Here is a 110,721-nt window from a genome sequence, read left to right as displayed (position 1 = left end):
GACCTTGTCGACGTGACCGACGAGGAACTCCCGGGTGCCCTCGCGGCTGCCCCTCGCCTCGACGCTGCCCGCATCGGGGCCGTGTTCGTCGGGGTGGACCTCCATCGGCCGCCACTTCGACCATTCGCCGTCGGTCTTGGTGCGGACCTTGGCCTTCAAGGTGTCGTGGTCGATGCCGCTGTCCGGGGACCAGGTCATGCCGACCACACCGAAGCCGGTGACGTCCTGGGGGACGCTGGTGAGGACGGTCCGGCGCGGCTCGGTCGCCAGCGTGGTGCCGCCGGTCTTCTCGCCGGACTTGGTGGTCAGGTCGATCTCGTCGACGTGGGCCTGCACCGGGCCGTCCGGGAGCGTCGCCGGCTTCGACGAGGCCGCCTGGAAGGCGGCCAGGGAGCCGGTCGTGCTCGATCCGGGGCGGGCGAGGTCGAGATCGAACGCGGTCGGAAGCGCGACCGCTGTCGCGGCACCGACGACGAGGATGATGCCTGAGATGGACGCGATCTTGGCGCGTCGGGGCATTGAAGCCTCCGTGGGGGAAGTAAAGATGGGCTCCGGAAACCTACACCCCCGGCCGGGAGGTGTCTCACCAATTTCGGGGTTACTTCGAGCTGTCGCGCAGATCGGTCTTGAGGACCTTGCCGCTGGCGTTGCGCGGAAGGCTGTCGACCAGCACGTAGGCCCGCGGCTGCTTGTAGTTGGCGAGCCGGTCCTTGAGCCAGGCGTCGATCGCGTCGGCGGTCAGACCGTCGCGTACGACGACGAATGCCTTGCCCACCTGGCCGAGGCGTGCGTCCAAGACGCCGATGACCGCGGCCTCGACGATGCCGGGATGTTCGGCGAGGGCGTTCTCGACCTCGGCGGGATAGACGTTGAAGCCGCCGACGGTGAACATGTCCTTGATGCGGTCGGTGATCTTCAGGCAGCCGTGCTCGTCCAGGAAGCCGATGTCGCCGGTGTGGAGCCAGCCGTCCTCGTCGATCGCCTCGGCAGTGGCGTCGGGATTCTCGAAGTAGCCGAGCATGACGTTGTCGCCGCGGATCCAGACCTCGCCGTCCTCGCCCGGTTCCGCGTCCTCACCGGCGGCGGTGACGGTGCGGATCTCCACGCCCTCGACCGCGGGCCCGACCACCTTGGCCACGTGCTCGGGGTCCTCGCCGGGGCGGGTGGTGGTCGCGACCAGGCACTCGGTGAGGCCGTAGGCGCCCTTGACCTCGTCGATCCCGAGGACGTCACGCATGTCGGCGAAGAGGCTCTCCGGCACGCTCGCGGCGCCGGCGATCGCGAAGCGCAGCGAGGAGAGGTCGTACGACTTCAGGTCGGGGTGGTTGATGAGCGTGGTGAAGATCGTGGGAGCGCCGGGGAGGACCGTGATCTGCTCGTCCTGGATCAGCTTCAGCGCATGCGCGGGGTCGTAGGTCGCGATCGGGTAGATCGTCGCCCCCGCGGTGAAGGCCGCGAGGAACCCTGCCTTGTAGCCGAAGCCGTGGAAGAACGGGTTGACGATGGCGTAGCGGTCCTCCGGGGTGAGCTTGGCGCCTCGCGCCCAGACGTCGGCGGTGCCGATCGTCTGTCGCTGGGCACTCATCACGCCTTTCGGCTTCCCGGTCGTGCCGGAGGTGAACAGCAGGTCGGCGAGGGTGTCGGGGGTGACGGTCGACCTGGCGCCCTCGAACCGTTCGTCGGAGATCTCCTGGCCGTTGGCGAGGAACTCGTCCCAGCCGATGGCCGAATCGGCGTCTGAGCCTGTCTGTCCGGCGAGGTCGACGATCGTGAGCAGGTGCTCCGGGCGTGGGCCGGCGTCGTGCAGCATCTGTACGTAGTCGGTGCCGAGGAAGCCGTTGACCGTGATCAGCGCCGTGGACCTGGACCGCTCGAGGATCTCGCGGGCCTCATGCCCCCTGTAGCGGGTGTTCAGCGGCACCACGGTCGCCCCGATGGTCTGCGCGCCGAGGACCGCCACCGGGAACTCCCAGCGGTTGGGCGCCCAGATGGCGACGCGGTCACCGCTGCGTACGCCGCCGGCGAGGAAGGCACGCGCGGCCCTGTCTGCCGCGTCGGCGAGCTCGGTGTAGGTGAGCGTCGTGGGGCCGTCGACGATCGCCGGGTGGTCGGCGTAGGTCTGCTTGGCCTTCTCGATCAGGGCGGGGATCGTGCGCGGGGTCATCCTGCCAAGCGTAGTTGAGCAACTGCTTGTTTGGTAGGCTTCGTCCATGACTGACACGGGGGTTGTGCCGCGAAGGCGAGGGACGGCGTCGGGCTCGTCGCGACGAGCCGAGCTGCTCACGTTGGCGGCCGAGATGTTCGCGACCAAAGGGTTCGCCCAGACGACCGTACGTGACATCGCCGATGCCGCCGGGATCCTGTCCGGCTCGCTCTACCACCACTTCCGCTCCAAGGAAGCGATGCTGACCGAGCTGCTGTCCGGGTTCCTCGACGGGCTCAACGCGCGGTTCACCGAGATCGTCGAAGCCGGCGTCGACCCTCAGGCCGACCTCGACGGCCTGATCGCGGAGTCGTTCCGGACGATCCATCGCGAGCGCCTCTCGGTCGCGCTCTACCAGAACGAGGCCTCGTTCCTGGCGACGGTCGAGGGCTTCGAGTTCGTCGCCGAGCGCTCACGCGACAACGAGGCCCTGTGGATCCGGGTCATCGAGGCCGGCCAAGCCTCCGGCGTCTTCCAGGCCTCGCTCGACCCGGCGCTGACCTATCGGTTCATCCGGGACGGCGTCTGGTCGACCGTCTCCTGGTATCGGCCCGGGGGTCGGCACACTCCTGAGACGCTCGCGGAGCAGTATCTGAAGCTGCTCCACGCCGGCATCCTCGCCTGAGTGCGCCCGCCCGAACTGCGGGTGATGTGGCACCCTTGCCCGCACTGAACCTGGCAAGGAGGCTGGTGTGGGTCGTTGGGGTGCCATCATGTACTACCCATCGGAGCGATCGCCGAAGGAGCTGTATCCCGACCAAACGGCAGATCCGATCTCGGGTTGCGTGGCCGGCTGGTCAGCCTGGGACTTCGGTCGCCATCTCCCGGACGACTTCGATCGGACGATCGCGGCAACGTTCGGCGTGCCGCTGTTGTCGGCTGAGGTATGGGACAGCGACGCGGCTTGCCTGACGTTCATCGGGCATGAAGCCCCGTGGCAGACGGTGCTCCATCTGGATTCGTACGTCGGCTATGTGGCCGAGGTTGGATCTGCGCCGTTCTACGAGGACGGCACGCCGATGTCCGAAGAGGATGAGGCGAAGCTCGCTGCTGCGGATACCAAGAAGTTCGAGGTGGCGCGGGAGCGTCTTGCGAAGGCGATCCCGTTGGGCAGAGTGGCTGCTGAGCGGGCAACGCTATGGGCGCTCGCGGTGGGCCTGAACCCGTTGACCGTGGAGCAGGCCACCGCGGCGTTCGACGGCGAAGACGTCTTCGTGGAGGACACGCTGTGGGAGGTTGCGAAGGCGTTGGGGATCGTCGCCACCAGCGAGTAGGCGAGGCCTATTCGGGGACTTCTTTGTGGCGGAGGCCCTTGGGGTCTTCGGCTTCGATGATGGCCAGCTCCTCCGGAGTGGGCTCGCGGGTGAGCGGCGCATCGCTGGCGTCGATCTCGAAGCCGGTGGCCTCCTGGAGCTCCTCGGGGGTGACGCCGGGGTGGATCGAGCTGACCTTGATCAGCCCCGACTCGTCGTAGCCGAAGACGGCGAGGTTGGTGACGACGACGCCGAGGTCGTGGAAGCGTCCGGCGGTGCCGGTGGCGCGGTCGTTGCCGACGCCGCTGATGACATCGACGCTGTCGACGAAGATCCGGGCGGAGTGCTTGGCGACCCAGTAGTCGACGCGGTGGTTGACGGTGTTGCCCGGAGCGCCGCGTACGCCGATCAACTGCCGCTTCGGCTGGCGCCAGTCGCCGATCGAGGAGATGTTCTGGTTGCCGTGGCGGTCGATCTGGCTGGCGCCCATCATCGAGTGCCGGCGGCCGCTGGCCACGATGTCGAAGATGCTGCGGAACGGCACCCACGCCTCAGGAGTGCCGCCGGCTGCGGCGGTCTTCAGGAGCGGGGGAGCCTCGGACATCATGAACGCCTCACCGTCCGAGAGCGCGAGCTCCGGGGTGTGGGTGGCCTTGGCCAGACGTACGCCGATGGCCGGGACGATCCCGACGGCGTGGGCGAGCACCTCGCCAGAGTCCTTGAAGGCGTCGGAGACGGCGGCGACACAGACGTCGGCCCGGGTCGCGGTCGTGGTCACGGCGGTCACTTCGTGTCTCCCTCGTTCGTGAACGTCTCGACTGCTGCCTGGTAGGCCGCCTCGTCCCCCGAGAGGAATCGGGACTCGAAGGCCGTCCAGTCGTCCTCGGAGCGGGCGGCAGCGGCGTACGCCTTCTGGAACGCCTCGTCGCGGCCGTAGTCCGGTTCGCAGAGCGTGAAGTGGGCGCCACCCGGGGTCTCGACGACGTGGTTCACGAAGATTCGGGGGACCAGGAGCGTCTGGGGCGGGGCCTTGGCGGTGAGATCTGCGGTCGAGACGACCTGCTCCACGGACATGATCGTGGTGTCGGCGGCCATCGCGAAGAGGTCGTCGAAGTAGGGGTCGGGGCCGAGGTACTGCCCGTTGCCCGCGGCGTCCGCGCGGTTGAGATGGATGAGCGAGACGTCGAGGCGGAGGCCGGGGACGGCGACGTACTCCTCGTCGTCATAGGGCGACTTCACCGTCTTCAGGTCGGGGTTCATCATGAGTACGTCGCTGCCGAGACCGGCGCGGATCGGCTGGAACGAGAGCCGGTTGGCGCCCGCCTTGAGTCCGGCGACGAACATGCCCTCGTCGTACTCGCTCGTCTCCGGGATCTCACCCCGCTCGCGGGCGCGGGTGAAGTTGGGGTCGAGCGGGATCGAGTCGAGCGAGACGAAACCGTAGACGAGCTTGCGGATCTTGCCGGCGCGGGCGAGGAGGCCGACATCGGGGCCACCGAAGGCGACCACGGTCAGGTCGGTGATGTCGCTGCGCAGGAGCTCGCGCACCAGCGCCATCGGCTTGCGCCGCGAGCCCCAGCCGCCGATCCCGACCGTCATGCCGGACTCGATCTTGCTGGTCACCTCGCTCAGCGGCAGGGTCTTGTCGATCATCGGGCTCCCTCGATGGTGGTGGGGTGGGTTGCTGCCGTGCGCCGGTGCTCGGCCGCCCGGCCGAAGAGCTGGGCGGTGGCGTGGGCGCGCTTGAAGTAGAGGTGGGCGTCGTGCTCCCAGGTGATGGCCACGCCGCCGTGGAGCTGGACCATCTCGGCCGCGACCTGCGAGAACGCATCGCTGCACCAGGACTTGGCCAACGACGCCCGTACGCCTTGGTCGGGCTGTCCAACGGACCAGGCTGCCGCCCAGGACATCGTGCGTGCGGTCTCGGTCTGGACGAGCAGGTCGGCGCACCGGTGCTTGAGCGCCTGGAACGAGCCGAGCGGACGGCCGAACTGGTGGCGCTCCTTCAGATAGGCGACCGTGATCTCGAGCGCGCGTGCGGCGGCGCCGGCCTGGAGGGCGGTCATCGCGGTCGCGCCGACGTCGTCGATCCTTGCCGGGTCGGCGGTGCCGATCGAGATCGCGTTCGCCCTGTCGTAGCGGACCCTGCCGAGGCGGAGCGTCTGGTCGAGACCATCGACGGGAGTGATCTCGGCGTCGGTGACCTCGAGCAGCTCGTCGCCATCGAGCGCGAGCACGATCTCGGCGCCGGGAGCATCGATGACGAGGCCGTCGTCACGGACGAGCGCCGCGGTCGTGCCTGCCGCGATCTGTGGGAGCAGCCGCCGCTTGGCCTCGTCGCTGCCGCCGATCAGGAGCGCCTCGGTCGCGAGCAGCACGCCCAGGAGCGGCGACGGGGTGAGCCCTGCGCCGAGCTCCTCGAGCACGATGTGCGCCTCCAGATAGGTGCAGCCGGCGCCGTCGTACTCCTCCGGGATCGCGAGTGCCGCCACCCCGATCTGCTCGGTGAGCGTCTGCCACAGGGTGGCGTCGTAGCCCTCCGGTGTGGCCATCGCGGCGCGCAGATCCATCGAGGTCGCGCGCTTGGCGACGAGCGTACGCACTGTGGCGACCAGGTCGGACTGCTCTTCGGTGAGCGCGAACCTCATCGTGCCTCCACCAGCGACTCGAGGATCCGTGCCCGGTGCTCGGTCGGGGTGCCCCAGGCGCCGACCAGCGCGCGCACCTTGAGGATCCACAGGCTCAGGTCGAACTCGCGGGTGTAGCCGATCGCCCCGTGGACCTGGAGGGCGGTACGAGAGGCGAGATACGCAGCGTCGCCGGCCGCCACCTTGGCGGCCGAGACCGAGCGGGCCGCCGTCGGCGCCTCCGTCTCGAGCTCGACGGCCGCGTTGTGCACCAACGGAGCCGCGAAGTCCAGGGCGACACGTACGTCGGCGAGCAGGTGCTTGACCGCCTGGAACTCACCGATCGGACGCCCGAACTGCGTCCGCTGCTTCACGTAGGCGACCGAGTCGTCGAGCAGGCGGAGCCCCGCGCCGTGGAGCATCGCCGAGCAGGCGAGGGTGCCGAGATCGAGGGCGGGACCGGCGTCGCCTCCCGCGACCTCTTCACCTGGTGTCACGTCGAAGAGCCGTCGGGTCGGGTCGACCGACCTCCGCTGGGCGCCGACAACCGCGTGGCGGAGGATCGCGGAAGGGGCTGTGTTGGTTTCGACACCGGCTCGCTGGCGCTCGCCGGGCTCAACCAGCGCGGGCGATGCGCTGGTCGAGCCGCCGGAGCCGCTAGGCGGAGGCCCCGCTGAATCAGGCGCAGTGAGACCAACACGGTCGTTCAGCGCGTAGGTCCGCTCGGCGACGTCGGCGTCGAGGGCCCTGGAGGCGTGCGCGACCGACACCAGGGCCTCGCCGGAGGCCAGCCGCTGGAGGATGTCCGAGTCGGACGTGCCGGCCAGCAGTGCCGGTGCGACGGCGACGGACTCGATCCAGGGGCCCGGGACGCCGTGGTAGCCGAGTCGCTCGAAGGCCACGGCCAGGTCGACAGGGGAGGCGCCGAGGCCGTCCTGATCCTCCGGCACCAGCAGACCCGTGACGCCGAGCTCGGCGAGCCGCTGCCACAGCTTCAACCCGGGCGAGTGGTCGCCGGCGGACCAGGCGCGGGACGCCGAAACCACATCGGCGGCGGTCAGCAGGTCGTCGAGCGCTTCGGAGAAGGCATGCTGCTCCGGCGTACGTCCGAATCTCACTGTGCCCCACCTTTCTGGCTACCCCTCGGCAGTTCGAGCACTCGCTCGGCGACGATGTTGCGCTGGATCTGGTTGGTGCCGGCGTAGATCGGGCCGGACAGCGAGAAGAGGTAGTCGTCGAGCCAGGGGCCTTCGAGCTCGGCGTCGGCGCCGAGCAGATCGAGCGCGGTCTCGTGCAGCGAGAGGTCGAGGTCGGACCACCAGAGCTTGTTGATCGAGCCCTCGGCGCCGACCGAGCCGCCGGCCTCGACATGGGTGACGGTGCCCCAGGTGTAGAGGCGGTACGCCTCCGCGCCGATCCAGGCGTCGACGACCTTCGACCCCCGGTGGTCGAGTTTGTCGAGACCCTCCTCGCGATACAGCTCGACCAGCCGCTCCGCCGCCGCGCAGAACCGCCCGGGGGATCTCAGCGACAGACCTCGCTCGTTGCCGGCGGTCGACATGGCGACCTTCCAGCCGTCACCGACGCCGCCGAGCACGTCGTCGTCGGACACGAAGACGTCGTCGAAGAAGATCTCGGCGAACCCGGGGGTGCCGTCGAGCTGGTCGATCGGGCGGACGGCGACGCCGTCGGCGGAGAGATCGAAGAGGAAGTACGTCAGGCCCCGGTGCCTCTCGGCCGCCGGATCCGAGCGGAAGAGGCCGAAGCCGCGGTCGGCGAACGGCGCCCGGCTGCTCCAGGTCTTCTGCCCGTTGAGCCTCCAGCCGCCATCGACCCGCGTGGCGGTCGCGCGGAGCGAGGCCAGGTCGGAGCCCGCCTCGGGCTCGGACCATGCCTGTGCCCAGACCAGGGTGCCGTCGGTCATGTCGCGCAGGTAGCGCTCCTTCTGCGCCTCCGTCCCGTGCCCGAAGATGATCGGTGCGAGCAGAGAGATGCCGTTCTGGCTGATCCGGGTGGGGGCGCCGGCGAGGTAGTACTCCTCCTCGAAGATGACCCACTCGGTCAGCGACGCGTCACGCCCTCCGTACGCCTCGGGCCAGGCGACCACCGACCAGCGACCGGACGCCAGGGTGCGCTCCCACTCGCGGTGGGCTGCGGCGCCTTCGGCGGTGTCCATCGAGGGCAGCCGGCCGGGGTTGTTGGCGGCGAGCCAGTCGCGAGCCTCGAGGCGGAACGTCTCCTCGCGCTCGGTGAACTCCAGTGTGCTCATTGCACTCCTTGGTTGCTGTAACACGTCGTTCGTAGGTCTTTCCGGTCGTTCTAAAAGGCGAGTAGACCTACGAACGACGTGTTACACGGGGCGTGCCTCGGCCGAAGAAGGCTGATCTCGAGCGTCACGACTTCATCGACCTCGCGTTCATCCCCGCGAGCGAATCCTGACCGACCTCGGCGTTGTGGGCGTGGGCGGCGTGGTGGAGGCCGAAGACCGAGTCCATCCCGGCGCGCATCCCCATCAGATCCTCGGCCTGGTTGACCGCCTTCTTGGCCAGGGCGAGCCCCAGGCGCGGCATCTCGGCGATCCGGCCCGCGAGGGCAAGCGTCTCGGTCTCGAGGTCGTCGCGGCGTACGACATGGTTGACCATGCCCCAGCGCTCGGCCTGCTCGGCGGAGAACCGGCCGCCGGTGAAGAGCATCTCCTTGGCGGCGCGGGGGTTGGTGACCCACGGGTGGGCGAAGTACTCCACCCCGGGGATGCCCATCTTGACCACCGGGTCGGAGAAGAAGGCGTCGTCGGAGGCGACGATGAAGTCGCAGGACCAGGCCAGCATCAGCCCGCCGGCGATGCACGCGCCCTGCACCATCGCGATCGTCGGCTTCGGCAGCTCGCGCCAACGGCGGCACATGCCCAGATACACCTCGGACTCGCGCGCGAAGCGGGAGTCGACGCCCTCCTTGCCGACGTGGTCCCACCACATCACGGCCTTGCGCTCGAAGCTCTCGTCGATGTCGCGGCCCGGGGTGCCGATGTCGTGCCCGGCGCAGAAGTGCTTGCCGTTGCCGCCGAGGACGATCACCTTGATCTCGTCGTCGTTGGTCGCTCGGGTGAACGCCTCGTCGAGCGCGTAGGTCACCTTCGAGTTCTGGGCGTTGCGGTATTCGGGGCGGTTCAGCCGGACCACCGCCACGGGTCCGTGGGTCTCGTACGTCACGACACTGGTCTCGGTGGGAGTGGCGCTCATGCCGCAGACGCTACCAAACAAGTGCTTGGTTTGGTAGGTTGTCCGGCATGGACCTGACCTACTCCGCCGAGGACGAGGCGTTCCGTGCCGAGGTGCGCGAGTGGCTGGCCGACCATCTGGTCGGCGAGTGGGCCGCGCTGCGCGGCACCGGTGGGAACGGGCGCGACCACGAGTCGTACGAGGGGCGGCTGGCGTGGAACCGCTATCTGGCCAAGCACGGCTGGACCTGCCTGGGTTGGCCCGAGGAGCACGGGGGGCGCGGCCTGCCGCTGTTCCAGCAGGTGATCTTTCACGAGGAGTACGCCCGCGCGGACGCGCCGGTGCGGATCAACCATCTCGGCGAGGAGCTGCTCGGGCCGACGCTGATCGCTCATGGGACCGACGCCCAGAAGGAGCGGTTCCTGCCCAAGATCGTCGCGGTGGAGGAGCTGTGGTGCCAGGGCTATTCCGAGACCGGAGCCGGCTCCGACCTGGCCGGGGTGCGGACCCGCGCCCGGCTGGACGGCGACCAGTGGGTGGTGGACGGCCAGAAGGTGTGGACGTCGAACGCCCACCTCTCCGACTGGTGCTTCGTGGTCTGCCGGACCGAGCCGGGGTCCTCGCGGCACCACGGACTCTCCTACCTGCTGGTGCCGATGAAGCAGCCCGGTGTCGAGGTGCGGCCGATCCAGCAGCTGACCGGCACCTCCGAGTTCAACGAGGTCTTCTTCGACGGCGCCGTGACCTCGGCCGATCTCGTGGTCGGTGAGCCCGGTGACGGCTGGAAGGTCGCGATGGCGACTCTCGGGTTCGAGCGCGGCGTCTCCACGATCGGCCAGCAGGTCGGGTTCGCGCGCGAGCTGGAGACGGTCGAGGAGGCTGCCCGGGCGAACGGCACCATCGACGACCCCGACATCTCGTCTCGCCTCGCCCAGGCCCACGTCGGGCTGGAGGTGCTCCGGCTGCACGCGCTGCGGACACTCTCGGCGTACGACTCCGGCTCCTCGGGCCCCGAGGCGAGCGTCTCCAAGCTGCTCTGGGCCCGCTGGCACCGCGACCTCGGCGACCTGGCGATGGACGTCGTCGGGCTCGCCGGACTCACCACCGGCGCGGACTACGCGCTCGACCGGCTGCAGTCGCTCTACCTCTTCTCCCGTGCCGACACCATCTACGGCGGCTCGGACGAGATCCAACGGAACATCATCGCCGAGCGTGTGCTCGGCCTGCCACGAGAGGCCCGTGCATGAAGGTCGAACAGCCCACCCCCGCGTACGTCCCGGGTCACTCGCTCCTGGACGGACGCGTCGTCGTCGTGACCGCCGGGGCCGGCGCGGGGATCGGTGCGGCGGTCGTGCGGAAGGTGCTCGAGGAGGGCGCGAAGGCGGTCGTCGTCTCCGACACCCACGAGCGGCGGCTCAAGGAGTCGCGCGACGCGCTCGCCGAGGAGTTCGGGGAGAACCGGATCACGGCTGTGACCTGCGATGTCACGCAGGAGGACCAGGTCCAGGCGCTGCTCGACGCGGCCGAGCCGTTCGGCGGGGTCGACGTGATGATCAACAACGCCGGCCTCGGCGGCACGGCGTCGGTGCTCGAGATGACCGACGACCAGTGGTCCAAGGTCCTCGACATCACCCTGACCGGGACGTTCCGGTGCGTTCGCGCGGTCGGGCAGCGGTTCGTCGCAGCCGGGAAGCGTGGCGTGATCGTCAACAACGCCTCTGTGATCGGGTGGCGAGCCCAGGAGGGGCAGGCGCACTACGCCGCGGCCAAGGCTGGCGTGATGGCGCTGACCCGCTCGGCCGCCGCCGACCTCGCCCCGCACGGCATCCGGGTCAACGCGGTCTCGCCGTCCCTGGCGATGCATCCGTTCCTGGAGAAGGTGACGAGCCCTGAGCTCCTGGTCGAGCTCAAGGGCCGCGAGGCCTTCGGCCGCGCCGCCGAGCCGTGGGAGATCGCCAACGTCATGGTCTTCCTGGCCTCGGACTACTCGTCCTACATGACCGGCGAGGTCCTCTCCGTCTCGAGTCAGCATGCGTAGCAGCACCCCGCTGGTCGAGCCGGGAGGCCGCCTGCGGCCGAGCGTGTCGAGACCAACACAGTCCCATCGAGCGCCGAAGGGACCGTGTTGGTCTCGACACGACGTCGCTCGTACCTCACGACGTCGGCTCGACCGGCGTGGGTCAAGGAGTAGGAACATTGTCTGAGGCATTCATCATCGACGCGGTTCGTACGCCGGTAGGGAAGCGCGGGGGAGCACTGGCCGGCGTCCACCCGGCCGATCTCGGCGCCCATTCCCTCGCCGCTCTCGTCGACCGCACCGGGATCGACCCGGGCGCCGTCGACGACGTGATCATGGGGTGCTGCGACACGATCGGCGGGCAGGCCGGTGATGTCGCGCGGACGGCCTGGCTGGTGGCCGGGCTGCCCGACCACGTACCCGGGGTGACCATCGACCGGCAGTGCGGCTCCTCGCAGCAGGCGGTCCACTTCGCCGCTCAGGGGGTGATGTCCGGGACGCAGGACCTGGTCGTCGCGGGCGGACTGCAGAACATGTCGGCGATCCCGATCTCGGCTGCGATGCTGGTCGGCGCCCAGTACGGCTACACGACACCCTTCGCCGAGTCGCCCGGCTGGGTGAAGCGCTACGGCGACCAGGAGGTCTCCCAGTTCCGCTCCGCGGAGATGATCGCGGAGAAGTGGGACATCTCGCGCGAGGACATGGAGGCCTACGCGCTCGCCTCCCATCAGCGTGCCAAGACCGCGATCACCGAGGGCCGGTTCGATCGGGAGATCGTGCCGGTCGGCGACTTCGCCGTCGACCAGTGCCCGCGTGAGACCTCGCTGGAGAAGATGGCCGGCCTCGACCCCCTGGCTCCGGGCGGCCGGATCACCGCGGCCGTCGCCTCGCAGATCTGCGACGCCTCCTCGGCGCTGCTGATCGCCTCCGAGGTGGCCGTCCGCGACCACGGGCTCACCCCGTGCGCCCGCATCCACCACCTCTCCGTACGCGGCGACGACCCGGTCTGGATGCTCACCGGCCCGATCGAGGCCACCCGCCGCGCCCTGGCCAAGGCGGGCCTGTCGATCGAGGACATCGATCTCTTCGAGTGCAACGAGGCCTTCGCCTCCGTCGTCCTGGCGTGGATGAAGGAGCTCGACGTCCCGCACTCGAAGGTGAACGTGAACGGCGGCGGCATCGCCCTCGGCCATCCCATCGGCGCCACCGGTGCCCGGCTGATGACAACTCTCCTCAACGAGCTCGACCGCACCGGCGGGCGCTACGGCCTGCAGACCATGTGTGAGGGCGGCGGCCAGGCCAACGTCACCATCATCGAGCGACTTTGACCTCGGGCCGGCCGGGTGAGGCCGGCTGCAACCTGAGCGTTCGGTGCTCCGCGGCCGGTGAACCCGGGGTGGGGAACCAGCGGTGGATGACCGCGGCCTGGCCGGCGGTCCACAGGCCGCTGATGACCCAGTAGACCAGCAGCGCGAGCGGGACGCTGCTGCCGGCGAGGAGCATGCCCGCGGCTGAGATGACCGGCATGAGCTCCTGGACGCGCACCATCGTCTCGGGCATGTCGGCCATGACCATGTTGGGCAGGACCCACATCCGCTGGCTGAGGTAGCTGACCAGGGCGGCGGTCGCGGCGAGGCCGAGGGTGATCACCAGATGGGCCGTGTCGCCGGAGAGGTAGCCGTGCCCGGTCAGTGGCGCGCCGAGGAAGGTCGCCGCACCGAGCGAGGCGACCAGCGAGTCGCTCATCGCGCCGACCGCGGTGTCCCGGCTGACGTCGGAGAGCAGGTGGTAGAGCGCGAGGAAGATCGGCAGCTGGGCGAAGGCGGCGAGCAACGCGAAGCGGGGTACGCCGTGCTCCTCGTTGATCTTGCGCCGCTCCGCCATCATCGCCATCACGTCGTCCTGGCTCGGGCTCCCGGACGAGCTCTTCTTGGCGTACTTCTTCGTCAGCGCCTGGAGCTGTGGACGGGCCCGAGCGGAGGCGTGGGCGTGGCGAACGCCCCGGATCGTGAGCGGGAGGAGGGCGAGCCGGACCAGCACCACGACCGCCGCGATGGCGAGCAGCCAGCTGGCGTTGGACCCGGCGAAGGAGAGGACGTGGTGGGCGCCGGCGAGTACGGCCGCGAGGGCATGCGACAACGGGGCGAGAACGGACATGGGTGTGCTCCTGAGATGAGTGGACAGGTCTGACGGGCTCGCCGGTGGGCGAGGGGTCAGAACCGCTCAGGAGCGCGCGGGCGGCGCGGGGAGCACACGGGGTCGGTGACCCGGGCAGCCAGGTGATGAGGTCCGTCGGAGACGTCCGGACGGACCGTCGAACGTGCCCTGACCAGGGCGAACGAGCTGGCGTTGTGGAGCCCTCCCACCGCGATGGCCGCGAGCGCGGTCGAGACCGCGATGGTCAGCAGCGCCTGCTCGGGGTCGACGCTCATCAGCGCCGGGAGCATCAGCGTGAAAAGTGCGACCAGCGCTACGCGTACGCGGCTCGTCTCGTCCTTCACGACGTCCACTGTACCGATCAGGGCCAACAGGGGGCTCAGGTCAGGTCGCGCCGCATCAGGATGCGGGGATGACCCGCGAGGACCGAGGTGGTGTCGGCGGCCCAGGTGAAACCCGCGGCCTCGAAGTTCTTGCGGATCCCGGCGTACGCCATCGTCAGGTCTACCTTGGCGCCCTGGTTGTCGAGCGGGTAGGCCTCGATGGCCGGGGCGCCGCGGTCGCGCGCGAAGTCGACGGCACCTTCGATGAGCGCGTGCGAGATGCCCTTGCCGCGGTAGCCCGGCCGGACCCGGATGCACCACACCGACCAGACCGGCAGGTCGTCGACGTGGGGGATCTTCCGGTTGCGAGCGAAGGTGGTGTCCGCGCGCGGGGCGACCGCGGCCCAGCCGACCGGCTCGTCGGCCTCGTAGGCCAGCACGCCGAGCGGCCCGGAGGCGAGCAGGTCGCGCACGAACTCCCCGCGCTCCTGGCCGCGCATCTTGTTGTTGATCGTCGAGGGGATCCGGTAGCTCAGGCACCAGCAGACGCTGGCGTCGTCGCGCTTGGGGCCGACAAGGGTGCGTACGTCGTCGAAGACCTCTGCCGGGCGAACCTCGATCGTCATGGGGCCACCCTGGCGCTCAGATCCGGGTCGCGTCCAGATATTTGAGGCGGTCGGCGGCCTGGCCGACGATGCGGTCGACCAGCTCCTCGCAGGTGGGGAGGTCGTCGAGGAGGCCGACGACTTGGCCGCTGGAGAGCATGCCGGCGTTGGTATCGCCCTCGACGAGGCCGGCGCGGAGGAGCATGGGGGTGTTGGCGGCGAGGACCACCTCGGCCCACGTCCGGTCGCCGCCGTGAACCATCGCGCGACCGTCCTTGACGAGCGTCGACCACTTCGAACCGGACATCTCCTTGAACTGGAGCGTGCGCTTGAGGGTCCGCAGCAGCTTCGCCGTCGCCCCTTCCTTCTCCAGGGTGTCGATGAACTCGGTGCGGAGCAGGCGATGCGGCATGCCGTCGGCCTTCGTCGTCACGACCGTGCCGTCGAGGCCGAAGTCGAGATAGCGGCGGCGTACGTCCTCCGGGACCGCGGAGTCGGCGGTGAGCAGGAACCGGGTGCCCATGCCGATGCCGGCCGCCCCGTAGGAGAGAGCGGCGGCGAGGCCGCGCCCGTCGAAGAAGCCGCCCGCGGCGACGACCGGTATGTCGACGGCGTCCAGGACGCTCGGGAGGAGCAGGGTGGTCGGGACGGCGCCGGTGTGGCCGCCGCCCTCGCCGCCCTGGATCATCACCATGTCGGCACCCCAGCCCGCCACCTTCTTGGCGTGCTTGGCGGCGCCGATCGAGGGCATCACGACGACGTCGTGCTCCTTGAGCTTGCTGATGAGCTCGGGTTTCGGGGCTAGGGCGAAGCTCGCGACCTTGACGTCGTGGTCGATCAGGAGCCGACAGCGGTCCGGCGCATCGGAGGCATCGGCACGAAGATTGACGCCGAACGGCCTGTCGGTGCGGCCTTTGACCTCGACGATCGCCTTTTCGAGCTGGTCGAGGGTCATCGTGGCCGAGGCCAGGATGCCGAGCGCGCCGGCGTTGGCGGTGGCGGAGACGAGACGGGGGCCGGCGACCCAGCCCATCCCGGTCTGGACGATCGGGTGGTCGACCCCGGTGAGCTCGGTCAGCGGCGTACGGAAGGTGGGGGTGGTGGTCATCGGCCCTCCTTCACGAAGGCGTCGCGGCGCTCGTCTGCGACGCCGGCGAGGTTGAGCTCGTAGGTGAAGCCCTGCTCGAAGCGGTAGGAGGCGTTCACATCGATCGGGTCGATGCCGTTGAGAGCGGCCTTGGCGGCGCGGATGACCCGCGGATCCTTGGCAGCGATCTGGCGCGCGACCTCGAGGGCGGCCTCGTCGAGGTCGGCACGGGGTACGACCTGGTGGACCGATCCCAGCTCGTGGAGACGCTGGGCGGTGATGGTCTGAGCGGTGAAATAGAGCGTACGCAGCATGTGCTGTGGCACCAGCCGGCTCAGGTGGGTGGCGGCGCCGAGGGCTCCGCGGTCGACCTCGGGTACGCCGAAGAAGGCGTCGTCGCTGGCCACGATCGTGTCCGCGTTGCCGACCAGGCCGACGCCGCCGCCGAGGCAGAAGCCGTTGACCGCAGCGATGACGGGGACGGGGCACTCGTAGATCGCCTTGAAGGCCGCGTAGCAGCCGCGGTTGGCGCCGAGGATGCCCTCGAACCCCTCGATCTGCTGCATCTCCTTGATGTCGACGCCGGCGTTGAAGCCCTTGCCCTCGGCGCGCAGGATCACGACTCGGGCGCCGTCGTCGGCGGCTGTCGTGACGGCGTCGGCGACCTCGAACCAGCCCTTCACCGGCAGCGCGTTGACCGGCGGGTGGTTCATCGTGACGACGGCGATCTGCTCGTCGGTGACCTCGGTGGAGATGCCCATGCGAACCTGTCCTCGATCCGTGCTGACTAACCTAGCGATTGCTTGGTAGCCTAGCAGTTGCTTGGTTCAAGCTGGCAAGACTGCATCAACTTCATTGGCTTACGCATCGACGCAGGGAGCACTCACATGACCGGACTGCTGGATGGCCGGATCGCGATCGTCACGGGGGCAGGACGAGGCATCGGCCGGGCGCACGCGCTCGAGCTCGCCCGCCACGGCGCGAAGGTCGTCGTCAACGACTTCGGCGTCTCGCTGGCGGGAGAGGGCACCGGCGACTCTCCCGCTGAGCAGGTGGTCGAGGAGATCGTCTCCGCAGGTGGGGAGGCGGTTGCCAACTCCGCCGACGTGGCCGACTTCGCTGCTGCCGAGGCGATGGTGCGACAGGCCATCGAGACGTACGGCGGTCTGGACGTCCTCGTGAACAACGCCGGGTTCGTACGCGACCGGATGCTCGTCAACACCTCCGAGGAGGAGTGGGACGCGGTGATCCGGGTGCACCTGAAGGGCCACTTCGCGACGCTGCGGCACGCGGGTGCGTACTGGCGGGCGGAGTCCAAGGAGGGCCGCCAGCGGGCCGCCCGGGTCATCAACACCTCCTCCGGCGCGGGCCTGCAGGGTTCGATCGGGCAGGGCACCTACTCCGCCGCCAAGGCCGGGATCGCCGGGCTCACGCTCGTCGCCGCCGCCGAGATGGCCCGTTATGGCGTCACGGTCAACGCGATCGCGCCCGTCGCCAAGACCCGGATGACCGAGGGCGCTTTCGACACCTCCGCCATGGCGCTGCCCGAGGACAACAGCCCCGTCGTCGCCTGGCTCGCCTCGGAGGACGCCCGTGACATCACCGGTCGGGTCATCGAGATCGACGGGACCGAGATCACCGTGGAGAACGGCTGGGCCCACGGCCCCTCGGCCGACGCCGGCGCCCGGTGGGAGGCTGCCGACGTCGGCCCGGCGCTCCGAAAGCTCCTCGCGCAGGCGCCTGTGCCGGAGAAGGTCTACGGAGCCTGAGTCGGCCGAACCAGGCCGAAGCCGCACGTGTAACACGTCGTTCGTAGGTCTATCCGGTCGTTCTAAAAGGCGAGTAGTCCTACGAACGACGTGTTACAGCCCGCCGGAGCTGCCGCCGCAGGTCAGCCGAGCTCCCCACAGACAGTCGCCGCGATGTCCGCGAGCGGGGTGTCGAGGGGAGCAGCGGCGGGGTCGTCGGAGCGGGTCAGGGCGGCGATGACGATCGGGGCGCCGTCGGGAGTCCAGGTGACACCGACGTCGTTGCGCGTGGCGTAGTCCCCGCCGCCGGTCTTGTCGGCGAGGCGCCAGGAAGCCGGGACCCCGGCACCGAACCGGGTCACGGTCGACTGGTTGGCGAGCATCCAGGTGGTCAGCTGGTCGCGGTCCGTGCGGTCGAGCGCGTTGCCGAGCAGCAGCTTGGTGTAGGACCGGGCGATCGCGTGGGGCGTGGTGGTGTCGCGCAGGTCGCCCGGGATCGCGCTGTTGAGCTCGGGCTCCCAGCGGTCCAGGCGGCTCACGTCGTCACCGAGGGAGCGGGCGAAGGCGGTGACGCCCGCCGGCCCGCCGATGAGACGCATCAGTACGTTGGCCGCGGTGTTGTCGGACCGGGTGACGGTCGCCTCGCAGAGCTGCGCCACCGTGAGGCCGTTGCGGGTGGTGAGCGAGGTGATCGGGGAGTTGGCGACGACGTCGCTCGCGTCCCAGGTCAGGCGCTGCTGGAGCGTACGCCTGGGGAGGTCTCGCAGGATCTGTGCGGCGAGCAGGGTCTTGAAGGTCGACAGCATCGGGAAGCGTTCCTCGGCACGGTGCTCCATCGTGCGTCCGGTCCGGATGTTCTTGGCCCAGACGCCGAGCAGACGCCCGTGCTTCTGCTCGAGCGCGGCGATGGAGGCGCTGCCGGCGGCGTACGCCATCGAACCACCGCCAACGGTGGCCGCTGCGGTCGCGGCGACGGCGGCCGCGGCGGCGGCTCCGCCCAGGACGGCGCGGCGGCTGAGGATCGGGTGAGTCATGTGAGTCCTTTGCTGAAGGTCGTTCCTGAGGTGGTTCGGGAATCGTGCCGCCGCCGCGGCGATGGCGTCCAAGGACGATCCGACATGGAGGTATGCGCTGGTGACATGGGACGTTCTGCGGGCGATCGGACATCCTGTACGCGTGGACCTACTGCTTCATCTGCGCGGCTTCGCCGCGGTCGCCGACGAGATGAGCGTCTCGGAGGCCGCCCTGGAGCTGGGCGTCGATCAGCCGCTGCTCAGCCGTCGCCTCCGCGCGCTCGAGCGTGAGCTGGGCGTCGAGCTGCTCGACCGCAGCCGGCGCCAGATCGCGCTCACCCCGGCCGGGCACGCGCTGCTCCCGCGCGCCAGGCACCTCGTCGACCAGGCCGACCATCTGCTGCGGAGCATCCGACGGCATGACCGGGAGCGCTTCGTGGTCGGGGTGCCATCGGGTTGCGACCCGGCCCCGCTGGCCCGGTTGGTCGCGCTGCTGGAGACGGAAGGCGTCGAGATACGCCTCGCGAGCGACGACGAGGAGGCGCCGGAGTCGGCAGCCTGGCTGGTCGACGCGTGCGACCCCGACGCAGCCACCTGGGTCACGCCGCTCGGCGCCGCGACCCTGCCTGCCGCGACCCTGCCTGCCACGACCGGAGCCACGCCGCGGCCCGTGTCGCTGTCCTCGCTGCGCCCCCGCAGAGGCGGGGACCGTACGCAGGTCCTGGCCCTCCCGCGAGACCTGGACGACCCCGCCGGCCGGCTGCGGCGGCTGGCTGACGGCGCGGGCATCGGCCCGGGCGCCCTGCGTCGTACGCCGCACCAGCTCGCGGTGGCCGAGACCCTGGCGGGGCGCGGGACCATGATCTGCGCACGACACGAGGCGGTGACGTACGGGTTGAGCTGGTCGCCCTTCATCGACCCGGTGGCTCGCGGTCATCGGCTGGCCGAGCTGCAACCGGTGCCGGGGCCGTTGGCTGCAGGCGAGGTGCGAGCGCAGGCGCTCGCCCTGCTCGGCGCGTGCGTGGGTGCCCCTGAGGAGGGGCGCGGATGAGCCCGCTGGTCGGCAGCGACCGAGGGCTGATCGACCTCGCCGAGGCGACCGCCGAGCGCTTCCGGGATCTCCAGGTCAGGATCGCGTTCCTGGCCCGCGACCTCGACGCCGGTCAGGAGGTCGGGGTCGGGGTCGACCGCCAGATGCCGCTGGCCTCGGTGGCCAAGGTGCCGCTCGCCCTGGTCGTCGCCGACCGGATCGCTCGCGGCGAGATCGATCCTGCCGCGAACATGACGCTGACGGCCGACGAGCGGAGCTATGGGCCCTTCGGCTTCTCCGCGTTCACCCACGACGTGACCTGCTCCGTCGCCGACCTGATGCTGATGATGCTCAGCCTCAGCGACAACGCCGCCGCCGACGCGCTCTTCGACGAGGTCTCGCCCCGCGAGGTCGACGAGCAGCTCGCCGAGTGGGGTGTGGAGGGGCTGCGGGTGCGCCACCGGATGCAGCCGATGTACGACTACGCCACCCGCCTCGCCGGCCACGACTTCGCCCTCGCCACCCAGCTCGCGGTCGAGGGTCGCCGGCCGGGCGGCCGGCACGTGATCGACTCCCTCGACGTCGAGCGCGCCACCGTCGGCTCACCGCGCGCCTGCGTCGATCTGCTCGAGCGGGTCTGGCGGGACGAGATCGCCAAGCCCGAGGCGACCGCCATGCTGCGCGAGTCGATGGGCAAGCAGGTCTTCACCCATCGGATCGCCGCCGATCTTCTCGCCGACGACATCCAGCTAGCCGGCAAGACCGGTGGGTTCCTCACCCTGCGGCACGAGATCGCCGTCGTCACTCATCCAGGTGGCCGCGTCGCCATCGCCGTGCTCACCGACTCCGACCGTACGGCCCGGATCCAGAACGACGTCGACCTCGCCGTCGCCGCCACCGCCCGCGATGCCGTCGAGGCCCTCGCCATGCGCCGCTCAACCTGAGCCGAGGCGTCACGTACGTCGGCCGAAACGTCAGGCGCGTCGGCCGAGGTGGCACACCGGTGCCATCTCGGCCGACGGGCCTGACGTCTCGGCCGACGGGGGTGACGTCTCGCCTAAACCAGGTGTCAACGGCCCGGGTGCAGTGATGGAATCAGCCGGTGCCCGCCCTGCCCGTCTTCCTCAAGACCCTGATCCCGCCGACGCCCTTGTCACGGCGGTTGGCGACGCAGTCGCTGCTCTTCGCGGCGGGGGACGGCACCTTCAACACGGCGGCCGCGTTCTACCTGGTCGCGTTCGTGGGTCTGAGCCCGGCGCAGATCGGTGTAGGCCTGACGGTGGCGGGGATCGCGTCGTTCCTCACCGCCTACCCGATGGGCAAGCTGGCCGACCTCATCGGCCCCAAGCGGGTCTGGGCGATCAGTGCGCTGATCAGCGCACTGATGTTCGCGACGATGCCGTTCATCCACGGCTTCTGGGCCTACCTGTGCGTCATCGTCGTCTTCGAGGTGGTCAACAACGCGGGCGGCGCGGGCCGGAATGCGTACGTCCTCGATGTCCTCCCCGAGAAGGAGCGGGTCGAGACCCAGGCGTTCATGTACTCCAGCCTCAACCTCGGCTTCACCATCGGCGCCCTGATCGCCGGTATCGCGCTCGCGATGGACACCGACACGGTCCTCAAGTGGGGCGTGCCGTTCTTCGCGCTGGCCCTCGGGGTCGCCAACTCGGTCTGGATCACTCGCCTGCCCATGGCTCCCCACGACGAGCGCCGCGCCGCGGGCGAGATCGTCGAGAAGCTGCCGGGGCCAGGCGCGCTGCGCAACGTCGGCTGGCTGCTGGTGACGACCTTCACCGGCACGCTGTGGTCCAACCAGGTGCTCCTGCACACCGTGATCCCGTTGTGGCTCGTCGAGTACACCGACTCGCCGCGCTGGCTCCTGGCCTGGCTCTTCGCGACCAACACGGTGCTGTGCATCATCCTTCCGGCCTACACCTCGAAGGGCGTCCGCAACGTCCGCGACGCGTTGCGGCGGGTGTGGTGGAGCAGTGCGTTCTTCGTCGCCGCGTGCGCGATCACGCTGGTCACCCACGACACCCGCGGGTTCCTCACCATCTTCCTGGTCTGGGTCGGCCATGTGGCCGTGACCGGCGCCGAGCTCGCCATCGGCTCCGCCTCGTGGGCGTTCCAGGCCGAGCTCATGGACCCCGACCGGCGTGGTGAGTACCAAGGCGTCGCCGGCATCGGCCGCCAGCTCGGCGGCGCGTGGGCCCCGGCGCTGTTCACGTTCCTCGCCATGGGCTGGCACCCCGACTTCTACAGCGGCGCCGGCTGGGTCGTCATCGCCGCCATCATCGTCGTCGCCGCGGCCGGCATGGGCCCGTCGACCCGGATGGCCGTACGTTTCAAGCAGGCCCACTTCCCGCGCGAGGACGAGCAGGAGCCGGCCGCCGTCTAGCCCACGTCGGCGAGGCGGTCAGCGGCCAGCGGCCGAGGTCAGCGCAGGATCTTCGCGATCCGTTCGCCGAGATAGGGCGCCAGCGTCTCGGCGTAGAGCGGGGAGACATGGACGCCGTCCAGATAGACCTCCAGGTTGCCGACTACAGGCGAGCATCGCTTCTCGCCGCAGAAGTAGGACGTGAGGTCGACATGGTGGGCGTTCGTGGCGAGCCGCGTGGCAGCCAGGCTCCCGTCGTCGCGTACGACCTCGTCGCGGCTCCGCGCGCACTCGACCGCGGCCGCGAGCCCGTGGTCGTCGATGCACGCCTGGACCACGCGCGCGAAGAGGGCCCCGCTCGGCTCGAAGATGGGTGAGTCCTGGACCGCGATCACCGGCACCGACGGGTCCGGTCTGGTGGCCCATGCGTCCGCCATCCCGCGGCTGAGCGCCTCGATCTCGCTCTCGCCGCGCGAGGCCTTCACGTTCACCAGGCTCGAGTGGACCACGACGTACGCATCGACCTCCTCCTCGGCGATGTACGCCGCGAGCTCCTCCTTCCACCGGTCGCACAGCTCGACGCTCGCCGCCGGTGTGCCGACACGGTCGCGGGCGTTCCAGTGGCAGCCGGCGCGGCCGGCCACGTCTATGCGCCACCCGCGGCGCTCGGCGATCGCGCGGTAGGCGGGCACGAGCTGGTGGTTGTGGGAGTCGCCGACGGCGAGCAGGCGTCGGGTGTAGCCGGTCTTCGGGCCGAGGGTGCACACCTTCAACGCGACCGGTCGTTCCTTGTTGGACCAGCATGCCGACCCGTCCGGTGCCTGGTAGCCCAGACTCGCATCGATCAGGTCGGCCGGGCGTTCACACTCTGCGAGCGCGGGGTCGAGCGCCGCGGCACCGATGCAGCCCGCGTATCGCTCCGCGGCCTCGACCGCAGCAGCCTTCCGGGCGGCGTCCTGGCGCTCCACCTCGGCGGTGACCGCCAGCGTGCCGCCCGCGACCACACCGAGCACGAGAGGGACCGTCACGAGCCGCACCATGCCGGTGAACGGCGCCCCGATCCGCGCCACCGGCCGCTCGACGAAGCGGTGGGTCAGCCAGGCCATGACCACGGACGCGGAGAGCACGACCACCGCCGCCAGGAGCGTGGTCCGGGTCGCGTAGGTCCAGCTCAGCCAGGCGATCAGCAGCGGCCAGTGCCACAGATAGAGCGGGAAGGAGATGTCCGCGACGAACCGCAGGGGTCTGAGCCCGAGGAGGCGCTGAGGTCCCCACGGCACCGCCGACCCCGAGCCGATCACGACCAGCAGTGCGCCACCGACCGGCCACAGTGCCCACGGGCCGGGGAAGAGGGCCGCGCCGTCGAGCACGAGCCCCGAGCTCGCGACGAGCAGCAGCCCGAGCCAGGCGAGCACCGGGCGCGCTGGGCCGGGTGGGCGGAGACGGTCGAGCCCGAGGGCGAGCAGCGCCCCCAGACCGAGCTCCCAGAAACGCGCCCAGGTGTGGAAGTAGGCGACCTGCTGGTCGGCCGCGCCGAGCCGCCAGGCGAAGACGAACGAGGCGATCGTCGCCACCGCCACGGCGAGCGTCAGTACGAGCTGGACCCGGGCCCGTGCCAGACGCCAGGCCACCAGCACGACCACCGGCCAGACCAGCAGGAACTGCCCCTGCACCGAGAGCGACCAGAAGTGCTGCAGCGGGCTGGCACTCGGCCCGGCCGCCCCGTAGGCGAGCTGGTTCCGGATCATCTCCCAGTTCAGGACGTACGTCGCGGACGCAGCGATCTCCCGCAACGTCGAGGCCCACGTCGACCGAGGCATGACCACCACCATCAGCACCGCCGTCCCCGCGAGCACGACCAGCATGGGAGCCGAGAGCCGCAGGAACGTACGCCCGTAGTGCTCGGCGACCCGCAGGTCGGAGGAGGTGACCCGACGGACCAGCGACCGGGTCACCAGGAACCCGGTCAGCGCGAGGAAGACGTCGACGCCGCCGGAGACGCGGCCGTTTCCGAAGAGGTGGAAGATCACCACGAGGGCCAGCGCCAGCCCCCGGAGCCCGTGGATCTCGGCTATGCGCTGAGGTCGGGGCGGCTCCGGCATCGGGTCAGGCTAGGTGCGGTCGATGACCTGTCGAAGACGTCTCGGTGAAGTCCCGGTGCTCGCGCCGAGCCGGTGCGAGGGTCAGGAGCCGAGGACCTGCTCGAGGTGGGGGTTGCCGAAGATCCGCGACGGATCGAGCTTGTCGCGCAACGCGACGAAGTCACCGAACCGCGGATAGCGTTCGGCCAGGTCAGCGGCGGAGAGCGTGTGCATCTTGCCCCAGTGCGGGCGGCCGCCGACCTCGCCGGCGATGCGCTCGAAGGCCGCGAAGTACTCCTCGCGCCACGGCGAGGAGGGCGCGGTGTGGATGGCGATGTAGACGTTCTCGCGCTCGAACCCGGTGGACAGCGGGATGTCGTCGGCGGCCGCGACCCGGACCTCGACCGGGAAGGAGATGTTCCACGAGGACGCCTCGACCGCACGCTGCAGCGCCGCGAGGACCTCCATCCCGGCGGCACGCGGAACGGCGTACTCGCTCTCCACGAACCGCACCCTCCGCTGCGAGGTGAAGACCCGGTAGGAGATGTCGGTGAACTCGCGCGGCGAGCGCGCGGAGGCGGCGAAGCGAGCCAGCGGCTTGACCAGGCCGGGGACCCGGAGACCGAGCCCGACGGTCGCTCCGAAGGCCGTGTTGGAGAGGAGCTCGTCGTCGAACCAACCGCGGACCCGACCCACCGGCTCCAGCGAGGTCTCGGGGAGCGGCAGCCGGGTGTTGTGCTTGGTCAGGACCCGGGTCGTGTGCGGGAACCAGTAGAACTCGAAATGATCGGTCTCCGACGCATGGGTGTCGAAGGAGGCCATCACCTCGGCGAGCTCGTCGTTGCCCTCGCGCGCGTTGAGCGCGAAGAGCGGCTCGGTCTGGAGCGTGACCTCGACGACGATCCCGAGCGCGCCGAGCCCCACGCGGGCGAGGTCGAAGATCTCCGGGTTCTCCGCCGCCGAGCAGGAGACCACGGAGCCGTCGGCGAGGAGCAGCCGCAGGCCGCGTACCTGGGTCGCCAGGCCGCCGAATCGCGCACCGGTGCCGTGGGTGCCGGTCGAGATCGCCCCCGATATCGACTGCTCCTCGATGTCGCCGAGGTTGGTCATCGAGAGCCCGAGCGCCTCGAGCGAGCGGTTGAGGACCTTGAGCCGGGTGCCGCCGCGCACCGTCACCAGGCCGGTCGTCGAGTCGGCGCGCACGATCCCGGTGAGCCGGTCCAGGCTGACCTGGACGTCGACCGGGGACCCGATCGCGGTGAACGAGTGTCCCGCGCCGATCGGTCGCACCTTCCGTCCGGCCTCCGCGGCGGCCACGACGACGGCAGCGAGCTCTGCCTCGTCACGAGGCGCGACGACCTCGATCGGGTCCGTCGCCTGGTTTCCTGCCCAGTTCCGCCACTCGCTCACGACACTCACGCCACTCACGCGGGCAAGAGTGGCGGCTCCGCGGCGTACGGTCAACGCTTTGGCCGCCCGGCGGAACAGTTGCCCGAACAGCGTTGACTTGGGTGCCGCGCGGGGCATAGACGACGTGCGTCGTGGTTAAGCCCTCTATTCAACGCTCCCACCATCTCTCGGCCCAGCAGCACGAACGGCTCGACCGCGCGACCGCCTGCCTCGACGGGCCCGTCGGCGTGGTTGACCTGCAGGCGTTCGACGCCAACACCGACGACCTGGTGCGCCGCGCCGCGGGCACCCCGATCAGAGTCGCGAGCAAGTCCGTACGCTGCCGGGCGCTGATCGACCGTGTGCTCGCCCGCGAGGGATACGAGGGGATCCTGGCGTTCACGCTGGCCGAGGCGCTGTGGCTGGCCGAGACGCACTACGACATCGTGATCGGCTATCCGACCGCGGACCGCGCCGGGCTCGCCGCCCTCGCGAAGGACGAGGAGAAGCTCGCCCGGATCACGCTGATGGTCGACAGCGCCGAGGGGTTGGCGTTGATCAAGGCAGCGATCGGCACTCCGGCCGCGCCCGTACGCGTCGCCATCGACCTCGACGCCGCCCTGGTCGTCGCGCACCGCATCTGGCTGGGTGCCCGCCGCTCTCCGATTCGCACGCCTGAGGAGGCTGTCGCCCTCGCCCGGATCGTCACCGAGGACCCGGCCTTCCAGCTGGTCGGGCTGATGGCCTACGAGGGTCAGGTCGCCGGCACCGTCGACCGCCCGCTCGGCGGTAACCCGCCCGCGGCCGTCATCAGAAGGATGAAGAAGGCCGCCATCGCCGAGATCGCCGAGCGCCGCGGAAAGATCGTCGCAGCCGTACGCTCGCTGGCCGACCTCGAGTTCGTCAACGGCGGCGGCACGGGCTCGATCGAGTCCACTCGCGCCGACCTCTCGGTGACCGAGATCGCGGCCGGGTCCGGGCTCTACGGTCCGACCCTCTTCGACCGCTACGACGCCTTCACACCCCATCCGGCGGCCTACTTCGGGCTGAGCGTCGTCCGGCGCCCCGCGGCCGGCATCGTCACCGTCGCCGGTGGCGGCTGGATCGCCTCCGGCCCGCCCGGGCACGACCGGGTCCCGACCCCGACCTACCCCTTCGGGCTGGAGTACGTCGGAACCGAAGGCGCCGGGGAGGTCCAGACGCCGCTGCGCGGGCATGCCGCCGACCAGCTCGCGATCGGAGACAAGGTCTGGTTCCGCCACGCGAAGGCCGGTGAGGTCTGCGAGCGGCTCGACGTCCTCCAGCTGATCGAGGGCGACTCGATCATCACCGTCGCGCCGACCTACCGCGGCGAGGGTCAGACGTTCCTGTGACCCACCAGTCAGACCGCCTCAGGCCGGGTCGCCCAGCAGCATGAACCAGCTCTCGGTGACCAGCTCGCACATACGGTCCTGCTCGACACCCCAGAACCCGTCGGCCCACCGCTGGAACAGGTAGTCGAGCTGGCCGACCGCCAGGGCGCCGCGCAGCCGACGGCTGTCGGCGTCGAACCGGCCCGCCTTGTCCAGACCCGCGCTGACGTCCTCGATCGTCTCGTCCGTCCACGCGTCGACGAAGTGGGTGAGATCGGGATCGACGGCCTGGGCGGCCCGGGCGATCGTGACGATCGGACGCGCCCTCGGCCACTGGGCCACGGCCTGCCGGATCCAGGCACCCAGCTGCTCGCGGGTGCCGGCCGCCACCGCATCGGCGATCTGTGGAGAGCGGAGCTGAGCCAGCTCATCCTCGAGGCGCTCGGCGATCAAGGCCTTGATGACCTCGGACTTCGAGCCGAAGTAGGCATAGAACGTCACCCGGGTGGTGCCGGCCGCCGAGGCGATCTCGTCGATCGTCGTGGCCGCGTAGCCGCTCGCGACGAACCGGTCCATCGCCGCATCCAGCAGGAGCTGGCGAGTCATCGCCCTCTGGGCTGCGCGGAGGTTGGCCATGGCGTCACGATAAGCGACGGTGATACCTCCCCCGGGATTTCCACGTTTTCTTGAAACCCGATGTCTTGCGCTCGGGCCGTCGGTAGGTTCTGTCCCGATGGATGATCACGTGACCTGGGCGGACAAGGGCTTCTGGGAGCCAGCAGAAGCCGTCGATCTCACTGCGTACGCAACCTCTGGCCGCAATCTCTTCGACGGCTCGTTCACCTGGCCGGTGATGGCTCTCAAGAAGAGGGCGCTGGAGCACAACATCGCGACCCTCGCCGCCTTCGCGGAGGAGCACGACCTGCTGCTCGCCCCGCACGGCAAGACCACGATGGCGCCCTCGCTCCATCGGCGACAGCTGGACGCCGGCGCGTGGGCGATCACGGTTGCCTCACCCAGCCAGGCCCTGGTCGCCCGCCACGCCGGCGTACGCCGGGTCCTGGTCGCCAACGAGATCCTGGACCACAGCGCGCTGAGCTGGGTCGCCTCCGAGCGTGCGGCCGATCCGGAGTTCCTCCACCTGCACTGGGTCGACTCGCCCGAGGGCGTCGAGGCCGCGGCGGAGGCTTCGGCCCTGGTGGGCGACGAGGACCGGCCGCTGGCGGTGCTGATCGACCTGGGCTTCCCCGGCGGGCGCACCGGGTGCCGCTCCGTCGAGGCGGCCGTGGAGCTCGCGCGGGTGGTGGACTCCACGCCGGGCGTACTCCTGGCCGGTGTGGCCGGCTACGAGGGCGGGCTGAGGACGCCGGCGGCTGTCGGTGACTACTTCGACCGGCTCAAGGAGCTCGCCTCGACCCTGTTCACCGAGGGTCTGGTCGCTGCCGGTGCGATCGTCTCCGCAGGTGGGAGCTCGTTCTTCGACGTGCTCGCCGAGCGCTGGGCGGCGGGGTGGCCGGACGGGATGACGCCTCGCAAGGTCCTGCGCAGCGGTGCCTACGTCTCCCACGACCACGGCCTCTACGCCGGCACGACGCCCTTCAACCGGATCGAGGGGAGCCTCGAACCGGCCATCGAGATCTGGGCCCAGGTGCTCTCGGCCCCCGAGGAGGGGCTGGTGATCGTGGGCATGGGTAGGCGGGACGCGCCCTATGACAACGGACTGCCCGTCCCGCTCGCCGTGCGGCGCAACGGCGGCGACGGCGGCCCCGAGGAGCTCGAGGGCACCGTGGAGAAGCTGGGCGACCAGCACGCCTTCCTGCGCACCGACGCCGGGCTCCGGCCGGGCGACCTGGTCGGGTTCGGGATCTCCCACCCGTGCACGGTATTCGACAAGTGGCGGCTGATCCCGGTCGTGGACCTCGACTACACCGTGACCGACCTGGTCCGGACCTACTTCTGAGGGCTCAGACGCTGTCGGGGATCCGCACCCTGACCTGGTAGAACGCGCCGTGGTCGGTGGCCCGGCGGGCCGACGGGCCGGAGTAGACCCGGTAGCGGTCGGGTCGCAGCGACGAGCTGAGGAACGCCTGGTCGATCGGCGCCCGCGGGGCGGCGGCGCACCTGTCGTACGTCGCGAGCGGGCTCACCAGGCCGGTCCCGGGCGAGGTGAGGTCGCACAGGATGTCGTTGCGCTGGTTGAAGTCACCCGCGACGACCATCGGCACCTCGGCGCGCGCCACCACGTCCTTGACGATCAGGGCGTTCAGGTCGCGCCACCTCTTCTGCTCGGGGATCGAGGGAAGGCTCGCCGGGAAGTGCACTGGCAGGACCCCGACGCGCTGACCCGAGGAGCGCTCCTCCAGCACCACGACCGGCGCGCTGACGCGTGCGCCGTCGCGGTAGTACATGGTGACCGTGTCCTTGCTGACCAGCCGGAAGACCGAGCGGCGGTAGAAGACCGCGTCGTCGGTCGGATCCGGGGTGGAGACGAGGGCGAACTCCCTGCCGAAGGACTCGAAGGCCTCCCGCTGTCGAGTCTCCACCTCGGCGAGCACCCCGAAGTCGGTGAGCGTACGCCGCAGGTGACCCACCACGATCCGCATCCGCGGCACCCCGTCGAGCCGGCCGGCAGCAGAACCTCCGGGTGCCGTGTGGTGGTCGGCCCAGGCGTTGAGCCAGCCGAAGCGCTGGAAGCCTGGCTGGACCGGTTCGGCCTGGGCGACCTTGACGGTCGGACCTGCCGTCGCGGTCATCGGCACGAGGAAGCTGATCCCGGCAGCGAGAACGCCGCACAGGGCGACGGCGACGGCGCCGGCGCGCCATCGTTTGTCGATCCGGTCGGGTCCGTCCGAAGCGGAGCCCGAGGCGAACGGTGCGTTGGGGGACACGTCTACCGACGGTATGGGCGAGCCATGTGCGTCGAACCAAACGCGTTGGAATACTCGGAAACCTCGGGTGAACTCCGGCTAGAGGTCCATGAAGATCAGGGCGCCCGCGATGTCGGCGGTGCCGTAGTGGAGATAGTCGTCGACCCGCTTCTCCGAGACGCCCTTCTGTGCAGTCACGAAGCCGACGACGACAGCCTTGGAGGAGTCCTTGGCGACCCATTTTCCGATCACGTCGTCCTCGATGAGGCTGCCCGTGGGGAGGTCGAAGTCGGTCTCCTTGACCGACTCCGCGGCCGCCGTCGCATCCGCCTCGCTGCCGAAGACGTAGACGATCCGGAGCATCCGGACCTTGCCGTTCTCGGCGTCGTGGATCCCCATCGCGGCGTAACGGCAGCCCTTCCTGTCCAGAGCCGCCGAAGCGATCGGACCACAGTCCGGGTAGTCCTGGGAGGCCCCGTACGTCGCGTTCATGCTCACGTCGCCGAGCTTGAACTTCCAGTCGCCCTGGAAGAGCTCCGCGGCCAGCCCGCCCGCCGCGGGATCGGTGGCTGACGGGTCAGGCGACGTGCTCGGCGTCGCCGTCACGGTCAGTGGTCCCGGCTCCGCGGTGGGATCGTCCTCACCGCTGAGTAGGACGATGCCGGCTGTGATGATCACGCCGATGATCAGCACGCCGGCGATCGCGCCGAGACCGATGATGATGGGCCACGGGTTGCGTGACCGGGGTCCGGGTGGCGATGGTGGCCCGCCCACGCCGAACGAATTTTCGTTCGCCGGCCGGACAGGGTGCTGCGTCGCGGGCTGCAGGTTCGGCGCCGGCGGCATCGCACCATAGCCGTCCGGAGGCGGTGGCGGTGTCGGCGTAGTCATCGGGCCCCCTGCGCGAGTGAGGAATCACGTGGGAGAAAGAACCCACGTGATTCCCCATTCTCTCCTACGCCTCCGAACCGTCTCGCTCAGGGAGCGACGGGGTAGTGGCTGGAGATCGCGATCCGGTTCCAGGAGTTGATCGAGATCGCGACCCAGGTCAGGGCGGCGATCTGCTTGGCGTCCAGGATGCTCTCGACGTCGACCTTCGGGGCGGCCGCGGTGTGCAGGTCGCCGATGCGGGTGATCTGCTCGGCGATGGTGAGTGCGGCCTGCTCCTCCGGGGTGAAGTACTGCGACTCCCACCAGGCGGCGACGAGGGCGAGGCGGTCGGTCGTCTCGCCGTTCTTGAGGGCGTCCTGGGTGTGCATCCGCAGGCAGAAGGCGCAGCCGTTGATCTGGGAGGCGCGGAGCTTGACGAGGTCGACGGTGAGCCGGTCGAGTCCGGCGGCGGTGATGGCCTCCTCGACCGCCTCCTCGACGGCCATCTGGGCCTGGTACGCAGCGGGGAACAGCTTGGTGAGGTTCACGTGGGCGAGCATCGGGTTCCTTCGGGTCGGGCCCGCCACAGCGCGGGCGCTCACCGGACTGACGAGGTGGCGCGAACGAATGTGAGGTCGCCGCCTCACATCCGCGCTGTCTGGCTCGTCACACAGGATGAACCCGGAGGAGATGCCACGATGATCGACATGGACGACCTGGGCGAGGCGATGGTCGAGCGTCGACGCCTGATCGCGCTCGCGTACCGGCTGCTCGGCACGCTCGAGGAGGCCGAGGACGCGGTCCAGGAGACCTACCTGCGGTGGTACCGCCTCTCCGAGGACGAACGAGCGGCGATCGACAACCCCGCCGGCTGGTTGAGCCGCGTTGCCAGCAGGGTCTGTCTCGACGTACTCAAGTCGGCGCGTTCGCGCCGAGAGAGGTACGTCGGGCCCTGGCTGCCCGAGCCGGTCCGGCCGGGGTTCCTCGCCGCACCCGAGGATCCGGCCGACCGGGCGACCCTGGACGACACGGTGAGCACGGCGCTGCTCGTCGTGCTCGATGCGATGACCCCGGCCGAGCGGGTCGCGTTCGTGCTCCACGACATCTTCGCCGTCCCGTTCGGGGACATCGCCGGGGTGGTCGGCCGCTCCCCGGCGGCGGTGCGCCAGCTCGCCGCCTCGGCGCGACGCCGGGTGGCCGAGCAACGGGGTGCGGTCGCCCCGCTGCCGGAGCACGACGACGTCGTCCGTGCCTTCGTCTCGGCGACCTCCGGAGGCGACCTCGGCCGGTTGGTGACGCTGCTGGATCCGTCGGTCACGCTCCGCTCCGACGGTGGCGGCCGGGTCAGCGCGGCCCGCAACCCGATCGAGGGACCGGAGAAGGTGGCCCGGTTCCTGCTGGGTGTGCTGACGAAGCGGCCGACCTGGACGATCCGCGCGGAGGCCACCGCCGACGGCCTCGGGTTCACGCTCGTCGAGGACGGCACTCACCGCGGCGTCGCCAACCTACGGGTCGTCGGCGGTCGCGTCACCGATGTCTGGATCGTCCTCAACCCGGACAAGCTCGGCGGCTGGCGCTGATCCCAGCGTTGGACACAGCGTTGGTCCCAGCGTTGGTCCCAGCGTTGGTCCCAGCGTTGGTCACAGCCAGGGCCCGAGCTCCGGTGCGTCGGCCATACCGTGCGGCCGCCCGGCGAGCCAGGCGGCGACCCCGGGCAGCGGCCCCGTGACGCCGCGCAGGTCGTCGTCGGAGAGAGCTCGCTTCGTGCGGATGTCGTCGGCGAGAGCGAGCAGGAAGTCCTCAGGCATGTCCGCGAAGGTGATGCCGACGCCGAGGTCGACGGCATGGACGAAGACCTCCCGAGCACGCATCCACGGGACGTCGCTGGCCTTCCTGGTGACGAGCTGCGCGGTGATCACCTCGTGCTCCCACTGCTCGGGGGTCAGCCGGTCCATGGCCTCGTCGAGCTCCTCGGCGCCGCGGAGATACCACGCCCGGAGCTCGTCGGCCGGTCGCGTCGCGGCCTCCTCGATGTCGGCGTTGCGCTGCTCCGGCGAGGCGTACATCCGCTTCTCCGCGCCCGTCTCGGCCCAGGAGACCAGGTTGCCGAGGGCGTCGGCGTTGGCGGCGACGTGGCCGATCAGGTGCTTGCGGGTCCAGCCCGGCAGCTGCGAGTCGCCGTCGAAGCGATGTCCTGAGCCTGTCGAAGGGTCGGCTGGACCGAGCCGGTCGATGCCGTCGGTCAGCAGGGCGGTGCCCTCGGCGATCCAGCGGCGGGAGTCGTCGAACGTACGCCTCGGGGTGGTGCCGATCAGGATGGTCATGGTCACAGAGTGCTGCCTCAGTCGCGACAGAACAAATAATTCTGTCGACAAGAACATCTGGCTCCGTGAATCTCCTGCGAAGCCAGGCGATAGATGCTTGGTTTGGTGTGATCAGGAAGAGGTGGGATGGACAAGCCGATCAAGACCCGGCCCCCGTACGCGATCACCAGCGTCGACCACGCGCTCAAGCTGGCGGCGATCCTTCAGGTCGAAGGTCGCCTGACTGTCTCCGAGGCAGCGGCTCGGCTCGACGTCGCCCGCTCCACTGCTCACCGGCTGCTCGCCATGTTGGTCTACCGCGACTTCGCGGTCCAGGACGAGGACAAGGTCTACCGAGCAGGCCCTGTGCTGGAGCTGGCCGCACACTCCCGCTCGACCGCGTCCCGGCTCCGCCAGGTGGCGCTGCCGCATCTGCAGCGCCTGGTCGACCTGCTCGGCGAGTCCGCCAACGTCGCCGTACGTGCAGGTGACACCTGCCGGTTCATCGCCTCGGTCGAGTCGCCGCAGTCGCTCAAGGTCGGCTCTCGCGAGGGCATGGTCTTCCCCGCTCACCGCACCACCGCCGGCCTCCTGCTCCTCGCTCAGCTCCCCGACGAGGAGCTCGCCTCGATCTACTCCCGGGACAGGTACGCCGCTCAACCGGCCGACCGCCCGGACCTCGACGCGCTGCGTACCGAGCTCGAGCGGGTACGCCGCAACGGATTCGCCTTCAACGACGGCCGCACCGAGCGTGGGGTGGTTGCCGTCGGGGTCCCTGTCCGAGGCGCCGCGGGCGATGTCGTCGCCGGGATGTCGATCTCGATGCCCAGCGTCCGCTACGACAAGGAGACGCTGCCGAGTGTCGTCGCGACCTTGATGTCCGGCGCGGCGGCTCTGGAGCGTGACCTGAGTCCCGGGTGATCTGCGTCAAGTTGCTGCCGGTAGCGTCAGTTGGCGAGTTAACCTGGGCTCAATGAGCGACACCCCGCCCTCGAGCGACACTCGGGCCACGAAGCCAGCACGCATCGACTGGCTCGCCACGACCGCAGGTGCCCTCGCTGCCGTCACCTCGGCGTTGTTGCTCTCCACGGTCGGAGCCGTCGGCACCCTGATCGGGGCGGCGCTCGGCAGCGTCGCGGCCACGATCGGCACCAACCTCTACGCGCAGTGGCTCGCGAAGAGCCGCCAGAAGGTGGCCAGTGTCCAGGCCCTGGCGCGGTGGCGGTCGGCGGGGCTCGCCGGCGTACGGACCGGTGCGGAGCCGGTTTCGGAGGCCACCGCCGAGGCGGCAGAGAGTGGCGACGCGGAGCCGATGCCGTCGTGGCGGGAGCGCCTCAAGACGCTCCCCTGGAAGCGGGTCGCGCTGCTGTCGCTGGCGATGTTCGTGGTCGTGGTCGCCGTGATCACCGTCTTCGAGCTGCTGGCCGGGCGCAGCGTCAGCTCGATCGTGGGCGGCGGAGACGGCGGCACGACGATCTCCCGGGTGACCGGTGGCGGTTCGGAGAAGCGCGACGAGGAGCGGCGCGAGGATCCGTCGCCACGGGGCACCGCGACTCCCGAAGAGTCCGCGAGCTCTAGCACCGAGCCGTCGGAGTCGGCCGAGCCGTCGGAGTCGGCCACGCCGGAGGAGCCGGGGGCCGAGCCGTCGGGCTCTACCGGGCCGAGCGCCACGCCGTCGGTGCCGCCGAGCGTGGGCAGCAGCGCCTCGACCGAGCCGTCACCCACGACCGGAGCCTCCCCGGGAGCAGGGGCCCCAGCAACCCCCTGAGGAGGTCCGCCGAGCCTCCGGACTCACATCCGGAAGAGGATCTCCGCGCCGAGGTCGGTGTTGCCGTAGGAGGTGTACTCCTTGCCCTTGGCCTCGGTGATGGCGCCGGTGGCCGTGACCATGGTGTAGACGACGTACTTGCCGTAGTCCTTCACCTTGAACCAGCCCTGGGTGTAGCCCGGCAGGGAAGCCTCCGTGGGCGGGATCACGTGCTTCGGCTCGATCTTCGCGGCGGCCTCACCTGCGACTTCGACGGTGCCGAAGTCGTAGACGAAGTGGGTCATCCGCACGTTGTTCTGCTGAGCCTTGTAGGAGACCCGGACGGCGTAGTCGCAGCCGAGGTCGCGGACCGCGCCCTTGAGCGTCGCCTTGCAGCCTGCGTAGTCCTTGCCGTTGAGGTAGCGGGCCTTCAGCATGACGTCGCCGTAGGTGAACTCCCACGGGCGGGGCACGTCGGCCTTGGAGAGGCGCTTGGGGCCGATGGTCGTCCGCGAGGTGGCGCCGTCGCTTGGGTCGGCCGGTGAGCTCGTCCCGGGCCAGCCGGGCTTGCCGCTGGACTCACCGCTGACGTCGGAGCGCCCGCCGTCGGGGCTCGCCGAGTCGGTCGGTCCTTCCCCGGCCGAGGCTGTGTCGCTCACCGTCGGCACTCCGGCGGTCGTGGCCGCGTCGTCCCCGCGGGTGAAGAGGGTGTAGACGACCACGCCGCACACGACCACGAGACCGAGAGACACGGCGATGGTCAGGACCTGGCGCAGCGGACCGCCGTGCCCGGCGCGCTCCTTGCGGGCGTTGAACGCGGGCCGGTCGCCGCCGTCGTCCACAGAGAGCCCGATCAGGCGCTCGTTGTAGTCGAACGGCGCAGGCTGCTTCTGCGGCTCCTCGTCAGGCGCGCCCGAACCGGGGGAGCCTGAGGGCGGCGGATACGGCATGGGGTTTGTCTACCATCTATCAACGGTCGCCACGCCGAAGGTTTGGAAGACGGACGATCTCCTGCCCGAATCCCTCGCTCGAGCAGCGAGATGAACACGAAATACCTACCGTACGCGGCCCACGACTCGGGCACCTACAACTTCGCAATGCTTTCGCAATCCGCTTCGGTGGGCAAATGCCGAAAGCCTCCCGGAGAAATGCGTGTTGCTGCATTGCAAGAAGCCGAAGAGCCAGTCGTTGCAATGCAGATTCTTGGGGATTCGAATGTGCTGCGCGGCCGAGGAAAGAGCACGAAACTCAGTTACCCGTACCCGGTAAGTCACGAAACCCGTGGTCCCCGGGTGCAGAAGTCCGCAACAAGCGGGCCATCCCCCAGGAGGAGACGTATGAGGTTCGATCGCACCACTTTCCGTCCCCGCACGATCGCCGCGCTCGTCGCAGGTGTGGGTCTCGCGGCCTCCGCCGCCGTGGCCGTCCCGGCTGCTGCCGCGGACGCCGGATCCGGCAAGGCAGAGTTCAGCAAGGCCGAGGTCGCCTCGGTCAGGTCGGCCGTCGCAGAGTCCGCCCCGGTCGGCTCGTCGTGGTACACCGACCCGGCCTCCGGCAAGGTCGTCGTCACCGTCGACGAGACGGTCTCCGCGTCGGAGATCGCGGAGGTCAAGAAGGCTGCCGCCGAGAAGACGAGCCAGGGCGACCAGGCTGTGACCGTCAAGCACACCAAGGGCGAGTTCACCCCGCTCATCGGCCCCGGTGACGCGATCTACGGCGGCGGCTCCCGCTGCTCGCTCGGCTTCAACGTCAAGGTCGGCGGCGCGGACTACTTCCTGACCGCGGGCCACTGCACCAACGGCGTCTCGACCTGGTACGCCAACTCCTCCCAGAGCACGCTCCTCGGCTCGACCGCGGGCTCGAGCTTCCCGGGGAACGACTACGGCATCGTCCGCTACAACTCGTCGATCTCCAAGAGCGGTGGCTTCACCGCGGGCAACGCTCGGGTAGGCCAGAGCGTGACCCGCGACGGCTCCACCACCGGTGTCCACACCGGCACCGTGACGGCGCTCAACGCGAGCGTCCGCTACGCCGAGGGGACCGTCAGCGGACTGATCCAGACCAACGTGTGCGCCGAGCCCGGTGACTCCGGTGGTGCGCTCTACTCCGGGTCGACGGCCCTGGGCCTGACCTCGGGCGGCAGCGGCAACTGCAGGACCGGCGGGACGACCTTCTTCCAGCCGGTGACCGAGGCGCTCAGCCGCTACGGCGCCACCATCTACTGATAGAGCACGGGTACGCCGCGGGGCGGGTGGGTTGATCCACCCCGCCCCGCGGCGTACGTCGTTTCGTTGCAGGGATCGAAGAGATTTTTGCCCAGCACTGGCGAGGAGGTGCCGACAACGACATACTCACTGTGACCGTGTTCGGGCACGCAGGAGGAACGCATGGGGTTCACCAGGTCACGCAGCCGTCTGCTTGCGACAGCGGTCGGGCTAGGGTTGGCGGCTACCGCCACGGCCACGCCGGCGGCAGCCGCGCCTCCGGAGGAGAAGCTCAGTGCGAAGGCGCTCGCGGCCGTCCACTCCGCCGTCGACTCTGCCGTCAGCAGGTCAGCCTTGACCGGGATCGCGTGGTACACCGACGAGGCCACCGGCAAGGTGGTCGTGACCGCGGACTCCGCCGTCCCCGCCGCCGCGCTGAACAGGCTGACCCGGACCATCGGGGCCGATGCCGACGCGATCACGATCAAGCGTGCCAAGGGCGAGTTCAAGCCGCTCCTCGGCGCCGGTGACGCCATCTACGGCGGGGGCATCCGATGCTCTCTGGGCTTCAACGTACGCAGCGGAGGCACCCACTACCTGCTCACCGCCGGTCACTGCGCCGAAGAGGTGGGGACCTGGTACACCAACTCCCGCCAGACCACCCGGATCGGGCCGACCACCAAGTCGAGCTTCCCGGGCAACGACTACGCCCTGGTGCGTTACGGCAACTCCTCGCTCACCCACTCGGGCGGCTACACCATCGGTGATGCTCGGGTCGGTCAGCGCGTCACCCGGGACGGATCGTCCACCGGCGTCCGCTCCGGACGGGTCGAGGCACTCGACGTCTCGGTCCGCTACCGCGGGTCGGGCACCGTCCGCGGCCTGATCCAGGCCGATGTCTGTGCCGAGTCGGGAGACTCCGGCGGCCCGCTCTACGCCGGCTCGACCGCTCTCGGGATCACCTCCGGCGGCACCGGCGACTGCTCCTCCGGTGGGACCACCTTCTTCCAGCCGGTCCGCGAGGCCGTCAACGCCTACGACGTCAGCATCTACTGAGCCTCTCCGTCGGTCGAGGGCCACTTCGTTCAGACCCTCGCGCCAGCGAGCGTGTCGAGACCAACACAGCTCCGTCGCGCTCCAGGGGACCGTGTTGGTTTCGACACCGGCTCGCTGGCGCTCACCGGGCTCAACCAGCGGGGCGTCAGACCGCTACCGGGATGAGGGCCGAGCCCACGGACTCCTTGATGAGCCCGGCGTACGCGTCGAAGAGCCGCTGCTCGGAGAGGCGCTCCCGGTTGCGGAAGATGCGCTCGAAGTGCTCCTCGCGCTGGGCGAAGGCGGCCTTCCAGGACTCGGCCATCTCGACCGGGTCGAAGCCCGCGACCAGGCGGAGGTCACCGACCATCGCCGGAGCGTCACCGACGGGCGTGGTCACCGGGACCGCACCGCAGGCCATGCCCTCGAGCAGGCAGAGCGGGGCGGCCTCGCCGAACGCCGAGGTGAGCGTGATGAGATCGGCGGCGTTGTAGAGCGGCGCCATCTGGCTCTGGATGCCGAGGGCGTGCAGGTTGGTCTGCAGGGCCGGCCACCAGCCGAGCTCCTCGGCGACGAGCGCCGCGAAAGCCGGGTTCTCGGCGGTCATCCCGGCGCCGCACATGACCAGGTGGGCGTCGGGATGCTCCTGGACGAACCGACGCGCGGCGCGGACGAAGAGCGGGATGTTCTTCATCGCGTCGAAGCGCGCGGCGATCATCACCACGGGCGCGTCGCCGATCACGCCGAGCTCGGCCCGTTTGCCCGTCCGTAGACCGGCGTCGGTGCGGAACCTGTCGAGATCGACCCCGTTGGGGAAGACCGGCAGCCGCTTCAGCGGGATGCCGGTCGCCTCGTGGTAGGCGCGCTGGGTCGACTCCGCACAGCACACCGCCGCGGTCAGCAGCCCGGCCCGGTCGAGGTCGATGAGCTCCTGTACGCCGGCCCCTTGGTGCTCCGGGTCGGACCGGTGCAGACAGGTGATCAGCGGAGTCCCCGACGTGTCGACCTTGCCCAGCACCGTGAGCGGCTGCTCCTTGAGGGAGAGCACCACGTCCGCCTTCGCCACCGACTGCGCCACCCGCTTGAGCTGGCTGGTGGTGATGGGGCCGGTCGGCGTACGTCTCAACGCCCTGACCGGCACGCCGGCTGAGGTCAGGCGCCGGTAGGAGTTGTCCGAGGAGATCCGCTGGGCGGTGAACTCGCGCTGCACGCGGTCGCTCAGGCTCAGCACGCTGTGCCGCTGAGACGTGGTGGCGTCCAGCGAGCGGATGACTGCGGTGTGCAGGATCCGCGCGCCACCGGCGAAGAAGCCTTCGTACAGGGAGAGGACGGAAGGGCCGTCCTCGAGATACGTCACGGTGGACATGTCGACCTCACTTTTTCCGCAGGAGGCATCGCCCGAGCGGTGATGGTGGTGGGGCTACGGCAGAGATATGCGGCTTTCTCCGGACGCTAATGCGTCCGTCGGCGCATCCCAAGACATCCGCGGCCAACGACGACGGATTTCACGTGATCGTCATCTTCAGGTGCACATAGGAGAGAGGACGGACGATTTATCGAAATGACTGGGTATCCCGATCGATTTACGTTATCGGGTGTGGCATTCATCACGTCGAGCGTTCGCCGAGAATGCTCGGTGAACGGTTGGATCGGGTCTCGGACGCGCGGGTGAATAGCAGCGCGGGGGTGCCCGGATCCCGCTACGTTCAGGAAGCATGACGACCGAGGTGACGACGTACCGCTATGTCCGTTTCGCGTTGTGCTGTCTGCTCGCGGGCCTGGCGATCTCGGTAGGCGCCGAGACGATCGCGAGCGGCGAGTGGCAGACCTCCATCTCGTCGTACTACTACACCCCTGCAGGCCCGGTCTTCACCGCTGCGCTGTGCGCGCTGGGCGTGTGTCTGGTGGTGCTGCGGGGCTATACCGACGCGGAGGACACCGCGCTCAACCTCGCCGGGCTCTCGGCCCCGATGGTGGGGTTCGTCCCGACGCCCGAGATCGGGCAGGAGATCGACAAGGCGGCCATCGTCAACAACGCCTGGAGCTACCTGGCAGTGATGGCGATCGGCTGGGTCGTCGTCCTGATCTTCGGGCTGCGCAAGCGGGCCGCCGCCGGAGCCTGGCCCTCACGCTGGGCCGCCATCGGACTGGGCTCCGTCGCCGCGGCGTGGGTGGTCGGCGTGGTCTGGCTGCTGATCGACCAGGACGGCTTCGCGAGCAAGGCGCACGGGCTCGCGGCCGTGTTCACGTTCACGCCGTTCGCGCTGGCCGTCGTGCTCAACACCGACTGGGGCGTGCGGAAGATCGCGCAGGAGGCCGACAAGGCGCGTACGCGGTTCGACAAGACCTACTGGGCGCTGGTCGTGGCGATGGTGGTGCTGCTGGCAGCGGGCATCGTGCTGGGTCTGGCCGGTTGGGACTACTGGTTGCTGGCGACCGAGGTCTCGCTGCTGGGCTGCTTCACGATCTTCTGGATACTCCAGAGCTTCGACCTGATGGACCCGCGGCGGGATGCGCTCACCACGCGCCAGCGCATCCTGCCTTGAGGGCGGGTCTCACCTGAAGTCGATCAGCAGATCGTCATCGCCGTTGTCCGGGTCGGTGACGACCCGAGGGAGACGTACGGCGGTGTCGGTGCGATTGGCGAGCGGCACCGCCGGCCGGTCGGCCTCGTCACGCTCGTCCATCTCGTGCGCGCCGGTGGTCGAGCCTGTCGAGACCACCTGGGCGTGCGGGAGCACCTGGGCGTGCCACGCGCGGCAGTTGTAGGGCAGCTGCATGCCGTCCATGCCGCGGCCGTAGTCGTCGTAGAAGGCGAGCACTTCGCGCCGCTTCCGGTCCTGGGCTTCCGGCTCGAGCGAGGCGATGTTGGACCGTGACACGGCCAGGTCCTGGATCGTACGGCGGTCGACGACCTGCCAGTGCCGGAAGGTCTGGGACTCGACCGCCGAGAAGAGACCGGAGTCGTCGAGGGCCTGGGCGTGGTCGAAGTCGTGGTCGAGGTGGCCCAGAAGGTTGCCGAGCCTGCGTACCCAGGGGATCCGGTCGTCCCGGTCGTTCTGGATGATCGCCAGCCGGCCCTCGCTCTTCAGGACTCGGCCGATCTCCGCGAGCGCCTTGGTGTGGTCGAACCAGTGGAAGGCCTGGCCGACGACGACCACGTCGTAGAGACTGTCGCCGGTCGGGATCTGCTCGGCGGTGCCGCTGGTGGCGCGTACGTCGGGGAGCTTCCCGGAGAGGATGTCGAGCATCGCGTCGTCCGGGTCGGTCGCGAAGACGTCATGGCCCAGCCCGACGAGGACCTCGGTGAGCTTGCCGGTGCCGGCACCGAGCTCGAGGACCGAGCGCGGCTCCTCGCCGATCAGCCACTTCACCGCAGCTGCCGGGTAGGACGGGCGCCCGCGGTCATAGCTGTCCGCCACGCCTCCGAAGGAGCGTGCCGGGTCGGGGTTCGCTGGGTCCGTCATCTCGGTCAGAGTAACGCGCGCATAGGCTTCAGGGCGTGAACGAGGATCCGCTTGCCCGGTTGGTGTCGCTCGAAGGCGTGGCGTCGGGGTTCGCCGCTGCTCGTGACGGCATCGACGTGATGCTGCGTGACCGGGGACTTCGGCGTACGTCCCCGGAGACCACCGCCGAGTCGCTGCTGCGCGGTGCGCACGCGTCCGCCGTGCTGGAAGGCTCCGGATCGACGCTCGGCGAGGTGCGTGCCTCCGGTGGCGACGCGATCGCCCAGGATGCGGTGCGGCTCTCGACCGAGCTGCTCGCGCTGGTGCCGGTGGTGAAGCAGGCGCCGTTGCAGGCGTTCGCGCGGATGCACGCGCTGGTGGCGGGCGCGTTGCTCGAGGCCGAGGAGCTGGGGCGGCCGCGGTCCTCGGCCGCGGCTGAGCGGTTGGGGCGCATCTCCGAGCTGCTGCTCGCCCCGACGTCGGCTCCGGCGTTGGCCGTGGCGGCGTTCGTGCACGCCGACCTGGCGACCTCGGCGCCGTTCGCCTCCCACAACGGGCTGGTCGCGCGTGCCGCAGAGCGGCTCGTCCTGGTCGCGCGCGGCGTGGACGAGAAGTCGCTGGTCGTGCCGGAGGCCGGCCACCTGGCGCTGCGTGCCGCCTACGAGTCGAACCTGCGCGGCTTCCGCGAAGGCGGCCAGGCGGGGGCGCACTCGTGGCTGCTCTATGCGGCCGAGGCGTACGCCGCCGGGGCCGAGGCCTCGCCGCTTCGTCTGGACGCGACCGAGTAGGCCGGGCGCAAGGTCTCGCCCAAATGAAGGTGGCACCCGGTGGGTTGTGAGCACCGGATGCCACCACGGACACGAGGCCGTCTGGTTACCAAGCGTGCAGGGTCTGGTCACTGCGTCGGGATTTCTCCCCGACTACAGCACCCCATCAGATGGGTTGATCGCCGCGTGGGTGCCTTGGCACTCGTGTACGTCTTGTTACGTCATCGTTTCTACGCTGATCGGCGGCGAGATTCAAGGGTGGAATTTCTGCCCGATGAGGAGGATGATTCGCGCTCTGCGCGACCCTGGTGCCGGGCGGGTCAGGCGCCCAGGCGACGGCGCTTCGTACCCGCCCAGATGACGCCGCCGGCGATCGCCACGGCGCCGCCGACGGCCAGCGCGGCCAGGGTCGGGGTCGACGGGGTGAGCACCCGGCTGCGCAGCGCGACCGGCTTGTTGAAGACCAGGATGTCCCAGCCGCGCTCCTTGGCGATCTTGCGGAGGTCCTTGTCGGGGTTGACGGCGAACGCGTGCCCGACCTCCTCCAGCATGGGGGTGTCGGTGACCGAGTCGGAGTAGGCGTAGGACTGCTCCAGGTCGTAGCCGAAGCGTTCGGCCAGCTCCTGGACCGCGCGGGCCTTCTCCTCGCGGTAGGCGTAGAGCGCGATCTCGCCGGTGTAGCGGCCGTCCTCGATCTCCATCTGGGTGGCGACGACGTGGTCGGCGCCGAGCATCGCGCCGATCGGTTCGACCAGCTCGGTGCCGGAGGCGGAGACGATGATGACGTCGTGACCCTGGGCATGGTGCTGCTCGATGAGCTGCACGGCCTCCTCGTAGACGAGCGGGTCGACCACGTTGTGCAGGGTGTCGGCGACGATCTCCTTGACCGTGGCCACGTCCCAGCCGGTGACCATCTCGGAGAGTGCTTTGCGCATCTTCTCCATCTGGTCGTGGTCGGCTCCACCGACGACGTAGACGAACTGGGTGTAGGCCGAGCGGATCATGGCCGCACGGGTGATCAGGCCGCCGGCCTGGAAATGCTTGGAGAACGCAAGCGTGCTCGACCTCGCGATGATCGTCTTGTCGAGGTCGAAGAACGCAGCGATGCGTGTCATGGGCTCATCGTAGACGCCCGCTGGGTGGGCCGTTCGTCATCCACAGGGCGGGTTCGGGACGGGGTTATCCACAGGCTCTGGAATTGCGGGTGGAAATGTCGGCACCCAGACGGATCCTGCTGTCATGACCTCGGAACCTCTCGTCATCACCTCGGACTCGTTGCTGGCAGCTGAGGCGGCTCGCCTGGCCGCTGCCTCCGGCGTCACCATCGAGGAGTGCGGTGACGCCGTCGGCGCCCTGCGCCGATGGCAACGACCACCGCTGATCCTCGTCGGCGCCGATCTCCTGGTGGAGGTGGCATCGTTGCGCCCGCCACGGAGAGACGGGGTGTACGTCGTGGGATGGGGCGCGACCGGTGAGCCGCTGCTCCGGGCCGCGCTGGAGGTCGGCGCCGAGACGATGCTGGAGCTGCCCTCAGCCGAGACCGTGGTCGCCGGCCTGCTCGCCGACATCAGCGACGGCGAGGGCGGCGACGGCATGGTCGTCGGCGTGCTGGCCGGGTCGGGTGGCGCCGGGGCGACGACGTACGCCGCGGCCCTGGCCAGCCTGGGAGCCGAGCGTGGACCGACCCTGCTGGTCGACGCCGACCGGCTCGGGCCGGGTGCCGGCCGGGTGCTCGGTCTGGACGAGATCCCAGGGGTGACCTGGGGTGATCTCGGTCAGACCGTCGGGCGACTGGGTGCTCGCGCGTTGCGCGAGGCGGTGCCACACATCGGTTCGCTCGGTCTGCTGGGCTGGCCGGGTGGCGACGCCGTCCCACCGAGACCCGAGGTCGCGCGCGAGGTGCTCGCCGCCGCACGTCGAGGCCATGACCTGGTCGTGGTCGACCTGCCACGTGAGTCGGACGAGGGCATCGAGGCGCTGCTGACCGGGTGCGACATCGTCTTGGTCGTGGTCCGGGCTGACGTCACCGGCACGGCGTCCGCTGCGCGGCTGATCGCTCGACTTCCCGAGCGGGAGCGGGTGCGGATCGTCGTCCGTGGCCGCGCCGCCGAGCCGGAGGCCGTCGGACGAGCGCTCGGGGTCTCGGTGATCGCCTCGCTGTCGGACCAGCGCGGGCTGTCCGAGGCCATCGATCTGGGGCTGGGGCCGATCCGCTCCAAGCGGGCGCCGCTGGCCCGGGCCGCGGCCGAGGTGCTGACGCGCTGCCGACTTCGCGCAGGGGCGATGGCGGCATGAGGGGCGCTCCCGGGGCAGTCGACATCGCACCCCAGGTCGTCGACCTGGTGCGCGACCACCTGGCGCGTACGCCAGGAGAGCTCACCCCGCACCGGGTCCAGGAAGCGCTCCGCGCCGAGGGGCGGATCGTCGGTGACGCGACCGTGCTGGGCGTCTTCGAGATGCTGCGCCGTGACGTGGTCGGGGCCGGTCCGTTGGAGCCGCTGCTGCGGTTGCCCGGGGTGACCGACGTCCTCGTCAACGGGCCCGACCAGGTCTTCATCGACCGCGGCTCCGGCCTGGAACCCGCTCCGGTCGCCTTTCCCGACGACGATGCGGTCAGGCGCCTGGCGCAACGGCTGGCTGCTGGCGCCGGACGTCGTCTGGACGACGCCTCGCCCTATGTCGACCTGAGGCTGGGCGACGGCAGCCGGTTCCACGCGGTGCTCGCGCCGCTGGCGCGACCAGGCACGGTGATCTCGCTCCGGGTTCCTTCGGCGCGGGCGTTCACGCTCGACGAGCTGGAGTCCTCCGGGATGGTCGTGCCTGCCGTCGCGGATCTCCTGCGACGGCTGGTGCTGGCGCGCTCCGCCTTCCTGGTGTCGGGAGGAACGGGCAGCGGGAAGACCACGCTGCTGGCGTCTCTGCTGTCGCTGGTGCCGCCCGAGGAGCGGCTGGTGCTGGTGGAGGACGCCTCCGAGCTGCGCCCCGACCATCCGCATGTGGTCGGTCTGGAGGCGCGGCCGGCCAACATCGAGGCCGCAGGTGCTGTCGAGCTCCACACCCTGGTCCGCCAAGCACTCAGGATGCGACCGGACCGGCTGGTCGTGGGGGAGGTGCGTGGTGCCGAGGTCGTCGACCTGCTCGCTGCGCTGAACACCGGGCACGAGGGCGGCTGCGGCACGCTGCACGCCAACTCCGCGGCCGACGTCCCGGCGCGGGTCGAGGCTCTGGCGCTTGCCGCCGGGCTGGGTCGGGAGGCGGCGCACAGCCAGTTCGCCTCAGGTGTGGATGTGGTCGTGCATCTGCGTCGGCGTGACGGCCGCCGGGTGCTGACCGAGATCGCGGTCCCGTGTCGCGGAGCCGATGGGCTGGTGCAGATGGAGACCGCCTTCTCGGTGGCCGCCGATGACGGCGTGATCGCCGGACCGGCATCGGACCGGTTCGAGGCGCTGCTGGGAGCCGAGCGGTGAGCGGGCTGAGCCTCGGCCTGGTCGCTGTCCTGGCCGGGGCCGCCGCCGCGTTGATGCTCCGTCCACGAGCGGACGTCGGATCACGGTCGCCCGCATGGCGGGTGCCGCGGTGGACGTTCCTCCTGGTCGCCCTGATCCCCATCGTCTTCCCGGGCAAGGCGGTCGTCGCGGCTGTCTTGCTCGGGATCGCCAGCTTCGGCGGGGTCGCCCTGTGGCGGCGCCGCTGTGAGCGGATCGAGGCGGGGCGTACGGCCAACCGCGTCGTCGAGGCCTGCGAGCAGATGGCCGCCGAGCTCGCAGCCGGGCACCCGCCGGGGCCGGCGCTGTCACAGCTCGCCGCGGAGTGGCCGATGATCGAGCCGGTCGCGGAGGCACAGCGGATGGGCTCGGACGTCCCTGCCGCCTGGCGGAAGGTCGCCGAGGTTCCTGGGGCGGGATCGCTTCGCGTGGTCGCCGCGGCCTGGCAGATCGCGCACCAGACCGGGAGCGGTCTCGCGGACGCGCTCGACCGGGTCGCGCTCGACCTGCGAGCCGCTGCCGCCACCCGGCGGGTGGTCGACGGTGAGCTCGGATCCGCCCGCTCCACCGCTCGTCTGATCGCCGGCCTGCCCGTGGCCGCTCTGGCGATGGGCAGCGGAGTCGGCGGTGATCCGTTGGCATTCCTCTTCGGATCGCCGGTCGGCCTGGCCTGCCTCGGCCTCGGGCTGCTGCTCGGCTGGCTGGGGCTGTGGTGGATCGAGGGCCTCGCGCGTGGGGTCGAGGCGACATGACAGCGTGGGTTGCCGCGATCGCGCTGGGGCTGGGGCTGGCGGCAGCGTTGCTGCCGGCGCCGACCCCACGTCTTCCTGGCGTAGGCGCGGTCGTCGAGGAGGACCGGGACGATCCGGGCGGCTGGATGATGCGTTGGCGGCTGCTCCTGGCGCTGCTTGCCGCCGGCGCTGTCTACTCCTTCGTCGGAGGTGCCGTGGGCGCTGTGCTCGCCGCTCCGGCGGGCGCCGTCTGCTGGCTGGTCATCGGCCGGGTGGAGCCGGCCGACGTGCGGCGCGAACGCGAGGCGGCCAAGGCCGAGCTGCCCGCCCTGGTTCGTCTCCTTTCCGCCGCGCTCTCCTCCGGTGCGGCGCCTGCCGAGGCCCTGGTCGCGGTGGCGGCGGCGCTTCCCGGACCGGCAGGTGCCCGACTCCTGCCGGCGGCTTCTCGGCTCCGCCTCGGAGCCGATCCGGAGAAGACCTGGCGCACCCTGGTGGACGACCCGGCCCTGGCGCCTCTGGGCCGGGCACTGGCCCGAGCTCAGGCCACCGGCGCCCCGGTCGCCACGACGGTCGAGCGACTCGCCGACGACCTGACCAGGAACGCCCGCGCCGAGGTCGAGGATCGGGCCCGCGCTGTAGGCGTCAAGGCCGCCGTCCCACTCGGGATCTGTCTCCTACCTGCCTTCCTGCTGCTGGGCGTCGTGCCGGTCGTTGGCGGTCTGCTCGTCAACCTCGGCATCTGACCGCCGAGCTCAGCCTGCCGAGACGTCACCCGCGTCGGCCGAGGCGTCACCGGACGCCTCGGCCGACTCCTGTAATCCCTGGTCATCGGGCCGATCGGTGTCCACAGGGCAGGTTCGGGACGGGGTTGTCCACAGGTAGCGAAATGACGGTCGCGAATGTCGATGGCGCGAGCCATCGTCGTCATTGAACGGCCGTACGGACGGCCATCGACCAGGAGAGGACCATCATGAGCAAGGCACATCTTCAGAAGGACGAGAAGGGGATCACGACGGCTGAGTACGCCGTGGGCACGGCGGCCGGCGCAGGGCTTGCCGGCCTGCTCTACAAGCTGCTCACCGGCGGGCTCGGCAACGACCTTCTCAACAGGCTGTTCCAGCACGTGCTCAGTCTCCTGGGGATCTGAGCCATGGCCGAGCGGGACGAACGGGGCGCCGCCACCGCGGAGCTGGTGATGGTCATCCCGCTCCTGGTGGCGGTGACCATCGGGTTGGTGTGGTTGCTGTCGGTGGGGGCAGCGCAGATCCAGGTGGTCGACGCGGCCCGTGAGACCGCTCGGGCTGTCGCCCGCGGGGACGACAACGGTGCCGCCGTCGCTCGCGGCCGGCGGATCGGACCAGCGGGCACCCAGGTGCGTGTCAGCGCCGGTGCCGAGGAGGTCGTGGCCTCGGCTCAGGCCCGGGTCGCCGGGCCCGGTGGGATCTTCAGCTGGATGCCGGGTGTGACCGTGCGGGGTGAGGCGGTCGCCGCGACCGAGGCGACCCTTCGACAGGCTCAGGACACCGCGCAGGGGGAGCAGTGAGCCCGATCCGAGCAGTTCAGAACGAGCGTGGGTCGTCAGCGCCGTTCGCCGTCGGTGCGCTCGGTCTGCTGCTCTTCGTCGGTGCGGCTCTGGGTGTGGTGGGCGCGGTCTTCGTGGCCCACCGCACCGCACAGTCCGCGGCCGATCTGGCTGCGCTCGCGGGAGCCGACGCGCTCCAGGTCTCCGGCGATGCGTGCGCGGCAGCGGCGACGATCACCGATCGAAACGGGGCCACCCTGGAGTCCTGTGAGATCGCAGGAGAGGACGTCACGGTCACCGTGCGAGTCGAGGGGCCGCGCTGGCTCGGTCAGCCCGGAGATCCGGTCGCCAAGGCGAGGGCGGGCCCGACGGGTCCGCCCTCGTCCTAGATGTCCTCGGGCCTGGCTTCGGACTTGGGCTCGGACTTGGGCTCGATGTTGGTCTTGGTCTCGGCGTCCTGGAGCGTCTTGGCCATGGTCCGCATCTCGCGCTTCTGCTTCATGTACTTCATCTGGAGCTTGCCGCCCCACTTGGTCAGCGAGATGCCGAAGAGGAGCAGGACGCCGGCGACGAGGCCGATCACGAAGATCGGCGTCGCACCGACCGGCAGACCGAGCATGGTCGCGGTCGGGTCGTCGAGATTGCCGTTGCCGGTCGTGAAGAGACCCAGAACGATGAGGACGGCTGCGACGACGATCAGCACGAGGCCCAAGATCAACATTTCCCCAGACTAGGCCTAAAAAGCGAGGTCGCGCGGGTAGGCGCGCCCCTACCCGCGCGACCTCGCGGACAAGAGCAGCCGCAACAACACCATCGCGCCCTGTTTGTCGAGCGGGTTGTTCTGGTTGCCGCACTTGGGCGACTGCACGCAGGAGGGGCAGCCGTCGTCGCACTCGCACGCCTCGATGGTCTCCAAGGTGGCGCCCAGCCATTCCCGGGCGGCACGGAACCCGCGCTCCGAGAATCCGGCTCCACCGGGATGACCGTCGTAGACGAAGACGGTGAGCATGCCGGTGTCCGGATGGGACGCCGTGCTCACGCCGCCGATGTCCCAGCGGTCGCACGTCGCGATCAGCGGCAGCAGGCCGATCGAGCAGTGCTCGGCGGCATGGGCGGCGCCCGGGATGTCCGCCTTCTCCAGGCCGGCCGACTCGAGGGCCGAGGCGGGCACGGTCCACCAGACGGCGGAGGTACGCAGCGTACGTTCGGGGAGGTCCAGGAGCTCCTCGCCGAGCACCTCGCCGCTCGGCTGGCGCCGGCGCAGGAACGAGACGACCTGATGGGTGACGTCGACATCGCCGTACGCCAGGCGGCACTCTCCCCAGCCGGCATGCTCACGCTCGGCGACGATCGAGATCTCGGTGATCTCCCGGGCGAAGGTGGAGTACCCGGGGTCGTCGCGCGAGATGACCGCGACGTTCTCGTCGAGGTCGAGCTCGTGCACGAGATAGGTCTCGCCGCGGTGGACGTAGACGGCCCCCGCATGCGCGCTCGCGTGCGAGCTGGCCGCGTCGACCGTGCCGACGACCCGGCCGGTCTCGGCCTCGATCAGCTGCACCTGAGAGCCGCCCGACGAACGGATGTCGGCGAGATCGGCGGCGCGGCGCCGGTCGGTCCAGTACCAGCCACGAGTCCGCTTGCGGAGCAGTCCCGAGGCGACCAGGTTGTCCAGGATCTCGCGCGCGCCCGGCCCGAAGAGTGGCAGATCCGGCTCCGTCAGCGGCAGCTCCTGCGCGGCGGCGCAGAGGTGAGGGCCGACGACGTAGGGGTTCGCCGGGTCGAAGACGGTGGCCTCGACCGGCTGGCCGAGCAGCGCTTCCGGATGGGTGACGAGGTAGGTGTCCAGCGGGTCGTCGCGGGCCACCAGGATGCCGAGTGCGTCGCCCGCGCCTCTCCCGGCACGGCCGATCTGCTGCCAGAAGGCCGACCGCCTGCCCGGATATCCGGCCAGCAAGACCGCGTCCAGCCCGCTGATGTCGATGCCGAGCTCGAGAGCGTTCGTCGCCGCCAGACCCATCAGCTCGCCGGAGCGCAGCGACGCCTCGATGGCCCGGCGTTCCTCGGGCAGATAACCGCCGCGGTAGGAAGCGACGCGGCTCGGCAGCGACGGATCGACCTCAGCGAGCTCGGCGGCTGCCGTCAGGGCGACCTGCTCGGCGCCGACCCGGGAACGTACGAAGGCCAGGGTGCGTACGTCCGAGGAGACCAGGTCGGCGAGGAGGTCGGCGGTCTCGGCGGAGGCCGCGCGGCGCACGGGGGCGCCGTTCTCCCCGGCGTACGTCGTCAGCGGCGGCTGCCACAGCGCGATCGAGAGCTCGCCGCGCGGGGAGGCGTCGGCGGTCACCGGGAGCACGGGAAGGCCGATGAGCCGTTCACCTGCCGTCGACGGCTCGGCGACCGTCGCTGAGGCCAGGATGAACGTCGGCGATGAACCGTAGAGGGCGCAGATCCGCCGCAGCCGCCGCAGCACGTGCGAGACGTGCGCCCCGAAGACGCCACGGTAGTGATGGCACTCGTCGATGACTACGTAGCGCAGCGAACGGAAGTAGGCCGCCCACCGCTGATGACCGGGAAGCAGCGACCGATGCAGCATGTCGGGGTTGGTCAGGATGTACTCACCGAAGTCGCGTGCCCAGTCCCGCTGCTCCCGGGTGCTGTCGCCGTCGTGCGTGACCGCGCGCACGTCGACGCCGAGCTCGCGCAGTCCGCTCAGCTGGTCCTGGGCGAGGGCCTTGGTGGGAGCGAGGTAGAGGACGCCGGCGCCGCGCTCGCCACGTGGACCGCGTCCGTCTCGGATCGCGGTCAGCGCGGGCAGCTGATAGGCCAGCGACTTCCCGGAGGCGGTGCCGGTCGAGACGATCACGTGGCTGCCCTCATGGGCGGCCTCGGCGACCACCGCCTGATGCTGCCAGGGCCGCTCGATCCCGCGAGCGGTGAAGGCGCCGACCACTTCGGCCGAAGTCCACGTCGGCCAGTCTGCGTAGACCGCCTCTCTCGGCGGGACCTGCTCGAGGTGGGCGAGCCGGTCCTCTCGGCCCGGGACGTCAGCGAGCCGGCGTACGAGATCACCGGTCGCTGTTGTCAACACCTGCCTATTCTCCCAGAATCCTGGTGGCTTCCACGCTTGCGGCCCCGCATCGTGGCCATGACGTTGCGAGTTTCTTGCGCGCATCCTGGTGAGCCGTGGTTACATTACGATCGACTCCGGGTGTCGGACTCGCGGATGGTCGATACCGGAGCTGGTCGTCTCACGTTCCTTGGCAGGAGAACTTCGAAGTGGATCTGACGCTTGCGACTCGCGAGCTCGACTCGGCCACCGTCGTGGCCGTGGGCGGCGAGATCGACGTCTATACCGCGCCGAAGCTGAGGGACAAGATCACCGAGCTCGTCGCCAGAGGGCACTACGACATCGTCGTCGACCTCGAAGCCGTGGAGTTCCTCGACTCCACCGGCCTCGGCGTCCTGGTGGGTGGACTGAAGAAGGTGCGCCAGCACGATGGCATGCTCCGGCTCGTCTGCACGCAGGAGCGACTGCTCAAGATCTTCCGGATCACCGGCCTCGCCAAGGTCTTCGACATCCACGCCAGCGCCGAGGGCGCGGCCGCAGGCTGACGCTGGTAGCGCATTAGGCTCCAGGTGTGAGTGATCTCCCGCACCGACTTCGTGACGCCCTCCAGCAGGCCGACTTCTCGTACGACTCCATCGCCGAGCTGCTCGGTCCGATCGCTCACAGCGCGCTGAGCCGGAACGAGACCCTGCCGGGCCGTCGGCGCACCCATGGTGGCTCGCCGCTCGAGACCCTCATCCGACTCTTCCTGCTGCAGACGACGGTGCCGCTCGACCATGCCGAAGCGGCCCTCCCAGGGCTCGTCGACCGGCTTGCCGTCGAGGGGATCCTCGAGCAGTCGGTGGGCGAGGTGGCCGCCCGTCTCGACGTACGCCCGTACGCCACCGACGACACCGCCCTGTGGGTCGTCTCCGACCTCACCCCGGGGCTCGACGGCGGCCCCCAGCGCATCGGCCGCGAGCACGTGCTCGGGATCAGCCCGGCCTCGACCTCGCTCGCGCAGCTGACCATCCGCGACCAGGTCGGCACGGCGCTCGACCTCGGCACCGGCTGCGGCGTCCAGGCCCTCCACCTCGCCACGCACAGCGACCGTGTGGTCGCGACCGACGTGAACCAGCGAGCCCTGTGGATCACCGCGTTCAACGCCGCGCTCAACGACGTCGCGGACCGGATCGACGTACGCAACGGATCGTTCTTCGAGCCCGTCGCCGGTGAGCGCTTCGATCTGATCGCCACCAACCCGCCGTTCGTGATCAGCCCGGCAACCGGTGAGCGCTTGGTCTACCGCGACTCCGGCCTCCCGGGCGACCGGGTGGTCGAGGACATCGTCAGGGCCGCACCGGGCATGCTCACCGAGGGTGGCTGGTGTCAGATCCTGGGCAACTGGATCATCTCCAAGGACCAGCCCTGGGACGACCGCCTCGAGGGATGGCTCGGCGACGACGTCGACGCGTTCGTCGTCCAGCGTGAGGTGCTCGACCCGGCGTCGTACGTCGAGCTCTGGCTCAAGGACTCCGGACACCACGGCTCCGAGGACTACCTGACCCGCTATGACACCTGGCTGTCGTGGTTCGAGGATCAGAGGATCGAGGGCGTCGGGTTCGGCTGGATCAACTTGCACCGAACCGACGTCAGCAACCCGAAGCGCGAGCTCCTCGAGTGGCCCTACGACGTCGAGCAGCCGATCGCCCCGGCGCTGAAGGCATGGGGCGACGCCGCTCGCGTCGAGGTCACCGAAGAGTCGATCCTGGTGCTCGCCGAGGACGTCCAGCAGGAGACCCTCGGCCAGCCCGGCGCCGAGGACCCGAGCACCGTCGTGCTGCGCCAGCAGCGCGGTCTGCGACGCGCCCGCCAGGCCGACACGATCGAGGCGGCCTTCGCGGGCGCGTGCGACGGCGACCTGGCTGTCGGCCAGATCCTCGACGCGCTCGCGCAGATCCTCGACCGCGACCCCGCGGTCGTGCGGAGCAGCTATCTGCCGATCGCCCGGGAGCTGGTCAGCGAGGGTTTTCTCCGTCCCGCACCAGGCACGCCTGGTCCCGCAACCTGATCAGGCGTCTGCGCACGCTCGAGACGAGCAGGTCGGGATAGCCGAGCGGCTCGAGGTCGGGAAGGTCGCGCAGACCCCACGGCCGCTGGGTCTGCCACGGCCAGAAACCGCGGAGCGCGGCCGCCAGCTGCTTGCCGTAGGCCGACGGCATCTTCTTCACTCCCAGCCGATCCTTGAGCGCGGTCGCGGTGACCAGACCGCTCGGCCCGGCGAGCCCGTTGGCGCCCAGGACCGTCCACACGATCCCAGCTGCCACATGAGCTGCTGGGGTGGGCCGGTCGACGACGAGCGGGTCGATCTCCCACAGCCGCAGCAGTGCCCGCCGGAGCGCGAAGCCGACCTCGACCGGAAAGTCGGCCGCGACCTCGTCCAGCAGGGCGGCCACCGCCTCCAGCTGCGTACGCCCCGCCGAATCCTCAACGATCGGGAGGTCCAGCGCGTCCTCGGTCAGCGGCGCGGCATCCAGCGCGGTGACCGCCTCGTGGCCGCCGCACAGCGCGGCCAGCCAGTCCAGCGCCACCTCGTGATCCGGTCGCGACGGCGTCGCCGGCTCCGGCCAGCGCGGACGGGTCAGCTCGGCCTCCAGCCGCTCCAGGATCAGGTTGGTCCGGGTGAGCAGCTGCGCGCACTCGGAGCACACCAGATGCTCCGGGGGAGTGGCCAGACCCTCCACGTAGTCGATGTATTCAGTGTCGATGTATTCGGTGTTGACGTATTCGGTGTCGCTCATCAGCAGAGACCTCTCTCGGTTCGGATTGGTCTCGCCGTCCTCGGAAGACACCATACGGACGACCACCGACAGAACCGTTCGAGCCGCTCTCCAGCCGCCTCAGAGGCAATCCGGCGGTGACCACGATGAGACACCGATTTCACGCTCCCGCTCCTGAGCGTGCTAGGTATTGTCTTCGCGGCGCCCAAGGCAACACGCCATGTTGTCCGAGAGCTCAGTGCCGCATGAACCGCGGTGACTGGACCCATGCCGGCTGGAGACACGCGCTAACGTGTCTCGCCAGAGCTTGTCAGTGGTGCCAGGCTCTGCTGCAGTGAGATAAGGACGTCAGTGGCACACAAGTTGGTGATCGTCGAGTCCCCGGCGAAGGCACAGAAGATCGGCGGATACCTTGGACAGGGGTATGTCGTCGAGGCCTCCGTGGGGCACATCCGCGACCTTCCGCAGAGCGCGGCAGACACCCCCGCCAAGATCAAGGACAAGCCGTGGGGGCGCTTCGGCGTCGATGTCGACAACGGCTTCACCCCTTACTACGTCGTGCCCAGCGACAAGAAGAAGCAGATCGCCAAGCTCAAGGCGCTCCTCAAGGACGCCGACGAGCTCTACCTCGCCACCGATGAGGACCGCGAGGGCGAGGCGATCGCCTGGCACCTCCTCGACGAGCTGAAGCCGAAGAAGGGCATCCCGGTCAAGCGGATGGTCTTCCACGAGATCACCAAGCCCGCGATCCTGGCGGCCGCGGAGAACCCTCGCGAGCTCGACATGGACCTCGTGGAGGCTCAGGAGAGCCGACGGATCCTCGACCGCCTCTACGGCTACGAGATCTCGCCGGTGCTCTGGAAGAAGGTCATGCCCCGGCTGAGCGCAGGGCGGGTCCAGTCCGTCGCCACCCGGCTGGTCGTCGACCGTGAGCGCGAGCGGATCGCCTTCAGGACCGCCTCCTACTGGGACCTCGCCGGCACCTTCGACGCCGGCTCGCAGCACGACCCGCGGATGTTCCCGGCCAAGATCACCTCGATCGACGGCGGCCGCGTCGCCCGCGGCACCGACTTCGGTCCTGACGGCCTCATCAAGAGCGACAAGGTCGTCCACCTCGACCGCGGCCGCGCCGAGGCCCTCGTCGCCGGTCTCGAGGGGCAGACCTACGAGGTCCGCTCTGTCGAGTCCAAGCCCTACAAGCGCAGCCCCTACGCCCCCTTCCGCACCACCACGATGCAGCAGGAGGCCAGCCGCAAGCTCGGGATGACCGCTTCGACGACCATGTCGGTCGCCCAGCGCCTCTACGAGAACGGCCACATCACCTACATGCGTACGGACTCCACCACCCTGAGCGGCGACGCGATCAGCGCCGCCCGCGCTCAGGTCAGGGAGCTCTACGGCGCTGAATACCTGCCCGACGCTCCCCGGACGTACGCCTCCAAGGTCAAGAACGCGCAGGAGGCCCACGAGGCCATCCGCCCCGCGGGTGACTCGTTCCGGACCCCGGCGCAGACCGGCCTCACCGGTGACCAGTTCCGTCTCTACGAGCTGATCTGGATGCGCACCGTCGCCTCCCAGATGAAGGACGCCGTCGGCCGATCGGTCGCCATCCGGCTGGGTGCGCAGGCGACCACCGGCGAGGACGTGGTCTTCTCCGCGACCGGCCGGGTGATCACCTTCCACGGCTTCCTGAAGGCGTACGTCGAGGGCACCGACTCCGCCGACCAGACCTCCGACGACCAGCAGACCCGGCTCCCGAACCTCGCCGAGGGGGACACGGTCAACGCGGCCAGCCTCACCGCCGACGGTCACGAGACCAAGCCCCCGGCTCGCTACACCGAGGCGACCCTGGTCCGCGAGCTGGAGGAGCGCGAGATCGGCCGCCCGTCGACCTACGCGAGCATCATCCAGACGATCATCAACCGTGGCTACGTCTTCAAGAAGGGCACCGCCCTGGTTCCTGCCTGGGTCGCGTTCTCGGTGGTCCGGCTGCTGGAGGAGCACTTCCCCCGGCAGATCGACTACCGGTTCACGGCGAGCATGGAGGAGAACCTCGACGAGATCGCCAGGGGCGTCAAGGACATGACCACCGAGCTCGGGGAGTTCTACTTCGGCTCCGAGCGGGTCAAGGGCCTCAAGCCGCTGGTCGACGGCCTCGGCGACATCGACGCCCGCGAGCTGGCGACGTTCCCGGTCGGCGACCCGGAGTCGGGGGTCAACCTCCGAGTCGGTCGCTACGGCCCCTACATCGAGGGCCCAGGCGACGACGGCACCCCGCTCGCGGTGCGTGCCAACGTCCCCGACGACCTGCCTCCCGACGAGCTCACCCTGGAGAAGGCCAAGGAGCTCTTCGCCAACCCCGCCGGCGAGGAGCTGAACCTCGGCGTCCACCCCGAGACCGGGCTCACCGTCGTCGCCAAGAGCGGCCGCTTCGGCCCCTATGTCACCGAGCAGCTTCCCGAGGACGCCAAGAAGAGCGCCAAGCCCCGCACCGCGAGCCTGTTCAAGTCGATGAGTCTCCAGACCATCACGCTCGAGGACGCGGTCAAGCTGCTGACCCTGCCCCGGGTCGTCGGCACCAGCGCCGACGGCGAGGAGATCACCGCCCAGAACGGCCGCTACGGGCCGTACCTCAAGAAGGGCACCGACTCCCGCACGCTGAGCTCGGAGGACCAGCTCCTCACGATCACGCTCGAGGAGGCTGAGCAGATCTACGCCCAGCCGAAGCAGCGTGGCCGCGCCGCAGCCAAGCCGCCGCTCAAGGAGCTCGGCCCCGACCCGGTCTCCGGGCAGCCGATGGTGGTCAAGGACGGCCGCTTCGGTCCCTACGTGACCGACGGTGAATACAACGCCACCCTCCGGGCCGCCGACGACCTGGAGACCCTGACCGCCGAGCGCGCAGCTGAGCTGCTCGCCGACAAGCGCGCCAAGGGCCCGGCGAAGAAGACCACCAAGCGGACCACGAAGAAGACCGCTAAGAAGGCCACGAAGAAGGCTCCGGCGAAGAAGTCGACCGCCAAGAAGACGACCAAGAAGGCTGCGACGAAGAAGGCCTAGGCCGTACGCCGCGGCGCAGCCCGCTCATGTGACAGAACCCCGCCTCGGCGGGGTTCTGTTGCTGTTGAGGTGGGGGCGTGGGCGGGCGCATGTGCCGGCATTCCCGCCCTGGCGGGACTCTGTCAGCCAAGAGCTCCTTGCAACGCGATCGCCACCCGGTCGCGCTCGGCAGCGGTCACGCCGTCACCCTCATCGTCGGTGAGGTAGCCAAACACGTTCGGCCCCTTCAGGTCAGGTGGCTGATCGGCCATCCGCGGCACCAGATGGACGTGCAGATGCTCGAATCCTTCGGCCTCGGAGAACTGCATGACGTACGTCTTCACGCATCCGGTCACCGACCGCAGCGCCGCCGACAGGGATCCGAGCAGCGTGCCCAGCTCGACATGGGCATCGGCTGGCAGCTCGTCGAGGGCTACTACGTGCTGAATCGGCGCGATCACCAACCAGCCGGGCAGCGAGACGTTGAAGGCGTGGCCGACCCGCCAGTGCTGCGTACGGACGATCGACTCGCGTGGCGGCAGGGACTCGAGGGCGCTGTTGCGGCAGTTGTAGCAGTCCATCGCGGCAACCTAGCTCGACCGACTGCAGGGTCGCGGGTGAAAGAAGTATTTCTTTCACCCGCAAGACCGACCCGTCAGCCGAGGGAGCCGACGACCTCGTCGTAGTCCAGCCGCTCCTCGGCGATGTAGAAGAGCCGCGCCCCAGGACCGACAGGCAGGTCCCACGAAGGGCTGACCTGGATGCCGTCGACGGTACGGACGGCCAGGATCGTGGCGCTGTGCGAGCGACCGAGAGCGGACTGCCAAGCGCCCGCGTCCACCGTCGCCGCCCCGGCGGGCACCGTGAGCGAGTAGGTGCCCTTGCCGCCGGCGGTGGCGAGCTCCTGGTAGACCTCCGCGATCCCCGGGTCGCTGAGCTCCTCGGCGATCAGCTGGGTGTTGTGCCACTGGACGCAGTGGACGGTGGTGTCGACGCGGAAGATCGTGCGCTGCACCCGGAGGTCCCGCAGCGCCACGATCGTGTGCACCGAGGGAGCGGCCGCGTTGGCCGCCACGGTGAGCGTGACCGCCTCGTTGTCGTCGCCAGCGTCGATCAGGACGCTGTGCGCACCGGACAGCCCGGTGCGAGCGAGCACGTCGAGATCGGTGATGTCGCCGCGTACGAAGTGGAGGCGGTGCTCACCGGGCTGCGGGTGCTCGGAGAGCTGGTCCTCCCAGGTCGCGAGCACGACCTCTCGCTCGGGCTCGGCGAGCAGCTCGGCCAGGAGCCGCTCGGTGCGGCCGGCGGTGTAGCCGAGCAGAACGATGTGGTTCTGTCCGCTGAAGCTGATCTCTCCACGCATGCGGCGTCCTTTGGCGTTCTCGATGATTGCCGAGATCCGGCTGAACAAGATGGCGAGGGTGGTGATGGAGCCGAAGACGACGTACGCCCCGACGAGCCGGCCCCCGGTGGTCTCCGGGAAGAAGTCGCCGTAGCCGACCGTGGTCGCGGTGACCAGGAACCACCACCAGTAGTTGGCCGGCTGCACGATCTCGCTGCCTGGCTGGGCCAACGCCATCGCGATCCAGCCGGTGACGAAGACGAAGCCGGTGATCATGAGCGGGAGCACCCACGCGGAGTGCTGAGAGGTCCGTCGGACCAGTCGGATCAGGAAGAACATCAGTAACCCACCCAGCCCTTTCGGGCATAGTCCAGGATCGCCGGATCCAGCAGCGTGGTGACCGAGGTCGGCCGCTCGGCACGGTCCGGTGGGAACGACGAGGCGGCCGCGAGTACGGAGTCGCTGGCGTAGCGGAGCCCGCCCGGTGCCTCGTCGTCGAGCGCGAGGGCCGGAGCCGACGACTCCCGTCCGGCCAGGATGTACCCCCAGTTGCCGAAGGAAGGTACGTCGGCTTGGTAGGGGGTGGTCCGGTAGCCGGCCTCGGCGAGCGTGTGCCTCACCGACCAGAACGCGTCCGGTGCGAAGAACGGGCTGCCCGCCTGCACCACCATCCGCCCGGAGGGAGCCAGCAGCCGCGCGATCATGCTGTAGTTCTCGACCGAGTAGAGCTTGGCCAGCGCGGTCGAGTCCGGGTCCGGGAAGTCGGCGATCACCACGTCGAACGGTGCCCCCGAGTAGTCCCGCACCCAGGAGAACGCGTCGGCGGGGACGTACGTCAGCCGGGAGTCCTCCAAGGAGCCCGCGGTCAGCGACGAGACCGGCTCGAAGGAACGCGCCAGCGACACCACAGCGGGGTCGAGATCGACCAGCGTCACAGACGACACCGACTGGTAGCGCAGCACCTCGCGGGCCGCGAGCCCGTCGCCGCCGCCGATGATCAGCACTCGCTGATGCGGCCCGTTCATCGCCGGGTGGACGAGCATCTCGTGGTAGCGGTACTCGTCCAGCGAGGAGAACTGCAGGTCGCCGTCGAGGAAGAGGCGTACGTCGTCGAACTCCGGCCCGACCGGAGCGCCTCGAGTCACCACGATCTCCTGATAGGTCGAGCGCTCGGAGTGGATGATCGGGTCGCGGTAGAGGGCCTGCCGGGCGCTGAGCTCGAACGCGTCGGCCATCACCGCGGTGGTGCCGAGCGCTACGGCGAGCACGCCGCAGACCGCCGAGACGAGCCCGCGCTGCCCACGCGTGCCGGCCAGCGAGACTCCGACCATCCACGCCGCGACGACGTTGAGCGCCGCGGTGGCCACGGTCCCCACCAGCAGCCCCAGCGTCGGCAGCAGCAGGAACGGGAAGGCCAGCCCACCGATGAGCGCGCCCACATAGTCGACCGCGTTGATGTCGGCGACCGCGTGCGAGGCCTGCTGGCGCCGGAGTCGCTGCAGCAGCTCCATCAGCAACGGGATCTCGGCGCCGACCAGCGCGCCGATCAGGAATGTCACCACCAGCATCATCGGGGTGTAGAGGTGCAGCCACGCGAACGACGCGTAGAGCGCCGGCACCGATGCGCCACCGACCGCCGCCAGTGCGATCTCCACGCCGACGAACGCGCGCAGCGGCCGCGCGGTGAGCGGCTTGGCGAGCACGGCGCCGATGCCCATGGCGAACATCGACACCGCGATCACCAACGAGGTCTGCGCGATCGAGTTGCCGAGCAGATAGCTTCCCAGCGTCACCAGCGCGAGCTCGTAGACCAGCCCGCAGGCGGCGCAGACGAACACCGCCGCGAGAACGAGCAGCCGGGCTGCCCGTCCCTCCGGCATCGCAGACAACGAGGGAAGCGTGAGACTCACGTGATCGAGGCCGCCACGATCACGCCGACGGCAAGCTGCACCGCAACGGTGACCCAGATCGCGGGATCGTCCTTGTCGTCGGTCATCAGCTCACCGAGTCGCCCCGGGGTCAGCAGGTCGAGGATCACGAAGGAGACCGCCAGCAGGAAGATCCCGACGAATCCGTACGCAGCGGTCTCGGCCAGGCCCTGGAACGTGTCCGCCTCCGCGGTGTAGATCGAGGTGGCCACGATCGTGGCGATCGCGAGGACCGAGGAGCCGAGCAGCAGCGCCGGGTCGCGGCGGTGCTCCACGAAGATCAGCTGCCCCAGCTTGCCGGGCGTGAGCAGGTCGATCACGTAGAAGCCGATCACCAGCAGGATCAGCCCGAGGGCAGCGAAGGCGACGGTGGACAGCAGTCCGGTCAACAGGTCATTCATCGTTCATCTCCAAGTCTGAGGTGGTCACTTGCCGGATCCGCTGCCGCCGCCGCGGAAGGAGTCACCGCTGCTGCCGCCACCGGTGTTGCGGCCGTAGAAGCTGCTCCAGCCCCACAGTCCGATCACCGTGGCGTGATGGCGGTAGCCGCGGTCGTACTCGTAGAGGGTGATCGTCGACCCCGAGGGCTCCCGCGGCTCGACCACGACCAGCCAGTCGTCGTCGTAGCGCAGGTACTGGTTGGAGCCGTCGGCGCGGTTCTCGTCGGCGTCCGTGTCGGCCGCGATCTTGCTGGCGACCGAGGTCACGGTGCCGTCGTCCTCGAAGACGATCCCGGCGTCGGTGTCGGGGTCGGTGCCGCTCACGTGGTCGAAGTTGTCGCGCAGGTACTTCTCGGGGCTGCTGTCGCCGCCCGAGGAAGCGACGATCGCGATGATGAGGGCGATCACGACGCAGGCGGCGACGATCGACCAGCCGATCAGCTTGCGGTTCGGGCCCCCGCCCGAGCTGTTCGGACCATGATTCGGGTCAGACACGTGCGACCTCCTCAGGCCGGTAGCGGGTGGTGGTGGCGACGATCTCGCCGGTCTGTGGGTAGGTGTGCCAGGTGCGCCAGGTGATCTCCCCGGCCGTCGTGCCGCCCACCCCGTCCAGAGCCAGTGCGGTCACCGCGTGCGGGTCGCCCGGGAAGTGCGCGACGACGGCGTCCGTACGCCCGCTCAACCGCTCGACGAGCCGCGCTGCCTCCGCGGCGAGCTCGTCGGGCCCCACCGTCGTCACGTGCGAGGCGAGGCGGTAGCCGCCCGTCGCATGCTCGGTGGCAAGCGGCGCCGCCTCGGCGATACCGCACGCGACGGTCTCGTGCAGGAGCGGACGGTCGTCGCGGCGTACGACGACCTGGTGGCTGGCGCCCAGGACGCTCAGCGTGACGCTCATCCCGCGCTCGAGCAGCACCGTCCGGGAAGCCAGCGGCGTGCACGGGACGGGCGCGAGGGTCCAGCGCAGGGTGTCGCCGCGTACGTCCACGAACGGGACGTCGAGAAGCGTCACTCGTCGTCCAGGGTCGCGGGCCGGTCGGTGGAGGGGTAGACGGTCAGCTCGAACGGCTGCAGCACCTCGCCGAGGGAGGGCTCCCAGTTGCTGCCCCACTTCTCGAAGCCGAGCAGCCCGCCGTCGACCGACTTGTAGTCGGCGTAGTCGGCCGTCCCGGACGGCGCGGTGCCGGTCGCGCCGGTCGCGGTGAAGTTGGCCGTGCCCTTCTCCTGGAGCCGGTAGGCGACACCGCCGACGATGACGTCACGGTCGCCCACGGCGCCCTGCTCGATGTCACCGAGCGGGATCGCGTGCCACAGCGAGACCTCGAAGCTCTCGTCGTCCTCGATCGAGAGCCACTTCTTGCCCTCGGCGTCGTCGAGCATGTGCTCGGTCCAGCGGTAGCCGTGCTCGTCGAAGTCGATCCGACCGCGGACGAACCAGTTGTGGCCGAGGTATTCGATGACGTCGCCGTTGCGCACCTGACGCAGCTGGTCGGAGGCGTGCTTGTGCTGGTCGCCGATGAAGTCGTCGGGCTCCTGTTGCGTCTGCGGCTGCTGCTTGCTCTTCCAGAGCAGATAGGCCGCGACCGCGAGTGCGGCCAGCAGCAGGGCGATCAGGACGTAGGTCACCTGTGACTCCTAGTTGATCAATGCGGGGGGGCGTCTCGAACCTTAACGTGGTGGCGGTACCGTTCGGCAGCCAACAGCGCCATTCCCAAGAGGCAGATGCGGCGTGCGGCGTGCGGCGGTTGTCGGTGCCACCCCGTAGGTTTGGTTCGTGAGGTTTCCGGGTGTCTACGCAGAGCGCGGCGTCTTCGTCTGTTTCGAGGGTGGCGAGGGGTCGGGCAAGTCCACCCAGTCCCGGCTGCTCCAGGAGGCGCTGGCCGCCCGCGGCCACCAGGTCCTGCTGACCTTCGAGCCGGGAGACACAGCCGTAGGCAAGGACGTACGCCGCATCGTGCTGTCCCCGGAGACCGGCGATCTCGACGACCGGACCGAGGCGCTGCTGTTCGCTGCCGACAAGGCCGAGCACATCGAGTCGATGGTGCGCCCGGCGCTGGAGCGTGGAGAGGTGGTCATCACCGACCGCTATGTCGATTCGATGCTGGCCTATCAGGGCGCCGGCCGGGTCCTGGACACCGCGCAGCTCGAGGAGGTGGCGCGCTGGGCGACCGCCGACCTGCGGCCTCATCTGACGGTGCTGCTCGACCTGGATCCGGCGGCCGGGTTCACCCGGTTCGAGGAGCGCGACCGGATGGAGCAGGAGTCGGTGGAGTTCCATCAGCGGGTGCGTGAGGCGTTCGTCGCGCTCGCGAAGCGGGACCCCGATCACTATCTGGTCCTGGACGCCCGCGCCCAGGTCGAGGAGATCCATGCGGCGGTGCTGGCGCGTCTCGAGCCCAAGCTCCGCCAGGCGGTGAGCGCATGAGCATCGCCACCACCTCGGACGGTCGGTCGGTCTGGGACAACCTCGTCGGCCAGCGCCACATCATCTCGATGTTGCAGACCGCCGCGACCGGCTCAACCGATGGTCTCGGGCGCCGCTTCGGCAAGGGGATGACCCAGTCGTGGCTCTTCACGGGGCCGCCAGGCTCCGGACGCTCCAACGCCGCGATCGCCTTCGCCGCGGCGCTCCAGTGCCCGAACGGCGGCTGTGGCCACTGCCACGAGTGCCACACGGTGCTCGCCGGGAGCCACGCCGACGTCAACCTGGTCCGCACCGAGAAGCTGACCCTCGGGGTCGACGAGATCCGCGACCTGGTGCGGCAGGCCGCCCTCTCCCCGGCTGGAAGCCGCTGGCAGATCCTGATCATCGAGGACGCCGACCGGCTCACGGAGCAGGCCAACAACGCGCTGCTCAAGGCGGTCGAGGAGCCCGGCGCCCGCACGGTGTGGATGCTCTGCGCGCCGACGGTCGAGGACGTCCTCCCGACCATCCGGTCCCGGTGCCGCCTGGTCACCCTGACCACCCCGACGACCCCCGACGTGTCGGCCTTTCTGCAGCGTACGCTCGGGGTAGACGAGGCGCGCGGCACCTACGCGGCGCGCGCGAGCCAGGGCCACATCGGCCGGGCCAAGGCGCTGGCCCGCGACGACGACACCCGTCGGCGACGCGAGCAGGTGGTCGCCTACCCGACCCGGCTGACCACTCTCGCCGACGCGCTCCGGGCCGCCGGGGAGCTCGCCGCGGTGTCGAAGGAGGAGGCCGACGCGGTCACCGCCGACCTCGACGCGAAAGAGAAGTCCGATCTCGACGTGGGCTATGGCGTGGTCGACCGTGGGCGTCGTCCGCGTGAATACGGTCCCGCTCTGGCCGCGCTCGAGAAGGATCAGAAGCGCCGGGCCACCCGCCGCCACCGCGACGTGATCGACCGCGGCCTGATGGACCTGGTCTCGATCTATCGCGACGCGATCACCTTGGCCGCCGGTGCTCCCGTGGCGCTGGTCAACGAGGAGCACCGACGCGAGATCGAGCAGCTCGTCGAACGCTCCACGCCCGAGCTCAACCTGCAGCGCATCGGTGCGATCTTCGAAGCCCGAGAGCAGCTGCTGGAGTTCAACGTGCAGCCCCAGTTGGTCCTGGAAGCCATGATGGTGGCGCTGTTGCCACCCGGAGGAGATCAGTGAAACCCAAAGTCGTGATCGCCCTGACCACCCTGGCCGTGTTCACCGCCGGCTGTGGTGCCGGCGGCGGCACTCCCGACGCCGACCGGGTGAGCCCGAGCGCGTCGGCGACCGCGGCCCCGACCGAAGGGCTGCAGTCCTTCTACAGCCAGAAGCTGGACTGGAAGAAGTGCAACGGCGCCTTCGAGTGCGCGACCCTCGAGGTCCCGCTCGACTACTCCGACCCGACCGGCCGCACCATCGACGTCGCGGTGATCAAGGACCCGGCCAACAAGGAGAAGAGCGGCTCCCTGGCGATCAACCCGGGTGGCCCGGGCGGGTCGGGCATCGACTACGCCCTCTACAACAACCAGTCCTTCGGCTCCAAGGTCCGCGACTCCTACGACATCGTCGGGTTCGACCCGCGTGGTGTCGGGCAGAGCACCCCGGTCGACTGCCTCACCGACGACGCCCTGGATGACTACATCGCGGTCGACCCCGACCCTGACGACGTCGCCGAGGAGAAGGCCTACGTCGGCACCGGCGTCGAGATGGCCAACGGCTGCGCGGCCCAGCGACGCGGGATCTCCGCCCATGTCAGCACCGTCGAGGCGGCCCGGGACATGGACGTACTGCGGGCCGCGCTCGGGGAGGACCAGCTCGACTACTTCGGCGCCTCCTACGGCACCCAGCTCGGCTCGACCTACGCCGAGCTCTACCCCGACCGCGTCGGCCGCTTCGTGCTCGACGGCGCGATCGCCCCCGGGCTGAGCGTGATCGACTCCAACCTGGCGCAGGCCAAGGGCTTCGAGGTCGCGCTCCGCTCCTACGTCGAGAACTGCGTCGACGAGGGCAGCTGCTTCCTCGGCGACACCGTCGACCAGGGCGTCGAGCGGGTTCAGAAGCTGCTGGCCGACATCGACGCCGAGCCGCTGCCGGCAGGTGACCGTGAGCTGACTGCCGGCAACGCCCTCTACGGCCTGATCACCCCGCTCTACGTCGAGTCCTACTGGCCTTACCTCACCGACGCCCTCGAGGCGGCGCTGAAGGGTGACGGCTCCCAGCTGATGAGCCTCTCGGACAACTACGCGGGCCGTGATCCCAAGGGTGGCTACATCAACAACACGATGGAGGCCAACTGGGCGATCAACTGCCTCGACGACTCCTCCGGTCTCACCCCGGCGGAGGTACGCAAGCAGCTGCCCGCCTTCGAGAAGGCCGCTCCCACCTTCGGTTCCGCCCTCGCCTGGATGCTCACCGGCTGCGCCGCGGAGAAGTTCGAGGCCACCGAGCCCGAGCCGGAGATCGACGCCGAGGGTTCCAACCCGATCGTCGTCATCGGCACCACCCGCGACCCGGCCACTCCCTACGAGTGGGCCGAGGATCTCGCGGAGGCGCTCGACTCCGGCGTACTCGTCTCCCGTGACGGCGACGGCCACACCGGCTACATGCAGGGCAACGGCTGCGTGGACGACGCCATCGACGCCTACCTCGTCGACGGCAAGGTTCCCGACGACGGCCTGAAGTGCTGACGCCGCAGAACTAGCGGATATACCCCATCTCGGGTGGGTTCTCGTCATGACGCCCCGGTGGATCTCTCTGACTCAGAGGATCTCAACCGGAAGCCGTCATTACGAGAAGAAGGGTCACGCCTACGTGATCATGCACCAGCGAATCCGTTCGACGACGAAGGTCTTCGCTGCCACCGCAGTCGCCGCCTTGGCGATCGCAGTAGCCCCCGTCATCAGTCAGCCCGCCGCCTACGCCGCCACGCCCACGGGGTCCGTCGCCAAGGTGGTCACCAAGGTCGTCAAGGTCTCTGCCAACAAGTACGGGACGAGGTCCTACCGCCCCGTCGGCAAGCTGACCGCAGGCGGCAACGCGGTCAAGGGCAAGCGCATCCACCTGCAGAAGAAGGCCAGCGGCCGCTGGGGCAACGTGGCCTCCTGCGTCACCAACCGGTACGGCAAGTGCGCCGTGATCGTGACCCCGAAGGTCAGCCGCTACTACCGCTGGAAGTTCGCCGGCGACGCCAACCGGCGGACCGACGTGTCCGCGTCGTTCTACCTGCGGAAGCGTGGCAGCACGCCTCCCGCGACCTCGGGCCTGGACTACACGTACCGGAATGGCGTGAAGGTCTACAACGCGACCAGCGGCAACGACCTCGACTGTGGCGAGATCCCGGCGTCCAAGAAGCCGGTACGGGTCAACAACAGCTCCGACCCGTGGCGTCTCGACCGGGACAACGACGGCTACGGCTGCGACTGAGCTTGCCCGTTCGTCAAGGTATGCAGGCGAAGGCTCACATCCCCAGCGGACCTCCGCGCGGGATGTAGACCTTCGCCTGCATACCCTTCGACAAGCCTCAGGACACCGCCTTGATGGAGGTCTGGCCTTATCGCCGGTGGACCGGGTCCGCGATGGCCTGGATCCGCTTGGTGGCCAGCTCGATCATCAGCGTGGCGGCGGGGGAGAGGGTGGCGTCGTTGCGATGGACGACGGCGAAGGTGTCGTACGTCCGGGGTCGCAGTGACACCCATCCGGCCTTCGGCGCCAGCCGGGGGAGCAGCTGCTCGGCGGCTCCCTTCGGGACGACGCCGTCGGCATACCCCATCCCGACCAGCTCGACCGCCGTCTCGATGTCCTCGACCTCGATCCGGCTCGGCGGGTTGCGGCCGGTCTCGTGGAGCAGGTTGCGGATGGTGACGCGGGTCGGGTCCTCAGCGCTCCAGGTCGTGTCGGACATGACCAGGGTGGCCAGCGAGAGCCGGTGGGGGGTGACCGGCGTGGCCAAGTGGGCCGGGTCGGCGGAGATGTAGACGAGCTCGTCTCGCGCGACCGGCGTGACCTTCAGCCCTTCGCCGGAGACGCTGCCGACCGAGAGCATCGCCGCCTCGAGCCGCCCACGCCGCAGGTCGTCCTGGACCTCGGCGGAGTTCTGGCCGATCAGCTCGACGCGGACGCCCGGGTATCGATCGAGCACGTCCGCGACCAAGCCGGCGCCGCCATAGAGTCGCGCGATCCCGAACATCCCGAACCGGATTGTGCCGGTCTCGAACTGCTTCACCGCCTGAACGGCCTTGCGTGCCTCCTCGGCGGCCGCGACCGTACGCTCCGCGTGGGGTCTCAGCTCGTCGGCCACGCCCGTCGGCACCACCCCGCGCCCGACGCGTCGGAAGAGCTGGACGCCGAGCGTACGCTCCAAGCCTCTGACCTGCTCCGAGATGGACGGCTGCGCATAACCGAGCGCCTCGGCCGCCGCGGTCAGCGAGCCATGCTCGTAGACCGCGAGGAACACGCGGAGCTGGTGCAGCGACAACATAGAGACATCCTATGTCTTTTAAAGGAAAGATCGCCTACCTCTATGAGTCGCCACCGGTCATCCTTGAATCACCACCACTGTGTCCACAGTCGGTGGCAGAAACATCTTCACAGGGGAGCAGAGCAACAATGAAGCACGGCGTACGCCGCTTGGGCCGCCTCATCGGCAAGGGCAAGCCCACCCGCATGACCATCGACGAGCAGGTCGAAGCGCACCGTTTTAGTGTCGAGCGCGCAGTCTCGGTACACTCTTCCGGTCCGCTCAACCAGACCCGCTTCATGCGGTAACGGATGACGGTACGCCGCCTTAGCTCAGTCGGTAGAGCGTCTCACTCGTAATGAGAAGGTCGTCGGTTCGATTCCGACAGGCGGCTCCGACAGAAACCCGGTCCCGACCAGCCACAACACGGCTGCGAAGGCCGGGTTTTGTTGCTTTGTCCTTCGCCCTCACCCGCCGCTTGTGTCCCCTGCCCGTCTCAGGCGGGGCTGTCTTGGACGCTAGTCTTGGTCACGTGGCGAGGGTGTCTGCGGACGAACGACGACGGTTGCTGGTCCAGGCCGCGATCCAGGTGATGGCGCGGGACGGCGTCGCCCAGGCCACCACCCGGTCCATCGTGGCGGAGGCCGACATGCCGCTCGGCACCTTCCACTACTGCTTCCGCTCCAAGGAGGAGCTCTTGGAGCAGGTGATCACGACGATCACCGGTCACACCTTGGCGCCGGCGCTGGAGATCATCGAGGGCCCGGGGACGCTGGAGGAGAAGCTGCGCGGCGGGCTGGCGTCCTACTGGCAGCACGTCCTGGACAACCCCGACGAGCACCGGGTGACCTACGAGCTGACGCAGTACGCGACGCGCAGCCCGGCGCTGGCAGAGATCGCCCGGCTGCAGTACCGCACCTACCTGGACGCGCACACCACGGTGATCGAGACGCTCGCGGCCAGCGCCGGCGTGACCTGGACGGTCGACGTCGCGGTGCTCGCGCGCTACCTGACCGCGATCGTGGACGGTCTGACGCTGCTCTACCTCAACGAGGGCGACGCGGAGACCGCGGGCGCGGCGATCGATCTGGCCGCGACGCAGCTGCTCGGACTGGTCGAGCAGCGCGCCTGACCTGCCCAGGTCCGCCCGTCAGAGGAAGGTCTTCCCCTCGCCGCGGTAGGTCGAGACCACGTCGACGACACGGTCGCCCTCGACGAGGACGATCTCGTCGACATGCTCGCAGAGCTCGCCGGCCTTCGTGTGCCGGAACCAGACGTGGTCACCGAGGCCGAGCTCGTCGACCCGCGCCCCCACCAGCGGCGTCTGCACCTCACCGGCGCCCTCCTGGTCGACGAGCGACAGGTCCGGCGGCCACACTGGCGTCGGCAGCCGGTCCTTGCCGGCGGCGCCCGACGCGATCCATCCGCCGCCGAGCACGGTGGCGTGCTGCGGGGAGGGGCGGCGTACGACCGAGAGCACGAAGTACGCCGCAGGCTGGGGCTGGAAACGGGTGTAGAAGTCGAACAGGCGGGGCGCGAACAGGCCGGAGCCGGCCGCCACCTCGGTGACCGCCGGCTCGGCCGCGGTGAGCTCGAGGCTGCCGGTGCCGCCTCCGTTGACGAACTCCAACGGCGCGACGCTCCGGACGGCGGCGACCGCGGCGGCGCGACGCTCGGCGAGCTCGGCAGCCGACCGCCGCTGCATCTCCCGGACCGCGAACCTGCGCAGACCGGGCTGGTTGTCGCCGATCCCCGCGATCTGGCCCTCGTAACCCATCAGGCCGACCAGCTCGAAGCGCGGGTGGGCGGCGACCTTGCGGGCCAGCGCGGCGGCCTCCTCCGGTGCGTGCACCGGCGAGCGGCGAGCGCCCAGGTGGACCCGGCCGCCGGCGAGCCGGAGCGAGACGTCGAGCTCCAGGCAGATCCGGATCGGCGGACCGTCGGGGCCGACGATCGCGGCCGTCAGGTCGAGGTGATCGGGGCTGTCGACCATCAGGGTGACCCGGGAGGCGAGCTCCTCGTCCTTGGCCAGCCGCTGGAGCGCCTCGCGGTGCGTGGTCGGGTATCCGACGACCACGTCCTCGTGCTCCTCGGCGAGCCAGAGCGCCTCGGGCAGGGTGAAGGCGAGGATGCCGGACATCCCCGGGACCTGCAGAGCGTCCCGGATCACCGATCGCACTCTGATCGACTTGCTGGCTACTCGGATCGGCTTCCCGGCGGCGCGGCGCACCAGCTGGTGAGCGTTGGTGCGCACCGCTGCCACGTCGAGGACGGCGAACGGCGGGTCCAGGTGCTCGGTCGCGGCGAGCAGGTCCGCCCATGGTGTTCGGGCGGGGCCGCCGGGCAGGGTCAGGGTCATCGTCGGGCCTCCGGGGCTGGGCCGAGCACGCGGTCCAGGTAGGGGTTGGCAAAGACCCCGGCGGGGTCGAGGTGGTCGCGGAGCGCGACGAAGTCGTCGAAGCGGGGATAGCGCTCACGCATCGCCGACGCGTCGAGCCGGTGCATCTTGCCCCAGTGCGGCCGGCCGCCGGCCGCGCCGAGGACGTCCTCGCAGACGTCGAACCAGCGCTCGTGCGGCATCCGGTGGTACTGGTGGAAGGCGACGACGGCCGAGTCCCGCTGGTAGGCCGGCGAGAGCCAGATGTCGTCGTGACGTACGAACCGGACCTCGAACGGGAACGAGACCGGCTCATCATGGGTGTCGACCCATCGCTTCAGCTCGCGCAGCGCAGGGACGAGCGCGTCGCGCGGCACGAAGTACTCGCCCTCGCGGAAACGTACGTTCCGTTCCGACGCGAACACGTTGGGCGCCAGGTCGGTGAAGTCGCGCGCGGAGATCGCCTTGGTCACGAACCGGGTGATGCCGGGGACCAGGCGCGGGAACCGGGTGCCGGCCCGCAGCATCGCCTCGAAGCCGATGTTGGTGACGATCCGGTCGTCGACCGTACGGGTCAGCCGGCTCATCGGACGCAGCTCGGTGTCACCGGGCAGCCGCTGGAACCTCCGGGTCAGCGACGTCGTCGTGTGCGGGAACCAGAAGAACTCGAAGTGGTCGTTGGCGGCGACCAGGTCGTCCACGCCGTCGAGCACGTCCTCGAGCGGCGCTGCCGCGTCGACGGCCCGCAGCGCGTAGAGCGGCACGCACTGCAGCGTCACCTTGGTGATCACGCCGAGCGCGCCGAACGAGACCCGCGCGGCCTCGAACAGCTCCGGCCGCTCGGTCGCTGAGCACTCCACGACCGACCCGTCGGCGAGCACCAGCTCGAGCCCGCGTACCTGCGTCGAGATGCTGCCGAACTCCGCGCCGCTTCCGTGCGTCCCGGTCGAGATCGCGCCCGCCACCGTCTGCCGGTCGATGTCGCCGAGGATCTCCATCGCCAGGCCGTGCCGGGCGAGGATCGGGTTGAGCCGGTGCAGCGGGATGCCCGCGGCGATCGTCACCAGCCCCGACTCGCGGTCGACCGAGTGGACACCGTCGAGCCGGTCCGGAACCAGCTGTACGCCGGGGGCGACCGCCGCCCCCGTGAAGGAGTGCCCGGACCCGATCATCCGCACCGGCAGCTCGTCGCCGACCGCCGTCTTGACGGCGGCCGCCACCTCGTCCGTCGTCGCGGGCGCGACCACGCGCGCAGGCGTGACCCGCTCGGTGCCTGCCCAGTTCTGCCAGCTCACGGCGTCCCTCCCCGGACCGGATAGTGGTCGGCGTAGTCGGTGTAGGTCGTCCCGCCCGCGCTCCAGGGCGGCGAGCTCGGCGTCAGGGTGGTGTTGGTCCACCCCCGAGGCTGCGGGTGGCCGCGCCGGAACATGACGTAGTCCAGGTGCTCGCGCCCGCCGGAGGACGCCAGCGGGTTGGTCTCCGGGTCCCAGGTGTAGGGATGGCCGGCGTACGACGGGGCGGTGACGTCGAGCGTGGACAGCATGGCGTCGTACTCCGGGGAAGCCTTGATCACGTTGAGGTCGCCGGCGATCACGATCGGCTCGTCGGCGGGGATCCTCAGCCCGTCGAGGAAGCCGTCGAGCTCGGTGAACTGCCGCTTCCGGGTCGCGGCGGCGTCCGAGCACAGTGCGGCCTCGGCCTGCGCATGGGTGCCGACCACGTGCACCGGGCGGCCGCCGACGTCGAGGCGGGTGTAGACGAAGCCCTTGTTGGAGAACCAGTCGGTATCGCAGCCGTCGGCGTACACGTACTGCGCGCGATGGGTGATCGGCCACCGGCTGAGGATCGTCACGCCGCCGTCCTCGGGGGTCAGGGCGGAGTAGGACCCCAGCGTCTCGTCCCAGCCCGAGCGGGATCGGCCGAGGACCGGCGTCTGATGGGGATACTGGCTGGCCAGGCGTGACTTCAGGGTGTCGGAGGGACCGTTGTCGAACGCCTCCTGGAGCACCACGACGTCGTGGCCGCGGACGTAGTCGGCGCCCGCGATCAGCTCTGCCCTGGTGGCGTTGGCCTTTCCACCGGCGATGGCCGGCAGCATCGCGACGTTGTGGGTCAGGATGCTCAGGCCGGCCCGGTTGGCGAGCTTTGCACTGCCTTCGCCGGGGGATGCCGATGCCGGCGTCGTTCCGGGGCCGGCGATCGCGGCGACGGCACACACCGCCGCGACCATCGCTGTCACGGCGCGCATCAGTCGACCACCGCGAACGTCGGGCTGGTGCCGCTGATCGAGCGCACGTTCCCCAGCAGGCTCCGGGCGTCACCGAAGTAGCGGATCCGGTAGCTCCCCGGCTCCACGTCGTCCGGTACGTCCCAGGTGATCGTCACCTTCGACGCGGCGACGCCGTAGCGCGCCCAGTGGAGCTTCGTCGACCAGTCGCTGTCGTCGGCGATCCGCTGCCAGCGTGGCTCGCCGGTCGAGCTCGTCGAGACCCGCCGCTCCACCGTCAGGTAGCTGCCCTCGTGGTGCGGATCGTTGTTGGGATGCGCGCCGGCGAACGTCACGCTCACCTGCCCGCCGGGCCGGTACGTCGCAGCCGGGGCCGTCAGCACGTCGCCGTAGCTCTTGGCGATCGGAGGTGCATCGGCCACCACCGCGCCCTGCGGCGAGGGGAGCTGCAGGGCGCTGCGGTCGCGCTCCTTGGCCCCGAGCGGGACGTCGACCCCGGTGCGCATCGCGGCACCCAGATCGGCCACGGTCTGCATGAAGGCCGGGAGCTCGTAGCGCCCGAAGAGGGTCGAGGCGCCCTCGTACTCCTTGGCGTCGTACTCCTCCGGCGTGGTCAGGTAGTGCGCGTAGGCGTTGGTGTAGCCCTGCACCAGCACGTTGTCGAGGTCCGTGCCGACCGCCTCGGCGACGGCGCGCCGCAGCCGCAGGCCGGAGACCACGGTCACCTCGGCCGGGACCCCGACGAGGTAGAGGTCGCCGATCCTGACGAGCTGCACCGGCAGCTTCTGCTGCACCATGTCGAGCGCCCCGACCGGGAGCAGGATCTCCTTCGGCGCCTGGCACGCTCGCAGCGCTGGGCTGGCGGTGTAGAGCGCCTCGGAGATCGCTGCGACCGCCGGGTTGCCGCCGTCCTTGCCCTCCTTGAAGATCGGCAGCCCGCCGCCGCCGTCCTCGGTGCTGCCGGCAGCGAACGACGCCCCGAGCGCTGCCGGACAGGTGCTGTGCGGCTTCCCGTCGGGAGTGAACTCGCGGCGCACTGCGGTGTTCGCGAAGTCGACGTACACGATCCGGGAGTCGACGCCTCCGGCCAGCGCCCGGTCGTCGTCGAGCCCACGGCGGGCAGCGTCGTACGTCCTGGTGCCGATGATCCGGGTGTTCTCGAACTGGTCGGTGGTCGGGCCGTCGGAGGGCCGCAGGTTGAGGTTCGGCGACATGTCGCCGGCGTTGGTCTGCGCGAAGGAGGCCACGAAGCCGGGGTCGCGGCTGTCCTCGATGTAGTCGACGCCTCGCGCGAGCCGCTCCCAGGCGTACTCGGCGTAGCCCTTGTTGTCGGGGCTCACCAGGGTGTTGTCGGTCGACATGCTCGTCGCGTGGACCGGGAACCAGTTGATGACCCCGTCCAACTCGCCTTCGCGGCGCACCTGAAGAGTGGTGCTCCGGGTGTCGACGCCACCGGGGAAGTGGGCCTTGTCCGCCTCCGGGTTGCGGTCGAACGCGGTCTTCGAGCGGTTGACGTTGGCGTTGGTCAGCTCGCTGGCCGACACGCTCAGCTCTGCCGGCGCGAGGTCGGCGTCGGCCCGCTCGATGGAGGTGACGATCCCGTCGACGAGGGCGCGGAAGGTCTTGCCGTGGTAGCCCAGGGTGGTGATGTTGTAGAGCGTGTGGTGCGAGTAGCCGCCGGGAGCCGCATGCGTGTGGGTCGCGGTCAGCATCACGTTGCGCTCGGTGTAGGTGTCGCCGAAGCGTTGCTCGAGCTTGGCGAGGACGGCGTCGCGGACGCTCTGGAAGATCATCCCCGCGTCGGCGAGGACGTGGACCACGCGCTCGTCCGACTCCGGGTCACCGATCACGAAGGCACGGGCGCGCTGGCGCATGTGCAGCCCGCTGCTGGCTTGGCTGAGGTCGGCGTACCCCATCATCCCGGCCTCGGCCACCTCTCCGGTGACGTCGGCGATGCCGCGGCCGACGAGATAGTCGCCGGCCCCTTGATCCGTTCTGTGGTCGGCGCGCGCCGTCGAGGCGTACGTCGTGTCGGCGCCGCTCGCCGAGGACGGCGGCGGCAACGTCGTGATCCCGAGAGTGGCGACCGCCAGCAACGTGACAGCCCCGGTGGTCCTCCATGTGACGCGCGTCATAACAGGAGGATGCCTGCTCGATCCCACTGGGTCAATAGTCCTGGACAGATGACCTACTTCGTGGACCGGGGTCCGGTGCGATGTCCGATTACCGCCAGAACTACCGGGCCGAAGCCTGTTGAATGGTTCATGGAACAACCAATTCGAACGATGGGAAGCACATGAAGGTCGCCCTTGTCACCGGAGCCAGCCGCGGGATCGGTGAGGCAACTGCCCGCCGCCTCGCCCAGAGCGGTGCGCACGTCATCCTGACCGGACGCCGACCCGAGGATCTCCAGGCGCACGTGGACCGGCTCGTCGCCGCCGGTCACTCGGCCTCGGCGCTTCAGCTGGACGTCACCGACCGAGACAGCGTGCAGCGTGCCGCGGACGCTGTCGCCGCGGCCCACGGCCACCTGGACGTGCTGGTCAACAACGCGGGCGTACTCCCGGAGGCGACCAACGCCGAGCCGGCCGAGGTCGTCGACCTCGAGATGTTCCGCGTTACCTACGCCACCAACGTGCTCGGCGCGGTCGCCGTCCTGGAGGCGTTCCTGCCTCTCCTCCGTATGAGCGAGGCGGCCCGCATCGTCAACGTGACGACGACGATGGGTTCGCTGACCGACCAGACCAACCCGGAGTCGCCGTACTACGGCATGGTCGTGCCCGCCTACCAGTCCTCCAAGGCCGCGCTGAACAACGTCACCATCGCACTGGCGAAGGCTCTTGCGGACACCTCGATCAAGGTCACGTCGGTCTGCCCGGGGTTCGTGCAGACCGACCTGACCCCGATCAACAAGGACAACGCACCGACCACGCCCGACCAGGCCGCCGGGGTGATTCACCGCGCTGCGACGCTGCCCGACGACGCTCCGTCGGGAACGTTCGTCGACGCGAACGGCCCCGTGGCCTGGTAGAACGGCCAGGTCAGCCGGCCGCGACCTCCGCGAGGAGGTCGGCGGCCGGCGCCGGGTGGACGAGCCAGCCGAGGTGGCTCGACTCCAGGGTGTGGACGGCGTACGGGTTGTCCGGAGTCAGGGCGTCGCCCTCGCGGATGAGCCGGTCCTGCATCGCAGGCGGCATGCTGACGTCCTCGCCGAGGCGTACGTAGGCTCGCGGGACCGTGCCCCAGGTCGCCGCCTGGGCGCGGTCGTCGGGGCCGCCGGCATCGAGGTTCTCATCGGGCTGGAAGGTGTTGAGGAACGTACGGAACTCGTCGTCGGTGCCGTCGGCCATGAAGGCGTGCTTGAGGCCGGCGAGGACCTCGGGGGACGCGGTGCGGAAGTTGCAGCGGAGCAGACCGACGTCGGCAGGGTTCGCGGCGGCCGCGCCGATGAACACCGAGGCGTCGAAGGAGGACATCTCCGGCTCCGCGTTGTACGCCACGGCATCGAGTTCCACCGGGGCCCAGGCCGAGACGTAGACCATCTTGTCGATCAGGTCCGGGCGCGCGTTGGCCGTCGCGGTCAGGGTGATCCCGCCGCGGCTGTGCGCGACGACGACCACCGGTCCGTTCTCCTTGGCGCGGGTGAGGACCGCGACCAGGTGGGCCACGTTGTCGGCGAGGGTCACGCCCTTGATGCCGCCCGGAGCCGACGCCAGCGCGGCGAGGTCCTGGGTTGCCTGATAGGCCACCGGGAAGGTCGCCTCGAAGCCGTGGCCGGGGAGGTCTACCGCGAGCGAGCGGAGGCCGCGTAGCGCGAGCTCGGCCTGGAGGGGTGCGAAGGAGAACGAGTTGGCGAAGGCGCCGTGAACCAGGACGATGGTCGGATCAGCGGAAGGCATGGCGAGACCATAGCGACCGATCCGATGGGTCCGCTGGTCTTTATTCGGCCACGCCTCCGAACGGCGCCGAGCGCGGGGCCCCGCCCATCGGCGTACCGCCGTAGACGACAGAGCCGTCGGCTCGCTGGTAAGTCAGCCACGGCACCGTCTCGGAGAACCCGACGCCCGGCTTGCTGTAGTCGCACACCCCGCTCGGGAGGGCCCTCTGCAGGCGTGCCCACTGGGCGTCGGTGAGGCCGAACGCGCCGTAGTCGTCGGTGCGACGCAGCGGCTTGAGGTGACACTTGGCGTTGTCGGAGTAGTTGTTGTCGCCGGCCACGATCCGCGGTGTCGCGAAGTCGGTCTTGACCAGGTCGCTGACCGGTCCGAGCCCGCACACCACGTCCGAGACCGGGTCGACGACGAGGTTCAGCGCGGGATCCAGGACCGGGTTGACGGCGCCGTTCAGACCGTCGAGCACGCCGCCGGTCAGATCGTCCACGAGCGGGTCGGCGACCGGGAGGAACAGGCCGTCCTCGCTGGAGACGCCCTGCGCCTGGGTGCACCGGTCGTGCAGGTCGCCGGGGCGGTCCTGGGCCACCTTGTCGGCAAGCGGTACGTCACGCTCGTCCGCCTCGACCGAGGCCAGCCACCGGTCCATCGCCAGCAGCGCCTCCTTGGAGTAGCTCGGGTCGCCGATGAGCGGCGTCACGCCGTACCAGATCACCTGGTTGTCGGCGTGACCCTGCTCTCGGGCCAGCCGGTCGCGCATCGCCCAGGCCCAGCGCGCGTCGTGCGCGAGACCGGGGTCGGGGCCGCCGTGGTCGATGATCGCCACCTCGGACAGGTTGCTGGCGGTATTGACCATGCCGCTGCGGTAGGCGTTGGTGAGCGCGGTCGGGTCGGCGACCGAGCGCTGCGGCCGCGGCTGGACGTCGATGTCGAGCCCGCCGACCTTCTCGTTGACGTCGACGAACTGCTCCGGGGTGATCGTCCCGGCGCGGAGCGCCTCGAGACCGTACTGCACACCCGTGTTGTCGAGCGGCGAGGCCGCGAAGCCACGCCCGATCTGCTTCTCCTGCGGCGTCCACACGCTCTCCGGCCGCGGGCCGAAGACGTTGATGGCGCCGTCGATGATCGAGCAGCGTACGCCGCCGGGGTTGCTCTTCGCGTCGTAGCGCTCCTGGTCGCTGACCCCGGCGCACGGGTGCGTCGGCATGACCGCCTGCTTGAACAGGCCCTCGTCGGCGACGACCGCGTTGACCGGCAGCAGGTGGCCCTCGACCGCCGCCCACTGCAGCGGGTTCCAGAACTTCCCGTCGGTGAGCCGCGCAGAGCTCTCGAAGTACTTGCGGAGCAGGTGGTAGTCGGAGAACTGCAGCCCCGGCGAGAGCGAGTCGGGGTAGGAGCAGGTGACGACCAGGCCCTGGTAGATCCCCGGGTAGGCGTTCGCGATGGTCTGCTGCGCGATCGAGCCACCCGAGCAACCGCTGCCGATCGTGTAGCGCAGGTCGCCGTACGTCTCGACGAGGTGCTCCTTGGCCATCATCAGCGACTCGGCCGCGGAGGTCACGTTGCAGTTGTGGCCGGTGTTGGCCAGCGCGGTCGAGAGCATGGCGAAGCCACGCCCGAGCGCGACGGTCGGGCTGTCCCCGAACGCGTCCGCGACGCCCGGTATGCCGAGGTCGAAGGTGCCGGCGTAGTCCTTGGTCGGCGCTGCGCCCACCTCGTGGTCGACCCCGCAGCTGCCGCCGTGCGGGATGAACAGCTTGTTGTTCCACTGCTGCTGCGGACGCCAGCGCCGCCACGGCTCACCGGGCTGCCAGAGCACGGCGATCCGATACTGGTCGCGGTTCTGGTAACCGGTTTCGACCCGGACGACGAACGGCACCCTCACGCCCTCGTCGGTGGTCGTAGTGCCGACGTCACGAGGCGGGTTCGCCGGGTCGTAGGGCTGCAGTCCGTCGAGCAGCGCGTTGGTGGACTTGTAGAGCCAGCTGATCTCCGGCTCCTGGTTGCACTGCTCGTCCGTCGCGGTCGGCTGGCATCGCCAGGGCTGCAGCTGCGGCCCGGAGAAGATCGGCCCGCCGCGCGGGTGGTTGGTGATCGTGAGCCAGGCCCCGCGCCCGTCCCGAAGACGTGCGGTCAGCTCGTTGGTCCCGACCCGCAGCCCGCGTACGACGCCCTCGATCTCGCCGTTGGGTCGCTCGGCGAAGGCGGCGGTGACGTCACGGTCACCTCTGCGCGTGGACGAGTGGCGGGTGTCGTCGAGCCACACCCGCAGGTCCTCCGGGTCGGCGTCGCCCGGCAGCGTGATCCGCACCAGGGCGTTGCCGTCGAAGACCAGGTCGGCCCGGTTGGAGAGCGTCTCCACGACAATGTCCTCCGGCGCGGGCGCCGCCGCAGCCGGAGTGGCACCGAGCAGCATGCTCGCGATGAGAGCGGACGCCGTGGTGATCGAGACGGGCAGTGCGCGAGCGGGCATGGCATGCCTTTCCGAGAGCTGCGCACGTCCCTCGAGTAGACGGTCGCCGTGACAGGAGAATGCCCCCTGTCGCGGTGACCGTCAAGGGTGCCTCAGCCGGCGACGGCCTCCCCGCGTGCGACCATGCCGGCCTCGTCGGAGAGCTTGACCTCCTTGAGGAACAGCGCGAGCGCGAGACCGAGGAGGACCAGCGGCACGAGATACCAGAACGCCGGTGCGAGCGCCTCGGTGAAGGCGTTGACGACCCAGCTGTGGAGCGGCTCCGGCAGCTTGTCGACAGCGGCAGGGGTGAGGCTTCCACCGGAGAACCCGGACCCGTCGGCCGGCATCAGCCCCGAGGCCTCCATCTTCGCCGCCAGCCCCTCGAAGTTGTCGCTCAGCCGGGTGGTGAAGACCGTCGTGAACAGCGCGGTGCCGACGGTCGCACCGATCTCCCGGAAGAAGTTGTTCGCCGAGGTCGCGGTGCCGAGCTCGTGCGGGTCGACCGCGTTCTGCACGGCCAGGACGATGGTCTGCATGACCAAGCCCATCCCGGCGCCGAGCACGAAGATCATCAGCCCGAAGACGACCATCGACATGTCGCCCGAGATGGTCGTCATCCAGGCGATCCCGGCCGCGGTGATGGCCAGACCGACGATCGGGAAGATCTTGTAACGACCCGTCTTCGAGATCGCGATACCCGAACCGATCGCGGTCAGCATCATCCCGGCCATCATCGGCAGCATCAGGAGCCCGGAGCCGGTGATCGAGGCACCGGTCGACATCTGCAGGAAGGTCGGCAGCATCGCCATCGCCGAGAACATCCCCATTCCGAGCACCAGACCGATCAGCGTGGTCACGGTGAAGGTGGGGTTCTTGAAGAGGCGCAGCGGGATCAGCGGCTCGGGCGCGAGGGTCTCGGCGACGATGAAGGCGGCCACCGAGGCCAGGGTGCCGACGAGCAGCCCGAGCAGCTGCGGCGAGGACCAGTCGTAGCCGTCGTGGCCGAGCGACTCCCACGACGTCAGCAGCACGATGCCGCAGGTGGAGAGCACCATGAACATGATCCCCAGCCAGTCGACCGGCTGGTTTGAACGGTGCGAGGGCAGCCTGAGCGCGAACCAGGCCACCGCGAACGCGATGATGCCGATCGGTACGTTGATCCAGAAGGTCCAGCGCCAGCCCGGACCGTCGGTGAGCCAGCCACCGAGGAGCGGTCCGATGACCGCGGAGATACCGAAGAGCGCACCCATCGGACCCATGTACTTGCCGCGCTCGGAGGCGGGCACGATGTCGGCGATGACCGCCTGCGACAGGATCATCAGCCCGCCACCGCCGAGCCCCTGGAGACCGCGGGCGGCGACCAGCTCGGGGAACGTCTGAGCCATCCCGCCGAAGAGCGAGCCGAGCGTGAACAGGGTGACGGCGACCAGGAACGGCCAGCGACGACCCCACAGGTCGCCGAACTTCCCGTACAGCGGCATCACGATCGCGATAGCCATGATGTAGGACGTGATCACCCACCCCTGGTGCTCGACCCCGTCGAGCTCCCCGACGATCGTCGGCATCGCGGTGCTCACGATCGTCTGGTCGAGGGAAGAGAGGAACATCGAGGCCATCAGGGCCCCGAAGATCAGCCAGATCGTACGTGGTGTCAGCACGATCAGGGGCTTGTCGGGCGCGTCGGGCGCGACCGTATGACTCATGAGTGGAACCTTCCAGGCAGGTGTTGAAGAGGTGTTGAAGAGGTGGCGACACACGGGTCCCGTGTGACGTGCGAAGTCCCGAGAGGTTGAGGCTGCGGCTAGTCGTCGAGCAGGATGCGGAGCTGGGCGATCGCCTCGGGCAGATGGGCGACCGCGTCGCCCTCGTACCCCGACCGCGCCCAGGCGAGCGCGCTCGCCCGCATCAGCAGGCCGGCGACCATCCCGATCGTGTCGTCGTCGACAGGGGAGGGCCGTGCTGTGCGTCGCTCTGCGAGCAGGGCTTCGAGCTCACCGACGACGCGCTGGTGCCAGGCGATGTGTCGCTGCACAAGGCGGGGTTCGGCCATCATCAGCCGCATCGCCCGCTCGCCCTGCTCGATGTTGGGGGCGGCATTCCTGAGGAATCCCGCCACCAGCGCCTCCAGGTCGGTCATCAGCCGCCCTGACGGCCCGCCGGCGACGAACTGTGTGCGCACCTCGGCGTCGAGGTCGATCTCCTCGATGCCGAGGACCGCGTCGTCCTTGGAGTCGAAGTAGTTGAAGAACGTACGCGTCGACAACCCTGCCGCCGAGCTGATCTCCTCCACGGTGACGTCGTCGAGACCACGCTCGCCGACCAGTCGCTGAGCAGCCTCGATCAGCGCCAGCCGACGCTCCCGCTTCTGACGCGCGCGGGCGTTCGGAGGCGGGGTGGAGGGCACCGGATTATTCTTGCAGTGAGTGCAAGTTGCAGTCAATGCAAGAAGAGTGTGTTTGCGGTGACACGACGCGGACGCTCAGGCGCCCGCGGCCGCTTGGTGGAGCGCGCGGATCTCCTCGACCAGCTCGGGGACGGGGCCGACGACGTCGATCGCGGGCGCGACCTCCTGGATCGGCAGCGCTCGCACCGGCGACTCACCGGCTCCCCAACCGGCTCGCCACTGCGTCAGCTGCGCGGAGGATGCGATGTAGACGACTCGGCCCACACCCGCCCAGCCCTGCGCCGCCGAGCACATCGGGCAGTGCTCGCCGGAGGTGTAGACGGTCGCGCCGGCACACGCCTCCGGGTCGAGGTTCATCGCCGCCCAGCGGGCGAGCTCGAACTCGGGGTGCGCCGTCGGGTCGCCCGTCGATGTCTCTCGGTTGCGGCCTTCGTGGAGCGCGTTGCCGTCGCTGTCGGCCAGGACGGACCCGAACGGACCGTCCCCGTCCGCCAGCGCCTCCGCCGCCAGCTCCAAGCAGCGTCGCAGGTGGGCCATGTCGGTTGAGGTGAGTACGGTGGTCATCGCTCTAGTCTGCGGCGAACGGCGGTGGGTGTCGTTCAATTTCCTGCAATCGTCGGTTGCCAGGGCGTCGTCCTTATGGAAGCGGATTGCATATTTATGGCGTGTCGAGCCGATCCTCCTTGTGACTGCCATAACTATGCATAACTATGGTCGTGTGACACCTCAACAACTGGCCGATGTGATTGCGGTGGGCGAGTCGCTGACCGTCGAGTTCAAACGAGCGACGCCCGGGGCGATCAACGACAACGCGCTGGTTGAGGCCGTTGTCTGCCTCGCCAACGGTGAGGGCGGGTTGCTCCTTCTTGGCGTCGAGGACGACGGGCGGGTCACCGGCATGGCGCCGCGCCACGGAGAAGCGACCGACCCGCACCTGCTCCAGGCACTGATTCTCAACAAGACAGACACCCCAATCGCCATCTCTGTCGAGATGGTCGAGGTCGACGACAAGCCAATTGCTGTGATCGACGTGCCGAATATGCCCTTCCCGATCGGTTCCAAAACCGGGAAGTACGTCCGTCGATCGTTGAAGGTGGACGGCACACCCGAGTGCGTGGCGTACCCGCTGCACGAGATGTTGTCCGTCGGTCTCACAGTGCAGGGCCGCGACTATGCTGCGACACCTGCACGCGGGGCGACCCTCGCAGATCTCGACCGGGACGAGTTCGAACGCTTCCGGAGGATGTGCGCGACCACGAAGGGTGACGGAACCCTCGCGGAACGCGCTGACGAAGAGATCCTCCGCAGCCTGCGTTTGATGCTCCCCGAGGATCGAAATACGCTCACGCTCGGCGCGATTCTGCTCTTTGGCACAACCGAGGCAGTCGCTCGTTTCGTGCCGACCTCGGAGGTGGTCTTCCAGGAGTTGCGTGGGACCGCCATTGCAACGAACGAAACGATGAGACTGCCACTGTTCAAGGCAGCAGACCGCCTCTTCGATCTGGTTGACGTGCGGAACTCCGAGCAAGAGCTCATGGTCGGGTTACACCGGATCGGCATCGCCCGAGTGCCGAGTGGCACCGTTCGTGAGTCGATCGCCAACGCCCTTGTGCACCGCGACTACTCCGAAATCGGTCCGATCACGGTGCAACTCACCGACGACCAGTTTCGCGTCAAGAGTCCGGGCGGCTTCCCTGCTGGCATCACGCTGAAGAACTTCCTCGATGATTCCAAGCCGCGTAGCGCGATCCTGGCCGAGGCCTTCAAACGTGCAGGCATCGTGGACCGCGCCGGCCGAGGCATCCGCGAGATGTACGGCCAACTGTTGCGCGCCGGTCGTGGCGTACCCGACTACTCGGCGACCAACAACAGCGCCGTCATCGTTCAGATCCCCACCAGCGACGCAGACCTCGAGATGGTCCGTTTCGTGGTCGAGTATGAGGACGCCAAGGGACGGACACTCCAGCTCGCCCAGTTGCAGATACTCAATGAGATCAAGGCGATGGGACCCGAGACCACCAACGAGCTCGTGCAGGCCACACACGAGTCCGAATCGATCGTCCGGGCGAACGTTGCGAGGTTGGCCGAGATGGGCCTAGTCGAGTCGCGCGGGAACGGTCGCAGCCGTCGCCACCACCTGACCGCCTCGTTCTTCCGGCTCGCTCAAGCCAGCGTGTATGTGCGGCTCCAGGACACCGATCCCATCCAGCAGGATCACATGATCTTGGCGTACGTCGACCAGTTCGGCAGCATCACCCGCGGCAAGACCGCCGAGCTCTGTCATCTGACGCCCAACCAGGCGCGCGTTGCCCTCAAACGTCTTACAGACGCCGGGGTACTTCTGTTGGTCGGAGAACGCCGCGCCGCCCACTACGTCAGGCCGACAGCGACCTGATGGCGAAAACGCCGGGCATCCGTCCTGCCCGCATGACCGGTCCCCTTCGCTAGGAGCGTCCATTGGGGTCAGCCGGCATCGATGACGCCGCAGGCGATCCGGTCGCCGGCGTCGCCGGTCTTGGTGGTGTCCTCGTCTGGGCCCTCGGGGGCGTATCGCTCTGGGACGTTGGCGTAGTTGTCCGAGCCCGCGTGGATCATGACCGCGCTGCCGTCCGCGTCCCGGAGGTCGTCGAGGGTGAAGGGGCCGGTGAACTCCAGGTCGGCGGTGCCGTCCTCGTTCACGAGGAGCGAAGGCAGGTCGCCGAGGTGTTCGCCGTGGGCGCTGTCGTCGGGGTTGAGGTGACCACCGGCGGAGAGGAAGTCGCCGGTCTTCGACGGGTCGTCGGGCGCCGCGCTGTCGGCCTCGCACTTCCCGGTCGTGTGCACGTGGAAGCCGTGGTATCCGGCCGACAGGCCGCTCACCCGGACGTTGACCTGGGTGGCCCCGTCGTCCTCCTCGATCTCGACGGTGCCGACCTTCTTACCGTCGGGATCGATGAACTTCGCGCTCACCTCGTTGCGGTCGTTCGAGCCAGAGTCTGCCCCCTCCCCGCAGGCGGCGAGAGTCAGCAGGCCACAGGCAGCGAGGGTGGCAGCGGTTGCACGGCGGGACATGGGATACCTCCACGAGAATGGATCCGGTCACCCCCAACGTACTCGTGGCGCCGGGCCCTCTTCGAGCACCGGCGCCACGAGTCGCAAGCAGATGTCAGAGCCCGAGCTCCACAAGCCGGCGGGAGATCCGCGAGTCGGTCGACAGGACCGGGGACCCCTTCGCGACCCAGGCCTCACCGTCGAAGTAGCGGGTCACGATGTGCTCGCTGATCCGGGTGACCATCGCCTGCATGGTCAGCGTCGGGTTGGGGCCGCCCACGGAGTTGGGCAGTGCGGAGTTGTCGGCGACGAAGAGCCGCTTCACGGCACGGGCCTCACCGCTGTGGTCGACCACCGAGTCCTCCTCGGACTCGCCCATCCGCATCGTCGAGTGGACGTGCAGCGGGAGGGCTGGGAAGTCCATCCGGTAGACCTTCTTCGCGCCCGCGCCCTTCAGCAGCTTGGCGGCCTCGCGTGCGAGGAACTCGCGGTTGCGCTGGCTACGAGGGGTGCGGTGCCGGTTGTCGAAGCGGACCTTCGGGATCGGACCGTTCTCGTCGGCGGGCAGGGTGGAGAGGGTGACCCGGTTGATCGGGGAGACGTCGTCGTCGACGATGCTGACCACGTTGAGGATGTTGTCGAGGCCGTGCCCGAGCACGTCCTTCAGCTCCGGACCGACCAGTCGACCGGTCGTGCCGTCCCAGGGGCCGGTCATCCCGCGTCCGTTGGTGTACTGACCGCGGATACCGCTGTCGGAGAAGGTCATCGTGAACGCCTCGATGCCCGGCATCAGGCCGACGTTCATGTTCATCCCGTAGCCCGGGTAGTCCGTGCGCGCTGCGGACGCAGGACCCTTCGAGCTGCCGACGTTCTCGTCGAAGAGACCGAAGGTCCAGTCCAGGTAGTGGTCGGTGAACCCGCGGCCGACCCAGTCGTTGGGGTTGGGCAGGTCGCTGTTGAACCACAGTCGAGGGTTCTCCACGGCTCCGCCGGACATCACCACGACCTTGGCGTCCTCGGTGTGCACCATCCCCGTGGGGTTGTCCAGCCAGGTGACGCCGGTCGCGGTCAGCTCGCCGCGGACGTCCTCCGTACGGATCTTGGTGACCGTCGCGTCGGTGACCAGCTCGACGGCCTTGCCGCCTCGCGCCCACGACTCGGCGGTGAGCGCCATCGGCATGTAGCTGTTGTCGGTGGAGCGCTTCGCGGCCAGGTTGCGGGGCGCGCCGGCGGGCGATGCGCATCCCTGGAAGCAGTGTCCGCAGAACGTGCAGCCGGTCGCCTGCGGGAACTTCAGCAGGTTGGCGTCGTTGGTCCTGCCCGCGGTGCCGCCCGGCTGCAGGATCGCGTTCTCCTGAGGACGGTACGACGCCTCGAGCGTCGTCTTCGTCTTCTGGACCGGAAGACCGAGGGTCTCGCAGCCCTGCAGGTAGACCGACTCCTTGGTGCCGACGGCGGCCGTCTGCACGGGCAGCGTCGTCTCGACCCACTCGAAGTAGGGCACCAGGTCGGAGTAGGAGAACGGGAAGAGGTGGTCCACGTCGTACAGGGCGGCGTCGGGGCCGTCGTACCCGGCGAGGACGCCGGGGTAGGCCCGTGGGCTGTTGCCGAAGTAGTGCTGTGTGGTGCCGCCGACCCCGGAGACCTGCCACAGGAAGGAGTTCTGCGGGAGCTCGCGGTAGGCCGCGGGCTTAGAACGGTCCTCCTGGCCGACGCGGAGGTAGCCGGTCAGCGGGTTGTTGGCGTCGTTCTCCAGCCGGCTCCACTCTTCACGTGGCTTGGCGTGCCGCGGGCCGCCCTCGATCACGAGCACGTCGAGGCCCTGGGCCGCGAGCTCCTTGGCGGCGACCGCGCCGCCGCCACCGGCACCGATGATGATCACGTCGCGCATCAGCGGGCGCTCACTTTCTGTCGTCCCTGGTAGTAGCCCTTGAACTCGTCCCAGCCGTCCATGCTCCCCGGGTCGTACTTGGCCAGGTCCCAGCCGACGGGTCGCCTGCTGACGGTCAGCTTGTCGGCGTCGAAGGTCGACCACTCACAGAAGGTGCCGAATGCCGAGAACTCCAGCAACGCCCCCGCGATGAACTGCAGGATCCCCGAGGTCGTGCCCCTCAGGGGCTCGGGCAGCTCGGCGTCGATCGCCTTGACGAGCTGCGGGTCGGCGTGTTCGAGGAGCTCGAAGACCTCTGCCTTCTTCGCGAACGAGAGCCGGGAGAACGGTGAGAGGTGCGGCCCGACCGCCGAGCGGGGATCGACGCGGACCGCCTGGGTGTTGAGCAGCAGGGCGATCACCGCGGACAGCGGGAGCGCGGCGTCGTTGCGGAGCAGCAGCTTGATCACGTCGTCGAGGTCGGCGAGCAGCGAGCTGGGCACCAGCGGGAGGCCGTTCGGCACCACGATCGGCACGTCGGCGAGGCCGTTGGCAAGCGCCCGGCCGACGGCGGCGGCGACCTGGTCCGGCATCGGGACGTAGTTGTCGAGCGACTCGATCAGGAAGTCCGGGGTCTTCGCCTCCATCGCCCCTGGCTCTGATCGCGGGGTGCCCTGGGTGCTGGAATAGGGATCAGGACCGGGTACGACGAAGACCGCCAGCCCGTTGAGAGTGTCCCGGGCGAGCTCGGCGAGCAGCTTGGAGACCACGCTGACCAGTGGGTCCGCCGGTCCGGTGGTGACTGCCCTGGCGACCCCCGGCACCGCGGTGCCGGCCGCGGCCAGGGCCCCCAGCACCCCGACACGGGTCAGAAAGAAACGACGATCGACTTGCGGTGTCCCCATGACACAAACCTCCGAGCTCGGTGCCTGACTGACGGTGCCATCGGACCCGGGCCGGCGGCATCAGCGACACGCACAGAGTTGGCGAAGCCAAACTGTGCTGGCACACAGTTCAAGGGGATTGGTCAGGACGTGAGCAGTGCCAGCCGGAGCAGCATCTGGTCGCGGCCGTCGTCGAGGCGACAACCGGTCAGCTCCTCGATCTGCTTGAGGCGGTAGACCACGGTGTTGCGGTGGCAGTGCATCTTGGCCGCGGTCTCCGAGGTGGACCGGTTGGTGGCGAACCAGTGGTCCAGGGTCTCGAGGAGCGACTCCTGCTTGTCGAGCGGGACGGAGAGCAGATCGCCCAGGGCGCGGGACCGGATCCGGGCCGCGATCGGGCGGTTGGCTGCCATCAGCACCTCGGGGAGCCTCTCGGCCAGAGCGGCAACGCGGGGCTTCCCGGCCGACAGGCTCGCCAGGACCAGCTCCGCCATCCGGAACTCGGTGAGCACGTCGGCCAGGCCCACCGTCTCCTGAGAGACGCCGGCCCAGCCGTTGACGATCGATGACAGGCGTGCCGCCAGCTGCGGGACCGTCGCCTGCCCCAGATCGACGATCCCGATCTCGCGGTCCGAGCGCAGTCGCCACTCGGACCGGAACCCCGCGGCGGCGAGCGAAGCCCCCGGTGATGGAGGAGTTCCGGTCGGCAAGGCGCGGTGCCGGATCACCACGACCGCGATCCGCGTGTGCGAGGTCAGCTCCAGGATTCGCATCGCCTCGGTGGCGAAACCCGGGTCTGCGGCACGCCCTTCCAGCAGACCTTCGAGGATCGCCTGCCTCCGCTCGATGTCACGCCGTTCGGCCTCGAGCTCTCGGGTCCGGTACTCGTCGGCGGCGGCCGTCGACATCAGGTCGATGAGCTGCATGACCTGGACGGCGCTGTCCAAGAGGTCGTCCAGCATCTCGGGGGCCCGGGAGCGGGCCTCTTCGAGAAGCGCGGCCCAGATCACCTCGGTGCCGAGGCGATACGCGTGCAGCAGCGACTCGAGCGGGAAACCTGCGTCGGCCCGTCGTCGCGCGGTGATCCGGGCGGCGTCGAAGACGTTCACGTCGGCTGGCACCTGGTCGGCCAGGGACTGGAGGGAGCGCAGCATGTTGTCCCGACATGACCTCAGCAGCTCCTCTGCAGCGATCAGGTCGGTCGTCGCGTAGCGCTCGTCCTTGGCCTGCAGGGTGTCCCGGAGCACCGTGCCGAGCTCCTCTGCGCGCGGGAGCAGTCGTTCCGCCAGCGCGCGGGTGATCGCCAGGGGTTGCGGGACCGGCGACGGTGGCGGGCCTCCGGGTCGCTTGTGGGACATGTGCTGGAGGCTATCAATGTGATCTCCGAACCGGCGGCGCTCTTTGTGTTCTCAGCACAGGGCCGTATGTCCGCCGTCACAGCCGTCAGCAGCCGTCGCGGAGCAGGCCGGGCTGGCGCCCGACAGAGACCTCGATGAACTCGATCTTGGCGTCGCGGGTGTTGCCGGAGAGCAGGAAGCCGATCCAGCTGTTGCCGTCCTTGACGACCCAGGTCGTCTGGCCGTAGTCGTTGGTGCTCTGGGGTCGCGCTCCGTACACGTCCTGGAGGACCATCAGCGAGTCACCGACCGTGACGCCCTCGGCCGTCTCGAGGACCGGCTCGCGCATCCCGAAGGAGACGATGTCTCCCTTCGGGTCGTAGGTGACGTCGACGCCGTCGCCGACCTGCTCGGCCCACTTCCAGTGGCGCCCTTCGCAGTTCTCCTCGCGCGCGGTGTCCCGCGTCATCCAGCCCTGCTTCACGAGCGAACGTACGTTGCCCTTCGCGACGATCGCCCCGAAGGCTCCGGGCGCCAGCGGCCCGCCCCAGTCGAGCTTCGGCGTCGGCTCGGGCGTGGGCTCGGCCGAGGCCGGAGCCTCCGAGGGCACCGGGGTCGCAGTGGTGGTCGCGGACGGCTCGGTGGAGGGAGCCGTCGAGGAAGGCGCTGCCGAGGTGTCGGCAGACGACGAGGCCGCCGGCGCAGGGTCGCTTCCGCATCCGGCCAGACAGAGCAGGGCGATGGTCGCGGTCGCTGCCAGCGTGGCGCGAAGCGGGAAGCGGGGCGTGAACATGGCGACTCCTCGTCGGTCGTACGTCCGTAGTGGGCGTTCCACCGATCTAGACGGTCGACGGCCCGTCTCGGTTGCAACCGAGACGGGCCGACTCCTTGGGCCGAGCTTCCCTAGGCCGAGGCCACGTCGGGAACGGTCCGCGCGGACTGCCCGGTGCGCAGGAAGACCAGTGCGACGGCCGAGATCGCGACGACGACGGCAGCACCGACGTACAGGTTGACCGGCGTCCACGAGGAGTCGAGCAGGCGCCCGGCGAGCATCGGCGACAGGATGGCCCCGATGCGGCCGATGCCGATCGCCCAGCCCATGCCGGTGCTGCGGATCTCGGTGCCGTAGACGGCCGGGGTGATCGTGTAGAGCCCGGCGATGCAGCCGTTGATGAGTGCGCCGACGACGACGCCGATGACCAGTGCGACGGTGAGCAGTGCCGTGCTGGTGATGAAGACGACCATCGTCACCGCTGACAGCACGGTGAAGGCGATCAGGACCAGGCGGCTGTCCAGCCGGGAGGCGACGAGACCGTAGAGCACCGAGCCGGCGGTGCCGCCCAGCGCCAGCATCATCCCGGCGGTGACCGCGTCCGCCTCCGACAGCCCCGAGGTCACCAGAAGCTGCGGGGTCCAGCTGTTGACGAAGTAGAAACCGAACATCGTGGCGAGGAACGCCACCCAGATGAGCAGGGTGGAGCGGCGCAGGTCAGCACTCAGGAGTACGCCGGGGTTGCCGCTGCGATGCCGGGTCGTCGCCCGCGGCGTGGCCGCCAGCGTCTCCGCGGTGACCGCCGGGTGGCCGAGGCGTCCGAGGATCCGGTTGATCCGCTCGACGGCCTGGCGCGGGCGGCGCTGGACCAGGAAGTCGACCGACTCGGGCAGCAGCACGAGCAGGAGCACCAGCGCGGCCCCGGTCGCGATACCACCGGCGACGAAGACGCTGCGCCAGCCGAGGTCGGTCAGCATGGCGCGTGCGGCCACGCCGCCGAGGGTGGCGCCGATGCCGTAGCCGGCGGTGTAGAGGCCGATCGCCAGGCCGCGCCAGCGCGCCGAGGCGTACTCGCTCGCGATCACGTTGGTGCTGGCCAGGATGCCGCCGACACCGAGCCCGGTGACCACGCGGGCGAGGCCGAGCAGGACGGCGGACGGGGCGGCCGCGGAGAGCAGCATGCCGAGGGTCGCGAGGCCGACACTGATCAGGATCAGCGGCCGGCGCCCGATGACGTCGGCGATCGGAGCCAGCGCCAGCGAGCCGACCGCCATGCCGACCAGGCCGGCGCTCAGCAGCACACCGAGCTCCGAGCCGCTGAGCGAGAACTCCTCGGACAGCGAGGAGGCGGTGAAGGCCATGGCCATCACGTCGAATCCGTCCAGACAGTTCAGCAGGACGCAGAGCGCGACGACCATCCACTGATAGGGCGTCATCGCCGCGGCGTCTATGCGCGCACGAAGGTTCATCTCGGGTCTCTTTCGGTGTGGGGTTTCACGGAAGGTGGAGGGTGACGGCGGCGGGGTCGGCCGAGCCCGACTCCGAATCGCCGCGGGCGGCTCGGGCGACGCAGAGGCACAGAGATGCGTACGCCTCCTTCTGCTGTTGACTCAGGAAGACGTCGCGGTGGTCGATCCGGCCGCTGACGTCGAGGACCTTGACCTGGCAGATCCCGCACTCGCCCTTGCGGCAGTCCCACATCACCTCGACTCCGGCGTCCTCGAGCGCGTCGAGCATGGAGCTGTCCCGGCTCACGTGGACCGAGCGGTCGAGCTGGGGGAGATGCACGACGAAGTCCTCCGCCGCCCAGGCTCCGCTGCTGCCGAAGGTCTCGAACCGGAGGTTGGGCTCGGGCAGGTCATGGGCGGCCCAGGCGCGACGGATCGCGTCCATGAGCCGGATCGGGCCGCACATGTACATCTCCGTCCGCGTCGCCGCCGGGGATCCGGCGACCTCGCCGACCAGCGACTCCACGTCGAGGCGTACGTCCTCGTCGTCGACGAACACCCGGACCCGGTCGCCGTGGGTGTCGACGAGGTGGTCGAGGTAGGCCATCACGCGTCGGCTGCGGCCGGCCAGGACGAGCGTGTAGTCGGCGCCGCGGCGGCGCAGGGTTTCGGCCATCGCGACCAGCGCCGTGATGCCGATGCCACCGGCGACCAGGACGTAGCGGTCGGCGCCGACCCCGAGCGGGAAGCTCTGGACCGGACCGGTCATCTCGACGACGTCACCGACCTCGAGGCCGTGCATGTGGCGGGAGCCACCGCGAGACGTCGGGGCGAGCTGGACACCGAGGGTGAGCCGGCGGCCACCGTCCTCGGAGCGGACGACCGAGTAGGACCGCTTGCGGGCATGCCCGTCGAGGTCGAGCCGGAGGTCGACATGGGTGCCGGGCGCGGCGTGGACGGGTCGGTCGGGACAGAGCACGATGCGGCGTACGCCTTCGGCGAGCTCGTCGCACTCGGCCACGCGGCCCTTCTGCCACCAGGTCTGGGTGTTGACGGCCATCCTCGCCGCCCTACTTCGCCGCCGCGGCGGGGAGACCCTCCGCCTGCAGCATGCGGTCCAGGATCCGGCGTACCCACATCCCGCCGGCGTCGATGTTGAGGCTGTAGAACTCGTGGTCCGGGTTCGCGTCGATCGCCTGCTGCTGCGCGGCCAGCATCTCCTCGTCCTCGCCGAAGACGCCGTGGACGCCCTGGCGCAGCTGGGTGGTGATGGTCTGGCTGTCCAGTCGGTAGTTGCGCATGAAGGCCCAGAAGTAGTGCGAGGTGCGCGCGGTCTCCGGAGTGATCGTGTTCATCACGAAGCCGTTCACGCCCTGGCTGCGATCGCCCTCGGGGGCGCCGGTGCCGGCCTTGGCGACGCCGACGTCGATGCGGATCGTCGAGGGGGCCTCGAAGTGGATGATCTGCCAGCGGTCGACCTTGCCGTCGAAGCCGGGGAACCTGTCGCGCATGTTCTTCAGCCAGAACGGAGGCGCATCGATGTCGCGCATCCAGCGGGTCACGGTGACGTGGCGGTCGTCGTGGCTCACCTCGAACTCGGCCTCGGAGAGCTCGTCCTGACCGATGCTCGAGCTGTGCACGAACTCCTCGTGGGTGAGGTCCATCAGGTTGTCGAGCAGCAGCTGGTAGTTGCACGGTGCGTAGATCGTCTCGCCGTCGCCGGCCCACTCCGGGGAGTCCATCTGCTGCATGTCGGGCACGGTGTCGGGGTCGGCGAGGTCGGGGTCGCCCACCCAGACCCAGACGTAGCGGTAGCGCTCGACCACCGGGTAGGACGGGACGATCGCGCTCGGGTTGATCGTCTCCTGGGCGGGCATGCCCGTGCAGCGGCCGGCGGAGTTGTAGCGCAGGCCGTGGTAGGGGCACTGGATCTCGTCGCCGAGCACCTTGCCCTTCGACAGCGGCGCCAGCCGGTGCCAGCAGGCGTCGGCGAGCGCGACCGCGCGGCCGTCGCTGTTGCGCCACAGGGCCAGCGGGCGGTCGGCGACGGTGCGGGCGAGCGGCTGCTTCGCGGTCACCTCGTGGTCCCACGCCGCGACGTACCAGGCGTTGCGGGGGAAGTTGAAGATCTTGCTCGCGGCGGTGACCGGAGGGGAATCCAGTGTGGTCATTTGGGGAACTCCCTATGGAGATAGGTGTAGTGCTCGCCACAAACTACCTATCTCTATAGTTAGTGGCAAGAGGCAGGTACGCTCGCGCCACGGTCACCACGTCGAGAGGGGTCACGATGTCGCTGAGATTCGCGCTGCTCGCGCTGCTCACCTCACGCCCGATGACCGGCTACGACGTCTCCAAGCAGTTCAGCCAGTCGGTGGCCCACGTGTGGCACGCGCCGGACTCGCAGATCTATCCCGAGCTGAACCGGATGGAGCGTGACGGCCTGCTCGAGTCCGCGGTCGTGCCGTGGGGCAAGAAGGGCACGAAGAAGGAGTACGCCGTCACCGAGGCCGGGGTGAAGGCCTTCCGGGAGTGGATGGACGCGCCGATCGAGATCCGTCGGCAGCGGGAGCCGGCCTACCTCAAGGCGGCCTACCTGGAGTGGGCCGAGCCCGGGGCGGCGCGTGCCGAGCTGGAGCAGTTCCGCGACCACTGGACCGAGCACCTGGCGATGCTCGAGGCCACCCGCGCCACGCTGGTCGACCGCAGCCACCCCACGCTGGCCCGGCGCCTGGAGCACTACGACGCGAGCGAGTGGGACCGGATCGTGCGCTACAAGATCTTCGCCTACGACGGTCTCATCGAGCAGGCCCGCACCGCGATCGCCTGGGCCGAGCGTGGGCTCGTGCTCGTCGACGAGCTGGAGGGCTCTCCGGTCGACTGAGTCACGCCACTGCCGGGGGATCTCGCATCGCCGCCCCCGGCGCCGGCGACCTGCGCTTGGACCAGATCACCAGCAACCTCAAACCGCCGCGTGCCTGATCAGCGACCACCCTCTCGACGGCGAGCGGGGCGGGGGAGCGGTGATGACCCAGCTGAGCACCCCGAGCGCCCCAGGCACGCCGAGCCGGCCGACGCTGCAGAAGCTGCCCGCCGCCCATCTGGCCCGGCTGCCGATCTCGGACCACACCCGACGCAGCTGTGGCCAGGCCGTGACCGGGTTCGTCGACTGGCTGCCCTTCCGGCTCAAGCACGACTACGACCAGGTGGTGACCGACCCAATCGCGGCCACCCACACCGTACGCGACTACCGCCGCCACCTGCTCACCCGGCGCCGCCTCAAGCCGAAGACCGTCGACGCGGCGATGACCGGCATCGCGAACCTCTACCTCTGGTTCGGGATGCCGCGACCCGACGTACGCTCCGCGGCCCCGAGCCGGCGGAACGCGCCACAGTCGCTCGCCGAGGACCAGGTCCGCGACGTGCTGCGCGCGGCCGAGCGCCGCGGCGTGCGCGATCACGCCCTGGTCAACCTGCTCCACGCCTCTGGGTGAGGATCTCCGAGGCCGTCGAGCTCGACGTCGGTGACGTCCCCTTCACCGAGCGAAAAGGCATCGTCCGCGTCCGCCTAGGCAAGGGCGAGAAGCCCCGCGACATCCCGCTCCCCGGCCCGTCCTCGGCGCTGCGGGCGCTCGCGGCCTGGCGTGCCCACCGCCGCGACCAGCTCGGCATGCCCGACGACGCTGGCCCGCTGTTCGTCACCCGCGGCGAGCGCCTTGCCGAACGCTCCATCCGCGACGTCGTGACCAGCCACAACGACGTCAACAGCACCGTGGTCTACACCGGCCCCCGCGCCGATCACCTCGCATCGGCGATCGACGGGGTCATACGAAGGTTGAGGGAGCCGTCGCCGGGGTGACCAAGCGTTACGTAGAGCTCGAGCGTGTCGTCGCTGGTCGTCAGGCGTACTCCTGGCGGTAGGGCTGGGTGAGCAGCCGCGATAGAAACCAGGGATCTTGGTCCCAACACTTAGGGGTCACGTGTGGTTAGGTTTTCGTAAGTTGCGTAACTTGGGTTCCGTAAGTTTCGCAAATAGCCTAGCCTCTACTTCCACGAGTAAGTACGAGAGAACGTGCGAGAGAGGGTTCTCGTCTAGTTCTTTTAACTCGCTTCCCAGTTAAGTCAGAGGTGAACAAGATGACCGTTGCGCATCAGAGCGCCCTCCCGAACGAGGAGCTCGCCGAGCAGAGCGCCGAGGTTCTCAGCTTCCTCGAGGCCCACGAGTCACGACACGGGAAGAAGCCGGAGCCGACCTACTTCCTGTGCGGTGCCGACGAGCACGAGCGAGTCGAGTTGACCGAGGGCATCTATGAGATGGTCAAAAGCCTCCTTAGCGCGCTGGCTGATCGGAAGTCGGTTCAGATCCTTGCGCTCGACCAAGAGCTCACCACCCAGCAGGCAGCCGAGCTCCTCGGCCTAAGCCGGCCCACCGTGGTCAAGCTCATCAAGTCCGGCGAGATCCCGGCGCACGTTCCTGGAGTGAACCGCCGCAAGCTGCGGCTAGCCGACGTTCTGGCCTACAAGGACCTGCTCTACAAGCAGCGCAACGAGTTCATTGCTGAGTCGTCGGCCGCCTATGAGGGCGATGAGGACCTGGTCGACGTCGACGATCTCCTCAACGAGGCGCGTAAGAACCGCTAAAGCCCGGTCGAGTGTCGGAGGCGTCTGTGACACTCGACCGGTGTTCCGCGCTGTCCTTGATACCTGTGTGCTCATCCCCAGCATGCAGCGCAACTTCTTGCTCCAGTTGGCTACCGAGGGCGCCTACTCGCCGCTGTGGGGGAGCGGCATCATCACCGAGCTCGACTACGTCCTGGAGCGTATCGACCTCAAGAAGGGCCGCGACCCCGAAGAAAGCGCGAAGCACCGCCAGCACCTGCTCGAGCAGATGACGCGTTACTTTCCGGGTTCGACGATCGAAGCCCCGAAGAAGCGCGAGTACCCGTACGACATCAACGACCTCGATGACGGGCACGTCGTCCATGCGGCGATCATCGGCAAGGCCGACGTCATCGTGACCAGTGATCAGCGGGCCGGGATGGAGACGTCGTTGGTGCTGGCTGAAGCCTCCGTCGACGTCCTGTCTGCCCATGAGTTCGCCGCGAACACGGTCGACGCCCACCCCGACGCCGGCTTCAGGGCCGTTCTGGCGATCTCCAAGCGGTTGAAGAACCCGCCACGCTCTCCAGTTGAACTGCTCGAGTTGCTCGAGGTCAAGTGCGCCATGTCCGAGGTCGCCGAGATCCTCGCGCCGCGGTTCGTGGACTGAGACTCGAGCGGTTGGCGACTAAGGCGTCTTCTCCGTGCTGGCCGCTCTTGACCTCGATGCAGGCTGCGAAGTTTGCGCCGCACTCCTGGCCGACGTCGGGTTGCCTGCTGGCCGGGTGACAGGGATCGCGACATCCGTCACCGATCGGTAATACCTCGCAGGCGGGTCTCTGTCGGTGGTCGCGGGCACAATGCGACGGCATGGGTAGGCGTGCGTCGCTGGCAGTGCTGGTCGTCCTGCTGGCGGTCGCCGGCTCGGCGGCGGCGCTGTGGCTGCCCGATGACGCGCCGGAGGACGTGCCGGAGACACGACGTACGCCGCCGGCTGTGACCGCGGAGCCTTCGCCGGCGCCCGCCGGCGCACGGGTGGTGCGCCGTGACCTCGCCGCGCTGGAGACCGTCGCTAGACGCCCTGGCGGGCTGGTCGCGTACGCACGCTCGTCGTTCGGTGGCGGCTGGGCGGACAGCGACGGCAACGGATGCAACCAGCGCGACGACGTGCTCCTTCGCGATGCCGTCGAGGTGCGGACCCGGCCGCAGGGGAGGTGTGGCCACGACGTGCTCGCCGGGACCTGGGTCGACCCCTACACCGGCAGACGCCTGACCTTCACCGACCTGAAGGAGCCCGGCCAGGCCCAGGCGATCCAGATCGACCACGTCGTGCCGCTCGCGGAGGCGTGGCGGTCGGGCGCGAGCGCGTGGCCTGAGGACCGGCGTCGCGCGTTCTCGAACGATCTGGGCAACCTGCTCGCTGTCGACGGCCCGACCAACATGAGCAAGGGCGACGACGACCCGGCGGGCTGGCGTCCGCGGAAGGGGTTCCAGTGTGCGTACGCCACCCGCTGGATCGAGACCAAGGCGCGGTGGTCGCTCGCGGTCGACGACAGCGAGCGGCGGGCGCTCGAGGAGATGCTCGCCTACTGCTGAGGAGGGTGGGACGCTCAGACCGCGCGGCGGTAGATGGCCATCGCGCGGTCGTAGGCCTCCCAGGCACGCCAGGACTCCAGCGCCCGCTCGCCCTGGGGCTTGAGGCCGCCGACCTTGTGATAGGACTCGCCGCTGGCGTACTGCGACTCCCGGCCCGTCACCAGGGACAGCAGCATCGGGAGCACGCTCCCGTCGGTGACCGTGATCGTGCCGACCTGGAAGGTCTGCCGCACCCACTCGGCCCGCTGGTCGGAGCCCAGGACGAGCACGACGGGGAGCTGCGCCGCCCGGGCGATCGCGTCCAGGATCGGACCGAGCCCGTCCGGGACCCAGCGTTCGTCGGCCGGTGGCGTCGGGGCTTTGGGGATGCTCATGGTGGAGTACGCGGGGACCTGGCCGGTCGTCGGGCCGGCGATCCCCTCCGCGACCTTCGGGGCCGGATCGGGCGCGATCGCCGTAGCGACCTCCGCGGCGACGGTCACGGTGATCTTCTCGGCGACCTTCTCAGCGACCTTCTCGGGGACTTTCTCAGCGACTTTCACAGCCTTACGACGGGGCCTGACCGAGGGGATCTTCGCGGTGAAGTTGAAGCTGCCGGTGCGCGTGGGATCGACATGACGGCCGGGGGTCGGTTCGGGCGCGCGGCCGAGGGCCGGCGCCGGTGCCGTGGCGGTGGTGACCAGCTCGGCCGCGTGCTTCCCGTGCGGACGGATCGAGCCGTCCGCGGCGAACTCGAACAGCCCCACCCGGACCTTGTCGGCCCAATCGACCGCGTCGGTGGTGTAGCCGGCTCGGCTGAACAGCACGACCGTCCGGGCGTCGTAGGCGTAGCCCGCGCCGCGGGCCGCGCAGACGCCGCGCGCCTCGGTCGGAGTGCGGGTGAGCATCACCTGTGCGACGACGACGTTGTCGGGACGGCCGCCGATGATGTCGACGTCCGCGGCCGCGGTGCTGCCCGAGGGCGCGGCGTCGGGCCAGCCGAGGGAATGCAGATGCTCCGCGGCGTACTTCTCGGCCTCTTCACCCGTTCTGGGCTGCCTCGAGGGTGCCAACGTCGGTCCTTTCTCGATCCTCCACTCGGGCCTCCCTGCCCGATCGAGACTGGGGAGGATGATAGGCCCGACCCATGGGCTCTGTCCGGCGGGGTGGCGAATCAGCCTCGATGTTCGCTCCTGGCTGATCGGCCAGCGGATGTCGGTGCTCGGCGCTAGCGTGATCTGCATGAGGCGCCCGCACGAGAACGTCGCTACGGTCCTGGTGGATCCGCGCGTTCTCGGCGACATCGAGATCGAGCTGATGTCGCTCGACATGCCGCTGTGGCGGGTGTGTGCGGCGCCGATCGTGAAGGATGGCCAGCGACTCGCGTTCCAGGTCCGCCACCGGCTGCTGATGTCGAAGCGGGGCGAGTGGGACTGTGCCAAGGAGTGGGTCCCGGTCTGGATCGGCTTCGGCTCGACCTGGGCTTTCCCTGGTGAGGCCATCCCGTGGCCGGCGCACAAGGCGTTGTGGACGCTCCTGGAGGGTTACGCCGACCACGTCCGCTACAACAAGCGGCTCGGCGGGATCCCTAGGATCCCGCGGCTACGAGAGGCTTGTTAGGGCGCCGCTCTATCTGCTTCCAGGTCGGGTCGATCGCGGGGAACATCGTGACCACGAAGTAGGCGATCCCGCAGGCCACCAGGGCCGTGGTCAGTCCGAACGCGGAGACCAGGCTGCCACCGAGCAGGCCTCCGAGCGGCATCAGACCCCAGGCGAACGCAGAGATCAGCGACATCACCCGGCCGAGCACGTGCGCGGGGATCCGCTCGAACTGGAGCGCTCCGAGGATCGGGTTGATGAACCCGCTGGCGGTCCCGCCGATCGCGAAGACCACGAACACGACCCACAACGGCGCCCCGAAGGCGAGCACCAGGAACCGCGGGATCCCGGCGATGAGGAAGCAGGCCAGGTACGTCGGGTAGCGGCGCATCCGGTTGCCGATGGCCGCCGCCACCGCCGATCCCACCGCGGAGAAACCGGAGAAGGTGGCGAACAGCAGGCCGATCGTCTCGGGGCCGGCGTGCTCCCGGCCCCATACGGGCATCAGCACGCTGCTCCAGGCGAGGTCGATCAGGTTGGTGAGCGCGACCATGAATGCGATCCCCATGAGGACCCGGTCCCGGCGAAGGAAGTGCCAGCCCTCGGCCAGCTGGGCCCGATAGGGGATGGCGGTGGTCCGTTCCGCCCGCTCCTCGGATCCCGTGTGTCGAGCACGGGTGAGTCCGGCCGTCGTCGCGGCGAGCACCAGCGCGGCGAGTGCGAACGAGGCGGCGTCGATCACGATCGCGTCGGTCGCACCGACCAGGCCGATCAGCAGGCCCGCCGCGGCGGCGCCGAGCATCGAGGCGGTGCGCTCGACGAACGAGTGGAGCCCGGTCACCCGCTCTGTCGGCACGCCGGCTGCCTCGACGAGCTGCGGGATCATCGACGACTTCGCGGCGTCACCAGGGCCGCGCAGTGTGCCGGCGAGCGCGACGAGGAGCAGCAGGATCGGGAAGTGCAGCAGGTCTGCTGCGTACAGAAGGGGAATGAGGCCGATCACGACGGCCGAGCCGAGGTCGCAGGAGATCGCGACGCGGCGTGGGCCGATGCGGTCGATGACCGGGCCGCCGAAGATCTTGCTGAGCACCAGCGGTGTCAGCTCGAAGAGCGCGATCAGGCCGGCCTTGGTGGGACTGCCGGTCGTCTCGAGCACGAACCAAGGCAGTGCCAGCATCGAGATGCGGGTGCCGACCAGCGAGATGGTCTCGGCGGCGAGCCAGCCGTAGAGGGGGAGCTTCATGATCTATCTCTCCTGATCGGCTCCGAGGTGACCCGGCAGCGGGAAGACATGGAACTGGAACATCACGGCCTCGCCGTCGGGGTCGTCCTCGAGGTCGTCGATCAGCGTGTTGACCTGCTCCTCGACCTGGGATGCCTGGCTCGGGGTCAGGCGCACGACGCGGTCGTTGAGGCCGAAGGCCTCCCGCCACTCCTTGGGGAGCAGGGCCCGTTCCTCGATCGCCTCCTGGAGGCGCTGGGCATAGATCGTGACGACGGTCTGCAGGTAGGCGTCCAGAGTCTCGCGACCCTCGGGAGTGTCCGGCACGTCCCCGTCGCCGGTGACGGTCGCCTGGTGAGCGGCCTTCCACCACCTCTCCCGGGCGTTGCCACGGCTCTCGTCGTCCTCGATGAACCCGTGTTGGGCGAGCTGCCGGAGGTGGTAGGACGTCGCACCGGTGTTGATGCCGAGCCGGGTGGCCAACGTCGTCGCCGTCGCCGGGCCGTCGACGCGGAGGATGCCGAGCATTCGGACGCGCACGGGGTGGGTGAGGGCCTTGAGCTGGTCGACGCCGGGGACGATCTCGCGAGCTGCCATGAAGCGATCCTAAACTGCAAAGGAAGCTTTGCAAATAGATCTGTGTGATCTGGCGGAAACCCAAGTATCCGAGTGAACAAAGTCTTCATAGCGTCGTTACCCTGTCGGAGTGACGACAGATGCCGCGCCGCCCATGCCGACCTCCAGCCCCATGGTGGCGATCGTCGGGGGAGGAGCGAGTGGCACGCTGACTGCGATCAACCTGCTCCGCCGGGGCGCGTCGGTGACGCTGTTCGAGTCGCGGGGCGAGGCCGGGTACGGGGTCGCCTACTCGACCACCGACGGCCGTCATCTCCTCAACGTTCGGGCCAACAACATGTCCGGTTTCCCCGACGATCGTGACGACCTGCTCGACTGGGCGGCAGCGGCAGCGGCCGGCGTCGAGCTCGGGCCGACCGACTTCCTGCCCCGGCGCGACTACTCACGTTACCTGCGCGACCGGCTCGCTCAGGCCGCCGAGGCCGGCCAGGGGACGCTGGAGACCGTTGGTGAGACGGTGATCGACGTCGAGCCGATCGGTCCGGGCTTTCGGATCCTGACCAGCGACGACGATGAGGGTCATGCCGCGGATGCCGTCGTTCTCGCCTACGGCAACCCGCCGCCCCAGCCGCTGGCCGGCCTGCCTGAGGCGTCGTGGAACCTTTCGGACCCGTGGGACGTGGCCCGGATCAGTGCCTTGCCGAAGGATGCGACCGTGCTCGTCGTCGGCACCGGCCTCACCGCCATAGACACGACGGTCACGCTCCTCGACGACTCCCCGGCCCGCCGGGTGATCATGGTCAGCCGCCACGGCCTGGTCCCGAGTCCCCACGTCGACGACCAGTTCACCTCCTGGGTGACCCCGGTCCCCGACGGCCCGCTGACCGCCGACGGCATCGCCGCGCTCGTACGCGAGCAGATCGAGCACGCGACCGGTCTCGGCGTCGACTGGCGTGCTGTCATCGACGGCCTCCGCGGCCCGACCCAGTCGATCTGGCGCCGCCTGCCGGAGCTGGAGCGCCGGCGCTTCCGTGAGCTCTACGCCCGCGAGTGGGAGGTACGCCGCCACCGGATGGCCCCGCGCATCGCAGCCTTCCTGAGGGCCTACCAGGCCGAGGGACGTCTGGAGATCCTCGGCGGCGGGGTGCTCGGCTGCGGGACGGACACCGCCGGGCGGCCGGTCGTCTCCCTGGCCGACGGCGACCACATGGTGACCGCGGTGATCAACTGCACCGGCCCGTCACCCGACATCACCCGCACCGACAACCCTCTCCTGCTGGCGCTCCAGAAGCGTGGCCTGATCGCCCCCGACCCTCTCCGCCTCGGCATCGACGTCACCGAGGACGGCCACGTCATCGGGGCAGGCGGTCGCGTCGTACCGAATCTTCTGACCGTCGGCCCGCCCTGCAAGGGCGCGCTCTACGAGGCCACCGCCATCCCCGAGATCCGGGTCCAGGCCGCCGCCGTAGCCGCCCACCTGACCTCCGAGTAGTCACTCGCGTCGGCCGAGACGTCACCCCCGTCGCGCGAGGCGTCACCCCCGTCGCGCGAGACGTCACTCCCGTCGGTCGAGACGTCACTCCCGTCGCTCGAATGGGCATTGGGTTGCCAACTCGGCCGACCTAAGTGACGTCTCGGCCGACGGGGGTGACGCTTCGGCTGGGGTCGGTCAGCCGAGGTTGAGCTGGCGGTCCGTACGCGTGAAGGTCTCGGCGGCGAGCTCGGGGTCGGCGCTCAGCTCGGGGCCGGTGGCCGGGATCATCGTCTTGAGCTGGGGCTGCCAGGCGTCCCAGCGGGCGGGGAAGCAGCGGCGCAGGACGTTGACCATGATCCCCGGCGCGGTCGAGGCGCCGGGGGAGGCGCCGAGTAGGCCGGCGATGGTGCCGTCCTCGGCGGTGATGACCTCGGTGCCGAACTGGAGCACCCCGTCGGGGCGGATGACCTGAACCCGCTGGCCTGCGATGATCCGGTCCCAGTCCTTGCGGTCGGCGGCGGGGAAGAAGTCCTGCAGGTCGTCGAACTTCTTGCTCGGTGAGCGCAGCAACTCCTTGACCAGGTAGACGGTCAGGTCCATGTTGGTCAGCCCGGCGCGCAGCATCGGCGCCAGGTTGTGGGGACGGACCGAGAGGAACAGGTCGGTGAGCGACCCGGTCTTGAGGAAGCGCGGGCTCCACCCGGCGTACGGACCGAACATCAGGTGGGTCTTGCCCGCGACGTGGCGGGTGTCGAGGTGGGGCACCGACATCGGCGGGGCGCCGACCGCCGCCTTGCCGTAGGCCTTGGCGCGGTGCTGGGCGACGAGCTCGGGCTTGGAGGTGCGCAGGAACTCACCGGAGACCGGGAAGCCGCCGAAGCCGCGGATCTCCGGGATCGAGGCCTTCTGCAGCAGCGGCAGGGCGTAGCCGCCCGCGCCGACGAAGACGAACCGCGAGCGCAGGTGGTACTTCCCGGACTCGTTGCGGCCGTAGATGTGCCAGAAGCCGTCCATGGTCTGGTGGAGGTCGGTGACCTCGGAGCCGGTCTCGAGGTCGGCGCCCTTGTCCACCAGGGTGCGGGTCAGGATCGAGGTGAGCGAGCCGAAGTCGACGTCGGTCCCGGCGTTGGTCCAGGTGGCCGCGACGGGCTCCTCGGCGAGCGACTTGGCCGAGCGGCCCTCGAGCAGCAGCGGGGCCCAGCCCCGGATGACCTCGGGGTCGGTGGAGAACTCCATCCCGGGGAAGAGCGCGTGGTCCTTGAGCGCCTCGTAGCGCTTGCGCAGGTATTCGACGTTGTCCGCGCCCCACACGAAGGACATGTGCGGGACGGTGTGGATGAACTTGTCCGGGTCAGGGATGCGGCCGCTCTCGACCAGGAAGGACCACAGCTGCCGGGAGAGCTGGAACTGCTCGTTGACGGCGACGGCCTTGGAGATGTCGACCGAGCCATCGGGCTGCTGCGGGCTGTAGTTGAGCTCGCACAGCGCAGAGTGACCGGTGCCGGCGTTGTTCCACGGGCCGGACGACTCCTCGGCGAGCGAGTCGAGCCGCTCGATCATCTTGATGGACCAGCTGGGCTCCAGCTCCTGGAGGAGCACGCCCAGGGTGGCGCTCATGATGCCGCCGCCGATCAGCACTACGTCAAGAGGTTCGTCCACAGGTCTTTTGTCTCGCTTTTGGGGCCGCAATGGTTAATCGGGGTCCTTAGATCGGTCTAACTTGTGGGCAACTTCACTGCCGGACCCGATCGTGATCAGGTCTTTCATTGTGGCGCACCGCACATGTCGGGGGTGGATCAGGGTGGAGTTACGCTCGGTCGGTGCCTCGCCTCTCTGACTCCCACCGCGCCTGGATCGACGAAGCCGTACGCCGCGTCGAGGCCGACGCTCAACGCTCGGCCGACACCCACCTGCACGCGGTCCCGCTGCCGGTTCGCGACGGTGCGAGCGGCGGGGTCGACCTCTATCTGAAGGACGAGTCCGTCCATCCCACGGGCTCGTTGAAGCACCGCCTGGCCAGGTCGCTGTTCCTGTACGCGATCTGCAACGGCTGGCTCCATGAGGGCTCGACGGTCGTGGAGGCCTCCTCGGGATCCACCGCGGTCTCCGAGGCCTACTTCGCCGGCCTGCTAGGACTGCCGTTCGTCGCGGTGATGCCACGCTCGACCTCGGCGGAGAAGGTGCGCCTGATCGAGTGGCACGGCGGGCGCTGCCACTTCGTCGACAAGGCCCCGGACATGTACGCGGAGGCCGAGCGCCTGGCCCGCGAGTGCGACGGCCACTACATGGACCAGTTCACCTACGCCGAGCGGGCCACCGACTGGCGCGGCAACAACAACATCGCCGAGTCCATCTTCGACCAGATGTCGCAGGAGCGGCACCCGGTGCCGGCTTGGATCGTCGTCTCGGCAGGCACCGGCGGCACCTCAGCGACCATCGGCCGCTACCTCCACTACCGGCGTCACGCGACCAGGCTGATGGTCGCCGACCCGGAGAACTCCGCCTTCTACGGCGGCTGGGAGACGGACACCTCCGACTACGCCACCGGGATGCCGTCGCGGATCGAGGGGATCGGGCGGCCCCGGGTCGAGCCGTCCTTCGTCGGCGGTGTCGTCGACGACATGGTCCAGGTCCCCGACGCGGCGTCGATCGCGACGATGCGCTGGCTCTCGGCCCGGATGGGCCGTTCGGTCGGCCCCTCGACGGGCACCAATGTGTGGGCATCGCTGGGGGTAGTACGCGGGATGGTCGACGCCGGCGAGGAAGGCAGCGTCGTCTCGCTGCTGTGCGACTCCGGGGAGCGCTATCGCTCGTCCTACTACGACGACGCGTGGGTGGCCGAGAAGGGCATCGATCTGGCGCCGTATGCCGCCGCGCTCGCCGACTACGAGCGCACCGGTGTCCTCGTCGACCCGTCCTGACGCGCCCACATCCTCAGTCCGAGCGTGATCAACGCCCAGATCCCCGCCACGAGCAGGATCTCGTTGAGGATGTAGACCGGCCACGGACCCAGCAGGTCGAGCATCGAGGCCGACTCCGGCTTGTAGCGCAGATAGCCGTAGTTGGCGTCGAGGACGAGATTGAGGACGTACGCCGCCGCGGCCCACAACGCCGTGGTCGCGACCACCCAGCCGTAGTCCCGCCAGCGCGGGAGCAGCTTGAGCCCGAAGATCAGGTAGACGGCGGCGAGCACGATCATCAGGTGCAGGCCCCAGAAGGTGAAGTAGCTGACGTCTGGGAGGTCCTGCACGTCCGGCGTGAACACGCCTTGAGTGGTCAGTGTCAGGCCCCAGAAGCAGGTCAGTGCGGTCGGGTAGGGATGGTGGGTCCACAGCGCGACCGCGGCCGCGATCCAGGCCAGGTCGCACAGATGGATCGGCAGATCGATGAAGAGATCGAAGTCGGTGACCCATTCGTGGGCCTGCAGCGGGATGGTCGTGAGCGGGATCGCGAGCGCGAAGCCCCGGGAGAATCTCGACGGTCTCGCTTCGGACCGCTGCCGCCTGCCCAGCCAGACCATGGCCACGATCCCCGCTGTGAGCAGGGACAACGGCACCAGATGGGTCAGACCGTAAGCCTGCATATCGGAATTCTGACGGGATTCTCGAAAAAATTCTTCCCAATCCACGTCATGGGTCTGCAGGTGGCCCGTTTCATCGGCGTGAAGGTCGTCCACCGGTGGGGGGTGGACGACCTCACACACCAAGGGTTCGTGACTGACCCGGGGCCCGAGAATCGGTACAGCTGCGAGCCAGGTGCTGGTGGTCCCTCTGAATGCACGCTGCGGGGGTGGTGTGCAATCAGGGGGACGCCTCGCCTTTCAGGCCCGTCACGGCCGTCGCGTAGAGGTCCTCATCGTGGTGGATCTCCGCGGTGAGCCCCTGCGCCCACATGAGATCGGCGGTCACAGAGGCCTGCTCCTGCCCGGTCTCGATGATGAGTACGCCGCCGGGAGCCAGATGCTTCGGCGCCTGCTCGATCACGCGGCGCTGGATGTCCAGCCCGTCCGCCCCACCGTCGAGAGCCACGTGGTGCTCGTGGTCGCGGGCCTCGGGAGGCATGTTCTGGATCTGGTCGCTCGGGACGTACGGAGCGTTGGCCACGATCACGTCGAAGGCGAGGTCGTGGGGGAGCGGGTCATAGAGGTCGCCGAGGAGCACCCGGCCCCGCGGCAGGTTCTTCCGGGCACACTCGACCGCCGCCGGGTCGATGTCAGTGGCCCAGACCTCGGCGTCCTGGACACGTGCCGCGACGGCGGCACCCAGCGCCCCGGTCCCGCAGCCGAGGTCGAGGACCTTCCGGGCCACGCCCCGCTCGACGCTCCGGTAGGCGAGCTCGACCATCAGGGCCGAGCGCTGTCGGGGCACGAACACCCCTGGCGCCACCCGGATCCGGAGCCCGCAGAACTCGGCCGACCCCAGGATCAGCTCCAGCGGCTCACCGGCGAGGCGGCGTACGACCATCGCTTCTCGCTCCTGCGCCGAGACCGGTTCCCCTTCGAGCAGCGCCGCCTCGTCCTCGGCGAAGACGCAGCCCGCGGCGCGGAGGCGGGCGACGAGCCCCGGATCGGGCGATGTGGAGGTCATTGGAGAAGATTGGCATGTGGACGCCGTGACTCTGATCGGATTTATCGTGGCCGGGTATGCCGCGTTCGTCACGATCGCGGCCGCTCTCGGCGTGGTCCTGAGGGCGCCCCGGCCGAAGTGGCTCGACCAGGTGGCGTGGATGCTCGAGATCCTGGCGATCGTGCTCGCGCTGGGTGCGCTGGCGGGCTGGTCTGCCGGACGCAAGCCGGAGTCGCTGTCGACCTTCCTCGGCTATCTCGGGGCGCTGGTCTGCCTGATGCCCCTGGCGCTGCAGACGATGCGTGAGGACCGCTCGACGTGGTCCTCCGGCGTGATCGCGGCGGCGGCCCTGGCGACCGGGGTCGTGGCCGTACGCGTCATGATGGTCAGGTGAGCACGACCTCGACCGCCAAGACCCGTTCCGGTCCGCACCTGGTGCTGCTTGCCGTCTACGCGATCTTCGCGCTTGCCGCCGGCGCCCGGTCGCTGGTCCAGGTCTTCACCCGGTTCGACGAGGCGCCGGTCGCCTACACGCTCTCGGTGGTCGCTGCGGCGACCTATGTCGCGGGCTGGTTCGCGATCCGCCGAGCGGCCAACGGCTCGGCCGGGTTCGCGAAGGTCATGCTGTGGATCGAGCTGGCCGGGGTCGTCGTCGTCGGAGCGCTCTCGCTGGCGGTGCCGTCCTGGTTCCCGGACGCATCGGTATGGTCGAGGTTCGGGAGCGGATACGGTTTCGTTCCTGCCCTGTTGCCGATCCTGGGTCTGCTGTGGCTCTGGAGAGGTCGACCCGAAGGAGACCGATCAGCCGATGAGTCAGTCGACAGCCACCGCAATCTCGCCTGACTCGGGGGAACACTGGTCGGCTCCGGGCGCGTGGACGGTCGCCGACGGCGTACATCGGATCCCGCTCCCGTTGCCGATGGACGGGCTCAAGGCGGTGAACATCTACGTCCTCGAAGGTGACGACGGGCTCTCGCTCGTCGACGGCGGCTGGGCGATCACCGAGGGACGTTCTGCTCTCTCGGCCGGGTTGAAGAATCTCGGCTTCTTGTTCGGCGACATCCGGCGGTTCCTGGTCACCCATGTGCATCGTGATCACTACACGCTCGCCTCCGTCCTGGGCGCGGAGTTCGGCGCGGACGTGCTCCTCGGCGCCGGTGACCGGCCCACCTTGGAGCTCACCAACGGCGACCCTTCGACAAGCTCAGGACATCGCCTCGACGGCTGGGTCTCGACCGATCGGCTGCTGGCCTACGCGGGTGCCCACGATCTGGCTGCGAAGTGGGCCGCCAATCCGCCGCCAGCGCCCGACCTGTCGCACTGGCGGATGCCCGACCGCTGGCTCGAGGGCGACGTACGCCTCGACGTGGCCGGCCGCGACCTCGATGCCGTGCACACCCCTGGGCACACCCAGGGCCACTACGTCTACGCGGACCTGGCCGGCTCGGTCCTGTTCGCGGGCGACCACGTGCTGCCCACGATCACGCCGTCGATCGGCTTCGAGCCGGTGCCCGTCGTCGACCCCCTCGGCGACTTCATGGCCTCCCTGACCAAGGTCAGGTCCATGCCCGACCTGCGGCTTCTCCCCGCCCACGGTCCGGTCGCCTCGTCTTCCCACACCCGCGTCGACGAGCTCCTGGCCCATCACGAGTCGCGGCTGGCCCAGTCGCTGGCCTCGCTGCGCGCCGGCCGGCGCTCGGCGCTGGAGGTGGCCAACGACCTCGGCTGGACCCGCCACGAGCGTGCCTTCGCCGAGCTCGACTACTTCAACGCCGGCCTCGCGGTCATGGAGACCAAGGCCCACCTCGAGCTCCTCGTGGCGCGTGGTCAGGCGACGCGCGAGGAGACCGAGGCCAGCGTCCTCTTCGCCGCTGTCTGACCTCGTCTCCTCAGGCGGTGTAGCCGCCGTTGGTGTCGAGGACGGCTCCGGTGATGTAGGACGCGGTGGGGGACACGAGAAATCGGATCCCCTCGGCCTGCTCCTCGGGGCGCCCCTGGCGCTGGATCGCCAGGCTGGAGGTCAGAGCTGCCAGCGTTTCCGGGTCGGGGGGTGCCATCCCGGTCTCCATCAGCCCGGCCTGGATCACGTTCGCGGTGATGCCCCGCGGGGCCAAGTCGCGCGCGATGCCGCGGGTGTAGGCGGCGATGCCGGCCTTGGTGGCCGCGTAGTCCGCCAACCCGGGGACCCCGGTGCGAGCGGCGACGCCCGAGCTCACCGTGACGATGCGTCCCCCGTCGCGCAGCACCTTCGTCGCCGCGCGGGTGACGGCGATGACGCCGGTGTAGTTGGTCGCATGCATGCGGTCCCACTCGTCGATGTCGGCGTCAGGTGAGTCGACGGCGACGCCTTGCTCGACGCTGATCGCCGCGTTGTTGACCAGGATGTCGAGCCCGCCGAAGTGCTCGACGACGTTCACGATCAGCCCGGGCGCGGCGCCCGTGTCGGCCTGGTCGTTGTGGAATGCGCGTGCCCGGACACCGAGCGCGGTCAGCTCGTCGACGACCGCTGCTGCCTTCTCCTTCGATGAGACGTAGGTGATCGCGATGTCGGCACCGTCAGCCGCGAGCGCCCGCGCGGTTGCCGCGCCGAGCCCTCGTGAGCCGCCCGTGATCAGTGCGACCTTGTTCTTCAGTGTTGCCACCTGTGACTCCTTCGATGTGTTCTGGACTGGTCGGTCCACCATAAGGGATTCTGGACCATCCGGTCAATCAAGGGTTAGGCTCGAGGACATGGCGAGGCCGAGGACTTTCGACGAGGAACAGGTGCTGCGCGATCTCCGGGACCGGTTCTGGGACGCCGGGTACGCGGCGACGACGCTGCAGGACCTGATGCGCATCAGCGGGCTCGGCAAGGGCAGCCTCTATGGGGCGTACGGGGACAAGCATGCGCTGTTCCTGCGCACCCTGAAGGCCTACAACGCCGAGGGGAAAGAAGGGACGCGCGCCACTTTGGAGAGCGAGCCGCGCGCCATCGACGCGCTGCGGAAGGTGCTGGTGGCACCGGTCGGCCCAGGTGCTGACCGCGGCTGCTTCCTGGCCAACTCCACCTGCGAGCTGGCCACGGAGCATGCCGATGTTCGTGCCGAGGCGAAGCAGACGTACGACGCGCTGGCCGACCTGATCGCCGCCTGCGTCGAGCGGGCGCAGCGCGACGGCGACCTCCTGGCCGACGAGGACGCGGGTGAGCTCGCGCGCACCCTGCTCACCGCGCAGCAGGGCCTGGTCTACATGGGTCGTGCTGGCACCGACCTCGAGACGCTCCGCGCGACCGCGCGCGTCCTGTCGAACCGGCTGCTTCCTATCGCCTGAGCCGCATCGGGGTGTGCGGGATGCCGTCCTCGAGGAACTCCTCGCCGTCCGCGGCGAAACCGAGCTTGGCGTACCAGCCGGCCAGCGGTGACTGAGCGTCCAGGACGATGTCGCGGTCGGTGACAGCCTCGATGGCGGCCCTCATGAGCACGTCGGCCAGGCCCTTGCCGCGGTGGGTGGGGGAGAGGACGACTCGGCCGATGCGCCACACGTCGCCGTCGTCGAGGATGCGGGCGGTCCCGGCGAGCTGGTCGCCGTCGCTCAGGACCACGTGACGCGTCCCGGCTTCGAGGTCGCGGCCGTCCAGGTCGAGGTACGGGCAGTCCTGCTCGACGACGAACACCTGCTGGCGCAGCTGCCACAGGGCGTACGCGGTCTTCGGGGAGAGGTCGTCGAAGGACGAGATGGCGACGTCGGTCATGGGATGGATTGTCGCAAGCAGTAGTGTTGGCGGGAACAGACAGGGGAGGCCGCGAGGCCTGAGAGTGTGGCGACAAGCGCCGCAGACCCTCCGAACCTGCTCCGGTTGATACCGGCGAAGGGAGTCAGAAATGCGCATGCGTACGCCTGCCATCGCTGCCACTGCTATCTCGGCGCTCCTCCTGTCCGCGTGCGGGGGCACGTCCGCCGAGCCCGACGCCAAGCCGTCCAGCGGCTCCGACGACAAGTCGGTCGTGCTGCTGACCCACGACAGCTTCACGCTGCCGAAGGAGGTGCTGGCCGAGTTCACCGAGAAGACCGGCTACACCGCCGAGATCCGGCACGCGGGCGACGGTGGCGAGCTGACCACCAAGATCGCCTTGGACACCGGCAACCCCGACGGCGACGCGGTCTTCGGCGTGGACAACACCTTCGCCAGCCGGGCGATCGACCAGGGAGCGTTGGCGGCCTATACGCCCGAGACCGTCCCGGCCGGGGTCGACGAGTTCAACCTCCCCGGCGACGAGGAGCACTTCCTCACCCCGGTCGACAACGGCAGCGTGTGCGTCAACATCGACACCAAGTGGTTCGCCGCGAAGAAGCTGGCGCCGCCGGAGTCGCTCGATGACCTGGCCGAGCCTGCGTACAAGGATCTCTTCGTGACACCGGGCGCGGCGACGTCGACGCCGGGGATGGCGTTCCTGCTGGCGACCGTCGCCGAGTACGGCGAGGACGGCTGGTCGGACTACTGGGGCAAGCTGATGGACAACGGCGCCAAGGTCGTCGACGGCTGGGACCAGGCCTACTACTCCGACTTCACCCAGGGCGGCGGCAAGGGCACGCGGCCGATCGTCGTGTCGTACGACTCCTCGCCGGCTTTCACCGTCAAGGACGGCAAGACGACGACCGAGGCGCTGCTGGACACCTGCTTCCGGCAGGTCGAGTACGCCGGTGTGCTCAAGGGCGCAGACAACCCCGAGGGCGCTCAGGCGCTGATCGACTTCATGCTCTCCGGCAGCGTGCAGGGGGCGTTGCCGGAGAGCATGTACGTCTTCCCGGTCTCCTCGAGCGTCGAGCTGCCGGCCGACTGGGCGAAGTTCGCCCAGCAGCCGACCTCCCCGCTCTCCGTCGAGCCGGAGGAGATCGAGAAGAACCGTGAAGCGTGGCTGGCGACCTGGAGTGACACGATCGCGAAGTGACTGTGTTGGTCTCGACACGAGTTCGCTCGTTCCTCGCGAGCTCGGCTCGACCAGCGGTGCTGGTCGCGCTCGCCGCCCTCCCGGTGGCGGTGCTGGCGGTCTTCTTCGTCCTGCCGGTCACCGGGATGGTGCAGCGTGGCCTGTTCGCATCGGACTCGTTCGACCCTGCGGTCGCGATCCGGGTGTTGCAGCGCTCGGAGATCCAGCGGGCGCTCTGGTTCACGTTGTGGTCCTCGGGCCTGGCGACGGCGCTGAGTGTGGCGCTGGGGCTGCCGGCCGCCTTCGCCCTCCACCGGCTGAGTTTTCCGCTGCAACGGGTGATCCGGGCGGGGCTGCTGGTGCCCTTCGTGCTGCCCACCGTCGTCGTCGGGGTCGCCTTCCGTGAGCTCATCGGCGAGGCGGGTCTGTTGGCCGGGCTGGGGCTCGACGGCACGCCGACCGCGATCATCCTCGGGCTCGTCTTCTTCAACGCCTCGGTCGTGATCCGGGCGGTTGGGGCGGCATGGGAGTCGCTCGATCCCCGCCCGGGGGAGGCCGCGGCTGCGCTGGGGGCGGGGCCTTCTCG

112 protein-coding genes, 1 tRNA gene and 1 riboswitch (2 of these 114 cut by a window edge) are annotated in these 110,721 nt (G+C 69.4%); of the genes, 52 read left to right on the top strand and 61 right to left on the bottom strand.

The genetic code is table 11. The features are described 5' to 3' along the window. On the bottom strand, positions 1-519 hold the 5' end (the start) of the coding sequence (locus BJ988_RS23585) for an FG-GAP-like repeat-containing protein (RefSeq protein WP_179660302.1). 2,271 nt of this gene lie to the left of the window's left edge; the window shows 519 of its 2,790 coding nt (coding positions 1-519); the start codon lies at positions 517-519; its stop codon lies beyond the left edge, outside the window. A 79-nt stretch (positions 520-598) separates the two neighbouring features. Continuing rightward, entirely contained in the window at positions 599-2,164 is a 1,566-nt protein-coding gene (locus BJ988_RS23580) for an AMP-binding protein (protein WP_179660301.1), read from the bottom strand. A gap of 46 nt (positions 2,165-2,210) precedes the next feature. Here BJ988_RS23580 and BJ988_RS23575 point away from each other — a divergent pair, with 46 nt between their 5' ends. Together BJ988_RS23575 and BJ988_RS23570 are read left to right on the top strand one after the other, a co-directional pair. After that, the gene (locus BJ988_RS23575) at positions 2,211-2,828 is read left to right on the top strand and encodes a TetR/AcrR family transcriptional regulator (RefSeq protein WP_179660300.1); all 618 of its coding nucleotides are present in this window, start codon (positions 2,211-2,213) and stop codon (positions 2,826-2,828) included. An 88-nt stretch (positions 2,829-2,916) separates the two neighbouring features. Then, a complete protein-coding gene (locus BJ988_RS23570) occupies positions 2,917-3,477 on the top strand; it encodes a hypothetical protein (protein WP_179660299.1) in 561 nt (186 codons plus the stop codon). A gap of 7 nt (positions 3,478-3,484) precedes the next feature. Here BJ988_RS23570 and BJ988_RS31455 read toward each other — a convergent pair whose 3' ends face one another. The 6 genes from BJ988_RS31455 to BJ988_RS23540 form a co-directional block, all read right to left on the bottom strand. Next, positions 3,485-4,243 carry a CoA-transferase subunit beta gene (locus BJ988_RS31455; protein ID WP_343051758.1) on the bottom strand — a complete coding sequence of 253 codons (759 nt, stop codon included), beginning with the start codon at positions 4,241-4,243 and terminating at the stop codon, positions 3,485-3,487. Continuing rightward, the gene (locus BJ988_RS23560) at positions 4,240-5,109 is read right to left on the bottom strand and encodes a CoA transferase subunit A (protein WP_179660298.1); all 870 of its coding nucleotides are present in this window, start codon (positions 5,107-5,109) and stop codon (positions 4,240-4,242) included. The genes BJ988_RS31455 and BJ988_RS23560 overlap by 4 nt, the downstream gene beginning before the upstream one ends. Continuing rightward, positions 5,106-6,104: an acyl-CoA dehydrogenase family protein gene (locus BJ988_RS23555; RefSeq protein WP_179660297.1), complete on the bottom strand. Its 999-nt coding sequence runs from the start codon at positions 6,102-6,104 to the stop codon at positions 5,106-5,108. The genes BJ988_RS23560 and BJ988_RS23555 overlap by 4 nt, the downstream gene beginning before the upstream one ends. Further along, positions 6,101-7,201, bottom strand: coding sequence for an acyl-CoA dehydrogenase family protein (locus tag BJ988_RS31450; protein ID WP_179660296.1), 1,101 nt, complete (start codon positions 7,199-7,201; stop codon positions 6,101-6,103). Before BJ988_RS31450 ends, BJ988_RS23555 begins: the two co-directional genes overlap by 4 nt. After that, on the bottom strand, positions 7,198-8,352 hold the full coding sequence (locus tag BJ988_RS23545) for an acyl-CoA dehydrogenase family protein (protein ID WP_179660295.1): 1,155 nt from the start codon (positions 8,350-8,352) through the stop codon (positions 7,198-7,200). Before BJ988_RS23545 ends, BJ988_RS31450 begins: the two co-directional genes overlap by 4 nt. Positions 8,353-8,476: 124 nt before the next feature. Next, on the bottom strand, positions 8,477-9,322 hold the full coding sequence (locus BJ988_RS23540; protein ID WP_179660294.1) for an enoyl-CoA hydratase: 846 nt from the start codon (positions 9,320-9,322) through the stop codon (positions 8,477-8,479). Between the two features lie 47 nt (positions 9,323-9,369). Between BJ988_RS23540 and BJ988_RS23535 the strand changes: the two genes are divergently transcribed. The 3 genes from BJ988_RS23535 to BJ988_RS23525 all read left to right on the top strand — a co-directional run bounded on the left by BJ988_RS23535 (position 9,370) and on the right by BJ988_RS23525 (position 12,646). Next, entirely contained in the window at positions 9,370-10,548 is a 1,179-nt protein-coding gene (locus BJ988_RS23535) for an acyl-CoA dehydrogenase family protein (RefSeq protein ID WP_179660293.1), read from the top strand. Beyond that, positions 10,545-11,339, top strand: a complete 795-nt coding sequence (locus BJ988_RS23530) for an SDR family oxidoreductase (protein ID WP_179660292.1) — start codon at positions 10,545-10,547, stop codon at positions 11,337-11,339. The genes BJ988_RS23535 and BJ988_RS23530 overlap by 4 nt, the downstream gene beginning before the upstream one ends. 158 nt (positions 11,340-11,497) lie before the next feature. Beyond that, positions 11,498-12,646 carry an acetyl-CoA C-acetyltransferase gene (locus BJ988_RS23525; RefSeq protein WP_179660291.1) on the top strand — a complete coding sequence of 383 codons (1,149 nt, stop codon included), beginning with the start codon at positions 11,498-11,500 and terminating at the stop codon, positions 12,644-12,646. Here BJ988_RS23525 and yidC read toward each other — a convergent pair. Genes yidC through BJ988_RS23500 form a run of 5 tightly spaced genes read right to left on the bottom strand, consistent with a single transcriptional unit; the run spans position 12,630 to position 16,251 of the window. Beyond that, on the bottom strand, positions 12,630-13,475 hold the full coding sequence (gene yidC, locus BJ988_RS23520) for a membrane protein insertase YidC (protein WP_179660290.1): 846 nt from the start codon (positions 13,473-13,475) through the stop codon (positions 12,630-12,632). The genes BJ988_RS23525 and yidC overlap by 17 nt on opposite strands. Positions 13,476-13,531: 56 nt before the next feature. Beyond that, on the bottom strand, positions 13,532-13,819 hold the full coding sequence (locus tag BJ988_RS23515) for a hypothetical protein (protein ID WP_179660289.1): 288 nt from the start codon (positions 13,817-13,819) through the stop codon (positions 13,532-13,534). A 35-nt stretch (positions 13,820-13,854) separates the two neighbouring features. Then, on the bottom strand, positions 13,855-14,424 hold the full coding sequence (locus BJ988_RS23510) for a GNAT family N-acetyltransferase (RefSeq protein WP_179660288.1): 570 nt from the start codon (positions 14,422-14,424) through the stop codon (positions 13,855-13,857). A gap of 16 nt (positions 14,425-14,440) precedes the next feature. After that, the gene (locus BJ988_RS23505; RefSeq protein WP_179660287.1) at positions 14,441-15,511 is read right to left on the bottom strand and encodes an NAD(P)H-dependent flavin oxidoreductase; all 1,071 of its coding nucleotides are present in this window, start codon (positions 15,509-15,511) and stop codon (positions 14,441-14,443) included. After that, the gene (locus BJ988_RS23500; protein WP_179660286.1) at positions 15,508-16,251 is read right to left on the bottom strand and encodes an enoyl-CoA hydratase family protein; all 744 of its coding nucleotides are present in this window, start codon (positions 16,249-16,251) and stop codon (positions 15,508-15,510) included. The genes BJ988_RS23505 and BJ988_RS23500 overlap by 4 nt, the downstream gene beginning before the upstream one ends. 126 nt (positions 16,252-16,377) lie before the next feature. Here BJ988_RS23500 and BJ988_RS23495 point away from each other — a divergent pair, with 126 nt between their 5' ends. After that, positions 16,378-17,259, top strand: a complete 882-nt coding sequence (locus BJ988_RS23495; protein ID WP_179660285.1) for an SDR family oxidoreductase — start codon at positions 16,378-16,380, stop codon at positions 17,257-17,259. A 122-nt stretch (positions 17,260-17,381) separates the two neighbouring features. Here BJ988_RS23495 and bla read toward each other — a convergent pair whose 3' ends face one another. Further along, a complete protein-coding gene (gene bla / locus BJ988_RS23490) occupies positions 17,382-18,272 on the bottom strand; it encodes a class A beta-lactamase (protein WP_179660284.1) in 891 nt (296 codons plus the stop codon). A gap of 142 nt (positions 18,273-18,414) precedes the next feature. Here bla and BJ988_RS23485 point away from each other — a divergent pair, with 142 nt between their 5' ends. From BJ988_RS23485 to BJ988_RS23475, 3 genes are all read left to right on the top strand, one after another. After that, the gene (locus BJ988_RS23485; RefSeq protein WP_179660283.1) at positions 18,415-19,302 is read left to right on the top strand and encodes a LysR family transcriptional regulator; all 888 of its coding nucleotides are present in this window, start codon (positions 18,415-18,417) and stop codon (positions 19,300-19,302) included. Further along, positions 19,299-20,225, top strand: coding sequence for a serine hydrolase (locus tag BJ988_RS23480; RefSeq protein WP_179660282.1), 927 nt, complete (start codon positions 19,299-19,301; stop codon positions 20,223-20,225). The genes BJ988_RS23485 and BJ988_RS23480 overlap by 4 nt, the downstream gene beginning before the upstream one ends. A gap of 158 nt (positions 20,226-20,383) precedes the next feature. After that, positions 20,384-21,679, top strand: a complete 1,296-nt coding sequence (locus BJ988_RS23475) for an MFS transporter (protein ID WP_179660281.1) — start codon at positions 20,384-20,386, stop codon at positions 21,677-21,679. A 38-nt stretch (positions 21,680-21,717) separates the two neighbouring features. Here the strand turns inward: BJ988_RS23475 and BJ988_RS23470 are convergent, their stop codons facing one another. Both BJ988_RS23470 and BJ988_RS23465 read right to left on the bottom strand, forming a co-directional pair. Further along, the gene (locus BJ988_RS23470; RefSeq protein WP_179660280.1) at positions 21,718-23,760 is read right to left on the bottom strand and encodes an acyltransferase family protein; all 2,043 of its coding nucleotides are present in this window, start codon (positions 23,758-23,760) and stop codon (positions 21,718-21,720) included. 81 nt (positions 23,761-23,841) lie between these two features. After that, positions 23,842-25,167 (bottom strand): D-arabinono-1,4-lactone oxidase, encoded by a 1,326-nt coding sequence (locus tag BJ988_RS23465; RefSeq protein WP_343051757.1) that lies wholly within the window; start codon positions 25,165-25,167, stop codon positions 23,842-23,844. Between the two features lie 113 nt (positions 25,168-25,280). Here BJ988_RS23465 and BJ988_RS23460 point away from each other — a divergent pair, with 113 nt between their 5' ends. After that, positions 25,281-26,501: an amino acid deaminase/aldolase gene (locus tag BJ988_RS23460; protein ID WP_343051756.1), complete on the top strand. Its 1,221-nt coding sequence runs from the start codon at positions 25,281-25,283 to the stop codon at positions 26,499-26,501. 18 nt (positions 26,502-26,519) lie between these two features. Here the strand turns inward: BJ988_RS23460 and BJ988_RS23455 are convergent, their stop codons facing one another. After that, the gene (locus BJ988_RS23455; protein ID WP_179660279.1) at positions 26,520-27,116 is read right to left on the bottom strand and encodes a TetR/AcrR family transcriptional regulator; all 597 of its coding nucleotides are present in this window, start codon (positions 27,114-27,116) and stop codon (positions 26,520-26,522) included. Positions 27,117-27,213: 97 nt separating this feature from the next. Here BJ988_RS23455 and BJ988_RS23450 point away from each other — a divergent pair, with 97 nt between their 5' ends. Next, positions 27,214-28,440 (top strand): alanine racemase, encoded by a 1,227-nt coding sequence (locus tag BJ988_RS23450; RefSeq protein ID WP_179660278.1) that lies wholly within the window; start codon positions 27,214-27,216, stop codon positions 28,438-28,440. Between the two features lie 4 nt (positions 28,441-28,444). Here the strand turns inward: BJ988_RS23450 and BJ988_RS23445 are convergent, their stop codons facing one another. From BJ988_RS23445 to BJ988_RS23435, 3 genes are all read right to left on the bottom strand, one after another. Next, positions 28,445-29,368 carry an endonuclease/exonuclease/phosphatase family protein gene (locus BJ988_RS23445; protein WP_179660277.1) on the bottom strand — a complete coding sequence of 308 codons (924 nt, stop codon included), beginning with the start codon at positions 29,366-29,368 and terminating at the stop codon, positions 28,445-28,447. A 78-nt stretch (positions 29,369-29,446) separates the two neighbouring features. After that, positions 29,447-30,121 carry a hypothetical protein gene (locus BJ988_RS23440; protein ID WP_179660276.1) on the bottom strand — a complete coding sequence of 225 codons (675 nt, stop codon included), beginning with the start codon at positions 30,119-30,121 and terminating at the stop codon, positions 29,447-29,449. A gap of 203 nt (positions 30,122-30,324) precedes the next feature. Beyond that, entirely contained in the window at positions 30,325-30,777 is a 453-nt protein-coding gene (locus BJ988_RS23435) for a carboxymuconolactone decarboxylase family protein (protein WP_179660275.1), read from the bottom strand. 138 nt (positions 30,778-30,915) lie between these two features. Here BJ988_RS23435 and sigJ point away from each other — a divergent pair, with 138 nt between their 5' ends. Continuing rightward, positions 30,916-31,797, top strand: coding sequence for an RNA polymerase sigma factor SigJ (sigJ, locus tag BJ988_RS23430; RefSeq protein WP_179660274.1), 882 nt, complete (start codon positions 30,916-30,918; stop codon positions 31,795-31,797). A 60-nt stretch (positions 31,798-31,857) separates the two neighbouring features. Here sigJ and BJ988_RS23425 read toward each other — a convergent pair whose 3' ends face one another. After that, complete coding sequence (locus tag BJ988_RS23425; protein WP_179660273.1) at positions 31,858-32,541, bottom strand: maleylpyruvate isomerase family mycothiol-dependent enzyme; 684 nt, start codon at positions 32,539-32,541, stop codon at positions 31,858-31,860. Positions 32,542-32,667: 126 nt separating this feature from the next. Between BJ988_RS23425 and BJ988_RS23420 the strand changes: the two genes are divergently transcribed. Together BJ988_RS23420 and BJ988_RS23415 are read left to right on the top strand one after the other, a co-directional pair. Then, entirely contained in the window at positions 32,668-33,441 is a 774-nt protein-coding gene (locus BJ988_RS23420) for an IclR family transcriptional regulator (protein WP_179660272.1), read from the top strand. 52 nt (positions 33,442-33,493) lie between these two features. Next, the gene (locus BJ988_RS23415; protein ID WP_179660271.1) at positions 33,494-34,288 is read left to right on the top strand and encodes a hypothetical protein; all 795 of its coding nucleotides are present in this window, start codon (positions 33,494-33,496) and stop codon (positions 34,286-34,288) included. 23 nt (positions 34,289-34,311) lie between these two features. Here BJ988_RS23415 and BJ988_RS23410 read toward each other — a convergent pair whose 3' ends face one another. Then, a complete protein-coding gene (locus BJ988_RS23410; RefSeq protein ID WP_179660270.1) occupies positions 34,312-35,217 on the bottom strand; it encodes a hypothetical protein in 906 nt (301 codons plus the stop codon). Between the two features lie 387 nt (positions 35,218-35,604). Here BJ988_RS23410 and BJ988_RS23405 point away from each other — a divergent pair, with 387 nt between their 5' ends. Continuing rightward, positions 35,605-36,492, top strand: coding sequence for a S1 family peptidase (locus BJ988_RS23405; protein ID WP_179660269.1), 888 nt, complete (start codon positions 35,605-35,607; stop codon positions 36,490-36,492). A 162-nt stretch (positions 36,493-36,654) separates the two neighbouring features. Next, a complete protein-coding gene (locus tag BJ988_RS23400) occupies positions 36,655-37,527 on the top strand; it encodes a S1 family peptidase (RefSeq protein ID WP_179660268.1) in 873 nt (290 codons plus the stop codon). 145 nt (positions 37,528-37,672) lie between these two features. Here the strand turns inward: BJ988_RS23400 and BJ988_RS23395 are convergent, their stop codons facing one another. Further along, complete coding sequence (locus BJ988_RS23395; protein WP_179660267.1) at positions 37,673-38,872, bottom strand: glycosyltransferase; 1,200 nt, start codon at positions 38,870-38,872, stop codon at positions 37,673-37,675. A 349-nt stretch (positions 38,873-39,221) separates the two neighbouring features. On the opposite strand from BJ988_RS23395, the gene BJ988_RS23390 reads away from it, so the two are divergent. Beyond that, complete coding sequence (locus BJ988_RS23390) at positions 39,222-40,052, top strand: hypothetical protein (RefSeq protein ID WP_179660266.1); 831 nt, start codon at positions 39,222-39,224, stop codon at positions 40,050-40,052. A gap of 9 nt (positions 40,053-40,061) precedes the next feature. Here the strand turns inward: BJ988_RS23390 and BJ988_RS23385 are convergent, their stop codons facing one another. Then, positions 40,062-40,973: a class I SAM-dependent methyltransferase gene (locus BJ988_RS23385; RefSeq protein WP_218861075.1), complete on the bottom strand. Its 912-nt coding sequence runs from the start codon at positions 40,971-40,973 to the stop codon at positions 40,062-40,064. A gap of 35 nt (positions 40,974-41,008) precedes the next feature. On the opposite strand from BJ988_RS23385, the gene BJ988_RS23380 reads away from it, so the two are divergent. Then, positions 41,009-41,740 (top strand): Fic family protein, encoded by a 732-nt coding sequence (locus BJ988_RS23380; RefSeq protein ID WP_179660265.1) that lies wholly within the window; start codon positions 41,009-41,011, stop codon positions 41,738-41,740. Between the two features lie 299 nt (positions 41,741-42,039). Here BJ988_RS23380 and BJ988_RS23375 read toward each other — a convergent pair whose 3' ends face one another. Then, positions 42,040-42,834, bottom strand: a complete 795-nt coding sequence (locus BJ988_RS23375) for an HAD family hydrolase (RefSeq protein ID WP_179660264.1) — start codon at positions 42,832-42,834, stop codon at positions 42,040-42,042. Between the two features lie 124 nt (positions 42,835-42,958). Here BJ988_RS23375 and ssd point away from each other — a divergent pair, with 124 nt between their 5' ends. From ssd to BJ988_RS23340, 7 genes are all read left to right on the top strand, one after another. Next, on the top strand, positions 42,959-44,014 hold the full coding sequence (gene ssd / locus BJ988_RS23370; RefSeq protein ID WP_179660263.1) for a septum site-determining protein Ssd: 1,056 nt from the start codon (positions 42,959-42,961) through the stop codon (positions 44,012-44,014). Further along, positions 44,011-45,186 (top strand): TadA family conjugal transfer-associated ATPase, encoded by a 1,176-nt coding sequence (locus BJ988_RS23365; RefSeq protein WP_179660262.1) that lies wholly within the window; start codon positions 44,011-44,013, stop codon positions 45,184-45,186. Before ssd ends, BJ988_RS23365 begins: the two co-directional genes overlap by 4 nt. Then, complete coding sequence (locus tag BJ988_RS23360) at positions 45,183-45,956, top strand: type II secretion system F family protein (protein WP_179660261.1); 774 nt, start codon at positions 45,183-45,185, stop codon at positions 45,954-45,956. The genes BJ988_RS23365 and BJ988_RS23360 overlap by 4 nt, the downstream gene beginning before the upstream one ends. Next, entirely contained in the window at positions 45,953-46,678 is a 726-nt protein-coding gene (locus tag BJ988_RS23355) for a type II secretion system F family protein (protein WP_179660260.1), read from the top strand. Before BJ988_RS23360 ends, BJ988_RS23355 begins: the two co-directional genes overlap by 4 nt. A 227-nt stretch (positions 46,679-46,905) precedes the next feature. Next, a complete protein-coding gene (locus tag BJ988_RS23350) occupies positions 46,906-47,082 on the top strand; it encodes a DUF4244 domain-containing protein (protein ID WP_179660259.1) in 177 nt (58 codons plus the stop codon). 3 nt (positions 47,083-47,085) lie between these two features. Further along, positions 47,086-47,478, top strand: a complete 393-nt coding sequence (locus BJ988_RS23345) for a TadE family protein (RefSeq protein ID WP_179660258.1) — start codon at positions 47,086-47,088, stop codon at positions 47,476-47,478. After that, positions 47,475-47,846 (top strand): Rv3654c family TadE-like protein, encoded by a 372-nt coding sequence (locus tag BJ988_RS23340; protein WP_343051754.1) that lies wholly within the window; start codon positions 47,475-47,477, stop codon positions 47,844-47,846. The genes BJ988_RS23345 and BJ988_RS23340 overlap by 4 nt, the downstream gene beginning before the upstream one ends. Here BJ988_RS23340 and BJ988_RS23335 read toward each other — a convergent pair. Both BJ988_RS23335 and BJ988_RS23330 read right to left on the bottom strand, forming a co-directional pair. Further along, positions 47,843-48,178: a hypothetical protein gene (locus BJ988_RS23335; RefSeq protein ID WP_179660257.1), complete on the bottom strand. Its 336-nt coding sequence runs from the start codon at positions 48,176-48,178 to the stop codon at positions 47,843-47,845. The genes BJ988_RS23340 and BJ988_RS23335 overlap by 4 nt on opposite strands. 48 nt (positions 48,179-48,226) lie before the next feature. Further along, positions 48,227-50,545 (bottom strand): DEAD/DEAH box helicase, encoded by a 2,319-nt coding sequence (locus tag BJ988_RS23330; RefSeq protein ID WP_179660256.1) that lies wholly within the window; start codon positions 50,543-50,545, stop codon positions 48,227-48,229. 188 nt (positions 50,546-50,733) lie between these two features. Between BJ988_RS23330 and BJ988_RS23325 the strand changes: the two genes are divergently transcribed. Next, positions 50,734-51,069: an anti-sigma factor antagonist gene (locus BJ988_RS23325; protein ID WP_165109518.1), complete on the top strand. Its 336-nt coding sequence runs from the start codon at positions 50,734-50,736 to the stop codon at positions 51,067-51,069. Between the two features lie 26 nt (positions 51,070-51,095). Further along, positions 51,096-52,574 carry a DUF7059 domain-containing protein gene (locus BJ988_RS23320; RefSeq protein WP_179660255.1) on the top strand — a complete coding sequence of 493 codons (1,479 nt, stop codon included), beginning with the start codon at positions 51,096-51,098 and terminating at the stop codon, positions 52,572-52,574. Here the strand turns inward: BJ988_RS23320 and BJ988_RS23315 are convergent. Then, positions 52,522-53,304 (bottom strand): hypothetical protein, encoded by a 783-nt coding sequence (locus BJ988_RS23315; RefSeq protein ID WP_179660254.1) that lies wholly within the window; start codon positions 53,302-53,304, stop codon positions 52,522-52,524. The genes BJ988_RS23320 and BJ988_RS23315 overlap by 53 nt on opposite strands. Positions 53,305-53,634: 330 nt before the next feature. Here BJ988_RS23315 and topA point away from each other — a divergent pair, with 330 nt between their 5' ends. Continuing rightward, complete coding sequence (gene topA / locus BJ988_RS23310) at positions 53,635-56,340, top strand: type I DNA topoisomerase (RefSeq protein WP_179660253.1); 2,706 nt, start codon at positions 53,635-53,637, stop codon at positions 56,338-56,340. Positions 56,341-56,462: 122 nt separating this feature from the next. Here topA and BJ988_RS23305 read toward each other — a convergent pair whose 3' ends face one another. The 7 genes from BJ988_RS23305 to BJ988_RS23275 all read right to left on the bottom strand — a co-directional run bounded on the left by BJ988_RS23305 (position 56,463) and on the right by BJ988_RS23275 (position 61,652). Further along, entirely contained in the window at positions 56,463-56,900 is a 438-nt protein-coding gene (locus BJ988_RS23305) for an HIT family protein (RefSeq protein WP_179660252.1), read from the bottom strand. A gap of 74 nt (positions 56,901-56,974) precedes the next feature. Further along, positions 56,975-58,000, bottom strand: a complete 1,026-nt coding sequence (locus BJ988_RS23300; protein ID WP_179660251.1) for an ion channel — start codon at positions 57,998-58,000, stop codon at positions 56,975-56,977. Further along, positions 58,000-59,541, bottom strand: a complete 1,542-nt coding sequence (locus BJ988_RS23295) for a polyamine aminopropyltransferase (protein ID WP_179661662.1) — start codon at positions 59,539-59,541, stop codon at positions 58,000-58,002. Before BJ988_RS23295 ends, BJ988_RS23300 begins: the two co-directional genes overlap by 1 nt. Positions 59,542-59,567: 26 nt before the next feature. Continuing rightward, positions 59,568-59,990, bottom strand: coding sequence for a DUF350 domain-containing protein (locus BJ988_RS23290; RefSeq protein ID WP_179660250.1), 423 nt, complete (start codon positions 59,988-59,990; stop codon positions 59,568-59,570). A gap of 24 nt (positions 59,991-60,014) precedes the next feature. Then, positions 60,015-60,524, bottom strand: a complete 510-nt coding sequence (locus BJ988_RS23285; protein WP_179660249.1) for a DUF4247 domain-containing protein — start codon at positions 60,522-60,524, stop codon at positions 60,015-60,017. Further along, the gene (locus BJ988_RS23280) at positions 60,517-61,038 is read right to left on the bottom strand and encodes a DUF2617 family protein (protein WP_179660248.1); all 522 of its coding nucleotides are present in this window, start codon (positions 61,036-61,038) and stop codon (positions 60,517-60,519) included. Before BJ988_RS23280 ends, BJ988_RS23285 begins: the two co-directional genes overlap by 8 nt. Next, entirely contained in the window at positions 61,035-61,652 is a 618-nt protein-coding gene (locus tag BJ988_RS23275) for a DUF4178 domain-containing protein (protein WP_179660247.1), read from the bottom strand. Before BJ988_RS23275 ends, BJ988_RS23280 begins: the two co-directional genes overlap by 4 nt. Before the next feature lie 148 nt (positions 61,653-61,800). Between BJ988_RS23275 and tmk the strand changes: the two genes are divergently transcribed. The 4 genes from tmk (at position 61,801) to BJ988_RS23255 (ending at position 65,894) form a co-directional block, all read left to right on the top strand. Further along, complete coding sequence (gene tmk, locus BJ988_RS23270) at positions 61,801-62,451, top strand: dTMP kinase (RefSeq protein ID WP_179660246.1); 651 nt, start codon at positions 61,801-61,803, stop codon at positions 62,449-62,451. Further along, a complete protein-coding gene (locus tag BJ988_RS23265) occupies positions 62,448-63,650 on the top strand; it encodes a DNA polymerase III subunit delta' (protein ID WP_179660245.1) in 1,203 nt (400 codons plus the stop codon). Before tmk ends, BJ988_RS23265 begins: the two co-directional genes overlap by 4 nt. Continuing rightward, complete coding sequence (locus BJ988_RS23260) at positions 63,647-65,158, top strand: alpha/beta fold hydrolase (protein WP_179660244.1); 1,512 nt, start codon at positions 63,647-63,649, stop codon at positions 65,156-65,158. The genes BJ988_RS23265 and BJ988_RS23260 overlap by 4 nt, the downstream gene beginning before the upstream one ends. A gap of 130 nt (positions 65,159-65,288) precedes the next feature. Continuing rightward, positions 65,289-65,894, top strand: coding sequence for a hypothetical protein (locus BJ988_RS23255; protein ID WP_179660243.1), 606 nt, complete (start codon positions 65,289-65,291; stop codon positions 65,892-65,894). Positions 65,895-66,021: 127 nt separating this feature from the next. Here BJ988_RS23255 and BJ988_RS23250 read toward each other — a convergent pair whose 3' ends face one another. Continuing rightward, positions 66,022-66,948, bottom strand: coding sequence for a LysR family transcriptional regulator (locus BJ988_RS23250; RefSeq protein WP_179660242.1), 927 nt, complete (start codon positions 66,946-66,948; stop codon positions 66,022-66,024). Positions 66,949-67,076: 128 nt separating this feature from the next. Between BJ988_RS23250 and BJ988_RS23245 the strand changes: the two genes are divergently transcribed. From BJ988_RS23245 to BJ988_RS23235, 3 genes are all read left to right on the top strand, one after another. Next, a complete protein-coding gene (locus tag BJ988_RS23245; protein ID WP_179660241.1) occupies positions 67,077-67,235 on the top strand; it encodes a hypothetical protein in 159 nt (52 codons plus the stop codon). A gap of 13 nt (positions 67,236-67,248) precedes the next feature. Continuing rightward, a tRNA-Thr gene (locus BJ988_RS23240) sits at positions 67,249-67,321 on the top strand. A gap of 138 nt (positions 67,322-67,459) precedes the next feature. Continuing rightward, entirely contained in the window at positions 67,460-68,059 is a 600-nt protein-coding gene (locus BJ988_RS23235) for a TetR family transcriptional regulator C-terminal domain-containing protein (RefSeq protein ID WP_179660240.1), read from the top strand. Positions 68,060-68,077: 18 nt separating this feature from the next. Here BJ988_RS23235 and BJ988_RS23230 read toward each other — a convergent pair whose 3' ends face one another. The 4 genes from BJ988_RS23230 to BJ988_RS23215 are packed head-to-tail and all read right to left on the bottom strand — an operon-like array spanning position 68,078 to position 73,666. Next, entirely contained in the window at positions 68,078-69,286 is a 1,209-nt protein-coding gene (locus BJ988_RS23230) for an alanine racemase (RefSeq protein ID WP_179660239.1), read from the bottom strand. Beyond that, complete coding sequence (locus BJ988_RS23225) at positions 69,283-70,599, bottom strand: D-arabinono-1,4-lactone oxidase (protein ID WP_179660238.1); 1,317 nt, start codon at positions 70,597-70,599, stop codon at positions 69,283-69,285. The genes BJ988_RS23230 and BJ988_RS23225 overlap by 4 nt, the downstream gene beginning before the upstream one ends. After that, on the bottom strand, positions 70,596-71,552 hold the full coding sequence (gene sph / locus BJ988_RS23220; protein WP_179660237.1) for a sphingomyelin phosphodiesterase: 957 nt from the start codon (positions 71,550-71,552) through the stop codon (positions 70,596-70,598). The genes BJ988_RS23225 and sph overlap by 4 nt, the downstream gene beginning before the upstream one ends. After that, a complete protein-coding gene (locus BJ988_RS23215) occupies positions 71,552-73,666 on the bottom strand; it encodes a neutral/alkaline ceramidase (protein WP_179660236.1) in 2,115 nt (704 codons plus the stop codon). Before BJ988_RS23215 ends, sph begins: the two co-directional genes overlap by 1 nt. A gap of 161 nt (positions 73,667-73,827) precedes the next feature. Between BJ988_RS23215 and BJ988_RS23210 the strand changes: the two genes are divergently transcribed. Beyond that, entirely contained in the window at positions 73,828-74,562 is a 735-nt protein-coding gene (locus tag BJ988_RS23210; RefSeq protein ID WP_179660235.1) for an SDR family NAD(P)-dependent oxidoreductase, read from the top strand. A 10-nt stretch (positions 74,563-74,572) separates the two neighbouring features. Here the strand turns inward: BJ988_RS23210 and BJ988_RS23205 are convergent, their stop codons facing one another. The 5 genes from BJ988_RS23205 to BJ988_RS23185 all read right to left on the bottom strand — a co-directional run bounded on the left by BJ988_RS23205 (position 74,573) and on the right by BJ988_RS23185 (position 80,844). Further along, the gene (locus BJ988_RS23205; protein ID WP_179660234.1) at positions 74,573-75,430 is read right to left on the bottom strand and encodes an alpha/beta fold hydrolase; all 858 of its coding nucleotides are present in this window, start codon (positions 75,428-75,430) and stop codon (positions 74,573-74,575) included. Between the two features lie 40 nt (positions 75,431-75,470). Further along, a complete protein-coding gene (locus BJ988_RS23200; RefSeq protein WP_179660233.1) occupies positions 75,471-77,894 on the bottom strand; it encodes a DUF6351 family protein in 2,424 nt (807 codons plus the stop codon). 92 nt (positions 77,895-77,986) lie between these two features. Next, positions 77,987-79,579, bottom strand: coding sequence for an MDR family MFS transporter (locus tag BJ988_RS23195; protein ID WP_179660232.1), 1,593 nt, complete (start codon positions 79,577-79,579; stop codon positions 77,987-77,989). Positions 79,580-79,677: 98 nt separating this feature from the next. Next, a complete protein-coding gene (locus BJ988_RS23190) occupies positions 79,678-80,280 on the bottom strand; it encodes a TetR family transcriptional regulator (protein WP_179660231.1) in 603 nt (200 codons plus the stop codon). A 75-nt stretch (positions 80,281-80,355) separates the two neighbouring features. Then, positions 80,356-80,844, bottom strand: coding sequence for a nucleoside deaminase (locus tag BJ988_RS23185; RefSeq protein ID WP_179660230.1), 489 nt, complete (start codon positions 80,842-80,844; stop codon positions 80,356-80,358). Between BJ988_RS23185 and BJ988_RS23180 the strand changes: the two genes are divergently transcribed. After that, positions 80,837-82,675 carry an RNA-binding domain-containing protein gene (locus tag BJ988_RS23180; RefSeq protein WP_218861072.1) on the top strand — a complete coding sequence of 613 codons (1,839 nt, stop codon included), beginning with the start codon at positions 80,837-80,839 and terminating at the stop codon, positions 82,673-82,675. The two genes, BJ988_RS23185 and BJ988_RS23180, sit on opposite strands and share 8 nt — an antisense overlap. A 68-nt stretch (positions 82,676-82,743) precedes the next feature. On the opposite strand, the gene BJ988_RS23175 is transcribed toward BJ988_RS23180, so the two are convergent. The 8 genes from BJ988_RS23175 to BJ988_RS23140 form a co-directional block, all read right to left on the bottom strand. After that, positions 82,744-83,331 carry a superoxide dismutase family protein gene (locus BJ988_RS23175; protein ID WP_179660229.1) on the bottom strand — a complete coding sequence of 196 codons (588 nt, stop codon included), beginning with the start codon at positions 83,329-83,331 and terminating at the stop codon, positions 82,744-82,746. 94 nt (positions 83,332-83,425) lie between these two features. Then, complete coding sequence (locus BJ988_RS23170) at positions 83,426-85,201, bottom strand: GMC family oxidoreductase N-terminal domain-containing protein (protein ID WP_179660228.1); 1,776 nt, start codon at positions 85,199-85,201, stop codon at positions 83,426-83,428. Further along, the gene (locus BJ988_RS23165) at positions 85,201-86,085 is read right to left on the bottom strand and encodes a hypothetical protein (protein ID WP_179660227.1); all 885 of its coding nucleotides are present in this window, start codon (positions 86,083-86,085) and stop codon (positions 85,201-85,203) included. Before BJ988_RS23165 ends, BJ988_RS23170 begins: the two co-directional genes overlap by 1 nt. A 122-nt stretch (positions 86,086-86,207) precedes the next feature. Beyond that, the gene (locus BJ988_RS23160) at positions 86,208-87,422 is read right to left on the bottom strand and encodes a PucR family transcriptional regulator (RefSeq protein WP_179660226.1); all 1,215 of its coding nucleotides are present in this window, start codon (positions 87,420-87,422) and stop codon (positions 86,208-86,210) included. Between the two features lie 85 nt (positions 87,423-87,507). Then, positions 87,508-88,194 carry a hypothetical protein gene (locus BJ988_RS23155; RefSeq protein ID WP_179660225.1) on the bottom strand — a complete coding sequence of 229 codons (687 nt, stop codon included), beginning with the start codon at positions 88,192-88,194 and terminating at the stop codon, positions 87,508-87,510. A 110-nt stretch (positions 88,195-88,304) separates the two neighbouring features. Further along, positions 88,305-89,642 (bottom strand): MFS transporter, encoded by a 1,338-nt coding sequence (locus tag BJ988_RS23150; protein ID WP_179660224.1) that lies wholly within the window; start codon positions 89,640-89,642, stop codon positions 88,305-88,307. A 25-nt stretch (positions 89,643-89,667) separates the two neighbouring features. Next, positions 89,668-90,681, bottom strand: coding sequence for a PDR/VanB family oxidoreductase (locus tag BJ988_RS23145; RefSeq protein ID WP_179660223.1), 1,014 nt, complete (start codon positions 90,679-90,681; stop codon positions 89,668-89,670). A gap of 10 nt (positions 90,682-90,691) precedes the next feature. Beyond that, complete coding sequence (locus tag BJ988_RS23140) at positions 90,692-91,792, bottom strand: aromatic ring-hydroxylating dioxygenase subunit alpha (protein ID WP_179660222.1); 1,101 nt, start codon at positions 91,790-91,792, stop codon at positions 90,692-90,694. Between the two features lie 116 nt (positions 91,793-91,908). Between BJ988_RS23140 and BJ988_RS23135 the strand changes: the two genes are divergently transcribed. The 6 genes from BJ988_RS23135 to BJ988_RS23110 all read left to right on the top strand — a co-directional run bounded on the left by BJ988_RS23135 (position 91,909) and on the right by BJ988_RS23110 (position 95,813). Continuing rightward, positions 91,909-92,502: a PadR family transcriptional regulator gene (locus BJ988_RS23135; protein WP_179660221.1), complete on the top strand. Its 594-nt coding sequence runs from the start codon at positions 91,909-91,911 to the stop codon at positions 92,500-92,502. Between the two features lie 142 nt (positions 92,503-92,644). Beyond that, the gene (locus BJ988_RS23130; RefSeq protein WP_179660220.1) at positions 92,645-93,112 is read left to right on the top strand and encodes a hypothetical protein; all 468 of its coding nucleotides are present in this window, start codon (positions 92,645-92,647) and stop codon (positions 93,110-93,112) included. Further along, positions 93,109-93,477 (top strand): tyrosine-type recombinase/integrase, encoded by a 369-nt coding sequence (locus tag BJ988_RS23125; RefSeq protein WP_179660219.1) that lies wholly within the window; start codon positions 93,109-93,111, stop codon positions 93,475-93,477. The genes BJ988_RS23130 and BJ988_RS23125 overlap by 4 nt, the downstream gene beginning before the upstream one ends. 278 nt (positions 93,478-93,755) lie before the next feature. Further along, positions 93,756-94,259 carry an excisionase family DNA-binding protein gene (locus BJ988_RS23120; RefSeq protein ID WP_179660218.1) on the top strand — a complete coding sequence of 168 codons (504 nt, stop codon included), beginning with the start codon at positions 93,756-93,758 and terminating at the stop codon, positions 94,257-94,259. A 40-nt stretch (positions 94,260-94,299) separates the two neighbouring features. Further along, positions 94,300-94,887 carry a PIN domain-containing protein gene (locus BJ988_RS23115; protein ID WP_179660217.1) on the top strand — a complete coding sequence of 196 codons (588 nt, stop codon included), beginning with the start codon at positions 94,300-94,302 and terminating at the stop codon, positions 94,885-94,887. A gap of 200 nt (positions 94,888-95,087) precedes the next feature. Next, a complete protein-coding gene (locus tag BJ988_RS23110) occupies positions 95,088-95,813 on the top strand; it encodes an HNH endonuclease family protein (protein WP_179660216.1) in 726 nt (241 codons plus the stop codon). A gap of 14 nt (positions 95,814-95,827) precedes the next feature. Here BJ988_RS23110 and BJ988_RS23105 read toward each other — a convergent pair whose 3' ends face one another. Further along, positions 95,828-96,865, bottom strand: coding sequence for a hypothetical protein (locus BJ988_RS23105; protein ID WP_179660215.1), 1,038 nt, complete (start codon positions 96,863-96,865; stop codon positions 95,828-95,830). Positions 96,866-97,034: 169 nt separating this feature from the next. On the opposite strand from BJ988_RS23105, the gene BJ988_RS23100 reads away from it, so the two are divergent. Beyond that, complete coding sequence (locus BJ988_RS23100) at positions 97,035-97,412, top strand: hypothetical protein (RefSeq protein ID WP_246321559.1); 378 nt, start codon at positions 97,035-97,037, stop codon at positions 97,410-97,412. Here BJ988_RS23100 and BJ988_RS23095 read toward each other — a convergent pair. Beyond that, positions 97,381-98,634: an MFS transporter gene (locus BJ988_RS23095; protein ID WP_218861070.1), complete on the bottom strand. Its 1,254-nt coding sequence runs from the start codon at positions 98,632-98,634 to the stop codon at positions 97,381-97,383. The two genes, BJ988_RS23100 and BJ988_RS23095, sit on opposite strands and share 32 nt — an antisense overlap. Positions 98,635-98,637: 3 nt before the next feature. After that, a complete protein-coding gene (locus BJ988_RS23090) occupies positions 98,638-99,210 on the bottom strand; it encodes an ArsR/SmtB family transcription factor (protein ID WP_179660214.1) in 573 nt (190 codons plus the stop codon). 109 nt (positions 99,211-99,319) lie between these two features. On the opposite strand from BJ988_RS23090, the gene BJ988_RS23085 reads away from it, so the two are divergent. Continuing rightward, positions 99,320-100,681, top strand: a complete 1,362-nt coding sequence (locus BJ988_RS23085; protein WP_343051751.1) for an FAD/NAD(P)-binding protein — start codon at positions 99,320-99,322, stop codon at positions 100,679-100,681. A gap of 177 nt (positions 100,682-100,858) precedes the next feature. On the opposite strand, the gene mqo is transcribed toward BJ988_RS23085, so the two are convergent. Then, positions 100,859-102,322: a malate dehydrogenase (quinone) gene (mqo, locus tag BJ988_RS23080; RefSeq protein WP_179660213.1), complete on the bottom strand. Its 1,464-nt coding sequence runs from the start codon at positions 102,320-102,322 to the stop codon at positions 100,859-100,861. Positions 102,323-102,483: 161 nt separating this feature from the next. Between mqo and cds1 the strand changes: the two genes are divergently transcribed. Continuing rightward, positions 102,484-103,584, top strand: coding sequence for an L-cysteine desulfhydrase Cds1 (cds1, locus tag BJ988_RS23075; protein WP_179660212.1), 1,101 nt, complete (start codon positions 102,484-102,486; stop codon positions 103,582-103,584). On the opposite strand, the gene BJ988_RS23070 is transcribed toward cds1, so the two are convergent. Both BJ988_RS23070 and BJ988_RS23065 read right to left on the bottom strand, forming a co-directional pair. Continuing rightward, positions 103,548-104,246 carry a YwaF family protein gene (locus BJ988_RS23070; protein ID WP_179660211.1) on the bottom strand — a complete coding sequence of 233 codons (699 nt, stop codon included), beginning with the start codon at positions 104,244-104,246 and terminating at the stop codon, positions 103,548-103,550. The genes cds1 and BJ988_RS23070 overlap by 37 nt on opposite strands. Positions 104,247-104,463: 217 nt before the next feature. Then, a complete protein-coding gene (locus tag BJ988_RS23065; protein WP_179660210.1) occupies positions 104,464-105,249 on the bottom strand; it encodes a putative protein N(5)-glutamine methyltransferase in 786 nt (261 codons plus the stop codon). Between the two features lie 16 nt (positions 105,250-105,265). Here BJ988_RS23065 and BJ988_RS23060 point away from each other — a divergent pair, with 16 nt between their 5' ends. From BJ988_RS23060 to BJ988_RS23050, 3 genes are read left to right on the top strand one after another with little or no spacing between them, the layout of a single operon-like run. Beyond that, positions 105,266-105,622, top strand: coding sequence for a hypothetical protein (locus BJ988_RS23060; RefSeq protein ID WP_179660209.1), 357 nt, complete (start codon positions 105,266-105,268; stop codon positions 105,620-105,622). Continuing rightward, positions 105,619-106,071 carry a hypothetical protein gene (locus BJ988_RS23055; protein WP_179660208.1) on the top strand — a complete coding sequence of 151 codons (453 nt, stop codon included), beginning with the start codon at positions 105,619-105,621 and terminating at the stop codon, positions 106,069-106,071. Before BJ988_RS23060 ends, BJ988_RS23055 begins: the two co-directional genes overlap by 4 nt. Continuing rightward, the gene (locus tag BJ988_RS23050; protein WP_179660207.1) at positions 106,037-107,107 is read left to right on the top strand and encodes an MBL fold metallo-hydrolase; all 1,071 of its coding nucleotides are present in this window, start codon (positions 106,037-106,039) and stop codon (positions 107,105-107,107) included. Before BJ988_RS23055 ends, BJ988_RS23050 begins: the two co-directional genes overlap by 35 nt. Before the next feature lie 10 nt (positions 107,108-107,117). Here the strand turns inward: BJ988_RS23050 and BJ988_RS23045 are convergent, their stop codons facing one another. Then, positions 107,118-107,870: an SDR family NAD(P)-dependent oxidoreductase gene (locus BJ988_RS23045; protein ID WP_343051750.1), complete on the bottom strand. Its 753-nt coding sequence runs from the start codon at positions 107,868-107,870 to the stop codon at positions 107,118-107,120. An 88-nt stretch (positions 107,871-107,958) separates the two neighbouring features. Here BJ988_RS23045 and BJ988_RS23040 point away from each other — a divergent pair, with 88 nt between their 5' ends. Then, positions 107,959-108,537: a TetR/AcrR family transcriptional regulator gene (locus tag BJ988_RS23040; protein WP_179660205.1), complete on the top strand. Its 579-nt coding sequence runs from the start codon at positions 107,959-107,961 to the stop codon at positions 108,535-108,537. On the opposite strand, the gene BJ988_RS23035 is transcribed toward BJ988_RS23040, so the two are convergent. Beyond that, positions 108,527-108,958 (bottom strand): GNAT family N-acetyltransferase, encoded by a 432-nt coding sequence (locus BJ988_RS23035; RefSeq protein ID WP_179660204.1) that lies wholly within the window; start codon positions 108,956-108,958, stop codon positions 108,527-108,529. The genes BJ988_RS23040 and BJ988_RS23035 overlap by 11 nt on opposite strands. Before the next feature lie 31 nt (positions 108,959-108,989). Further along, a riboswitch (TPP riboswitch) is annotated at positions 108,990-109,098 on the top strand. Here BJ988_RS23035 and BJ988_RS23030 point away from each other — a divergent pair. Both BJ988_RS23030 and BJ988_RS23025 read left to right on the top strand, forming a co-directional pair. Further along, positions 109,095-110,156 (top strand): thiamine ABC transporter substrate-binding protein, encoded by a 1,062-nt coding sequence (locus tag BJ988_RS23030; RefSeq protein WP_246321558.1) that lies wholly within the window; start codon positions 109,095-109,097, stop codon positions 110,154-110,156. (Overlaps the previous riboswitch by 4 nt.) Further along, positions 110,153-110,721: the start of an ABC transporter permease gene (locus tag BJ988_RS23025; RefSeq protein ID WP_343051749.1), read on the top strand. It continues 1,111 nt past the right edge of the window; only the first 569 of its 1,680 coding nucleotides appear in the window; it begins with the start codon at positions 110,153-110,155; its stop codon lies off the right edge, out of view. Before BJ988_RS23030 ends, BJ988_RS23025 begins: the two co-directional genes overlap by 4 nt.

The sequence above is a fragment of the Nocardioides panzhihuensis genome, from assembly GCF_013408335.1.
Classification (GTDB): domain Bacteria; phylum Actinomycetota; class Actinomycetes; order Propionibacteriales; family Nocardioidaceae; genus Nocardioides; species Nocardioides panzhihuensis.
The sequence above is the reverse complement of the archived record's forward strand: the minus strand, read 5'-3'. Positions and strand labels throughout refer to the sequence as shown.

Bases quoted from the DNA above. Each gene is read 5' to 3' on its own strand.
- BJ988_RS23145 (WP_179660223.1), bottom strand. From the start codon at position 90,681: ATGGCCGTCAACACCCAGACCTGGTGGCAGAAGGGCCGCGTGGCCGAG.
- BJ988_RS23230 (WP_179660239.1), bottom strand. From the start codon at position 69,286: ATGACCCTGACCCTGCCCGGCGGCCCCGCCCGAACACCATGGGCGGAC.
- BJ988_RS23250 (WP_179660242.1), bottom strand. From the start codon at position 66,948: ATGTTGTCGCTGCACCAGCTCCGCGTGTTCCTCGCGGTCTACGAGCAT.
- BJ988_RS23570 (WP_179660299.1), top strand. From the start codon at position 2,917: ATGTACTACCCATCGGAGCGATCGCCGAAGGAGCTGTATCCCGACCAA.
- BJ988_RS23215 (WP_179660236.1), bottom strand. From the start codon at position 73,666: ATGACGCGCGTCACATGGAGGACCACCGGGGCTGTCACGTTGCTGGCG.
- BJ988_RS23095 (WP_218861070.1), bottom strand. From the start codon at position 98,634: ATGAAGCTCCCCCTCTACGGCTGGCTCGCCGCCGAGACCATCTCGCTG.
- BJ988_RS23480 (WP_179660282.1), top strand. From the start codon at position 19,299: ATGAGCCCGCTGGTCGGCAGCGACCGAGGGCTGATCGACCTCGCCGAG.
- BJ988_RS23175 (WP_179660229.1), bottom strand. From the start codon at position 83,331: ATGTCCCGCCGTGCAACCGCTGCCACCCTCGCTGCCTGTGGCCTGCTG.
- BJ988_RS23290 (WP_179660250.1), bottom strand. From the start codon at position 59,990: ATGAATGACCTGTTGACCGGACTGCTGTCCACCGTCGCCTTCGCTGCC.
- BJ988_RS23130 (WP_179660220.1), top strand. From the start codon at position 92,645: ATGACCCAGCTGAGCACCCCGAGCGCCCCAGGCACGCCGAGCCGGCCG.
- bla (WP_179660284.1), bottom strand. From the start codon at position 18,272: ATGACTCACCCGATCCTCAGCCGCCGCGCCGTCCTGGGCGGAGCCGCC.
- BJ988_RS23510 (WP_179660288.1), bottom strand. From the start codon at position 14,424: ATGACGATCGAGGTTCGCCCGGCAGAGGTCTTCGACGACGTACGCACC.
- BJ988_RS23505 (WP_179660287.1), bottom strand. From the start codon at position 15,511: ATGACCACCACCCCCACCTTCCGTACGCCGCTGACCGAGCTCACCGGG.
- BJ988_RS23315 (WP_179660254.1), bottom strand. From the start codon at position 53,304: ATGAGCGACACCGAATACGTCAACACCGAATACATCGACACTGAATAC.
- BJ988_RS23555 (WP_179660297.1), bottom strand. From the start codon at position 6,104: ATGAGGTTCGCGCTCACCGAAGAGCAGTCCGACCTGGTCGCCACAGTG.
- BJ988_RS23140 (WP_179660222.1), bottom strand. From the start codon at position 91,792: ATGACCACACTGGATTCCCCTCCGGTCACCGCCGCGAGCAAGATCTTC.
- BJ988_RS23165 (WP_179660227.1), bottom strand. From the start codon at position 86,085: ATGGGGACACCGCAAGTCGATCGTCGTTTCTTTCTGACCCGTGTCGGG.
- sph (WP_179660237.1), bottom strand. From the start codon at position 71,552: ATGCGCGCCGTGACAGCGATGGTCGCGGCGGTGTGTGCCGTCGCCGCG.
- BJ988_RS23210 (WP_179660235.1), top strand. From the start codon at position 73,828: ATGAAGGTCGCCCTTGTCACCGGAGCCAGCCGCGGGATCGGTGAGGCA.
- BJ988_RS23415 (WP_179660271.1), top strand. From the start codon at position 33,494: ATGAGCGACACCCCGCCCTCGAGCGACACTCGGGCCACGAAGCCAGCA.
- BJ988_RS23355 (WP_179660260.1), top strand. From the start codon at position 45,953: ATGACAGCGTGGGTTGCCGCGATCGCGCTGGGGCTGGGGCTGGCGGCA.
- BJ988_RS23200 (WP_179660233.1), bottom strand. From the start codon at position 77,894: ATGCCCGCTCGCGCACTGCCCGTCTCGATCACCACGGCGTCCGCTCTC.
- BJ988_RS23070 (WP_179660211.1), bottom strand. From the start codon at position 104,246: ATGCAGGCTTACGGTCTGACCCATCTGGTGCCGTTGTCCCTGCTCACA.
- BJ988_RS23305 (WP_179660252.1), bottom strand. From the start codon at position 56,900: ATGGACTGCTACAACTGCCGCAACAGCGCCCTCGAGTCCCTGCCGCCA.
- BJ988_RS23155 (WP_179660225.1), bottom strand. From the start codon at position 88,194: ATGTTCACGCCCCGCTTCCCGCTTCGCGCCACGCTGGCAGCGACCGCG.
- BJ988_RS23195 (WP_179660232.1), bottom strand. From the start codon at position 79,579: ATGAGTCATACGGTCGCGCCCGACGCGCCCGACAAGCCCCTGATCGTG.
- BJ988_RS23395 (WP_179660267.1), bottom strand. From the start codon at position 38,872: ATGTCCACCGTGACGTATCTCGAGGACGGCCCTTCCGTCCTCTCCCTG.
- BJ988_RS23090 (WP_179660214.1), bottom strand. From the start codon at position 99,210: ATGGCAGCTCGCGAGATCGTCCCCGGCGTCGACCAGCTCAAGGCCCTC.
- yidC (WP_179660290.1), bottom strand. From the start codon at position 13,475: ATGTCCGTTCTCGCCCCGTTGTCGCATGCCCTCGCGGCCGTACTCGCC.
- BJ988_RS23535 (WP_179660293.1), top strand. From the start codon at position 9,370: ATGGACCTGACCTACTCCGCCGAGGACGAGGCGTTCCGTGCCGAGGTG.
- BJ988_RS23100 (WP_246321559.1), top strand. From the start codon at position 97,035: ATGAGGCGCCCGCACGAGAACGTCGCTACGGTCCTGGTGGATCCGCGC.
- BJ988_RS23420 (WP_179660272.1), top strand. From the start codon at position 32,668: ATGGACAAGCCGATCAAGACCCGGCCCCCGTACGCGATCACCAGCGTC.
- BJ988_RS23040 (WP_179660205.1), top strand. From the start codon at position 107,959: ATGGCGAGGCCGAGGACTTTCGACGAGGAACAGGTGCTGCGCGATCTC.
- BJ988_RS23540 (WP_179660294.1), bottom strand. From the start codon at position 9,322: ATGAGCGCCACTCCCACCGAGACCAGTGTCGTGACGTACGAGACCCAC.
- BJ988_RS23530 (WP_179660292.1), top strand. From the start codon at position 10,545: ATGAAGGTCGAACAGCCCACCCCCGCGTACGTCCCGGGTCACTCGCTC.
- BJ988_RS23405 (WP_179660269.1), top strand. From the start codon at position 35,605: ATGAGGTTCGATCGCACCACTTTCCGTCCCCGCACGATCGCCGCGCTC.
- BJ988_RS23410 (WP_179660270.1), bottom strand. From the start codon at position 35,217: ATGCCGTATCCGCCGCCCTCAGGCTCCCCCGGTTCGGGCGCGCCTGAC.
- BJ988_RS23345 (WP_179660258.1), top strand. From the start codon at position 47,086: ATGGCCGAGCGGGACGAACGGGGCGCCGCCACCGCGGAGCTGGTGATG.
- BJ988_RS23035 (WP_179660204.1), bottom strand. From the start codon at position 108,958: ATGACCGACGTCGCCATCTCGTCCTTCGACGACCTCTCCCCGAAGACC.
- BJ988_RS23560 (WP_179660298.1), bottom strand. From the start codon at position 5,109: ATGATCGACAAGACCCTGCCGCTGAGCGAGGTGACCAGCAAGATCGAG.
- BJ988_RS23300 (WP_179660251.1), bottom strand. From the start codon at position 58,000: ATGTTCTTCCTGATCCGACTGGTCCGACGGACCTCTCAGCACTCCGCG.
- BJ988_RS23495 (WP_179660285.1), top strand. From the start codon at position 16,378: ATGACCGGACTGCTGGATGGCCGGATCGCGATCGTCACGGGGGCAGGA.
- BJ988_RS23375 (WP_179660264.1), bottom strand. From the start codon at position 42,834: ATGACACGCATCGCTGCGTTCTTCGACCTCGACAAGACGATCATCGCG.
- BJ988_RS23150 (WP_179660224.1), bottom strand. From the start codon at position 89,642: ATGAACCTTCGTGCGCGCATAGACGCCGCGGCGATGACGCCCTATCAG.
- BJ988_RS23455 (WP_179660279.1), bottom strand. From the start codon at position 27,116: ATGGCCAACCTCCGCGCAGCCCAGAGGGCGATGACTCGCCAGCTCCTG.
- sigJ (WP_179660274.1), top strand. From the start codon at position 30,916: ATGATCGACATGGACGACCTGGGCGAGGCGATGGTCGAGCGTCGACGC.
- BJ988_RS23500 (WP_179660286.1), bottom strand. From the start codon at position 16,251: ATGGGCATCTCCACCGAGGTCACCGACGAGCAGATCGCCGTCGTCACG.
- BJ988_RS23400 (WP_179660268.1), top strand. From the start codon at position 36,655: ATGGGGTTCACCAGGTCACGCAGCCGTCTGCTTGCGACAGCGGTCGGG.
- BJ988_RS23050 (WP_179660207.1), top strand. From the start codon at position 106,037: ATGAGTCAGTCGACAGCCACCGCAATCTCGCCTGACTCGGGGGAACAC.
- BJ988_RS23435 (WP_179660275.1), bottom strand. From the start codon at position 30,777: ATGCTCGCCCACGTGAACCTCACCAAGCTGTTCCCCGCTGCGTACCAG.
- BJ988_RS23160 (WP_179660226.1), bottom strand. From the start codon at position 87,422: ATGTCCCACAAGCGACCCGGAGGCCCGCCACCGTCGCCGGTCCCGCAA.
- BJ988_RS23365 (WP_179660262.1), top strand. From the start codon at position 44,011: ATGAGGGGCGCTCCCGGGGCAGTCGACATCGCACCCCAGGTCGTCGAC.
- BJ988_RS23135 (WP_179660221.1), top strand. From the start codon at position 91,909: ATGTCGCTGAGATTCGCGCTGCTCGCGCTGCTCACCTCACGCCCGATG.
- BJ988_RS23205 (WP_179660234.1), bottom strand. From the start codon at position 75,430: ATGCCTTCCGCTGATCCGACCATCGTCCTGGTTCACGGCGCCTTCGCC.
- BJ988_RS23575 (WP_179660300.1), top strand. From the start codon at position 2,211: ATGACTGACACGGGGGTTGTGCCGCGAAGGCGAGGGACGGCGTCGGGC.
- BJ988_RS23170 (WP_179660228.1), bottom strand. From the start codon at position 85,201: ATGCGCGACGTGATCATCATCGGTGCCGGTGGCGGCGGCGCGGTCGCC.
- BJ988_RS23545 (WP_179660295.1), bottom strand. From the start codon at position 8,352: ATGAGCACACTGGAGTTCACCGAGCGCGAGGAGACGTTCCGCCTCGAG.
- BJ988_RS23185 (WP_179660230.1), bottom strand. From the start codon at position 80,844: ATGACCACCGTACTCACCTCAACCGACATGGCCCACCTGCGACGCTGC.
- BJ988_RS23450 (WP_179660278.1), top strand. From the start codon at position 27,214: ATGGATGATCACGTGACCTGGGCGGACAAGGGCTTCTGGGAGCCAGCA.
- BJ988_RS23335 (WP_179660257.1), bottom strand. From the start codon at position 48,178: ATGTTGATCTTGGGCCTCGTGCTGATCGTCGTCGCAGCCGTCCTCATC.
- BJ988_RS23425 (WP_179660273.1), bottom strand. From the start codon at position 32,541: ATGACCATCCTGATCGGCACCACCCCGAGGCGTACGTTCGACGACTCC.
- BJ988_RS23265 (WP_179660245.1), top strand. From the start codon at position 62,448: ATGAGCATCGCCACCACCTCGGACGGTCGGTCGGTCTGGGACAACCTC.
- BJ988_RS23580 (WP_179660301.1), bottom strand. From the start codon at position 2,164: ATGACCCCGCGCACGATCCCCGCCCTGATCGAGAAGGCCAAGCAGACC.
- BJ988_RS23255 (WP_179660243.1), top strand. From the start codon at position 65,289: ATGCACCAGCGAATCCGTTCGACGACGAAGGTCTTCGCTGCCACCGCA.
- ssd (WP_179660263.1), top strand. From the start codon at position 42,959: ATGACCTCGGAACCTCTCGTCATCACCTCGGACTCGTTGCTGGCAGCT.
- BJ988_RS23350 (WP_179660259.1), top strand. From the start codon at position 46,906: ATGAGCAAGGCACATCTTCAGAAGGACGAGAAGGGGATCACGACGGCT.
- BJ988_RS23110 (WP_179660216.1), top strand. From the start codon at position 95,088: ATGGGTAGGCGTGCGTCGCTGGCAGTGCTGGTCGTCCTGCTGGCGGTC.
- BJ988_RS23295 (WP_179661662.1), bottom strand. From the start codon at position 59,541: ATGCCGGAGGGACGGGCAGCCCGGCTGCTCGTTCTCGCGGCGGTGTTC.
- BJ988_RS23470 (WP_179660280.1), bottom strand. From the start codon at position 23,760: ATGCCGGAGCCGCCCCGACCTCAGCGCATAGCCGAGATCCACGGGCTC.
- BJ988_RS23030 (WP_246321558.1), top strand. From the start codon at position 109,095: ATGCGTACGCCTGCCATCGCTGCCACTGCTATCTCGGCGCTCCTCCTG.
- BJ988_RS23065 (WP_179660210.1), bottom strand. From the start codon at position 105,249: ATGACCTCCACATCGCCCGATCCGGGGCTCGTCGCCCGCCTCCGCGCC.
- BJ988_RS23245 (WP_179660241.1), top strand. From the start codon at position 67,077: ATGAAGCACGGCGTACGCCGCTTGGGCCGCCTCATCGGCAAGGGCAAG.
- BJ988_RS23120 (WP_179660218.1), top strand. From the start codon at position 93,756: ATGACCGTTGCGCATCAGAGCGCCCTCCCGAACGAGGAGCTCGCCGAG.
- BJ988_RS23390 (WP_179660266.1), top strand. From the start codon at position 39,222: ATGACGACCGAGGTGACGACGTACCGCTATGTCCGTTTCGCGTTGTGC.
- BJ988_RS23385 (WP_218861075.1), bottom strand. From the start codon at position 40,973: ATGACGGACCCAGCGAACCCCGACCCGGCACGCTCCTTCGGAGGCGTG.